Consider the following 88,499-nt stretch of genomic DNA (forward strand, 5'->3'; position numbering starts at 1 on the left):
GAAGGTCTGAGCTCAACCGGACGGCTGAGCGAGCATGCTATGCAACGCGCTATCGAAGCTTTGAAGATTTGCCACGACAAGCTTCAATCCCGTAAAATTAAACGTTCCCGTTTGATCGCGACAGAGGCTTGCCGTTCTGCTGCCAATGGCGAAGAATTTCTTGAGCGTGTCCGCACAGAAACCGGGCTTGAACTCGAAATCGTTGACCGTCAGACGGAAGCCCGCCTTGCTGTATCAGGCTGCGGAACGCTGGTCACGCGCGAAACGGATGCGGTCGTGCTGTTTGACATCGGCGGTGGTTCGTCGGAAATCGCATTGATCGATGTGTCTCAGCGCCGCTCTCCAAGACTTGCTGAACACATCATGGCATGGACTTCCCTGCCCGTTGGTGTTGTCACGCTCGCCGAACGTTTCGGTGGTCGCAATGTCACGCAGGAAAGCTTCGATGCCATGGTTGGCCATGTCACAGACTTGCTTTCCGGTTTCGCAGAACGCAACTGCCTTGGAAACCTGACAGCAAGCTCGCGTTTTCATCTGCTTGGCACATCTGGAACAGTGACAACGCTTGCTGGTATTCATCTCGGACTTGAACGCTATGATCGGCGGCGCGTCGATGGTATGTGGATGGGATCAGAAGACGTGACGCAGATGACGCAACGTCTACTGTCATGGGATTTTGAAGCCCGCGTTGCCAATCCTTGCATTGGTGCTGATCGTGCTGATCTGGTACTTGCAGGCTGTGCTATTCTTGATGCCATACGCAATGTGTGGCCGAGTGAAAAACTTCTCGTTGCCGATCGCGGACTGCGCGAAGGCATATTGACCGAACTCATGTCGCGTGATGGTGCCTGGCGCCATAACCGCGCGCCAACCGTCAAAGCTGGCGGCAAAACCGACATAAGAAACAGGCACTAAGATGAGCAAAGCAGGCGGAAACAAGAGCGGCACCAAAACCGGCGGACGCGGCGGTGCAGGAACCAGCAATCTTCGCGTTCGCGTGAAGAAGAAAGCCGGAACGATCAAGGAATCGTCACGCCGGTGGCTGCTACGCCATCTGAACGATCCCTATGTTCACCAGTCGAAGAAGGATGGCTATCGTTCGCGCGCAGCTTACAAGCTGATCGAAATCAACGATCGCTATAACCTCCTGAAAAAAGGTCAGAAGATCATTGATCTCGGTGCAGCACCTGGTGGCTGGTCGCAAATTGCAGCCAAGATCGTTGGCTCTACAGATGAAAACCCACAGGTTGTTGGCATCGATTATCTGCATGTTGATCCGCTTCCCGGCGTTATTTTGCTGGAAATGGACTTTCTTGATGACGCCGCACCCGAAAAGCTGATGGAAGCGCTTGGCGACAAGCCTGATCTGGTGATTTCAGATATGGCCGCACCAACGACCGGCCATCGCCGCACAGATCACTTACGCACCGTGCATCTCTGCGAAGTTGCGGCTGACTTTGCGGTGTCTGTTCTTAAACCGGGCGGTCACTTCCTGACGAAGACATTTCAGGGCGGCACCGAAAACGATCTGCTGGCGATGCTTAAACAGAAATTCAAATCTGTGCATCACATCAAGCCGCCAGCATCGCGTGCGGAATCCGTCGAGCTTTATTTGCTCGCACGTGACTTTAAAGGCTAACAAGAATTACCAAGGCGGCTTCCAAAGCCGCCTTTTTATTTGCCATTAGATATGCCCGCTTCTTTCAAAGCCGCAGCCTCATTGCTTTTGCGCTTAAATTTTGCCGAACTAGAAAGCTCGTGGCCAGCATCCGGGGCCAGTCGAGCAAACCAGAAAATTGCCGTGGCTGATACCAATGCGACCACGAAAAACCCGATATGAAAATCGGCCAGCTGTAATGGTGCCTGCCGGACCGCCGTGCTTAGTTCGAGAATACCGCCCGCAAGCGCAACACCCAGTGCAATGGAGACCTGCTGCGCAACCGCCGTGATAGGGGTCGCCTGACTTGTCTTGGCATCCGGTATCTCAGCAAAGGCCAAAGCATTCACGCCCGTGAAGAACAGCGAACGGAAGAAGCCACCGATGAGCAAGAACCCGATAATGACACCATAAGGCGTTTCCGGGAAAAACAGCCCATTAGCTGCAATAAAGCTGGCTGAAATCAGCGATCCATACATCAGCGTGCGGCGGAAGCCGAACAGGTTAAACACCTGCCTCGCACCGAACTTCATGCTGATTGCGCCAATCGCAGAAACAAACGTCATCATACCGGACTGAAAAGGCGTCATGCCGAAGCCGAGCTGAAACATTAAAGGCAGCAGAAACGGAATTGCGCCAATGCCCAAACGAAACACGCTGCCGCCAAAAACTGCAGAACGAAAAACCTGATTATCAAAGAGCTTCAGATTGAGCAGCGGATCGACAGTACGTCGAGCATGTAGAATATAGAGAGCAGCACAAACCAGGCCGACAGCCACAACGACAATACCGATGATGGGCGGCAGTGCGGGCAGACTAACAACCGACAAGCCGAACACCACCCCCGACATCGCAACACCGGACAGGACAAACCCCGGCCAATCCAACGGCTTGAGAATGCGCTCATCAGTGTCCGGCAGAAAGCGGGTTGCAAACCAGATGCCCAGAAGCCCAATCGGTACGTTAATGAGGAATATCCAGTGCCATGAAAAGAAGGTGGTAATAAACCCACCGACCGGCGGGCCAACCAATGGCCCGACCATAGCGGGTATAGTGAGCCATGCCATCGCTGACACCAGTTCACTTCGGGGCGTCGAGCGGATCAACACCAAGCGCCCAACAGGCGTCATCATCGCTCCGCCCATACCCTGCAAGAAACGCGCAATAACAAATGCTGCTAGTGAGTTCGAGGCTGCACAAGCAACAGACCCCACCACAAATACGGCGATCGCTGCCCTAAATACATTCTTTGCGCCGAATCGGTCCGCCATCCAGCCGCTCACTGGAATAAAAACTGCAAGCGAGACAAGATAGGCTGTCAGTGCGAGTTTTAAGGCGATCGGGCTTGTGCCGATGTCAGCTGCAATTGCTGGTAGCGATGTTGAAATGACATTGGAATCCATCTGCTCCATGAAAAGGGCGATAGCCAACACGAGAGGAACGATGCGGTTCACGGTAAAAATCCGAATGAATGCAAGAAATTACAATTAACTTCAATGTCGTTATACGTAGCTCTCTATGTAACGCGAACTCATAATTTGCCAGCCCGTTTACCGTCACAATACGGTTACCAGCCCAAAAAGCGATGTTGATGGCTGCAAGACAGCTCATTTCTCACGCGACGTTACAATCGTTCACATTTATGAGAAATGGGTTGCGCCACTCGTAACAGGCTGTTACATTTCGTTATGTTCTCGAGCTTTAGAACCGGATGCAGCAGCGTCGAGGTTCAAGGAGGTAGAAAATGAATGACATTACTAGAACCGCACTCGTTTATGGAATGATGATCGTTTCACTGAACACGGCGCTGGCGATTGGTCTTCTTGGATTAGACTTCCTGCGTTAAGTGCGAGACCCTAACAGTTTGATTTTGCCCTCCAGGCAAGCATGAAAAAGAGCGCTCCTATATAATTAGGAGCGCTCTTTTCATTTTGTTTTCAACGAATACGTTCCTGACTTTTGGGATCGAAAAATACAGCTTTGTCGAGATTAAATGCGAGGCGCGACCGCTGGCCGGCAGCAATCCGCGCATCAGCACGCAAACGAGCTACGACCTGTTTGCCACCAATACGGGTAACGGCGAATGTGTCGGAACCGGCAGGCTCAACCACATCGATCAGACAATCGCCTTCGACAACAGATTGTGCATTGCGATCCGCCCCATCTGGGTCTGTGAGTGCTTCGGGACGAATGCCAAAAATAATATCCTTACCGACGTAATCGAGAAGCCCTTCCGGTGCATTAACGAGTGGAAGTTTCAGGGCATCGCCCTCCGCTTGCGCAAGCAGAATAGCAAAATCGGCACCGCTCTTTTCAACAGTTGCCGTGAGAAGGTTCATGGCTGGCGAACCCATAAAATCGGCCACAAACATATTGGCTGGATTGTTATAGATTTCCGCTGGCGTGCCAAATTGCTGCAAGATGCCATCTTTCAGAACCGCGATTTTTGTTGCCAGTGTCATCGCTTCAATCTGATCATGGGTCACATAAACGATCGTCGTTTTCATACGATGATGCAGGCGTTTGATTTCGGTGCGCATATCAACACGCAGCTTGGCATCAAGGTTTGAAAGCGGTTCGTCGAATAAAAACACCTGCGGATTGCGAACCAACGCACGCCCCATCGCAACACGCTGACGCTGACCACCAGAAAGCTGGCTCGGCTTGCGGTCGAGAAGATGACCGATCTGAAGAATATCAGCAACTTCCTGAATTGCCTTATCCCGCTCTGGCTTTGGCACTTTGCGGATTTCCATACCAAAAGCGATATTTCCGCCAACTGTCATATTCGGATAAAGCGCGTAAGACTGAAACACCATCGCAATATCGCGTTGCGAAGGATGCAAGCCCGATACGGATCGCCCATTGATCGAAATATCACCGGAAGTAATAGGCTCAAGTCCGGCAATCGTATTGAGAAGTGTAGACTTGCCGCATCCAGACGGCCCGACCAGAACCAGAAAGCCGCCCTCCTCAATCTCAATATTGATGTTCTTGAGGACCGAGACACTGCCATAGGATTTGTAGAGATCAGAAATTTTTAAAAACGACATATCAGACTTATCCTTTAACAGCACCGGACATCAGGCCGCGTACGAAGTAGCGCCCGGAAACGATGTAGACGATCAGCGTGGGCAGAGCGGCGAGAATGGCAGCTGCGAAGTGCACATTGTATTCTTTGACGCCGGTTGAGGACGAAACCAGGTTATTAAGCGCAACGGTCATCGGCGTTGAGTTTGCACCCGAGAAAGATGCGCCGAAAAGGAAGTCGTTCCAGATATTGGTGAACTGCCAGATAACCGACACAACGATGATCGGACCTGATGATGGCAGGAGAATACGCCAGAAAATCTGGAGGAAACTTGCACCGTCAATCTGTGCAGCGCGAACCAGTTCGGTCGGAAACGCCTCATAATAGTTGCGGAAATAAAGCGTCGTGAATCCGATACCATAAACCACATGCACAAGGATCAGCCCCCAGATTGTGCCGGCAATGCCAAGCATACCAAGCACGCGCGCCATTGGGATCAGCACGATCTGAAACGGGATGAAACATGATAATAACAGCAGGCCGAAGAAGATATTAGAACCGCGAAAACGCCATTTCGTCAGCACATAGCCGTTTAAAGCACCCACAATTGTTGAGATAGCAACGGCAGGCACAACCATCAGGATCGAGTTGATAAAGAATGGTTTGAGGCCAGTTGGCTGCACACCAATCTGTGCCGTAGACCATGCCGAAAGCCACGGTTCAATGGTCCATTGCTGTGGCAGACTGAGCATGCCGCCCTGACGGATTTCATCCAATGGCTTGAAGGAATTTACCACCATCACATAGAGCGGCAGCAGGTAATAGATCGCAAATAGTAGCAACGCCGAATAGATCAAAGCCCGGGTTAGCTTACCACTATTGATTGCATTTTCCTGGGTCTGAGCACTCATGACCGCGCTCCCCCGCGAATTTCCGAATAAAGGTAGGGGATTATAATCGAGAAAATCATAACGAGCATGATAATCGCGGAAGAGGCACCAATACCCATCTGATTGCGCGTGAAGGTGTAAGAATACATGAACGTCGCAGGGAGTTCGGTAGCCTGCCCCGGCCCACCACCGGTCAACGCAACCACAAGATCATAAGCCTTGATCGCGAGATGCGCCAATACCACAAAAGCCGACAAGAATACCGGGCGCATCAAAGGAATAATGATGCGACGGTAAATCGTACTGGTGGAAGCACCATCGATTTGCGCAGCTTTGATGATTTCATTGTCTACGCCACGCAGTCCCGCAAGAAACATCGCCATAACAAAGCCGGACGACTGCCAGACAGCAGCAATGACAAGGCAATAGATCGCCATTGTATTGCTCTTGATCCAGTTGAAGGTAAACCCTTCCCAGCCCCAAACCCGCATTGTGTGTTCAAGCCCGATACCCGGATCAAGAAACCATTTCCAAGCAGTCCCTGTCACGATGAACGAAAGCGCCATCGGATAAAGATAAATGGGGCGCAAAAAGCCTTCACCACGGATTTTTTGATCAAGCAGAATGGCTAGAAACAGGCCGATGACTGAACATATAATGATGTAAAGCGATGCAAAAATCGCCAGATTGGTGACAGCGCGCCACCAATGCGGCAAGGCCCACAACTTTTCATAGTTCGACAATCCGACAAAGCCGTATGACGGCAACATTCGGCTGTTTGTGACGGACAGAACGCCAGTGTAAATGATAAATCCATATACAAATACAAGGACAATCAAGAAGCTCGGTGCCAGAACCAGCTTTGGCACCAGTTCCTGTAGTCGGCTGTTACGCTTCATATATGCGCCATCCATTTCTGCGCGCGCATCTGGCAGCCGTTCAATCGCGGCGCTCTTGATGCGGGCTATTGTTTTGACGGCATTGTTTTCTGCCGCGAACTGCACTGAAAATATCTAATGATAATTGGCGATGTAAGCGCCCGGAACCTCTTCCGGGCGCAAACAATCTGCTTACTTAGCGCCTTCAACGGCTGTAACCAGTTCCTTAACCGCATCTTCTGACGAAAGCTGGCCGTTGAACTGACGGGTCACAACGTCATAAATCGCGTTTTTAACGGAAGCTGGATTTGCATAACCATGCGCCATGGAGCCGAGCATGGTGCCCTTGTCCGCTGCTTCCTTCACATCCGCGATGGCTTTCTTACCGCAAGCATCAAAAGCGGTATCTGGAACATCGGTGCGTGCAGGAGCAGAGCCCTTGACTACGTTAAAGGCTGACTGAAATGCTGGACTTTCGATAGCGGAAGCCATTTCAAGCTGTGCTGGTACCTTATCATCAGCAACCTTGAACATCGCGAACATATCGGAGTTGAAGGTTACCGCTCCCTGAGTTTCCGGATAGCGCATGCAAACGAAATCTTCGCCTGGCTTTTTACCTGCTTTCACGAACTCGCCCTTAGCCCAGTCGCCCATAAACTGAACGCCAGCCTTGCCTTCGATGACCATTGCTGAAGCAAGGTTCCAATCACGACCAGAGAAGTTATCATCCACATAAGAACGCAGCTTGGTCATGCGGTCGAAAGCCTGCTTCATCGTATCGCTGCCGAGTGCTTCCGGGTCGAGATCGATAAAGGCTTTTTTGTAGAAGTCCGGACCAAAGGAAAGGACGACCGCATCAAAAATCGTTGCGTCCTGCCATGGCTGACCGCCATGAGCGATTGGGGTGATGCCCTGTTCTTTGAAATTATCGAGAAGAGCAACCAGTTCATCCCAATTGGTTGGCTCTTTGCCGCCAGCCTTGTCGAGAGCCGCCTTGTTGATCCACATCCAGTTGGTAGAGTGAATATTTACAGGTGCGGCAATCCAATGGCCATCATACTTCGCAAAATCCTGCAAAGGTGCTGGAATGACCTTATCCCAGCCTTCCTTGCCTGCAACCTCATCGAGATTACCAAGCGAACCTTGCTCAGACCAGTCGCGGATGTCGAAACCAAGCATCTGCACGGCCGTCGGAGCATTGCCAGCTGTAACGCGGGCGCGAAGAACAGTCATCGCTTCTGTGCCGCCACCGCCCGCGACTGGCATATCTGTCCAGCTAATCCCCTTAGCTTCCAAGTCCTTCTTGAGAACATCAAGCGCTGCGGCTTCACCGCCGGCGGTCCACCAATGCAGAACCTCCACATTTTGTTTGTCCTGCGCATTTGCAGCAGGTGCCATTGTGGCAAGCATTGCACACGCAGCCGTACCCATAGCGGCCATTTTAAAATATTTATGCATATGTCTACCTCCCGTAGAACTCTACAAAATAAAATCTAGCCAGATGCGTAGGGCGATCTCACCCAAAGCATCCTTAAGAGCATTCAATCTGCTTTGAGACCTCCATCCCAATCATTCTACCGCAGCTCCACCTGCGATTGACAACGTTGTCTTTTTTAGTTGAAAGTCTTCACTTCAGACAAGATGTGCGCCTAGAATAGGCCGAGAAACGTGATCTGTGTCAATATGGTTAGCTCAAGGACACTCAAAGTCTGCAACGCTAAATCGAAAAATCCATCCAAAAAACGGAACAATTTGAGCATCTTAGTGCGCGAAAAAATATTTCTTGTAGCGATATATTACTGGGCAGCGGATATCTGAAAAATTCAACGCTCATCCAGTGCCAGATCAGCATAAATTTCCCGTGAAGTGACTAGACATCAGTCAAAGGAATGCCTAGTTTCCGGTCACTCGCACAATGGTGTGCGGGTTTGTTCTCGGGGCGGGGTGAAACTCCCCACCGGCGGTATGAAGAGCGATCTTCGAGCCCGCGAGCGCCTTAAATAAAAGGTCATTTCGACCGATCATTTAAGGGTCAGCAGATCCGGTGAGATGCCGGAGCCGACGGTTAAAGTCCGGATGGAAGAGAGTGAAAGAACGTTCGGCCGCGCCTCAACAGGCGTGGGCTTTCGTTCCTTTGTGCGCCCTGATTCTAGTTTCGTGAGGAACCTATGAACCAGAGCTATCCGAACAAGACATCCTTTAAAATCGCCTTCATTCAGGCGCGTTGGCACGCCGATATTGTTGACGAAGCGCGTAAGAGCTTCATTGCTGAACTGGCTGCCAAAACCGGTACCAATGTGGAAGTTGAAGTCTTCGACGTTCCCGGCGCTTATGAAATTCCGCTTCATGCCAAGACACTTGCAAAGACAGGCCGCTATGCGGCAATTGTTGGCGCAGCGTTCGTCATTGACGGCGGCATTTACCGTCACGATTTCGTCGCTACTGCTGTCATCAACGGTATAATGCAGGTGCAGCTTGAAACCGAAGTGCCGGTGCTCAGCGTGTCACTCACGCCGCATCATTACCACGACAGCAAAGAACATCACGACTTCTTCTTCAACCACTTCAAGGTGAAGGGCGTGGAAGCAGCTCATGCTGCATTGCAGATTGCTAGCGAGCGCGCGCGCATTGAAGCGCTTGTCTAATATTAAGTTAGCTGGCCTTACATCTGTAGGGCCAGTTATTCTGTAATGATGCGTTTGGGGTGCGTATAGACGTCAAAATCATCTCCGCGAACAAGCGCCACAAGCGTGAGATTAGCATCTTCCGCAGTGCGGATCGCAAGCGCTGTAGGTGCCGAAATTGCGGCCAGCAATGGCGCACCGAGAATAACGGCTTTTTGTACCATCTCAACTGAAACACGGCTCGTGAGTGCGACTATACCAGTGGCTGCTGGTCTGTTTTCATGCGCCAGTGCACCAATAAGCTTGTCCAGCGCATTATGTCGACCAACATCTTCACGAACCGTGACAAGTCCCTGATCTGGAACGTAAAAACCTGCACCATGCACCGCATGCGTCAGCGCATTCAAATGCTGCTCACCAGCAAGCACATCCATAGCTGCTGTGATTGATGCTGCTTTAAACCGAATGTTACCTGGCCCTATCTGCATGAGCGGACGAATAGCCTGATCGATAGAATCGATTCCGCACAAACCGCAGCCCACAGGCCCTGCCATAAACCTGCGTCGGGCAACGAGCATATCGTTACGCGTCGGGACAAGCCGCATCTGAATATCGATGCCCTTTTCAAACACCTCAATATTCAGATCTTCGATTTCAGAGATATGGCTTATGATGTCTTCCGTAAGACTGAAACCTATAGCAAAGTCTTGAAGATCAGCAGGCGTCGCCATCATAACGGCATGGGTCGTACCGTTATAACTCATAGCGATAGGTACTTCCTCCGGAACTTCGCGCGAACTTTTGTAATAACCATCGTGACGACGTGTAACGCGAGGCAAATTCTGGCTGATCTCGTACGTCATCATTTATCCCGCAGTTCACAGATGCATAACTAGGCTGAAGTCATAACACTTAACGATATGACTGGTATCCGTATCAAATTCAATGAAGCAAAAGATTGAATAAATATCTGGCACCAGTCAAAGGGCATTGCGCTTGCGATGAGCATTGCGAACAAGCTATATCTGCACACAATTCAAGTTCGTAAAGACTTGGTGTCAGTTCCAACAGATCGTCTTACAGGTGCAAAAATGGATATTCGTCAAATCGACGACAATTACTCAGTGACCGGACAAATTTCGCCCGATGACGTGCGCGATATCGCGGCTGAAGGCTTCCAGACGATCATCTGCAATCGTCCCGATGGCGAAGAAGGGCCAGACCAGCCAACTTTTGCTGAAGTCGCCAAGGTAGCGGAAAAAGCCGGCATCAAGACTTATTATATACCGGTCGTTGGCGGACAGTTAACTCAGGAAAACGTCGATGAAATGGCCTCGGCACTTGCCGAAGCCGAAGGCCCTATTCTGGGCTATTGCCGCTCTGGCACACGCTCAACGAATATTTACGGGATCGTGCAGAACCAAAAGCGCGGATAAAAAACGAGCGCAAGCTATTTGGACGGTGTTGCCGCAAAGGCATTTGAGAAGTCTTTGCAAACATAGCGATTACCGTCCAGAAGCACGCGGGCCTGAAAACCGCGCATTCGAGAACTTGGTCCGGCGAACATTATGCGCCGAATACTGACGATAATAGCTCATGCCAGTGCGCGCCGCTGTTGCGATCACACCGCCAGCAATCATGGTCCAGCCGATAATCTGCGGCCAGTTGAAGCTTTCAATACCCGTGCTTAGAGCCACGATAACAACACCAGCCCATAAAACAGCAGCCGTACGGCGCCAGAAAACCGGATTGAGTTCGTCAAAGACAGCCTTCCACAGCGAAAGCACAAGACAAGCAAAGAAAACGGCTGCGGCCAAACCAATGTTCAGCAACTCGACTGGGAGCCATTGTTGCGTGTTGAGCATAGATTCCATCATTCCATTCCTTCCGCGACCTTGACGGTGACCTTCGTGGCCATTTGCATGTCAGCTTGCGCGGTCTTGTTTCAATTGTGACCATTGAGCTTTCGCATTGTGGTAGAAGCATGGAATTGGGCCTATAATACAGTCACATATTATTGCGTTCACGCGAAATATCGTGTTGAAATCATTCAGTAATCTGCGCTCAACGACAGGCCTTGAACTCGTCAAAGCCCTTGATAGATCAGCATTTTTTGGATTTTCCGCACATTCGGCAACCATGCCGCGCATCGTGTTAAAGTCGCGAACCATAACGATATTGTAACAATTTGATATTGCAGAACTTCTGCGATTAGCTGCGAGCGTTACTTAAACGACGACCAACGCGCGAAAGCAGAATGACCGGCAAAATACCGACCGCCACAATTGCAAGTGCTGCAACCGACGCTTCTTCATAGGTACCGCGTGCAGCCTCGCCATAAAGATGCGTCGCAAAGGTCTCAATATTGAGCGGACGCAGAAGAAGCGTGGCCGGTAACTCCTTCACGCAATCAACAAAAACCAGCAGACCTGCGGCGACAATAGCCGTTTTTGATAGCGGCAAATGCACCTGACAGAAAGTTGCTGTCACCCCTCGCCCGAGTGTACGCGACGCGTGATCAAGCGATTGCGGAATACGTTCAAGCCCTGCATCGATGCCGCCTGCAGAAATAGCGAGAAAGCGTGCAACATAGGCATAAATGATCGCTGCTCCCGAGCCGATCATCAGCAAGCCAGTGGACATACCGAAGAAGGTGCTAAAAAGCTGACCGAAGAAACGATCAGCGGCACCAGAAACGATCATGATGCCAATAGCAATTACGGTTCCAGGTGCTGCGTACCCCATAGTCGAAAACCGATAAAACCAACGTGAGGCAGTACCCGGAAAAAGCCGCATCGCATAGGCCACCATCATGCCAAACAACAGTACCAGAATGGTTGCGACAGATGCGAGCATGACGGTGTTGAATGCTTCACCGGCGAGACGGGGTGAGATACCCGCAAAACGCATCCGCTTGACTGCCTCAATCACAAGATAAGTCGCGGGCAAGATAAAGCCGATAATGATTGGCGTGAGGCAGGCAATGAAAAGCCAAATGCTTTTCAAACCGCTCACCTTCAGCGGCTCGAAACCACGTGAATGGCGAATATTGGACGAGAAACGTTGTTTACGCCTCGCCCAACGCTCAATTGAAACAAGAGCGACAACTAGCAATAAAAGCGCCAAAGCAAGCTGTGCTGCCCCCGGCAGGTCGAAGCGCGTAACCCATGTTGTGTAAATCGAAACAGTCAGCGTCCGCACACCGAGAAATTCGGCAGCACCAACATCGTTAAGCGTTTCCATCAATGCGAGACTGACACCAATAGCCACAGCAGGACGTGCAAGCGGCAGTGCCACGCGCCAGAATATACCGCGGCGGCTGACGCCCAATGTGCGTGCGGCTTCGATCAAGCTCGCCGACTGTGTGAGAAACATTGCGCGCGTTGGAATATAAACATAGGGATAAAGTACAAAGCCGAGCAGGATTATGCAGCCCGTCATTGATCTTATATCCGGCAAACGGAACTGGCGCGGAGTTTCATAGCCCAACATGAAACGGATTGCGCTTTGTATCGGGCCAATTGGGTGCAAAATATCAAGATAAGCATAAGCGATGATGTAGGTCGGCACTGCAAGCGGTAGCAAAAGCGCCCATTCCAGCACACCGCGCCCACGAAAATCATAGGCTGTGACAAGCCAAGCAGTCGATGTGCCGACAAAGGCCGTAATAAGCCCCACGCCTGCAAGCAAAATGATTGTATCGGTAAAGGCCGTAGCAAAGATCGTTGAGAATAGATGACCCCACAGCCCAGATGAGCCGCGCAACGCTTCTATAATCAGTGCAAGAACCGGCAGGCACACCAGAAGCGCAATCAATCCTGAAAGCCACAACCAGCCTCGCCCTGAACGCGAGCGAAAAGGCTTGGTCGATGATGCGGCTTGCACAGATTCCGGCATGCTTTCCTCATATCAAAACGCCGGCGCAAAGGTTTTGCACCGGCGTCATTTTCATAATGCTAATCAGCTTTTAATTATCAAAGCCAACTTTGTCGACCAGTTCGCTGGCCTGCTTACGGTGCTTGACGATTTCCGAAAGCGGGACGCTGTCGATCTTCAGTTCACCGAAGGATTCCACAATCGGATCAACCGGAGCGCCTGCCTTGACTGGATATTCGTAGTTCGCCTGAGCGTAGAGCTTCTGAGCGTCGTCCGAAGCAAGATATTCAAGAAGCTTGACGGCTTCTTCCTTGTTCGGCGCGTTCTTGGCAACAGCTGCACCGCTGATGTTTACCTGTGTGCCACCATTCGCAAAAGTTGGCAGGATGACTTTAATGCCGTCGCCCCATGCCTTTTGTTCGTCTCCGCTTTTACCTGAGCGCATCAGACCAACATAGTAGGAGTTGGCCACTGCGATATCGCAGATACCACCGACGATATCCTTAGCGCCATCACGATCACCACCGGCAGCCTTGCGTGCCAGATTAGCTTTCAGGCCAGTGAGCCATTCTTCGGTCTTTTCGGCACCATTATGCGCAATATAATCTGCGATCAGTGCCGTATTGTAAGGATGCTGACCAGCGCGTATGCAGATCTTGCCCTTCCACTTCGGATCAGCCAATTCTTCATAGGTGATCTTGTCGAGTTCCAAATCCTTATCGGCATAGATTACGCGTGCGCGCATCGACAGGCCAAACCAGTTACCATCGGCATCACGCAGCTGCTCAGGAATTGCATCCTTCAAAGCCTGCGAATCGACCTTCTGGGTCAATCCCTTGTCGACGAGATCAACCAGATTGCCAGCATCAACGGTCATCAGAATATCGGCAGGAGACTTATCGCCCTCAGACGCAACACGTTCAGCGAGACCATCCTTCAGGAAAACTGTGTTGACGGTCGTGCCCGTCTTTTCCTTATAGGCATCGAGCAAAGGCTGGATCAGGCCTGGCTCACGGGTTGTGTAAATATTCACCTCATTTGCATTCGCAGCACCTGAGAGAAAAGTCGCAGCCATGAGTGCAAGTCCAGCACGCGCGATCTTGGGCATATTACCTCCGAAAATATGGTTCATTTGGAACTATATGGTATGCAATCGGAATATATGAACTCGATTTTGCAGGGTCAATTGCACGGGTGAATAAATATGACCTATTTACTCACTTTTCCCAAAAATCAGCGCTTTGCTCCAATCAACGTGGAGGAAAACAGATGAAGCATCTTCCGCCACATGCTGATCCGTTCGAATGCGTAAAGACTGCTCGCTGCCATCAAGGCGGATTAGCAACTCTTCGGTTTCACCAAGATAGATTCGCGTTTCGATCTGTCCACTCAAACCACTGGCTTGGTCGTCCGGAAAAATTCTAATATCGCGCGGCCGGATATAAACGAGAACTTCACCGCTAATATCGAGATCACCCGGGGCATCGAAAGAACCCAGTTTTGTTTCAATTCCATTGCCACGAACAAAACCTTCAAACGCGTTGAAGTCACAGAAGAAATCGGCTGCGTATCGGCTATTTGGATGATTATGCAGCTCGCGAGGAGAACCTTGCTGCACGATTTCGCCAGAGCGCATCAGAACAACGCGATCGCCGGTCGAAAGCGCTTCTTCTGCCTCATGCGTCACGATAATGACCGGCGTGCCGAGTGCGCGCAGCAGCGCCATAGTCTCGCTACGCACGCGCGCGCGTAAGCCGCGATCCAGATTGGAGAACGGCTCATCCATTAAAAGCAGATCAGGCTTCGGTGCCAATGCCCGAATAAGCGCCACGCGCTGCTGCTCCCCACCCGACAACATATGCGGGTAACGATCCGCCATCGAAGAAAGACCGACAAGTTCGAGCAATTCATCCACGCGGCTGAGCGCTTGTTCCTTGCGAACCTTGCGCAGACCGAACAGCACATTTTCACGCACGGTCAGATGTGGAAACAACGCGTAGTCCTGAAAGACCACACCAATGTTTCGCTTTTCCGGTTCAACGAAGATCGATGGCCCGACGAGCGTGCGCCCGCCCATCGTAAGCTGACCTTCATCGGGTGCATCAATGCCAGCAATAATCCGCAAGAGTGAAGTCTTGCCGCAGCCGGAATGCCCAACCAGACAGATGATCTCACCGGGCTGCACATCCAGCGAAATGTTATCAAGCGCGCGCACGGTTCCAAACTGCCGACCAATTCCCGAGAGGGTCAGTGCCGGAGCCGTTTCGTTATCGAGCATCGTATCCTGCAGAGTCCGTGCGTCCATAGATGAGGCCGAGAGTCCTGTTATCATCAGTCCGCATATAAATGCACTTGAACAACTTTGCCAATAAAACCCGACCAAACGCATCAGGCATTTGCCGAAACACCATTGAAAGCACAATAATTTGCTGCACTATCCGGTTGAATAAGCTCGCAAATCGCGCAATGTTGCTTTCATCAGAATTTGATATTCGCATTGCAGGAGTCTGATCATGGGGCCGATCACCGACAAAGTGGCAACCGCCGAGCGTTTGCCGCGGGAAACAAAGGTCGCCATTATCGGCGGTGGTGTGATCGGGGTATCGACGGCGCTTTTTCTGGCTGAGCGCGGCATTCCTGTTGCCCTCTTTGAAAAGGGTGAAATCGCTGGCGAGCAATCCAGTCGCAACTGGGGCTGGTGCCGCAGGACCGGGCGCGACAGCCGCGAAATGCCGTTGATTGTCGAAAGTATGCGTCTCTGGAACGGCATGAATGAACGTGTGGGACGCGAAACCGGATTTCGCGTTACCGGCATTGCCTACACTGCCGAGAAGGAAGAAGAAGTCGAGCGCTACGCAGAGTGGATCAAAATTGCCAGCGAGCACGGCATCGAAACCCAACTGCTGAACAGCCAGCAGGCATCAAATCTCGCACCGGGACTGACGCGTCCGCTTAAGGGTGGCATGATCACGCCGCTCGATGGCCGTGCGGAGCCGCAAAAGGCAGTACCTGCTTTTGCCGCAAAGGCGCAGGAACTCGGTGCTGTCATTCTGCAAAACTGTGCCGTGCGCGGGATCGAAACCACCAATGGGCGTGTGTCAGCGGTCCTGACTGAAAAAGGCCGCGTGGCTTGCGAAGCGATTGTCGTTGCTGGCGGCGCCTGGTCACGGCTGATCATATCGTCGTTTGATGCCCACCTACCGCAGCTCAAAGTGCGCTCGTCCGTCTTCCGCACCTCGCCTATCGAGAGCGGCGTTGAACCGGCAATCGCATTTTCGGACTTCGCACTGCGCAAGCGGCTTGATGGTGGTTATACGGTTGCGAGCCTTGGCGGCTCCATTGCCGACATTGTGCCTGACAGTTTTCGTTTCTTCCGCGACTTCCTTCCGTCGCTCTCAACAGAATGGAAATCCCTGCGTTTCCGTTTCGGTGAACGCTTTTTTGAAGAAGCTTTCCAATGGAAGCTCCGTCCGGCAGATCAGGTCTCGGTGTTTGAAAAAATCCGCACGCTTGATCCCGAACCGCACCGGGCAGCGAATGCAGCAGTACTAAGCAAACTCAAAGCCGCTATCCCATCTTTTGCATCTGCAACGATCGCACAGGAATGGGCCGGGCTGATTGATACGATGCCGGATGTCATTCCTGTTATATCGCCCCTGCCCGGCATTGAAGGTCTGATCATCGCCACAGGCTTTTCAGGCCATGGCTTTGGCATCGGCCCCGGTGCAGGACGATTGGTCGCCGATATGGTCAGCGGCGAAACGCCGGTTGTCGATCCGTCGCCGTTCCATATCTCGCGCTTCTCAGACGGCTCGAAAATCCGTATCGAGAACTGGGGTTAAAAAATCTAAAGTCGATTAATCGTACCTGCCGCAGCCATAATGAGTGGTGCAAAGTGACTTGAAAACGTCTCTTTGTTCCACTCGCTTAGCGATCCGCCGACGTGTATTGCTGCAACTGGGCGCCCTTCGGGACCGCGTATCGCCGCACCAATAGCTATTTCGCCTTGAAGAACTTCCTCTGAAGCAAGCGCATAGCCGTTTTCCCGCGCTTCATGAATTTTGTCCCAGATTTCTTGGGGCTCCGTGATGGTGCGCGGAGTAAATTTGCGGCGTTTAGAGCGCTGAATAATCTCGTCTACTTCATCATCCGGAAGCTGCGCCATAACTGCGCGTCCGCCCGAAGTGCAATAAAGAGGCACACTATTGCCGATAAGCGTTGCAAAAAAAGCTTCTCGCTTACTTTGCAAACGAAGCGCGTAAACCAAACGAAGATCGTCTCTGACACTAAGGTCAACACGCTCACTTGCGTCCCGTCGCAGCTCAAGCAGAGCGGGCAGTGCGCGTACAATAACTGAATTTAGTCGCAAATAATCAAGCGTGTGATCGAGAATACGAATGCCGGGAACATAACCCCGATCATTGGGATCGCGTTCAATATATCCCTGCTGGCGGAGTGTGTGAACAATGCGTTGCACAGTGCTTTTGCCCATGCCGCAGATTTTGGCAATCTCGTTAAGAGTCAAAGGCTTACTGGTGCCGTGAAAGGCTGACAAAACCTGCATCGCGCGTGCAATTGCGGAGACAAAAAGCGGGTCATTTTCATCCGCGTCAGACACCGGACGAACACCATATTCCACTCTCTCAACGTCGCGCATAGCCCCTCCTTTAAATCCCCTTGACACATTAGCAAAATGCCAGCTATCGTCAATAACAATACTACCGTATCGCTAGTCGATACTTATGTCAATCACGGGAATGATTGGCTGGTGATCTGGAGGAGGAAAGAATGCGCGGAACAAGTCCTAACTTCGACGCGAGTGAAAAGGTTGGATGTCAAAGCCACCGGTCAGCATCATTGCTGCAAGAAAAAACAACGGAACATCATCTGCAAATGGGAAAAGCAATGCTTTATGAAAAGAATTCTCAGCCATCGCTGAAAGCTAAAGGCTATGCAAATCGCGGCATGAGCCGCTTGCGGTCAACCTTTGCGGGCATGGCGGCTGTTTTGCTTGCTGGCTCAGCATTTTGTCTGCCAGCTCAGGCGCAAACCATCACGGCCGTCATGGAAGGACTGCGCGTCCTTGATCCGGTAATTACCACCGCACACATTACGCGCAACCACGCTTATATGATCTATGACGTTTTGGTTGCCGTTGATGACAAATTTCAGCCACAGCCACAGATGGCAAGCTGGACAGTATCCGATGACAATAAGACCTATACATTTACCCTGCGCGACGGCCTGAAGTTCCACGACGGCGCGCCGGTAACGGCTGCGGATGCAGTTGCTTCACTAAAGCGTTGGGGACAGCGCGATTCCGGTGGCCAGACAATTTTCAAGCTCACAGACAGCCTTGAAGCAAAAGACGACAAGACGATTGTGTGGACGCTTAGCAAGCCATTCCCTCCGCTTCTCGATACAATTGCAAAACAGTCCGCCCTGCCTCCATTCATCATGCCTGCGCGTATCGCTGCAACACCTGCTGATACCGCAATCACCGAATATATCGGTTCTGGTCCATTCAAATTTGTTACCGAGAAATTCCAGCCAGGCGTTAGTGCCACCTATGTGAAGTTTGAAGACTATGTGCCGCGTGACGAGCCGCCAAGCTGGATGGCTGGCGGAAAAAAAGTCAATGTTGACGAGGTCAACTGGCTTACAATGGCGGACTCGCAAACCGCAGTTAATGCGATCATGTCGGGCGAAGTCGATTTCATTGATCAGGTTCCTGTCGACCTGCTACCAATCCTTGAGACCAGCGATGATGTTGCTGTCGAGCTTCGCGATGATCTGGGCTATCAGGCCATTGCTCGAATGAACTTCAAGCATCCGCCGTTTGATAACAAGAGTGTTCGCCAGGCAGCGATGAAAGCGCTTAGCCAGAAGGACTTCCTCGCAAACATCGTCGGCAACCCCGACTACTACAAGGTTTGTGGCGCGATCTTTGGTTGCGGAACACCTTTGGGTGATGAAACCGGCGGCGAAACGCTGATCAATGGCGGTGATATTGAAGGTGCTAAGAAACTCCTCGCAGAGTCGGGCTATGATGGCACGCCGGTCGTTATTCTTCAGGCTACCGATGTGCGCGTGACTTCATCTCAGCCAATCGTTGCAGCGCAGGCTCTACGTGCGGCAGGCTTTACCGTTGACTTGCAGCCAATGGATTGGCAGTCAATTGTTACGCGCCGCGCCAATCAGGGCAAGCCAAGCGAAGGCGGCTGGAACATGTTCTTTACGAACTGGATCGTGCCAGAAGTCGATAATCCGTTGATCAGCCCAATGTTGAATGGTCGTGGTGATCAGGCATGGTTTGGCTGGCCGAAGGATGATGAAATCGAAGCTTTGCGCGAAGAATTCATTGATGCGACGACACCTGAGCAGCGCAAAGAAATCGCCAAGAAGATCCAGATCCATGCGATGGATAATGTGAGCTATGTGCCGCTTGGTCAGTTCTTCTCGCCGCATGCCCGCCGCAAGGTGCTGGAAGATATGGTTATGTCTCCAGTGCAGGTATTCTGGAACGTGAAAAAAGTCGAATAGCCTTCGCCTCGATTTAGATTCAGTTTGATGGCGCAACGTTCAGCGCCGTCAAACCCAAACTATACTGCTCTCATGAACCTGAATGCGTTTGATCTGGAAGTTCATACTTCTCCGGTTCGCATTCTTTCGCCTGAAATTTCGACAAGGACAACCCGATGTTTGGTTTTATCCTGCGTCGCATTCTTGCCGTCATCCCTGTGATGGCAATCGTTGCGATCTTTGTTTTCCTCCTTCTGCGTCTGACACCCGGTGATCCCGCCGCGATCATAGCCGGTGATTCAGCAACGACAGAGCAGCTCGATCGCATTAGAGAGTCGCTGGGGTTGAACCTGCCGCTTCATGTTCAGTTTTTCACTTGGGTTGGCCATCTGTTTCAGGGTGATTTGGGCACGTCACTTATTTCCGGCACATCGGTCACCACGATGATCAGTCAGCGTATGTGGCCGACTTTGAACATCGCTTTGATGACGATCTTCTTGTCCGTTGCCATTGCCGTCCCGCTTGGAATTTTGGCTGCATGGCGGCATCGGACATGGATCGATTACGGCGTCATGACGCTGTCAGTTTTGGGCTTTTCGATACCAGTTTTCGTCATCGGCTATCTGTTCATTCAGTTTTTTGCCATTGATCTGCGCTGGTTCCCGGTGCAGGGCTATACCGCTCCGACAGAAAACTTTGGCAAGTTCCTTTCTCGTGCAGCGCTCCCCTGTTTCACGCTGGCTGTGATTTATGTCGCGCTTATTGCACGCATGACCCGCGCATCTATGCTTGAAGTGCTGGGTGAGGATTATATCCGCACCGCCCGCGCTAAGGGTGTGCGCGAAAAAATCGTTCTTTTTCATCATGCACTGCGTAATGCGGCAGTTCCTATCCTCACGGTTATAGGAACAGGCTTTGCATTGCTGATCGGCGGCGTGGTTGTGACGGAAAGCGTCTTTAATATACCCGGCATTGGACGTTTGACGGTGGATGCCGTTCTCGCACGCGATTATCCGGTTATTCAGGGAATGATCCTGCTTACCAGTGCGCTTTACGTGTTCGTCAATCTGTTGATTGACCTTTCCTACACGCTCTTTGACCCAAGGATACGCTACTAATGTCAGCCACTCTACAACCAGCAGCACGCCTGCAATGGCTGCTGAGCGCTCTGTCTTTCTCAAAGGCAACCCGGCTTGGCATTGGCCCGATAATTGCAGCCGCAGTGCTCATCCTTCTCGTCGTTATGACTGTAATCTCGCCGTGGATTGTCCCGCATAATCCCATGACAATGGATGCGTTGCAGCGTCTGAAGCCACCTTCAGAAACCTATGCGCTGGGTACAGACGGTTATGGTCGCGATCTCTTGTCACGCGTGCTGATGGGTGGTCGTGTATCGTTGCTCATCGGAATTGGTGCAGCAATTGTCAGCATCTTTCTTGGGCTGATCATTGGTCTGATTGCGGGCTTCTCCCGCGTTGCTGATGCCATCATTATGCGTGTTATGGATAGCCTGATGGCGATACCGTCCATCTTGCTGGCAATCGCACTGATCGCGCTAAACGGCGCAAGTATCGGCTCCGTTCTGGCGGCGATCACCATTCCAGAAATTCCGCGCGTTGTCCGTCTGGTACGTTCCATTGTGCTTTCAGCCCGCGAAGAACCTTATATTGAAGCTGCCCTTTCGCTTGGGTCTTCAATGCCAAAAATCATCTGGCAGCATTTGATGCCAAACACACTGGCACCGCTGACTGTTCAGGCCACCTATGTCTGTGCATCTGCTATTCTCACAGAAGCTATTCTGTCGTTCCTGGGTGCGGGCATTTCGACCGAAATTCCGACATGGGGCAACATCATGGCTGAAGGCAGACTGTATTTTCAGCTTAAGCCATCGCTGATCTTCTGGCCGGGATTGCTGCTTTCGCTGTGCATTCTTTCCATCAACCTTCTGGGCGATACAGCGCGTGATCTGCTCGATCCACGTCTTAAGAAACGCGAGGGCTGATCATGATTTTCAAGAACCGTAATTTTGACAATGCACCCACAGTGCTCGAAATATCTGACCTGACGGTCAGGCTTGCTGGCAACAGCAATGCCAAGCCTGTTCTCAATGGCATTTCGCTGAAAATCAGAAAAGGCGAGACAGTCTGTCTCGTCGGAGAAAGCGGATCGGGCAAGTCCGTCACATCGCTTTCGATCATGGGGCTTTTGCCAAAAGGTGCGCTTGAACCCACTGGTGGTCAGATTAATCTGGAAGGCAAAAACCTTCTTGATCTCGGACCACAGGCAATGCGTGCCATTCGCGCCCGGAAAATCTCGATGATCTTTCAGGAGCCGATGACAGCACTCAATCCGGTTTTGCGCGTCGGCGAACAGATTGAAGAAGTGCTCCGTACGCATTTGAATCTGTCATCCAGCGAGCGGAAAGCACGTGTTCTTAATATCATGGAACAGGTGCATCTGCCCGATATTGATCGCGTTTATCGCTCCTATCCGCATCAGCTTTCTGGTGGTCAGCGTCAGCGCATCATGATCGCCATGGCGCTTGTGCTTAAACCGCAATTGCTGATTGCTGATGAGCCGACGACCGCGCTTGATGTTACCACGCAAAAGCAAATACTCAGCCTGATTGCGGAACTGCAAGAAAAGCACGGCACCGCCGTTCTTTTCATTACGCATGATATGGGCGTTGTAGCAGAGATTGCCGACACTGTTCATGTGATGAAAAACGGCAATGTGGTTGAACACGCACCAGTCGAAAAACTGTTGCGCTCCCCACAGGAGGATTATTCGAAAAAACTGCTGCAATCTGTACCGAGCCTGACGCCACGCGCAGCACGTGCAACTGCTTCTGATGAACTAGCCCTTCAGGTCGATGATCTCCAAAAGGCATACGGAACGCACAAGGTTTTCGTTAAAGGCGAGCATACATTCGCTGCAAGCGATGTAAGTTTCACAATTAAGCGCGGTCGAACACTTGGCATCGTGGGCGAAAGCGGCTCGGGCAAATCGACCGTTGCCCGATGTGTAATGCGTCTTATCGATCCTACGGCAGGCGACATTAAGGTTTCCGATTACAACATAGCCAAGCTATCGCAGCGACAGCTGAAACCTTACCGCAAGCATATCCAGATTATCTTTCAAGACCCGTTTCGCTCACTGAATCCACGTTGGACGATTGGTCGAAGCCTTGTTGAAGGCCCGGTCAATATGGGCGTTGATAAAAGCACAGCAACAAAACGCGCTACGGAACTGCTGCAACTGGTTGGGTTGCCGGAAGATGCTATCGATCGTTACCCGCACCAGTTCTCCGGTGGTCAACGCCAGCGTATTGCCATCGCACGAGCTGTTGCCATGGAACCTGATGTTCTCGTGGCTGACGAGGCGGTTTCTGCGCTTGATGTCTCGGTTCAGGCACAGGTGTTACAACTGCTCGATGAATTGCAGGAAAAGCTTGGCATCTCAATCCTTTTCATCACACACGACCTGCGTGTTGCCGCGCAAATCTGTGACGATGTTCTGGTTATGCAGCATGGCCGCATTGTTGAGTATGACACCGCCATCAATGTGCTTTCCGAACCCAAACACGCCTATACGCGCAGCCTGATTGATGCAGCGCCCGGCAGGCAGTGGGATTTTGCCCACTTCCGTGAGCTTGGCACGACGACAACCGAAGCGCCGCTCAACTGAATTCCACTTTTCCTTAGACTGGATCAAACATAATCATGACAAAACTTAATGCACTCAGCGCTCAGGAAATGATCGACGGCTACGAAGCCGGAACCTTTTCGCCTGTTGAAGTTACTAAAGCGGTTATTGAACATATTGAGCAACACGAACCACAATTGAATGCGATGTGGTTCGTTGATGCCGAAGGCGCCCTAGAGGCAGCACGCGCATCTGAAGCACGCTGGAAAGCAGGAGAACCAATTCGGGTGAAGGGCGTATCGCTGGATGGCGTTCCCGTAACACTCAAAGAAAACATTGCTACCAAGGGCGTGCCGATGCCGCTGGGCACAGCTTCCGGCGACATGACACCGAAGACGGCAGATTCACCACCTGCCGCCCGCCTCCGTGAAGCTGGCTCCGTTTTTCTTGGAAGAACAACAATGCCAGATTTCGGGATGGCATCATCCGGCACATCGAGCTTTCATAAACTCGCCCGCAATCCTTGGAACCTTGAAAAGAACCCCGGCGGATCAAGTGCAGGTGCTGCCGCAGCGGGTGCCGCGGGCTATGGCCCCATTCATCTGGGAACCGATATAGGCGGCTCCGTTCGCCTCCCAGCTGCATGGTGCGGTCTGGTTGGTCACAAGCCCAGCTTGGGGCGCGTTCCTATCGAGCCACCTTTTATGGGACGTGCCGCAGGTCCAATGACACGACGCGTTCACGATGCCGCAATGGCCATGGCTATTCTGTCCCAGCCAGACAGTCGCGATCACATGAGCCTCCCAGAAGCCGACATTGATTGGTTGAATCTTGAGCGTAGCGTTCGTGGCTTAAAGATTGGCCTTCTTCTCGATCCGGGCTGTGGAATGGCTGTCGATCCGCAAGTAACCGCTGCTGTCACAGAGGCTGCCAAACTGTTCGAAAATGCCGGTGCACATGTCGAACTTTTAAAACCTTGGATGACACCCGAAATGCTTCGTGGTCTGGATCATTTCTGGCGCACAAGATCCGGTTTAGATGTGCAGGCCCTTCCAGAGCAAACACGTGAAAAAATCCTACCCATCATGCGTGAATGGGCTGAATCCGGCCTTGGAAAAACAGGGGAAGAAGTTTTCCGCAATTACCTGATGACGCTGGAGATCAGGTCAAAGACGGTCGCGGCGACTGCTGATTACGATTTTGTTCTGACGCCAATTTCACCCAATGTCAGCTTCCCAGCAGAATGGACCTATCCAAACAACAATACTGTTGAGGGTGCACAATCCCACATCAACTTTACGCTGTTGTTCAATATGAGCGAACAGCCTGCGATTTCTGTCAATTGTGGTTATGATAGTGCTGGCGTGCCAATCGGATTACAGATTGCTGGCCGTCGCTTTGATGATCTCGGCGTGTTGCAAATGGCAACAGCTTTCGAACAAATGCGCGGCCCCCAGCGCGCCTGGCCTTTCTAAATATCGAACAGAATTGGGCAGTGGTCTTGAACCCCTGCCCGTCCTCAAGCGCAAGCTTTACTGCCTCTTGTCAAACATCCAAACTGATACATATCCATATTTATCTTATGGGTTATGGAGATAACGATGGGTGAAGCAGGTGTAGGCTGGATCGCAGCAATCATTATTGGTGGTCTTGCAGGTTGGATTGCCTCCAATTTCATGAATAGCAACACAGGCATATTCATGAACATTATTTTGGGCATCATCGGCGCTGGCATTGCCAGCTTTTTATTCGGCCTTCTGGGTGTGTCATTCGGTGGCTGGCTTGGGTATCTGGTTGCCGGTTTCATCGGAGCATGCATATTAATATGGGTCGCGCGCGCGATAACCTAACGTCGGTAACGAGCAATCAAAGCCCCGCTTTCGGGGCTTTTTTTGTTTACAGAATAAAATCCGATCAAATATTCATGAACAGCTAATTTAAACTCATTTTAAATTGAAACACCCTATTTATTGCGTCTAATAAAGATGTGCTGAATGTTGACGGAGTTGTAGGGTGATACGGATACTATTTCTTCTGTTAGGTCGCGAGATTATTCAGCGACACTGGAGAACCTTGCTGGTCGTATCCGCTCTATGGATTATCGGCGGCGCGTTGATCATCATTGATGCGCTGGACGGTAAAACCCTTATCCCAACACGTATTTTTGGCTATTTTCTGCTTCCAGAGGCCGCACTTTGCCTCTTCGCAGCGATTGCAAGCCAAGGCACGGCACGGAGAATGCGTATCGTGCAAGGCGTTGCTCTGTCGGGCGTTAGCATATTAATCCTTACCTCTACTCCAGCCAGTAACTTCGCACTCGCAGTTCTATTCGGCCTATGCTTCTTTATTGACGGCGTTGTGCGTATTGGCAGTGCTTGGGTTGTCCGTTATCCGCGCTGGAAAGTTGGCCTCATCGGTGGCGTTGTTGAAGTTCTGATAGCAATTTTCACACTTCAACCTTGGCCGACATGGTATGCTGGAACTGTCGGCGTGAATGTCGGCGCTGTACTTGTTTTGACTGGTATTGGTCTGCTCAACATTGCGTTCCGAATTAAACGTCTGGAGGCAGACGCGTCGTTAACAAGCATTTTGAGTAGAAATCCCTTCAATTATCGCGCCGCACAGATTTATAAAAAACGAACTGCGCGCAACCGTAAAAAGCTTATAGTCCACGTCTGGACGCCGACCGGTACAGCAATGACGTCGCTGCGACAGCGTGCAATCAACCGCTACATAGCGGCAGTTGATAATAATGGTGTGATCTCGACAGGGCATTCTGCACTGGAAATGGCACCCGATGTTTATATCAGTCACTATCCGGCAGCCGAAATTGACCGCAATCCGGATGAATTCACGCGCACACTGCGCGCGACACCAGACAATAATGTTCCCGGCCGCTTTTTGCCAAGTTATGAGTTTGAATCCAACGATTGGTGTCCATCAACTGTAAAAGTGGAAATCAATAATATTGACGCAGCACGCCTGCGCCGTTTTTGGAAACACTATCGCGCAAATGACACCTATAATCTGACGAACAGAAACTGCTCAAGCGCTGTCGCAGACGCGCTCGATGCCGCACTTGAAGGTGTTTATCGCGAACACAGATGGCCTGTCTTCAAGGCACTGCAAGCCATTGTATTTCCAGAATTATGGGCTGCAGGACTTATGCGAAAACGCGCTGAATCCATGGCATGGACACCCGGACTTGTCCTTGATTATGCACGTGCGTTATCAGCTTTGGTGGACCATTCTGAACGCCCGTCGACAAAGCAGAGCTTCCGTCTTGTAAAAAAGTATTCGCCACGCAAATCGAAGGCTCGCGCCGGTTAAAACACGTGATAATGTCACATGATTTAACTTGATTGTTTTACTCATATTAAATAGATTTCTCTGATCTATCATACAATAATATGGATCAGGCCGAAGTGCATTTTATATCAGGTATTCGCGTTTCACCTTTGGGTAAAGTCGCAAAATCGTTGCTGGTGCTCGTAATTCTTTGCATCGCACCACAGACTGCATTTGCCGAAAGCCATGAAGCAAAACGCATCGTCTCACTTGGCCCTGACGTGACGGAAATCATATTCGCTCTTGGCGCTGGCGATAAAGTCATCGCGGTTGATCGCAGCAGCAAATATCCCGCTGAAACGGCGAACAAGACCAATGTAGGCTATCGCCGCAGTCTGTCGCCCGAAGGCATTCTGGCGCTTAACACCGATCTCATCATAGCTTCTGAAGATATCGGGCCACCTGAAACAACCGATGTGCTCAACCAATCAGCGGTCGAAGTGTTTTATGTGCCCGTTGACAACAGCCGCGAGGGGCTCATCAAAAAAATTGGGCTGATAGCAAAACGGCTCGGTGTTGAAAAGCAGGGTGAAGCTCTGACACAGACGGTTATAGATGATTTCGATGCAGCCACGGCCTATGCTAAAAAGATTTCAGCGGACAAGCAGAAAAAAGTCGTCTTTTTCCACGGTCTTGCAAGGCTGAGTGGTGCCGGAAGCGACACAGCGGCAGATGCGTTTATTCGCTATGCTGGCGGGACGAATCCTTTGTCTATTTATTCCGGATATAAGCCAGTATCGGAAGAATGGCTGGTCAAGGCCGAACCGGATGTAGTTCTCATGCTGTCCGATGGTGCAGGCGGGCCAACACGCGAGGATGTTTTCTCGCATAAAGCATTACAAGAGACTCCCGCTGCACGCAGTCAGTCACTGGTTGTTCTTGAAGGGCCTTACATGCTGGGATTTGGCCCACGCACAGCCGAAGCGATCCGTAAGCTGGCGGCTGCCCTCTACGAATAATTCAACAAAAAGCCCCGGAAAACCGGGGCTTCATCACTTCCGATATTCAATTATGTTTATTAAGCACTCGCAGATGCGGCCTGAGAAACACTCAGAACGCTAAGCTCATGTGCCTTGCCATCACGTGCTGTCCAGGACATCGACTGACCGGGCGTCAAGCCGATAAGCGCGGTACCAATCGGTGTAAGAATCGAAATCTTACCCTGCGCAATATCTGCTTCACCCGGATAGACCAGTGTTACTTTCCGCTCATGGCCATCATTAGAGCGAAACTCCACTGTCGAGCCCATGCAAACAACATCAAGCGGCAGCTTCTTCTGCGGAACAACCTTTGCGCGATCCAGCTCCTGTAACAGTTCCTCAGCAACTTCTTCCAGTTTTTCGGAGACGTTACCGGCCAGAATTGTCAGGCGTTCATTATCGATGTCGCTTACGACGATCTTTGGCTTCTTACGGTTCTTTACGCTCATGACGTTCGCTCACTGCTGTCTAGTGATGATTGCTCTCCGCGACGATTCTCGCCCGGAATAACTGATTATTTTTTAAGAAAGCGCTTTTAACAATTCCGCTTGCTGGCAAGCGGCAAACCGTCCCCCGGAATCCTCTGCGCTAAGCAGGACTCGAGGGTTGCTATCCCATGATCGGTTGGAACCGATGGAGTATGGATGCGAAACGGTTGTTCATATTGCTAAACTTGGTGATATCCTTGGCAATGTCAAGTGCACAACTGACAGTGTGACCGAGTAACGATGGTATTACTGTGGTTTAATGCTATAAATCGATGTTCCTTTTATGTTCACAAAGCAGCATCCAGCTATGACCGATTCATATGCCGCAAATCATTCGGAGCAAGGTTTCTGCCGCGATTGCCTATCGCTGCAAAAGCTTGCAACGACGCGACGTTGCAGTGCGTGCGGCAGTCCGCGGCTTGTACGTCATGCAGAGCTATACAAACTCTCGCTGGCCCATGTTGATTGCGATGCTTTTTATGCTTCTGTGGAAAAGCGCGACAATCCCGATATTCGCGACAAGCCAGTCATCATCGGAGGCGGTACGCGGGGCGTTGTTTCAACCGCCTGTTACATTGCGCGCATTCATGGTGTGCGCTCCGCCATGCCGATGTTCAAAGCGCTGGAAGCTTGCCCTGACGCCGTGGTTGTTAAACCCAACATGGAAAAATACGCACGTGTAGGCCGTGAAGTTCGACAACTGATGCATGAACTCACGCCGCTCGTCGAACCGATCTCTATTGATGAAGCATTCCTTGATCTCGACGGCACCGAACGCTTGCACCGTGCACCTGCCGCGCTGGTTCTGGCTCGCTTTGCCAAACGTGTCGAAGACGAAATTGGCATCACAATTTCGGTCGGACTTTCGTATTGCAAATACCTCGCCAAAGTCGCCTCTGATCTACAAAAACCACGTGGGTTTTCTGTTATCGGAGAAGCCGAGGCACTAGATTTTCTGCGCGATAAGCCGGTCAGCATGATTTGGGGCGTTGGAAAATCATTTAATGCGAAGCTGGAAAGCGATGGCATTCGTACAATCGGCCAATTGCAGACAATGGATGAAGGTTCGCTGATGAAGGCTTACGGCACGATGGGCCAGCGTCTTTTCAGACTGTCGCGAGGACAAGACAGCCGCAAAGTCGAACCGGAACATGACATGAAAAGCGTTTCGGCAGAAACCACCTTCAACAAAGACCTCTCGCAAGAAAGCGATCTCGTACCTGTCCTACGTGCATTGTCGGAAAAGGTTTCGCATCGTCTTAAAAATGCTGACATTGCGGGCCGCACAGTCATCCTCAAACTCAAGACGCAGGATTTCAAGCTACGCACCCGTAATCGCCAGCTCGCAGACCCCACACAGCTTGCGGATCGCATTTTCCGCACAGGTCTTCAGCTTTTAGAAAAAGAACTGGATGGCACCAAATTCAGACTACTGGGAATTGGTGTAGGCGAATTATCAACCGACGACCGCGCCGATCCACCTGATCTGGTTGATACGGCAGCCACAAAGCGCGCGGTGGCGGAAGGCGCGATTGATAGCCTACGCAACAAATTTGGGCGTAATGCCGTGGAAACCGGCTATACCTTTTCCAAAGGCAATCTCGCACGACCACAAACACCTTCGGATCGCGAACCTGAAGAATAATTGCAATTAAGACATTTAATTAGAAAGCCTTGGAGAAAAATCACACAATCGCCGGTAACCGCTTGACGAAGCGTGTCTGGATCAATATTGGAACTCATCAAGAGTGGACTGACTGATTTGACACCGCTCTTCGGATGGCCTCATGGCGGAGTGGTTACGCAGAGGACTGCAAATCCTTGCACCCCGGTTCGATTCCGGGTGAGGCCTCCAAAAAAATTATCCAACAAAAACAATATGTTAAAATAGATCACGGGCCATTATCGGCCTGATTTCATGTTGCATCTTGTCACAAGTAGATTCCCTGCAATTACAACTGGTTACAAAAAAACCCGGCAAATCCATGCAACATGGAATGCAACATGCTTGACTCTTTCATTGGCATGAACAAAATAAGAACATCGATGGCGGTCGTGACAAACACAGATATACGGTTGGCGTGTGTATCTGCTTTTTAATGGAGCAGTACAATGAATGCGGTTACGCAAGAAAATGAATACGACAACGAAATTGAACTCGTCCTCGCCTATCACAAAGGCGACGTGCGAGCGGCAATTGAAGCGCTTTTGAAAGACCGCGACTTTCTCGTCAAAGAAATCGAATACGCCAGCCTTGCAATGTCGATGGGCTTCGCTCGCGGCTGGAAGCCGACTGTGTTTACAAAATGAGCATATCCCGCGGAGAGCCACCAAAGATGCTGATCAACAAGGAAGTGTCAAAAGCTTATTTTAAATTGCGGCATGTCAATTTCTTATAGCAGAAATAAAGGCTTCCATTCCCTGAGTATAAATTTCTCCGCGAAGTTTACTATGGTGTGAACATTGGCGTAAAGTTTGAATATCAAGCTTTAATGAAACTTGTTCCACCAAACATCATCAATAGGTTGCGGCCATATATTTAGCTCATTAGAAAATGATACCTACAACTGCAAAAAATGGAGAAATATATGCGCCGTCTAATTATTGCAGCAGCAATTACCGGAACAACATTGACTTCCGCATTTGCTCAACAGCCAACGCCTGAACAGATGGAAATGGCTTACAATGCCGCGCGCAATCAGCTTGGCGTGCTCTCATACTGCCAAGAAAAGGGATTTATTGACGGCAGCGCAATCGAAGTTCAGGCAAAGTTGATGACGCTAGTTCCAACTCCCGCTGACGTATCTAAGGGCGATGCAGCTGAAGCCCTCGGTAAAGAAGGAAAAGTTTCAGCTATGGGCATGGAGCAGGACATTCAAACGTCAGCAAAGACTCAGGGCATTGATGAAGCGAAGCTTTGTGAAATGATGGCTAGCACCATTAAACAAGCTGCAGCCAACTTGCCAAAATAAAAAACAGCCCCGCTCCTATTCAGTGCAGCGGGGCTATTTTTTATCCTGCGCCAGTACAGCAAGAACCTGATCGAGACGAGTATTGTACCCCTTGACGCTTCTCTGGTCTCGCCCCTCAATTCGCGTAGCCACATCTAGATCCGCTGTGGCAATCTGCTCAATTTTTACCCTCTACATCTATAAATAAATTTCATATGCACTGCTTCGATCCTCAGTAATATCTCAATAATAAGACGCATGTTACTCGTGAACTGTGGCAGCGCATGGCAAGCTCCGAAGGGGGCCGGATAGTCATGCTGCAAGCGACGCATCCAAACCATTCAGATACTCAATCAGTTCTTCCGCATCCCGCTTTTTGAGCGAACAACAAAATTGACCATTCAGCGATACCGGTTGATTGGTGACTGTTTCCCGGACTTCCCATAGGCCATTTTGTTGTTCGGAGAGGTAGTAAAAATTATCAACCGAAATTGTTTGAATAGGCATTTGCGTTCCCAAAAAGCATTCAACTTGCCGCAATAACGTGGGTAGAAATCATTGGTTCCCAACCTTTGGAATAATAAATTGACCGGTCAGCCACATGCACTGCAAAAAAGGCTGTGAGTGATGACTAAGAGAATAATCATCATTATCGCGGCAGTTGTCGCCCTGATCATTGCCTATCAGCAAATACCGCACATTGTTATCGGAGAGCGGGCGCAGGGCAGCTATGAAGGAGGGACAGCCTCCGACGCTGACGTATCGAAAGCGATAAGAGATGCGCAGAAAGCCGTCGACAAAGCTGGCCGCGCCAGACTACGAGAAGGAAGAGAGTGAGAAACCCTACAGTAAGTTGATATTGCATAGGATATAGAGGGCACAACATTCTCATCTATATTCACTGGTGCGCACCCCCGGAGTTGGTTGCCTTCTAATAGTGTTTTTCTTTGTCAACTTATCCCAAAGTAGGGAATGCTAATCTTTTACCTTCTGGTAAAGAACACCTGCACTTTACAGGCGGGGCTCAGCTTGGGGTGCGGCCCCGGATCGCCCGCCAGCATCTGGGGCATCTAATTTACTTAGAGTGCTCTTAAGAACGTTTTGCATATTGCGTTATCTGGCCAACGAGCTTTGCCAACATTGATGGCACCACCTTCGCAGCTCCAGTTCTTGCCCTCGCCGATGAGCTAATAGTGCTCAACTACAACCTCCTTCTTGGATTGTGAAAATAGGGCGCGCAGGCCGCTAATCTCATATACAATTCAGGGCAATGCTCATCTTGCCAGTATCTGCCCTACAGTATTTTAGCTGAGGGATTTTCAACTCTTTCAAGCCTTATCTTCGATGTAAAAATCTCCCACTTCCCGCTGGCACGTCGTTTTTGCAGCTCTTCAAAGGCTCAATATACCTGAAATTGGGGAGTGTCTTTTGCTCGAATGTCGATAGACTCACCAAGCACCTAACCGGCGGGGGAACGCTTGGGGAGTGCTGCCCCAGATCGCCCGCCAGCTTCTGGGGCTTTTATTTTGCAGTCAAAAATAGCGAAACAAATCATTACAATTCTGAAATTGAAATTTTTCGACATTTTGCGATGCTGACTACGCGATGTCACCACAGCCCGCAGCACCCAGTAGTGACACGCCATGGAAATCCTGACAGGTATTTCCATAATTAGCAGAAGGTCAGCTATATTCCTTTCTGCTACCGGGAGACGCAGCACATTATCTCCCCAGATATGCGCCTCCCGGCCTTTTTTCTATCCGAAAATGCTGCAAATATGCTCCGCTCAACTAGCACGTGAACGGATTGGCTGAGCAAAAATAATTTGATAAACTGCAGAACGAAGGCAATTTAAAAACTACATCGCCTTCGCATTGAAAATACTATTTTTGCAAGCAGTCCTTTGCCAATTGGCAAAACAGACGGACACCATTTTCCAGGATATCGTCGTTAAAATTATAGGTTGATGTGTGCAGTCCTGAACTGTCTCCATTACCGATCAACACATAAGCACCCGGTACTTTTTCAAGCATGAATGAAAAATCCTCGCTGCCCATCAGCGGCTTTTCCATTTCCGAATAAGCTTCGGCACCAAAGCTTCGGGAAATAGTTGCTTTGACCTGTTCTACCGCGGCCTCATCGTTAATGGTCGCTGGATATCCCGTTAGCCATTCGAACGAAACCTGAGCACCAAAGCTTTCAGCCTGCATCGTTGCAAGTATCTCAATCTTATCGCGCAACATCTTTCGGACCACAGGATCCGTCGCACGCATAGAAATTTCGAGCTTTGCAGTATCCGGGATAACATTGCACACGGACCCTGAATTAAATGCCCCCACTGTCACGACACTTGCCTCATGGGGCGAGATATTCCGTGATACGATGGTCTGCAATGCCATCACGAGGCTCGAACCAACAACTATCGGATCAATCGTCTTTTCCGGCTCTGCACCATGCCCACCACTCCCCCTAATGGTAAGTGTCAGCGCATCTATCGAAGCAGCCACCGGACCAGACTTTGAAGTGAAGCTTCCAGCCTTCATGCCGGGCCAGTTGTGCATCGCAAAAATCTGATCGCAGGGAAAACGCTCGAAAAGCCCCTCCTCAATCATGATCTGTGCGCCGCCGAAATTCTCTTCTGCGGGCTGGAAAATGAAATGCACTGTACCCGAAAGATCGGGATCATTCGCCAGTGACCACGCCGCACCAAGCAGCATTGCCGTATGACCATCATGACCACAGGCATGCATATTACCGGGATTGGTGCTCGCGTAAGGCAAGCCCGTTTCTTCCAGAATTGGAAGAGCATCAAAGTCCGCACGAAAACCAATGGCACGGTTAGAGTTCCCCTTACGCAAACTGGCAACGATACCAGTCTTTGCTAGGCCGCGCGAAACTTCAAAACCCCATTCCTCGAGTTTTGATGCAATAAAATCCGATGTTTTCAGCTCTTCAAGGCCAAGTTCCGGAATGCTGTGCAGATGCTGGCGAATAGCCGTCAATTCGTCAAGAAAACCAGAAATTTTTTGATCGGTCATGACGTTCCCCTTAATCCATCTTCAGGAATTGGCGCAGACGTGCGGACTTCGGATCACACATAACAATATCAGGCGAACCGCGCTCCTCTACCAATCCTTTGTGCAGAAAAATAACCTCGCTCGAAATCTCACGTGCGAGCGCCATTTCATGGGTCACCATCACCATGGTACGCCCCTCTTCCGCGAGTTTCTTAATAACCTGAAGCACCTCGGTTACAAGTTCAGGGTCAAGCGCTGATGTCGGCTCATCAAAGAGCATAACCTCTGGCTTCATCGCAAGCGCACGCGCAATGGCTGCGCGCTGCTGCTGCCCGCCTGAAAGCTGGGTGGGGTATTGGTCACGCTTCGGCGTTATACCCACTTTGTCCATCAGAACTTCCGCATCCGCGATCGCCTCAGCTTTTGACATGCCAAGCACATGAACCGGGCCTTCGATAATGTTTTCAAGAATAGTGCGATGCGACCAAAGATTGAAACTCTGAAATACCATACCAAGACGCGTCCGGATATGTTCAAGCTGCCGTGGGTCAGCAGCATGTGACTTTCCAGCCTTATCTGTCTTTGTCCTGATAGTTTCCCCAGCAACAGAAATTGAACCCTGATCTGGAGTTTCAAGATAATTGATGCAGCGCAGTAATGTGCTCTTACCGGAGCCACTGCTGCCTATAAGAGAAATGACATCACCTTTACGCGCTTCAAATGAGATACCCTTAAGAACCTCAACACCAGAAAAGCTTTTGTGAATATTCTCGACGGCAAGAGCCATGGAAGTCATGGGAAATCACTCCTGAAACGGGTCAGATCATAGCGGCACTGTGGCCGCTAACACGCCGCTCAACCCCATTCATAATCCGGGTGAGGATAAAGACGACGGTGAAATAGATGATGCCAGCGGCAATCAGCGGCTCAAAAATCAACAACGAGCTGCGTTGAAGTGCGCGCGCTGTTCCCATGACCTCCATAATCGTAATCGTGGAGGCAAGAGACGTCGATTTAAGCAGGATAATAAGATCGCTGGTTAGCACCGGCATACAATGCCGGAAGGCAAGTGGCAGTGTAATACGTCGCAGAACCTTGTAAGGGCTCATGCCAATAGACAGGGCTGCCTCAATCTGCCCGCGTGCGATAGACTTGATCGCACCGCGAATAACTTCTGCATTATAAGCGCCCTGATTAAGGCTCAATGCGAAGATTGCATACCACAATCCATCACGCATATATGGCCAGAGAAAACTGTGCCGAACCCATGTACCTGGCAATATTTGACCGAGGCCATAATAGATCAGATAGAGTTGAACCAGCAACGGCGTGCCGCGAAACGCAAATGTAAAGACGAAGGCAGGCGTAGATAAAAGCTTGCTTTTCGAAAGCCTTGCCAATGCGGCAAGTGTTCCCAATACCAGTCCGATAACACCAGCAACGGCCGTAAGAAGCAGCGTCAGAGGCAATGCTTTAATCAGCGGCGGCAAAAATTCTATAACTTTGGTAATCGACTCCACCATCAATGCCCCCGATTAAGGCGCTTTTCAAAGCGCGCAATGATGATGACGGATACGAGCGTAATCAGCAGAAAAAGAAACGCAGTCAGTCCATAAAAGAAGACATATTGTTTTGTCGATGCTGCCGCGCGATAGCCCGTGTAAAGCAACTCATGAAAGGAGCCCAACACAGAGATAATGGCGCTTTCCTTAGTGATGGATAGCCAGAGATTACCAATTCCGGGAATGGCATGGCGCATCATTTGCGGGAAAATCACCCGCGTAAAAATCTGGCGTCGACGCATTCCAATCGAAAGTGCGGCCTCAATTTGCCCGCGAGGGATGGCGAGATAGGCTGCGCGCAATACCTCCGTCATGAACGCACCGTTGACAAAAGCCAGAGCGATCACAGCAGCCCAGAAAGCGCTAAACTGGAAGTTATTGCCGACTAGGCCAGTCGTTTTCAGGAGCCGTTCGACACCTGTAGCAACAGAAAAATATAAAAGCAGAATGACAAGCAGTTCCGGCAAGGAACGAACAACGGTAGTATAGAGGTCTGCAATCAGTTTAGGGAATTTAGCACGGGATAGCTTGCCTGCGGCACCCGTAAGGCCGAATAGAAAAGAAATTGCAAATGCCACCGCAGAAACCTGCAGTGTCATTATCAGTCCATAAAAGAACTCGTCGCCCCAGCCCTCACTCCCCCATGAGAGCAAATGCCAATATGTTTCCATGCGTTTTGATCCGATCAGAAGATAGCGCGGTCTATGCCGCCCGGAATATCTCGCATCCCCCGTTTGCGTTGGGGCCAGATAATCCCGCAGAGACGTATAAAATACCTCCGACGAACGGGCGCTCTAAGCGCCCGCTCTGATCCGATTTACTTCTTCTCAAAAATCCACTTATCAACGAGCGTCTTGAGAGTTCCGTCCTTATCGAGGGCAGCGAGTGCTTCATCAACCTTGCCGAGTGTTGCTTTATCATCCTTGCGAATAGCATAGGCAACACCTTCACCAAGAACTACGTTCTTAGGGGCTACGACCTTAACTTCGTAATCTGCACCCTGTGGGGACTTCAGAAAGTTTTGTACGAAAAGATCAGGAGCAAGAACATAATCAACGCGTCCAGCGACAAGATCTGCGACCGAATTGTCTGCGGTGTCATAGCTTTTCAGCGACACATCAGGAAGGTACTTGCCCATATAAGCCGACTGAACACTGGAGGTTTGTACGCCAACGATCTTGCCATTAATGCTCGCCGCGTCAATCACCTCACCCGAACCATCGGAAGCAGCAACCACGGTAATCTTCTCTTCATCCGACTTCGGGCCGACGATGACAGTGCCTTCGGTGTAATAAGGCGCGCTGAAATCGACAACCTTGCGGCGTTCATCAGTAACCGAGAAAGCGCCGATAATGAAATCGACCTTATTCTCGGTCAGCGACGGAATAAGACCATCCCACGCCATCGATTTGAATTCGCACTTTACAGTAAGCTTTTCACATAAAGCGCGCGAAAGATCAGCTTCTAGCCCTTCCCATTCACCCGCAGCATTAACCTGCGTAAAAGGCATATATGGTTCTGGCGTCATACCCAGACGCAAAACGTCTTCTGCATGTGCTGTGCCTGCCAGTGCGCAAAATACGACAATACCGGCGATCTTCCCTGTAAATCTACGCATGTTCCCGTTCTCCTTTTATTTTTAAACCGCCATGCTCTGGGAGTAGTGATCAGACGGTCATGCTATCAAAAAAACGGTTCAGTCTCGTAAGAGAACTGAACCGTTTATTACTTACTGGCGATACCAACGCAGAGACATGCAGGAAAGCCCGGCATCGATCTTACCAATCTGCGTTGTTTTGAGCGGAACGACATTGTAGCCGCTCTTATCCAGCAACTCGATTGTCCGCGGGAAGTCAGACCCTACCATCACAACATTATTAACGCGAAGCGCATTTGCTGCCGCTTCTTCACCTTCAGGCACGATAAGCTGACGAAGATCCGAGAAAACCCCAGACTTAGCCAAACGCGCAGTGGAAAGAACAGTTTCTTCGTCGACCAGCGAACAATCGGTTTTAAAATGCAGTACACCTTCAGGTGTATTTACGACTTCGCCTTTAAGGCCGATCTTATCAAGCGTGGCAATAAGCGCTGCTGCACCTGCTTTATCAGTACGCGCCGAGAGGCCAATCATGACGCTCTTCTGAGTATTGAGTACATCGCCGCCATCGGCAAAGCCCGGATGCGGTAGATCAAGCACATTGTCGAACATGCTGCGCAGCGTAGGTTCGATTTCTGCTGTCTCGCCGATACGGGTTTCAGCACCCGGACGCAGAAGAATAGCACCCTGTGTGAAAACAAGCGCAGGATCTTCGACGAAAATGGAATCAGGATAGTTTTCGAGAGCTGGCAAAACCGTTACCTCAACGCCAGCAGCACGCATGGCATCGATATACGCGTCATGCTCAGCCTTCACGCCTTCATAGGTAGGGTTTCCAGTATCATAAGCGCGCAAGCCATTGACGACTGAACGGGAAGGTTCGCGAACGATGATCGAATTGAACTCATAAACTGGTCTGTTAGAAGACATGAAAGGTACCCTCATTTTTACTGGTGCTTATCTACTCGGCTCTTGCTGCTTCGTAAAGCAGATGTATGCCGTTTGTATTACGTCTGGAGAGATGAATGCCCGCGAGCATGCAACGAACCGATCCGCCGGCAAGCTCAATGGTCGGAACTTCAAAAGGCAGAGGTTCAGCAGTTTGCTTGATAACACTGATCTGATCCGCAGAAAGCGAAGCAAAAGCGCGTGCTGAAAGCGCCAGAACCCGACCCTTCCGCCCTTCAAGCTCGATAGCGTTTCCCGCAAATTCCGCAATCTGATGATGTGAAAGATGGATTACCGTGCGACCAGTTTCCTCTAATCGTTCGACAATTTCTTGCCTGCGCGCCTCATTGACGATCATATCCGTTCCAATGAGCGCATAATCCGCACCAATACACATGAGCACATTGGTGTGATAAATCTGACGCCCTGCATCATCAACGGCATCAAAAACCATCGGTTCGAAATTGAAATGCGTACAAAAACGCTCAAGCGCGACTTCATTGGTACGATTAGAACGCGCCGCATAAGCAACACGACCAATATGATCGAGCACCATTGCGCCAGTGCCTTCAAGATAAAACCCATCACGCTCCAAGCCAGAATAATCAATCACGTCCTGAACGCGATACTCCTTCTTGAGCATCTCAATAATATCAGGCCGACGTTCTCTCTGTCTGCTTTCCGAAAACATCGGATAGATAGCGACATGGCCACCCGAATGGGTTGAAAACCAGTTATTCGGAAATACAGAATCCGGCAAAGAACGGGTCTTATCTTCGAAAAGATGAATGGTGACACCGGCTTGTGCCAGGCCTTCCGCCATGCGGCTCACCTCCTCAAATGCAGCCTTCTCAATAGCAAGCGTCGAACGACGCTCATCAACTGACTGAAATGCATTATCCTTCGCGGTTTGCGCATTAGGCGTGAAATGGTGCGGACGGATCATGACTGCTGATTTCGGAGTCTGTACGGATGGTCTGGTCATATTCAAGCGAAGCTCTGAAAAAGATAAAGAAGGAAGCGACGCGCATCGTATGTGAGCAAAAAAGCAGGAAAAACCGGCCAATCTCAACGGGGGTTAACAACCTAACCCCAACATCTTACCGAAGATAATTCCATCATTTTCAGCGCTTCTTACGACAACCGCCGAGGATCAGACTAAGCCGACACAAAGCCAGTTAAAATTAAAAAAATGCTGGGTATGATTTAAAAAATGTAGCAAATTGTATAGTTAAACTATACAAAGTGTCATGCATATTTTTGATGAACTCGACCATCGCCTGATCGCAATTTTAAGAGAAGACGGACGCGCACCGCTGTCAAAGCTCGCGACCATTCTGGGCGTGTCGCGTGGGACTGCTCAAGCGCGGCTTGACCGGCTCTTGGAAACTGGAGCAGCCTTAGGATTTACCATCCGTGTTCGACAAGATTACGATGATGGTGCCATTCGGGCAGTTATGATGATTGAGGTTCAGGGACGCTCAACCACCAAAGTCATAAAACTACTTCGAGGCTTCCCACAAATCCGAACGCTTCACACGACAAATGGCTCCTGGGACCTGGTCGCGGAGATACATGCTGATAGCTTGCATGAATTTGACAGAACTTTACGTGATGTCCGTACAATTGAAGGTGTATTGAACAGCGAAACAAGCATTCTTCTCAGCAGCGTATAATACCGCTTGGAAAAAGAAGTTAGCTGTCAGACGTTCATTGCACTACATCAGCAACCTTCGTCAGCCTATTTTTGCGAGAAGACAACTCTGAATCGCTTGCACGCGACACAATATCTGCGCCAACTAGAATTTTAACAGGCGGTTGACTGTCGGACGTACTTATTAGATCATCAAGAACAGTCACAGCGAGATTACCAATCTTGCGCTTCGACACTTCAACTGTGGTTAGCCCCGGCTCCATCGTTGCGCTCTGTGGCAAATTATCGAAGCCTATTACCGAAACATCATCAGGAATTCTAATCCCTTTTGCTTTCAGTGCGCGGATGAAACCGTAAGCGATAATATCATTCGTACAAAAATAGGCCTCAGCAAGATCAAGACCTGAATGCAGCATGGCACAGGTATCACGGTGTGCGCCTTCATATGTCGACTCTACCGACAAAATATCTCGTTCCTGAACCGTCAGTTCCAAACGCTGCATGTTTTTGAAAAACGCATCGCGCCGAAGCCGGAAATTAGTGGTTTCCGTATGACTAGCTACAAAACCTATCCTCGAAAGACCAAGTTGCTTGAAACGTGATAAAACTTTGAAAACTGCATCTTCATTGTTCATATCAACGAAATTCGCTTCAACGACTTCGTAAAATGTATCAATAAAAACAGTAGGCAGACCAATCCCTTGGATCATATGAATGTCTGCAACAGATAGCTCCGTCCCCAAGGCAATTACGCCGCGGATTGATGCACCGGCAAGCGATTCAGCGACAGCACTCATTGGCTGCCCCTCAAAACTCACCACTTCCAGCGTATAGTTACGGCGCGTTGCTTCCGAAGACATTCCATCGATGTAGTCGGAGATAAAAACGCTATGATCGCGATTAACGGTCTCACCGTGTTTAGCTATCTTCAGAAAGCGGATAGTTTCACCCGCGCTCGTTCCCATTTTGGCAGCGCGCGGCACATAATTCAGTCTGGAAACCGACTCAAGGACACGCGCTCGCGTCTCACCTGAAATCTCGCCCTTGCCATTGAGCACAAGCGAAACAGTAGCAGGTGAAACCCCCGCATTTTCGGCAATATCCCTGATCGTATAAGACTTTTTCTTCTTCATGCTCTCCGCGCATCATACGAAAAAAGATGTATCGTTTAGTAAACATAAACGCCCTTATTTAAAACGATTAGGCGAATTTATAGAGCTAAGCAACCAAAATCCTATGAAAACGGGCTTGACATGATGATGCCTTCTGTTGAATCATTTAGTGAATAACAGTTTTGTTTACTAAACATGGTAGGAGGAGACCATGCAGAAGACAAGCAATCAGCTTGCTATGCTAGTTGTCATCAATCTCGGATTGCTCGCGCTTGGCGCATATATTTCGGGTGGATCTTTCCTATCTCTTTTCAATCTGCAGTCGATGGCCGGTCAGGTTCCCGAAATCGGACTTCTGGCAATCGGCGTCATGCTGGCGATGTGTGCTGGCAATGGCGGGATTGATCTGTCGGGTATCGCGCTGGCTAACCTTTCAGGTGTGCTTTCAGCCGTCATCGTTTCGATGTTCATTTCCAGCGCCGAAAACCAGCTTGGTTTCAGCCTCGCTTTCATCGGACTGGCACTGGTGATCGGCCTTGCGGGAGGTATCGTCAACGGTGTATTGATTGCGCGGTTCAATATCACGCCAATCCTCTGCACGCTCGGCACGCAGATGGCGTTTACGGGGCTTGCGGTTGTCGTGTCTGGTGGCCGTGCCGTCATGGTTGGCAGTCCTGATCTTTTATCGCGCATCGGCAACGACATGTTTCTGGCGGTTCCGATCAGCTTCCTAATCTTTATTGCAGTTGCGTTGCTGATCGCTGCCGTGGTGCGCTTCACGCCTTATGGCTATTGGCTGATGTTGATGGGAACTAACCCAAAGGCGGCTGTTTTTGCTGGCTTCCCGCGCAACGGTGTCTTGATTGCAACCTATGCAACCAGCGGATTTTTGGCAGCAATTGCTGGCATCATCATTGCGGCACGCAACGTCAACGTAAAGTTCGATTACGGCAGCTCGTATCTGCTGGTCGCCATTCTTATTGCGGTGATGGCAGGCGTTAAGCCGGAAGGTGGTTATGGCCGCGTCATCTGCGTTGTGATGAGTGCAATTGCGTTGCAGTTAATGTCCAGTTTGCTCAACTTCGGCGGCCTCTCAAACTTCGTGCGTGACTTTGCATGGGGCTTGTTGCTGCTCGCCTTCCTCGCAGTCGGCAAATACGACATTGCGAGCTTCTTTACCCTCGGCAATCGCCACAAGGGAAATATCGGTGCTCAACCCTCAGGCACCCGACCATAGACATTGGGGGAATGTTATCGTGGAGGAAATCATGAAATCAGTAACGAAGAAACTACTCGCTGGAACCGTCATCGGCGCCGCGATTGTTGCAGGCAGCGCAAGTGCGCTCGTCGCACAGGAAAAGCCAGTTATCGCAACGGTCGTCAAGATCAGCGGCATTCCTTGGTTCGACCGCATGAACACCGGCGTTGAAGCTTACCAGAAGGCTAACCCAGATGTCGTTGCAACGCAGAGTGGCCCAGCGACTGCGGATGCTGCACAGCAGCTTCAGATCGTTCAGGATCTCGTTGCCAAGGGCGTGAACGCACTTGCAGTTGTTCCAATGGACCCGGCGGTTCTCGAAGGCACATTCAAGCGCGCTATGGAGCGCGGCATCATCGTCGTAACCCATGAAGCCGACAATCAGGTCAACACCATGGCTGACGTCGAAGCTTTCGATAATGCGGATTATGGCACAGCGCTCAACGAGCGTCTGGCAGAATGCATGGGAAAAAGCGGTAAGTGGACGACTTTCGTTGGCTCGCTCGGCAGCCGCACACACATGCAGTGGGTTGGTTCGGCTGAAGAAAACGCCAAGAAATATGCCGACATGCAGCTCGTCGATCCGAACAACGAATCCTTCGACGATGCCAACGGCACCTATGAAAAGGCCAAGGAAATCCTGCGCAAGCATCCTGATCTGAAGGGCTTCCAGACCTCTGCCGGTAACGACGTTCTCGGCGTTGGCCGCGCTATCGATGAAGCTGGCCTGAGCGGCAAAGTCTGCCTCGTTGGTACTGGCTTGCCAAATCCTTCGGCTGATCTGCTTGAAACCGGTGCGATCACCGCGATCGGCTTCTGGGATCCACAGAAGGCCGGCATGGCGATGAATGCTGTTGCCAAGCTTCTGCTAGAAAAGAAGGAAGTTAAGGAAGGCACCGATCTTGGCGTTGAAGGCTACAACAACGTCAGCGTTAAGAAGGGTGCCGGTGAAGGCCTTCTCGTGATCGGCAACGGCATGGTGATTGCTGACAAGGCTACCTACAAGGAACACCTGTTCTAGGCTTTCCTGATTAGGCTGACCGACTATTGCCCGAAGACATCGTTCAACTTCGAGCATTAGCGTCAAAACTCGAATGCGGCTGAATTGAAGCCGCATTCGAGTGGCGCGCCTCAACGCTAAAACTAAAAGCCAATCGATCCTAAAGCTGTTTCCGTCTGCAAACTGCAGATGAGGAAACAGTGGCAAAGGAATTCAACGTGTCCACTACGACCAATAGCGCGGATCGTTTCCTCGAACTGCGCAACATTCATAAGCGGTTTGGCGGCGTTCATGCGCTGCGAGGCATCGATATGACTATCGATCTTGGTCAGGCCTATCACCTGTTGGGTGAAAATGGCTGCGGCAAGAGCACCGTCATCAAGATCATGTCCGGCGCACATGCACCCAGCGAAGGCGAGATCATTCTCGATGGCAAAACATATGCCTCGCTGAACCCGATCCAGTCGCTGGCAGCCGGTATCGAGACCGTCTATCAGGATCTGTCGCTTATTCCCAATTTGACCGTCGCTGAAAATGTAGCGCTGAATGAGCAGCTCGTTGAAGGCAATGGCCGACTGTTCCGCAGCGTAAAGCTTTCGCAGCTTCGCGAGACTGCAGAACGGGCATTGAGCACGGTTGGCCTGCCAACCGACAAAGCCTTTCTGAACACCATCGTTTCCGAGCTGCCGCTCGCCATGCGCCAGCTGGTTGCCATTTCGCGCGCCATTGCAACGCGCGCCAAGCTTGTCATCATGGATGAGCCAACCACATCGCTGACCCGTCGCGAAGTGGACAATCTGATTGAAGTCGTTGAACGCCTGCGCGCTGAGCGCGTCGCAGTGCTTTTTGTGACCCACAAACTCGATGAATGCTATCGCATCGGTGGCAATGCCGTTGTCTTCCGCGATGGCCAGTGCGTGGCACAGGGCCCAATCGAAAACTACACCAAGAAGCAGCTTTCCGAGCTGATGATCGGCCGTGAAATCGATGCTGAACGTTATCGCACGGGACAGCCCGGCGATGCCGAACTGCTCAAACTCGACGGCCTTACCGCATCGGGCTTCAAGGACATCGGCTTTCGCTTACGCAAGGGCGAAATCCTTGGCATCACCGGCCTTGCAGATTCCGGCCGCAATGAGCTTGCGATGGCTATCACCGGCGTTGTGCCTGCGCATTCCGGTTCAATCCGCCTCGAAGGAAATGTAACCGAGGTCAAAAGCCCCGCGGAAGCCATTGAGCGCGGCATAGGCTATGTGCCGGAAGACCGGCTTGCAGAAGGCCTCTTCCTCGACAAGTCGATCTTCCAAAACGAGATCGCGCTGATCTTTAGAAAGCTCTGCAACAGCCTTGGCATCGTCGACCAGAAACAGGGCCGCAACATCGCCGCCTCGCTGATGAAAGAGATGCGGCTTAACACAACCAATCTGGACCTGCCTGTTGGCGCACTTTCGGGCGGCAATCAGCAGCGCGTTTTGATCGGCCGCTGGCTGAGCATCGGCCCCAAGCTTCTGGTGTTGCACGGCCCTACTGTTGGCGTCGATGTAGGATCAAAAGACACGATTTACCGCGCAATTCAGGCGCTGGCCGAAGCTGGCATGGGTCTCATCATCGTCAGCGATGATCTGCCGGAGCTTCTGCAGAATGCCGACCGCATTCTCGTTATGAACTCGGGGAGCATCGTTGCAGAACTGGATGCTGCACAGGCCACCGAAGATCAGCTCTATCAAGCCATGATGTCGTCGCAGAAGGAAGTTGCCTAATGAGTGCGTCGCAGTATCAACAGGATCTGGGTCGAGACCAATCCTTCAAGTTGGGTGACTTCATTCGCAGGCGCCCGGAATCGATCACTTTCTTCCTGCTCGTGGCAATCTGTACAATTGTCTCGATCATCAACCCTGCATTCCTGCAAGCCTCGACACTGATCGATATTGGCCGTGCCAGTGTGGTGATGGGCCTGTTTGCGCTTGGTGTCTTCATCATTCTCGCCGCTGGTGGCATTGATGTTTCCTTTACGGCAATTGCCGCCACGACAGTCTATTCGCTGACGCTTCTGGTGCAGTCCTATATGCCGGAACTGCCAATCATCTTCGTCATTCTGATGGCGATTGCTGGCGGTATTTTCCTTGGTGTTCTGAACGGTCTGCTGGTGCATTACCTCAATGTGCCGTCATTGATCGTCACCATCGGCACACAATATCTCTTCCGCGGCTTCCTGCTGGCTTTTGTCGGCACGGTCTGGATTATGTCGCTGCCGCCGACAATGGGTGCTTTCGGTCGCCTTCCGCTGTTCCAGTTTGAATCTGCAACCGGTGCCACCATCACCATGCCATTCTATTTTCTGGTGCTGCCTGCGGCTGCAATCCTGACCTGGTGGATATTGAACCGCACTTTGATGGGCCGCGCGATTTTTGCGATGGGTGGTAACAGCCAGATCGCAAGCCGTCTCGGCTATAATCTGCGCACCATCCATATCTTCCTGTTTGGCTATGCGGGTGGTCTGGCCGGACTTGCAGGCATCATCCATGTCTGCGCCAATCGCCAGTCGAGCCCTTTCGACTTTGTCGGAACGGAAATCGCCGTCATCGCAGCCGTGGTTCTCGGTGGTGCACGCATCACCGGCGGCACCGGCACCGTCTTCGGCACCCTTCTCGGTGTGCTGCTCATCACCGTCATCAACAGCGTTCTGGTGCTCGTCGGCATCCCCAGCACATGGCAGCGTCTCGTCGTCGGCTGCTTCATCCTGCTGGCTGCTGCCTTCTTCGTCACCAGTCAACGCAAGAAATAACCCGATACTCTCAAGAGGCAATCATGAAGAAGTTTTTGAACGATCCCGTCAATTTCGTGGATGAGATGCTCGAAGGCATCTATCGGGCACATCCCGAGCTTACCTTTGTCGATAATGACAAGCGTTGCATGGTCACAGCCAATACCAAATCCGGCAAGGTCGGTATTGCAACAGGCGGCGGCTCCGGACACCTGCCGCTGTTTCTCGGCTATATCGGCGAAGGCATGATCGATGGCGCAGCTGTCGGTGGCGTCTTCCAGTCACCAAGCTCAGAGCAGATGTATCAGGTCACCAAAGCCATCGATCAGGGTGCAGGCGTGCTCTACATCTATGGCAACTATAGCGGCGACATCATCAATTTCGATATGGCTGCAGAACTTGCCGATCTCGATGGCATCGCCGTCAAACAGGTTGTCGGCAATGATGATGTGGCGTCCTCGGTTGTCGGTGAAGAACACAAGCGTCGCGGCGTCGCCGGTATGTTCTTTGTCTACAAGGCAGCCGGCGCAGCAGCAGCCAACGGTCTGTCGCTTGATGAAGTGACACGTCTTGCCGACAAGGCACGTCTGCGCACCCGCACCATGGGCGTTGCGCTTTCGAGCTGCGTTGTACCGGAAATCGGTCACGCCACCTTCTCCATCGGCGAAGATGAAATGGAAATCGGCATGGGCATCCATGGCGAACCTGGCATCAGCCGCAAAAAGCTTGCCAGCGCAGATGCGGTCATCGACGAACTGATGGAACGTATTTTCGCCGAGCAGGCCTATGCCAAGGGCGATGAAGTTGCCGTGCTGGTCAATGGTCTTGGCGGCACGCCGCTTGAAGAGCTTTACATCATGTTCCGCCGGGTTTCCCAGCTGTTTGATGAGCGTGGCGTCAAGGTCAAGCATGTCTGGATCGGCGAGTTTGCCACGTCCATGGAAATGGCTGGCGCGTCAGTTTCAGTTCTACATCTCGATGAAGAACTGGAGCCACTGGTTGCCGCATCCGCTAATACCCCATTCTTCAAGCATTTTGCGGGTTGAGGTCAGATTATGAACGTCATTACAGCATCTGATCTGATTAATCTTTTCGACAGCTGGAAGCAGCTTTTTGCAGAACAGCGCGAATTCCTTATCGCGCTGGACGGCAAGGTTGGCGATAGCGATCTCGGCATCACCATGAGCAAAGCCTTTGCTGCAGCTTCAGAAGCTGTTCACGCAGAAGGCGAAGCCGCTGGTATCTCTAAGCTGTTGCGTACGGCTGGCACCACTATGGCACGCGTTGCGCCTTCGACAATGGGCACACTGACCGCAACCGGCTTCCTGCGCGCAAGCAAGGCCTGTGATGGCCTTGACGCACTGGGCACAGCTGAGATAGCCGCTTTCTGGCGCGCCTACCGTGACGGCATTGCCGAGCGTGGCAAGGCCAAGGTGGGCGACAAGACGCTTCTCGATGTGCTTGATCCGATTGCAATCACGCTCGAAGGACAAACAATACTCGGCGCGCCACTCGTTGATGCACTGGCAGCAGCAGCTAAGGCCGCTGAAGACGCACTCGAGGCGACTAAAACCATGGTCGCGCAACATGGCAAGGCGGCAGCTTTCCAGGAAAAGACCATTGGCCTTCAGGACGCAGGAGCAACTGTCGGCATGCTGTTGATTACGAGCATGTCCGAGTTTGTTTCAAAGCAGGGATAGAGTTAAATCAGCCCATGGCGATTATGCTCGCCATGGGCACTTTAAATGCACGTTTCATTATTCAGACATAGATCACATTATTGGCCAGCTATTGCTCATACAGCAACAGAATCTGACAGTCACAGACCCGTCGGCGAAATGCTCAAAAACGCGTTTGAGTGTTATTCAACAAATTTTTCAGTCACTGCAGCCAATAATATGACACCTGTGGTCCAGTAATAACTTCTGATTGATTTTGATCAAAGATATCGGATCTGATCTGTTCTAAATCGATATCAAGTCGGCGCCTACGAACCACAATGAAAGTCAGCGCCCACTATGGAGATCTGACACATGCGTAAACTTGCATTTTCGTTTGCCGCAGCCACCCTTAGCGCAATGCTGGCTGTTCCTGCCATGGCGGAGAATATTGAAGTCCACATGCTCAATAAAGGAGCGGATGGCGCTATGGTTTTTGAACCAGCCTACATTAAGGCCAATCCCGGGGACACCGTCACTTTTATCCCAACCGATAAAGGCCACAATGTCGAGTCGATTAAGGGCATGATCCCTGAAGGTACCGAGGCTTTTAAAAGCAAGATAAACGAAAACTATACTCTCAACGTCAAAGAGCCCGGCGCGTATTTTGTAAAATGCACTCCGCACTATGCCATGGGCATGGTAGCTTTGCTCGTTGTCGGCGAAAACCCATCCAATCTCGAACAAATTGTTGCGGCTAAGAAGCCAAAGCCTGTTCAGACGAGGCTTGAGAAGGCAATCGCCAGCGCAAAATAGCACGCGAGTTCGACTAACAGGGCCTGCAATTTTAAGCTATCGTCTCCGCCCATATTTTCTGGGCGGATACTTCCGGGCAGTCATAGTAATGCGCTCTGGATATTGTTGCAGACGCTGGAACTTAGGCTTCGATCACTCGCCATATTGGAAGGCCGTTAACTCCCCCTCGACAACCCACATCACTTATACTTGGATTATGTTCGCAGCGCTTATCCGGCCTTTCACAAAGACTAAGTCCAATTTCTTCCATACATTTCTCGCCACCGCAGCCCTGTTGTGGACGCAGACATTCAATCTCTTTGTCCTTGAATATAACCCAATGATAATCTTAGAATATAAAGAGGTTTGAGACAGCTAAAGATGTGCTGCATATCGTGCAGCAACCTGAACAGTAAGAGTAAAATGCCCGTTCGTCATATAATCAAATACCCCGACCAAAGCCTGCGCACCGTCGCAAAACCTGTTATCGACTTTGATCAAGCCCTGCGAAACCTTGCCGACGATCTGCTTGACACAATGAGGGCAGCGCCTGGCATTGGCATAACCGCACCGCATATAGGCATTGCGGAACGACTGGTTGTTCTTGAGCTGTCCAGAGAAACTGGCCCCCGCATCTATGCAAATCCAGAAATCATCTGGGCATCTGACGAGACTATTCGCCATCAGGAAGGCAGCGTCTCGATGCCCGGAGTTGTGGATGAGGTTGAGCGTCACGCACGCATTCGAATCCGTTACCAGGATCTCGACGGCGTTTCCCAAATTGAGGAATCCGACGGACTGCTCGCGGTTTGCCACCAACATGAAATTGATCAACTCAATGGAATTTTCTGGATTCAGCGCCTGTCCCGACTAAGGCGCGAACGGCTCATCAAGCGCTTTGAGAAATTGCATCGTTAAAATATTTTCAAGGCGGCTAAATAAGTGCTTTTAAATTGTTGAGTTCTTCTGAGGGTTAATATCTAAGTATAGTTATTATCATGCCCCCGGATCATAACCTTGACCAAAGAAACATTAGCTTCGAATATCGCGTTTTCACGTACTGCTGTCATCAGCACAGCAATGATATTTGGCCTGACATATAGCCTAAGCGCTGCACTGATCGCACTCGATCTGGATGAAATGGGCTATAGCGAAGCGATTATTGGCGCCAATGCAGCAATGCATGCGGTTGGCGTTCTTTGTATGGCATTTTTGTTGCCACGCTTAAGCGCTCTTCTTGGAATGCGCCTTCTGGTCATCGTTGCTCTTGCCGCAGCAGCACTACTTCTTGGACTGTTTCCAGCTATTCCGCTGATTTGGCTTTGGTTTCCATTGCGTATCCTGCTGGGGGCTGCATCGGAAACACTGTTTGTCGTATCCGAGACCTGGTTAAACTCACTCAGCACGGATGAAAACCGCTCCAAAACCATGGGCATATATACTGCCGCGCTCTCACTTGGTTTTGCTCTTGGACCCTTGATCCTATCACTTGTTGGGTCGAATGGTTTTCTTCCCTATTTCATTGGGTCTGCTCTCGCAATTGTCGCGGCATTGGCGATTGCCAGCCCGAAGGTAAATGCACCGCCAATCGACGACAAGCCACATGGAAGCCCTCTCCAATATCTGGCATTAGCGCCCGTAGCACTTGCCGCGACAGTGCTTAATGCTGCTATTGAATCCGCAGGCCTTTCATTTCTCCCACTATATGCTGTCGATCTCGGATGGAGTGAAAATCAAGCGACACAACTTATGTCAGTTATGATGTTTGGTGCTATTGTCCTCCAGATCCCAATCGGCTTTCTCGGAGACAAGGTTAATCGCCAGACATTGCTGCTGGTGCTCGCAGCCCTCTCTGCTGCAGGCGCTGCAGTCTGGCCATGGGCGCTAACTTTGCCATGGCTCACCTATACTTTGCTCTTTGTGTGGGGTGGTACATTTGTTGGTATCTACACAATCATGCTCAGCGTTGTTGGGAGCCAGTTTAAAGGTGCGCAACTCGTCGGCATTTATGCCAGCATGGGATTGATGTGGGGTGTGGGAGCACTGATCGGACCACTCTTTGCAGGGATTGCACAGCAATATCTGGTCCATGGCCTGCCGGTTTTTGTAACCATCGCATGTTTGGCTTTTCTCACATTGGCTTTGACCTTGCGCAAACGCAGCCCAGCAGCGACCAATTAGGCATTACGTTTCAGAAGCTTAATGACTGACAGAGCCTTCATACAGAAGGCCCTAATCCTAAGATTACAACCAAATCTTAACCACTTATTTACCACGTTTGTAAGAAACTGAACCTAGCAAATCATTGCGCCGATTTGTTCGTGGATTCGAACTCTGGCGGTTTCTGTTTTTGAAAAGCGAATTTCATATGGCAAACTCACATCAGGCTTCTGGTTCTCGTTCAGTCATCGACGAACTCAACGCCCTGCGTGAGCGTCATGTAACGTCCACGGCACCAAATTGGAGTGCTATGGACGAGCTGCACAACACATTGGCACAGCTGGAAAAACGCCTCAGCAACTCGAGTGAAATGAACGCACGAGAGCGCTTTTCCGAGCCTCACGCTTCGGACAGACGCATTGAGGATATTGCAGAAATTGCTGAACATCTCCGTCGTTTAAATCGCGAAAAAGATGTCTTTGGGCAATATGGAGAGCGAGTATCGCCAGCTATATCGCGGCATTCATACAACAGCCGTGAGGAACAGCGCTCGCCAGCTTTTGACACTGGTCTTCTTCGACAGATGGACAGCCGACTGGATGAGATCAGCCGCGCAGTTATTGCTGCCAATCAGCGCCAACAATCAGATCGTGAAGAAGCGCTTCGTTTGGAGCGTATTGAAGCCCGTCTAACAGAACTTACACAGCAGCTTGATAACTCTGTGGCTGACCAGAATGCTGATACGCTTTTCCGTCGCCTTGGTGAGTTATCGCAGCGTATTGATGCTTTAAGTGAAGGTTCACACCTCCCTGACGAGGCAATTGAGCATCTGGCACAGCAAATCAATCTTTTGGCACATCAAGTTGGACGGGTTATGGAAAACCTGAGCCAGCCTGACTATCATATTATCGAGTCACGGCTTGAAGCAATTGGCCAGAAATTAGAAGCTGCCGAGAAATGGTCAGCCGAACCGAACCCTGCCCTTCTTGAAAAGATAGATAACAAATTCAGAGAGTTAACTAAGCGCCTGGATGCGCAATATGCAAGCCACTATGCGGAAAGCGGCTTACTCCATACGCTTGAAGGCCGGCTTGATGACATCTCACAGCAAATTTCGCTGAGCCTTTTACAAACACCACCATCAAGCGAACTCGCTCTGGGTGAAAGTGAAGCAATTCGCGGGCTAGAAAACCAGATAGCAAATCTGGCGCGGCAACTGGCAAAACCGTCTGCAGAATTTGCAGAATTAAAACCACGGCTCGATACGATTGAACGCTCAATCGCCGACAGCCGTGAGACATTTCTGGATGCTGCGCGCGAAGCCGCTGAAACAGCTATTGCGCGTGTTTTGAAACATGGCACGCAACAAGACACGACAATAGCACTTCAGCTCGCAAATGACATGAAGTCACTCGAGAGTCTGGCGCGCAGTGCAGATGAACGAAACAGCAAAACATTTGAAGTTGTCCACGAGACACTCGTAAAAGTGGTTGATCGTCTCGCCAATCTTGAGCGACAAATTGATCTACGCCCCAGTGATTCATCGATTGCATCAAAGGCAAAACCCGTTGCAAACCCTTATTCAGTGGCACCAAACACTGCTCCAAAAAGTGTAACTCCACTCGTTGAGCAACAGAAAGCTCCTGCTGTCGATGCAATCGGCGGCGGTGAGACCCTTGCACGGCTGGCGCCGAAAACACGGCGCGAACCTGTCTTGGGCGCATCGTTGGATTTTGTTCAACCCGACAGTGACAGTGTTCTTGACCTCAACACAATCATGAAGCGTGTGCGTGAGGAACGCGGCCAGCAAGATGAAGAAGAAACAAAGGCAAACAAGAAAGCTGATCTGATTAGCGTTGCTCGTCACGCAGCACAAAAAGCAGCGGAAGAAGCAAGCCGACTTGAGCTGGATACAGACCAAAATAAAGATAATAAAAAAAGCTCACTCAGCGCTCTGTTCGGCCGCCAGCGCAAGCCAATTCTGATGGCAATTGGTGCCGTAATGCTCGCGATTGCAGGCTTGCAAGTGGGTGCAGCTTATCTCGAAAATAATCAGCAAGCCGAGATTGCCGCTACGGACAGCACACCAGAAATCGATAACAATACAACCGCTTCTATTGCTCCTACCAATGAGAGCAAAACCACAACCGACATTCAGCCAATGCCGCAGCTCTCAATGCCGGAGACACAGGCTACCGAACCACAGGCATCGGACACCCCGACTGAGCCACAACCGGAATTGCAATCTGAGCGCAATACATTTTCTAATGAAGCACCCGCTCAAAAAACAGAAGCTTCATTGATCGAGGTGCCTGCTGATGCAGGCCCTGCAACACTCCGCGAAGCCGCTGAATCTGGAGATGCCCACGCGCTTTTTGAAATCGGCAACCGCTACTTCGAAGGAGTTGGAGTTTCAAAGAACGACGCTGAAGCAGCAAAGTGGTATGCGCTATCGGCCGAAAAAGGTTTTGTTCCAGCGCTTTATCGTCTTGGAAACATGAATGAAAAGGGGCTCGGAATGCCCCGCAATATCGGTAAAGCCATTGATTGGTATCAGCAATCAGCGCAAAAGGGCAATGCGGGAGCGATGCACAATCTGGCCGTTCTCTATGCTTCAGGTGCAGGTGGCTCTCCCGACAATGCCGCTGCTATTCGTTGGTTTACAGATGCAGCCGAACTGGGTGTAAAGGACAGCCAGTATAATCTCGGCATTCTGGCAGCACAGGGTCTCGGAATGCCGGTCGATCTGGAAGAAAGCTATAAGTGGTTTGCACTCGCTGCAAAGGCTGGCGACAAGGATGCTGCGGACAAGCGCGACCAAATTGGTGCGGCGCTAAATCCGCAACAGCTTCAACGCGCAAAAGACACAGTAGAACTCTGGAAGGCAAAACCGCTTAATCAGGAAGCCAATTCGCTCGACATGCCCGAAAGCTGGTTAGAAGCCAAGCCAGTTGCACAGGCACCGGTCGATATGAAAAAAGCTGTCCGCAACATTCAGCTTATTCTTCAGAAGAATGGCTATGATGTTGGTACCGCCGACGGCGTCATGGGCAACAAAACCCGCAACGCCATCTCGGAAATTCAGAAAGCCAATGGTCAGGAGCCTACTGGCGAAGTCAACCAGCAGCTTGTCCAGCTTCTGCTTGAAAAGAATAAATAATCAAACGATCAGGGTGCGATACTGTCCTGATCGGCAATGATCGATTTTGAATCGCAATAAAGTCTCGCACTTTCATTGTCTTTAGCGTCGTTCGTAAACTTTTCTGTCGACGAATAGACCCGCACTTCTGCGTCTCGAATAGCTCCACCGAGACGCTTATCTTCCGTTACAACGAAGGCATAAACATATTCACCGCGCGCGTAGCCCAGTGCCATAGTCATATCGGTTGGATGGTCGACATTGGTGTCTTTGGTCGAAAACCACGTCGAGTTAGTTTCAAAGTAGAGTTCGGACGGTTTGGTTCCGGTTACATAATTGTAATAGGCTTCTTTCTTATCGGGATGCGCTTTTGGATCCGCGATACGACAAAATTCGACACGCGCATCGCGATCAGGAATATTGCAGGCAAATTGCGTCTGCCACGGTGGAATGCAATTGGCCATTGCAGGCAGTGGAAGAAATGTTGTCAGCGCCAGAACCACATATTTCATAATAGCTTATCGCTTCCCGCTCTAATCGTGTTTTACGAATGAACGGATATATTAGAATATTAGCGCTATAAAAAGCGAAAAAATGATTTAATTCAGGTCATTACTCGTTGCCATAAGTAACAGGTTGAATCTTCTCTACGCGGATTAATATTAATGGAATAACAAGGGGAAGATTCATGCTGCTATATGTAAATAATGAAATGGAAAATGGAATTATTGCAAAACTGCCCCTTGCCCTCGACAAGGACATTAAGGGATTTCAGGGCGATGCCATCGACTTTGAAATTTCATCAATGAATGGACAACTCATTCCTGTAGAGGATGTGCAACCATATAAATCTATGTTCAGAATTTTCTCTGGAAGCTCTGAATTAAAGAATATTTACATGGCGCTTTCGTTTAATCTCAATTTCGTCACCCCAGACGGCAAGAAAACGTCGTTGATGCGATCAAGCTCTACCGATGAATGGCTCGTTACAAACGGGGATTATTACTGCGATGCCGCAACATCGTTTGGCTTCACATCTGGTAGCAAATTCGGAGGAAATTACAGCGCAAGCCTCGCCAACGCGTTCCTTTATATCATTAAAACTGGCAGCCTGATCGACAACAAAATGTCGGAACCGATCGCGATCAAAGCGCAATTTTACCCATCATCAGCACACGCGGCGATCACGCCAAAAGATGGCATTCAAATCGTAATCAGCAACCGCCAGAATGCGCTTGAATAGCAAAGATAAAGCAGTTTTTCGGCGGTGAGCATTGTCATATTGTGGTCCACAAACAACAATGTTCTATTTTCTTTGGTCATGCCACTTCTAAGTAACTCTATTTGCAATCGGTGTTTGACTTCACAACGTCGAAAGAGCAAACCCATAGAGTGCATTTTCTGTGATCATTTTCAGCTAACATGCACGCCAAATCAAATTGTTAGAACTGCGTTCTCATAAATTTCTACGAAAACGGGTTTTAGCGGAATTAAAACAGACCTTGCGGCACAGCGCGACCGCACAGGACTGCGTGTGGTGCGTTTTAAAACCGGGTTCGGAATTGGGTATCTACCTTCCCATTGCGGAATTGTCGGTCAACATGCTGGTTCTGCTTGGCATGGGTGCTGCCGTTGGCTTTCTTTCCGGATTGTTCGGAGTAGGCGGCGGATTTCTCATAACACCACTGCTTATCTTTTATAACATTCCACCCGCTATCGCCGTTGCAACCGGTGCAAATCAGGTTATCGCATCGTCTGTTTCAGGTGCTCTTGCACACTTCAAACGGCGAACACTCGACATCAAACTCGGGCTGTTTTTGGTTGTAGGTGGTATACTCGGATCGCTACTCGGTATCTTTGTCTTCTCGTGGCTGCGTGATCTGGGACAGCTCGATCTTATCGTTTCCATCCTTTACGTCTTCTTTCTTGGCACTGTCGGCGGGCTAATGCTGGTTGAAAGTTTACGTGCACTCCGACGCGTGAAAAAGGGACAGGCGGGCGCGATCCGCCGTCCCGGTCAGCATACTTGGATTCACAAACTGCCCTTCAAGATGCGGTTCCGCGCATCAACGATCTATGTCAGCATCATACCCGTGCTCGCCATTGGCTTCTTTATCGGGCTGCTATCATCGGTGATGGGTGTGGGTGGTGGCTTCATCATGGTGCCAGCTCTGATCTATCTGCTGCATGTACCGACCAATGTTGTTGTCGGCACGTCGCTATTTCAGATCACTTTCGTTACGGCTTTCACTACGGTCATGCAGGCAACGACCAACCAGTCAATCGACATCGTGCTGGCGTTTCTCCTGATGCTCGGCGGCGTAATCGGCGCGCAATACGGCGCGCGTGCGGGGCAAAAGCTGCGCGGTGAACAGTTGCGCCTGCTGCTGGCGCTGCTCGTCCTCGCCGTTGGTCTGCGTCTCGCCTTCGGACTGTTCGTACGGCCTGATAATCTGTTCTCGATCTCGATAGCGGATATGTGACATGCGGAAATTCGCACTCATATCCACGCTATTATCCGGCCTTGCTGCAATACCCGCATCCGCGCAAATCAATTCGAGCGGCGACGGCAATGGCGTTCCACAGCTGCAAAATCCGGCTGAGGAAACGATCGAAATCGGCCTTTCGACCGAAACAATCGCGATCACTTCCAATTTTGGTGGCACGGATCTCACAATCTTCGGTGCTCTCGACAACGCGGATCCAACAATCCTTCGCCGCGGACGCTACGATATTATCGTCGTGCTACAAGGCCCGTCGCGCGATCTGGTGGTGCGTAAGAAGGAACGTTATCTCGGTGTGTGGGTAAATGCGGATTCCGAAACATTTCTCAATGTACCGCTATCCTATTCGCTCGCGTCAACGCGTAACTTGCAGGATATTGCTGACGATAAGCTCTATCGTCAGCTGTCCGTTGGTGTACGCAATTTTTATCTGCGGCCGGAAGATCCAGCCAGCCTGTCTGGCAACATTCCAAAATTTGGAAATGAATTGCGCGAGATGAAAATCCGGCAAGGACTATACAGCCAACGTATCGGTGGCGTTGAGTTTCTCTCACGCACTCTGTTTCGCGCAACGCTTAACCTTTCAGCCAATGTGCCTGTAGGGCGTCATCGCGCCCGCGCACTACTGTTCCGCAATGGCGTTTTCCTGCGTGAAGCCAATGCAAGCCTTGAAATTGTAAAAGCCGGTGTCGAGCAAAGCATTTATGATGCGGCACATAAATACAGCTTCTATTATGGTTTGTTTGCTGTGTTTCTAGCCGTCTTCACCGGATGGGCAGGCCGCATTCTGTTTAAGCGCGATTAACCTCCGACCAGCGCAGCATGTGCAATCGGGTAAACCTTGCCCTGCCCTAGCATGTAAGCGCGCAACGTTGTATCCACAAACAGCCCGCGAAATGCACGATCCAACACATTGAGTGCGCCGGTATAGGCGCCGAAAGCTGGCATAATCAGCCGTTGACCATCGCTCGCAAAACATGGACGCCGAACCGAGCGTCCGCGCCGCACAATCCGCGCAGCCGGATGAAGATGGCCTGCCACCTCACCTTGCGCCGTTGTTCGAGATGGCTCATGCCGGAATGTAAGTGGTCCGATTGCCAGCTCATCAATACAGTCACCAGGTAAATCAACGGGTCGATCAGGATCATGATTACCCGTAATCCAGAACCAGTCGCGGCGCTCCATAAGTGATTTAAGACGGATTGCATATAGCGACGGCAGCCGCTCGCTGGCCTTTGCATCATGAAAACTGTCACCAAGACTGATCACTATGCGCGGCTGATAGCGCGCAATCACAGTGGCCAGCATATCGAGCGTCGCGGCAGTATCATAAGGCGGAATGAGCTGGCCGCGTCGGGCAAACGACGAACCTTTCTCAAGATGCAGGTCAGACACGACCAACATATGAAGGTCTGGCAAATACAGCGCACCACAGGGATCATAAATGGTCGCGACCCCGCGCACCTCACTATGCGCAAGACTGTAAGCCTCACCATTTCCCCAAACTGCGGTCATTCTATCGCTTCTCTGATCAGTTCATCCGCTGCCTCTTCAAGCAGCATGTCATCGCCTTCACCTGCCACGCGTTCGCGCCCGATTTCAAGCATAACAGGCAGCGCCAGCGGCGAAATACGATCCAGCGGTTTATGCAGCAGATGACCCTTCACACGCGCCAACATATCACCCAGACGCTTAATGTCTAAAAGACCGGTCGCAGCATCAGCACGCGTTGCCTGTAACAAAATATGATCCGGCTCGTGGGTGCGCAGCACGTCATAAATCAGATCCGTTGACACCGTCACCTGACGGCCCGTTTTCTCGAGCCCCGGATGCCGTCGCTCGATAAGCCCTGAAATCACGGCACAATTGCGGAAAGTTCGCTTCAGAAGATAACTTTCATCAAGCCATGCTTCGAGATCATCGCCCAGCATATCCTCATCAAACAGGCGCGTCAGATTAAGTTTACCCGCAGCAATCATAGCACCCATATCTTTTAGGCCCCAAAGCCCCAGTGAATAGTCGGTCGCGACAAAACCAAGCGGATGCGCGCCCATTCGCTCCAGACGACGTGTCAGCAGCATACCAAGCGTCTGATGTGCCAGCCTGCCCTCGAAAGGATAGGCGACCATGTAAAACCGTCCGCCCTTGGGAAAAGTCTCGATCAACAATTCATCCGTACGCGGCAGAACCGACTTGAACGCCTGCACTTCCAGCCATTCTCTCACTTGTTCGGGCAGAAACTGCCAGCGCGAACGGTCTGCGAGCATCGCACGCACCTGAGAGGCGAGATAGGTTGAAAGCGGAAATTTGCCGCCAGCATAGACCGGGATTTTGGCATCCTGCCCGGCTGCATTAGAAGCCATGCATTCGTTTTCACGAATCCCTTCAAACCGTAGAACCTTGCCTGCAAAAAGAAATGTATCTCCCGGCGTCAGTGTTTCGAGGAAATATTCCTCTATCCGGCCCAGAACACGGCCACCTCTCGCATTCGCTCCCTTACCGCCACGCGTAAGCCTGACATTCAGCTCCGGCGCTTCAACAATCGTCCCAATGTTAAGACGATATTGCTGCGCAATGCGCGGATTTGAAACCCGCCATGTGCCATCGGCAGTCTTACGGATTTTGGCGAAGCGCTCATAGGTTTTAAGCGCATAGCCGCCGGTTGCCACAAAATCGAGAATTTGATCAAAGGTTTCACGCGTGAGATTTGAATATGGCGCAGCACTCTGCACCTCTCGATAAAGCTGATCGGCATTAAACGGCTCGGCACAGGCCATGCCCAGAACATGCTGTGCCAGCACATCCAACGCACCATCGATCAATGGCAGAGTATCCTGTGCTCCAATATAATTTGCATCGAGCGCTGCGCGGCACTCCATCACCTCAAAACGATTGGCAGGCACAAGAATGGCGCGGCTTGGCTCATCCATGCGGTGATTGGCACGACCGATACGCTGCGCAAGACGGCTGGCACCCTTTGGCGCGCCGACGTGAATGACCAGATCGACATCGCCCCAGTCGATGCCAAGATCAAGCGTTGAGGTAGCGACCACAGCACGCAATGTGTTGGCTGCCATGGCCTGTTCAACCTTGCGGCGCTGACTGGCATCAAGCGAGCCATGATGTAGGGCAATTGGCAGCGTATCCTCATTGACGCGCCAGAGCTCCTGAAACAGCATCTCCGCCTGACTGCGCGTATTGACGAACAATAGCGTCGTGCGATGGGCGCGGACCGCCTCATAAATATCTGGGATCGCATAGCGTGAAGAATGCCCGGCCCATGGCACACGCTCTTCGGAATCGAGAATGGTAATTTCAGGCTTTGCTCCACCATCAACCGTCACGAGACCAGATTTCGGGTCAGTGTCATCCTGCTCGACCAGCCAGCGACGCAACTCATCGGGCTGCGCGACAGTTGCCGACAGGCCAATTGTTTGCAGTTGTGGTTGCAAACGGCGCAAACGCGCAAGCCCCAGCGCGAGCAGATGACCACGTTTGGAAATAACCAGCGAATGCAACTCATCCAGCACCACGTAACGCAGGCCTTTGAAAAACTGCTCTGCGCCTTTGGAAGCGATCAGCAAAGCAAGCTGTTCCGGCGTTGTCAGAAGAATGTCAGGTGGCGCCAGTTTCTGCCGCTGACGCTTATGTGCGGGCGTATCGCCAGTGCGGGTCTCAATCGTAATGTCGAGACCCATTTCCTCGACTGGCATGGTCAGATTGCGATGAATATCGACTGCAAGCGCCTTAAGCGGCGATATGTAAAGCGTATGCACGCCTTGTTGTTTTGCCATGCCCGGCTTTTTTCTGCCCCGTTGCTCCAGATCGACCAGCGCAGGCAGAAAGCCAGCCAGTGTTTTGCCAGCACCTGTAGGCGCGATCAGCAGCGTCGATTGCCCCTGTTCGGCGCGTGAAAGCAACTGCAGCTGATGAGCACGCGGCGACCAGCCCTTCTGTGCAAACCATTTTACAAAACGGTCTGGCAGATCAAAGGCATCCGTTGGTGTGGTCGGGGTCAGGTTCAGCGTCACTCCACCAATCTAGTGCTCACAAGTCTTTCCGCCAAGATGTTTGTTCACTTTTGTTCTCATTTTATAGGAGTCTTTTCATTGGCTCTTTCCAGCGCGAAGGTGCTGACCTATCTAACCATTCATGCGCTTCAACGAGCTTCTGCACTCCACACCCAAAGGTCTTTACTGCCCGCCCGGCGATTTTTATATCGATCCGGTGCGGCCAGTTGATCGTGCGTTGATCACGCATGGTCATTCCGATCATGCGCGCGCTGGTCATGGCAATGTGCTCGCGACCCGGCAAACTCTGGATATCATGGCGATCCGCTATGGCGCAGATTTTGCAGGCAGTACGCAGCATACCGGTTTGGGCGACGTGCTCAATGTTAATGGCGTCACAGTCAGCTTTCACCCCGCGGGGCACGTGCTAGGGTCTGCACAGATTGCGGTCGAGCAAAACGGCACGCGTATTGTAGCATCGGGTGACTATAAACGCGCATCCGACCCAACCTGCGCACCTTTTGAGCCCGTCGCTTGCGATGTTTTTATCACGGAGGCAACATTTGCTCTTCCGGTTTTTCGGCATCCTGAAGCGGCACACGAAATCGCGACACTGCTCAAATCGCTCAAACAATTCCCTGAGCGCGCACATTTGGTCGGGGCTTATTCCCTTGGAAAAGCACAGCGCGTTATAAAACTCATCCGCAATGCAGGTTATGACGAACCGATCTATATCCATGGCAGTTTGCAAAAACTCTGCGATTACTATCAATCGCAAGGCATCGATCTCGGCAAGCTGGAACCTGCAACGCTTGAACGTGGTGAAGTAGCGCCCAATTTTGCTGGAAAGATCGTCATTGGCCCGCCGTCTGCGTTGGCTGATCGCTGGGCACGACGCTTTCCGGACCCCCTGCCCGCATTCGCATCGGGATGGATGCGCATCCGTCAGCGTGCCAAGCAACGCGGCGTGGAATTGCCTCTGATCATTTCCGATCACTGCGACTGGGATGAGCTCACCGCCACCATCAGTGAAATAAAACCCGCCGAGGTCTGGGTCACACATGGACGCGAAGAAGCGCTGGTTCGCTGGTGCGAATTGCAGAACATTCCAGCGAGACCGCTGCATCTTATCGGCTATGAGGACGAAGGAGACTGATGCGCGCTTTCGCTGAACTTCTCGACCGCCTTGTTCTCACACCGCAGCGCAATGGAAAATTGCGCCTATTGGTCGATTATTTCCGCACCACGCCGGATCCAGACCGAGGGCTGGCGCTCGCAGCGATTACACGCGATCTGGAATTGCAAAGCGTCAAACCTGCAATGCTGCGCGCGCTCATGACTGATCGTATCGATCCGACGCTTTTTGCCTATTCTTACGATTATGTCGGCGATCTTGCCGAAACGATCTCACTAATCTGGCCCGGCCCAAATGAAACGCCAGCAGGTGCCAATCTGTCGCTCAGCGTGGTTGTGCATGAATTGCAGAATGCTTCACGCCGCGAAGGTCCATTGCTCATTGCAAGCTGGCTTGATGTGCTTGGCATTTCCGAACGCTATGCTCTTCTGAAACTCGTGACTGGCGGCTTACGCATCGGTGTTTCAGCACGCCTTGCAAAACAGGCGCTAGCGAACTTCGGTGACGTAGACGTGGTTGAAATCGAAGAGCTGTGGCACGGCCAGATTCAGCCTTACACCGCACTGTTCGAATGGCTGGAAGGCAAAGCTCCAAAGCCTGCGGCCACCGCCGATGCACCATTCAGACCGGTGATGCTGGCAACGGCACTGGATGAGGCCGAAATTCCCGTGCTTGATCCATCCGCCTATAGTGCAGAATGGAAATGGGATGGCATTCGTGTGCAGGCCGTATCCGAAAATGGCGTACGGCGGCTTTACTCTCGCACCGGCGATGATATTTCCGACACTTTTCCCGATGTGCTGGAGGCCATGGATTTCGAAGGCTCGATTGATGGCGAATTGCTGGTGGGCCATCACGGCGAAACGGGCATCGAAACCGCAACCTTTTCCGATTTGCAGCAGCGGCTTAATCGCAAAACAGTTACGACCAAACAGTTGCGCGAATATCCGGCCTTCATCCGCGCCTATGATCTTTTGCAGGATGGCACGCAGCAATCAGGCGAAGATTTGCGAGCGCTGCCCTTTTCAGAGCGACGTGCGCGGCTCGCTCAATTTGTAGAAAAGCTCGATAAGCGCCGGTTTGATTTGTCGCCGGTCCTTCAGTTTTCAGACTTTAACCAACTCGCGCAACTACGCCTCAACCCGCCCCATCCGGTTATTGAAGGGCTTATGCTCAAACGGCACGACAGCACTTATGTACCGGGACGTCCCAAAGGCCCATGGTTCAAATGGAAACGCGATCCGTTTACCATTGATGCCGTGGTTGTCTACGCGCAACGAGGCCACGGCAAACGCTCCAGCTATTATTCTGACTTTACCTTCGCAGTGTGGACTGGCCCCGAAGACGCACGCGTTCTCGTGCCAGTTGGAAAGGCATATTTTGGCTTTACCGATGAAGAATTGAAGCTGCTCGACAAATTCGTCCGTGAAAACACGATTGAACGTTTCGGCCCGGTGCGCTCTGTGCGCGCTGAGCCTGACCATGGCCTTGTGGTGGAGGTTGTCTTTGAAGGGCTTAACCGGTCAACCCGGCACAAGTCCGGCGTCGCAATGCGTTTTCCGCGCTTCTCGCGCCTGCGCTGGGACAAACCACCCCGCGAAGCGGACCGGCTTGAAACGCTGGAAAAGCTGCTGAGCTAATTATTCGGCAGCCGCAGTCGTGACGCGAATTGCAAAAATATCGACCGCTTTGCCGGAGCCGCTCAAATCGGAATTGATCATAATCTTTCCCCCGCGTCCCGCAGATTGGCCTGCTTGAAATTCCTGATCAAAAAGGAAATCGCCCACAGAATCGCGAACGTCATAACGCCTGCGGCCGCAGTCACCGAGACCTGCGAAATCACAGTTAACGGACATTTGCGTGGTCTTGCCATCATCGCTACGGGCAACAATATCGAAGGTCGCCTTCTTACCAGCAAGTTGATTTAGCACGCCTTCACCGACATCGAATGTCACGGTATCGTTCACGCCATTCGACTGCACACGCACAAAGCTGTTTGTGCCTTCGCGCATAATGTCAGCTTTAGCTCCACCCTGAACGGACATGCGCGTAACATCAGCCGGTGTAAAAATATTGATCCAGTTACGGCCTTCAGGATCCTCACCTTCCTTAATCGGGGCCATATTGTTCTCAGTGAGGAGCGGGCTTGAACCATTTCCGCGCGTGAAATCGGCAAAACTGTTATAAAGCGAAAACCCGATAAGCCCCAAGACAACAATGACCAGTACGGGAACACCGACGCTGATAAGCGGCGAGCGGCGCTTCTTCTTGCGGTCTTTGCGAGAAACCCCAGCATCATAATCCGATGCGGTCTCAGACCGAGCCGAACCGCGTTTTTTCTTTTTGGGATCACTCCGAATATCTGCTCTATCGAGAGCTGGACCAGTTTCAAAACTGCTATCACCAAGTACCGGATCAGCGAATTCAGGCGAGCCAAGCGAGGGGCCTCGCCGGTCCGATGCAGCCTGTGTGGACTTGAATTCACTCTCAATACCCGAGATCGCGTCTTTGACTTTCTCGCGCCGCTGCCTTTTTTGCTCTTCGCTGAGTGCTGTGTTAGCAACAAGCGCACGCTCATGCGCGCCCCATGCAGCCTCATAGATACGCTGCCGGGTGGCCGGACTATGTGCATCCGACTTTGCGAATGCATTTCTTATAGCGCGCTCGATACTTTCCAAAGGGCAGTTCTTCCTCGATTTCTAAAATCCATTCTGCAGGTTTCCAGGCCGTCATAGTGTGACTGAGTCCTCAGAAAGAAGCGGATTAAGTGAGCCTCAGCGAAATTAACGTCTGAATCAAGGCATTTAGCGGTTCTGCATCAATTTTGGCTACCCGCAGCGCCTTATAAAGTTGTCTATTACGAACTTTATACCTCTTTTTCCCCCAACCTCTGGCCAAAAGATACTGCGGCTTCACGGACAACCACCTCGATATGCTCCACTCGCTTTCTGCATATTTTCGTGTTGCCGTAAACCTCAGTCGTGTTAAAACTATTACGTTTACGCAAACGTCAATTTTGGAGGATAAAATGGCATTGCCGGATATTTTGAAGAACAAACTGCGCATTCCTGTCGTTGGAGCGCCACTGTTTATCATCTCCAATCCGGCCTTGGTATTGGCGCAATGTAAAGCAGGAATTGTCGGCTCATTTCCTGCACTTAACGCCCGTCCAGAAGCGCAGCTTGATGAATGGCTGTCCGAAATTACAGAAAGTTTGGCCGCGTATAATGCCGCCAACCCCGATCGCCCAGCTGCACCGTTTGCCGTTAATCAGATTGTGCATCGCTCGAACAAACGCCTTGAGCACGACCTTAACCTTTGTGTGAAATACAAAGTGCCAATCGTTATCTCCTCTCTCGGAGCCGTGCCTGAAGTCAACGCGGCAATCCATTCCTATGGCGGCATCGTTTTGCATGATGTTATCAACAACCGCCATGCCAACTCAGCCATCCGTAAAGGTGCTGACGGCCTTATTGCGGTTGCAGCGGGCGCTGGTGGCCATGCGGGTCTACTTTCACCCTTCGCACTTATTCAGGAAATCCGCGAATGGTTTGATGGTCCACTGCTGCTTTCCGGTGCAATCGCCAATGGCGGCGCCATTCTCGCAGCACAAGCCATGGGCGCCGACCTCGCCTATATTGGCTCTCCTTTTATTGCGACGACAGAGGCACGCGCATCAGACGCTTACAAACAAATGATCGTGGAATCGAATTCGTCCGACATCGTTTATTCAAACTACTTCACTGGCATTGCTGGCAATTACCTCAAGCCATCAATCACAAATTCTGGCCTTGATCCGGAAAATCTGCCGCAAGCTGATCCAACAAAAATGGACTTCGATAAAGTGCAACAAGAAGGTGCAAAAGCCTGGAAGGACATCTGGGGCTGCGGACAAGGAATAGGCGCGGTAAAGAAAGTTGCACCTGTGTCACAACTGGTTGAGCGCCTCACATCAGAATATACAGCAGCGCGCAACCATATCTGTGGCGGCGCATAAATGGGATTTGCCCATTAAGGGATCCATCTTTTAAGAAGGTCTGAGACAAACATACAGAACGTGCGTTTTGGACCTTGCTTTCCTTCCCGCTTTTAGTTATCAGCGCAGCGTTCGGTCACAATTGGCTGATAGTCCTTCGGGACACGGGAACTTCTGTTCCGGGCCGCTTTAGCTCAGTTGGTAGAGCACATCATTCGTAATGATGGGGTCAGCAGTTCGAGTCTGCTAAGCGGCACCATTTAAATAATAAAATCTATAGCTTATATTTTCACGCTCTTTGCCAATTCTTGTCTATTGCGCACTGCTAGCCACCAGTTGAAAAGCAAAAAGAAACGTATTGCTTCGATAGATTGACCTTGCCCACCCGTAAGCGGGTAGGGATAATAGCCATCCTCGTGCTTAGTCAACCGGCGGTTGGTAGCCGCCGATTCCTCCTCGTGCTTGGTAAACTGGCCAAAGTTTGGCCAGTTATCTCGGCTGGTGAGGCTGTCAATCGGAGCGGAATATTCACCCCCTTTACTTATCCAATATTGACCCCCCGATTACGAATTAGCACTTGGCCCGCCCGACGCTGGCCGGGGTTTTTTAATATTTAATTTTTACTATACAACTTAGTATAACTTTTAGATAAAATTCAATTAACTTTGTTTCAAGATATCTAAATTGGCGAAACATACGAAAATAGTATCATGGCATTCTTTTATGATAAAATTTCGTGCGCAACGATGAAGCGTTATTTCTTCTCTAAAAACTGGAAGAAGCTGAAACTAATTACTGATCTGACTATCTGTACAAACTGCTGGAATTTACTAGGCTTTTACATAGCCCAAGGCTCAACATATGGCAAAAGTCAGCTTTTGCCATATGTTAGTAAGTCAGAGTAATTTCGTGTCACTTATGCGCTTCACCCCAGTCATAAATTGACCAATAATATTTCCCAAAAGAAGCCAATCTTTTCAATTGATTTGAATAGCACATTATCTCTTTGATAATTTTAAATTGGCACATTAATTCAAAAAAATGTCACTGTCCTAGAATAGCATTCACTTCATCTTTCAGTATGCGAGCATATTCTGTTAACGAGTTTGGAGCCAGTTTTGCACCCAGTATCGTGAAGCCTATGGATGCTCCAGCAGTCACGCCGTCCGTGAAAATCGGCACAGCGATTCCCACAATTCCTTTTATAAGTTCCTCATCATCGACTGCATATCCGCGCTCTCGCGTTTGCTCTATTAGCTCACGAATTCTGTCGGCAGTTAAACCCTTATAGCCTGAATAGCGTTCAAGATTAGCGCGAATGATGAAGTCCTGCTCATCCTGATCAAGGTAGGACAGCATGGCAATGGAGCCCGGACCAACGCCCAGAGGCACTGAACCACCGATCATGCCGGTCAAGGTGGGAACAACACATTCTCCATCTCGGCGGTCAAGACAAACAGAATCGTGATTAAACCGTGCCATAAGATGCACGGTATCTCCGGTACGACGGCGTAACCGGGTCAGCGCAATCTCGCATCGGCTTATCAGACCCGGTCCCCGTGCGGCCCGCGCCCCGTAAATCGACATGCGCGCGCCCAGCCGATAGCAGCGTTTTTTATCATCTCTTGCGAGAAGTTTGTGACCAACGAGCGTGTTGAGAATGCGATGGCATGTGGCGTTGTTAAGTCCTGATAACTCCGTGAGCTTTTTCAAAGTGAGCCCATCATTGCCACCGTCAGCAACGAGATCAAGCAATTGCACAGCACGATCTAAAAGTTGGGTGCCGCCAGTTGGAGCTGTTTTAGGATTCTTGATCATGAATTCTCACATTATGAAAAATACGATGCACATAACTTGTATAGTGAGAAATATCAGTGTTCAATGATGAAATAAAGGCTGCATGGGAAAATGATTAAAAAAGCAGCGGCCTCATATCGAGTGGATTCTGAATATTCAAAAAGGGAACGAAAATGATCAGAAAGATTGTTCTGTCGACGGTGGCCATGTGTGCGGTGCTGGCAGCTCAGAATGCCGTGGCCGATACGCTTGCTACGATTAAAGAGCGCGATAAGCTCGTCGTCGGCGTCAAAAATGATTATGCGCCTTATGGTTATCTGAATGAAAAAGGTGAGATTGTCGGCTTCGAAATCGAGTTGGCAAAATATGTTGCCAAAGAGCTTTTGGGTTCTGAAGACAAGATTGAACTTGTACCGGTTGTAGCTGCAAATCGCATTGAGTTTTTGTCGGCCGGTCGTGTTGACCTTGTGTTCGCGACGCTTGGAATTTCACCAGAGCGTGACCGCGTTATCGACTTCACTACACAATACGTCTCGGCTGGCGGCCCTTCGGTCATGATGGCAAAGGAAGCTAAGATCGACAGCTGGGATCAGTTCAAAGGTCAGCCAGTCTGCGGCATTCAGGGTTCCTACTTCAATAAGAAGATGACTGAAGAATTCGGCATGAAGCTGGTTGCTTTCAAAAATCCGCCTGAAGCCTATCGCGCACTCAAAGATAATCGCTGCATCGGCTTTGTTTTTGATGACATCACCCTGCGTATGAAACTGCGTGAAGCAGACTGGGCGGGCTACAAGATCGCTGTTCAGCCATATGAATTCGCACCGATGGGCGGCGGCATCCGCGAAGGTGATGTGGCTTTCAAGGAAGTCGTAGACAAAGCCATTCACAAAGCCGAAGCCGAGGGCAAGCTCATCGAGTGGGAGAAGGAATTTAACATGCCTGCTTCCGATTATATTGCAGAGCGCGCCAAAGCTGCCGCTGCTGCAAGCAACTAAGCTCAGCTCGGAGAGGCACTTTTGTTCGGTCTTGATTATTCATGGCTCGGTGATCCGACCTACCAGCATTGGTTAGTGATTGGTGTCCTCAATACTATTCAGCTCGCAGCGATTTCGTCATTCGTTGCGGTGCTGATTGGTATGTTGGGCGCGCTTGGTCTAACCCTGCGTATTTTCTGGCTTGATGCGCTTATCGAGCTTTTTGTCGAAGTGTTTCGCAACACACCGCCTTTGCTGCAAATGCTATTTGCGTATTTCACGCTGTCGACTTTAGGTTTGAAAGTTGTTGATCCGGCCACGGGCCTTTCGGTTCCGTTATTAAGTGCCTTCTCCTGCGCAGCTATTTCGCTAAGCCTGTTTGGTGGCGCGCTGGCTATTGAAGCATTCCGTTCGGGCATTGAAACGATGCCGCGCTCGATTATCGAGGCTTCTCGTTCTCTCGGTTATGGTCGGTGGTCTCGGTTCTGGCGTATTGAAGCGCCGATCGCAACGCGTATCTGCCTTCCAGCACTCACAAACATCCTGAGTAATCTTTTCAAGACGACCTCTCAGGCCTCGGTGATTGCTGTCCCTGAACTGATGTATTACGCCGGGCAGATCTACAACGATAACTTCCGTACGCTCGAAGTTATGGTGCTGGTACTTGCGATCTATGTGAGCCTCGTATCGGTTCTGACCTACGCTATGGCCAAACTTGAAGCATGGATGGCTTTCCCCGGTTACGGCAAGGCAGGTTCATGATGAACAGTGTCATGACATATGAGAATAAGAAGAGAGCTGTTCTTCTTTTCATCGCTCTTGCTGTTGCAACATGGGTCGCTGTCGATGCGCTCTCAGGCGGTGCTGATCAGTGGCGCCGGGTTGCCGCACGCTTACCCCTGCTTCTGACTGGTTCCGGTTCAGGCTGGCCGATTACTGGCGGCTTTGCCTTAAATATTCTGCTGTCGATTGCGGCTATGGCACTTGCTACAGCTCTAGGAACCGCTATGGGTCTCGCAACGATGGTGAAGAATGCCTCGGTGCGTGTTCCGGCGTTGCTTGTGATGAACTTTCTTCGCAATTCGCCTTGGCTCGTGCTGCTGTTTGCGATGCTTTACATCATTCCGTTTGAAGTGCGTATTTTCGGCCTTGTCATTCCTTTTCCGACTTTTGTTAAGGCAACAATTGGTCTTGCTTTGCCAACGGCTGCAAACTTTTCTGAAGTTATTCGCGGTGCTGTGCAGTCCATTCATTCTGGTCAGTGGGAAGCAGCACGGTCGCTTGGATACACTCCGATGCAAATCTACCGTTACGTTATTCTTCCACAGGCGTTCCGGCGGATGATCCCGGGCTGGATGAACCTCTATGCCTTGCTGATGATCGCAACCTCGCTTGCTACAGTAACCGGCATTCAGGACGTCATCACCATTCTGAACACGTCTATTGCTATGGAGAGCGAGCTCGCGCTCGTCTACTTCTACCTTACCGTGCTCTTCCTGTTCTTTGCCTACTGCTATCCGATTGCGCTGTTTGCCCGCCGTCTGGAACGCGCAGTTAAGGGAGAAAATCTATGAACCAGTCTGCCCCCCTTATCGAAATTCAAAACATCCGCAAAGCCTTCGGTAGTTTTGAAGTCCTCAAAGGCATCGATCTGTCGGTAAAAAAAGGCGAGGCCGTCTGCATTATCGGTCCTTCCGGTTCGGGCAAATCAACGATCCTGCGCTGTATCAACGGCCTAATCCCGATTGATAGTGGAACCATCCGCGTTGGACCCCATCAGGTCCATGAATTGAAAACGGAAAAGGCCATGCGTCCGCTTCGTCATGAAGTGGCAATGGTTTTCCAGCAGTATAATCTGTTTCCCCATAAGACAGCGTTGGAAAACATCATGATGGCACCAATTCAGGTGCTGGGGCATGATCGTGCCGAGGTCGAAAAGCGTGCGCGCAAACTGCTCGACAAAGTGCGCCTTTCCCACAAGGCAGACAGCTATCCCGGTCAGCTCTCAGGTGGCCAGCAACAGCGTGTCGCAATTGCGCGTGCGCTTGCCATGCAGCCGGAAGTTATTTTGTTCGACGAAGTGACCGCGGCACTTGATCCGGAAACAGTGAAGGATGTTCTGCTGACCATTCGCGAACTGGTGGAAGATGGGCTGACCTGCATTCTTGTCACGCATGAAATGAAATTCGCACGCGAAGTCTCGCATCGCGTCTGTTTCACCGATCATGGAATGATTGTTGAAAGTGGGCCACCTGCACAGATCTTCGATAACCCGCAGGACGCTCGCACGCGCGAATTCCTGGGGCAGGTTCTCTAACTCTCGCATCGCATCTGACATCGCTAAATTTCAGAAGGACGAGCCTTCGGGCTTGACGTTCAATGTCCCGTTACGACCATATTTATGCTGAGAACTTCAAGGAAGCACCCTATTGGTGGGAGGCTGCACAGCCGGAAACCAACCTTGATCCACTGCCTGCACGCGTTGATGTTGTCGTGGTCGGGTCTGGATATGCCGGGCTGAATGCGGCCACACATCTGGCCCGCGCCGGACGTTCGGTTGTCGTTCTCGATAGTGAGCAGCTGGGTGCTGGTTGTTCCACGCGTTCCGGCGGCATGGTTTCAAGCGCGCAGAAGCTTGTAGTCGGTGGTGCGATTAATGGCATTGACCCAGCGCTTGTTTCGCGACTGATCGGTGAAAGCAATGAAAGCTTTGATTATCTCAAGACATTGATTAAGAGCGAAAATCTTGATGCAGCGCTGACATTGAAAGGGCGCTTCTTCGGTGCCTATACTGCGCGTGATTATGAGACATTGAAACGGCATGGCGCGCTTCTCAATGAGAAGACCAGCGTTAAAGTGCACCAGATTTCCCGCGAAGAGCAGCGTTCGGTGATAGGTTCAGACTACTATCATGGCGGCATGGTGGTGGACGATTACGGTGGTTTGCATCCGGCTATGTTTCACAAAGCCTTGCGGGAGCGTGCGAAGGCTGCTGGAGTTATGCTGCGCTCACACGCACGCGCCGGACGCGTGAAAGAAGTCGCAAACAATGAAAAAATTGTTCCGACTGCTCGTGGCTCAATACGGGCGACCAATGTCATTCAGGCAACCAATGGCTATACCGGAAAAGATGCATCTCCTGAGCTTGCCCGACGCCTTGTGCCGGTGAAGAGCTACCAGATCGCAACTGAGCCGTTACCGGCTGATCTGCTGGCTGAACTTATTCCGAATGGACGCATGGTTTCCGATACTAGACGCGATCTTATTTACAGCCGCGTTTCGCCGGATGGTACACGGATGCTTTTTGGCTCTCGCCCCGGCGTTTTTGAAATGTCAGAGAAGCAGGCTGCAAAGCGCATTTATGCGCGCATGGTAGCACTCTGGCCGCAACTTTCAGGCGTTAAAATCACCCATTCATGGGTGGGAAGCGTTGCCATGACGGCCGACAAGATTGCGCATATTGGCGAGCGTGACGGTTCGCATTTTGCGGTTGGATGTAACGGCAATGGTGTCGCGCTGATGACCTATCTGGGTTATCAGGTCGCGCGGAAAATCCTTGGGCAGCAGAATATGCCATCTGCGTTTGACCGTGAGAAATTTATGGCCATTCCGCTCTATTCCGAAAAGCCCTGGTTCCTTCCGGTCTTCACGGGTTGGTATCGCCTGCGTGATTTTATCGACCGTCCGGGTCGGTAAAGCCAATCAGTCAAGCAACGCATAAATACCATTTAAGTGAGTTCTATAAATGAAGCCGCTTTCTATTCCGGTCGCACCATTTGTGGGTGACGAAACGCTGCCAAAAGCTGTCGATGTTGTCATTATCGGTGGTGGTATTGTTGGGGTTACTACGGCACTTGAACTGGCCGAGCGCGGTATCTCGGTTGCTGTGTGCGAAAAAGGCGTGATTGCTGGTGAGCAATCTGCCCGTAACTGGGGCTGGACACGCCAGATGGGGCGTGATGAGCGCGAACTGCCACTCTGTATGCATTCGGTCAATCTCTGGTCGCAGATGAATGCGCGTATTGGTCGTGAAACGGGCTGGCGGCGCACTGGTATCAGCTATCTCTCCTATACCCAGCGTGAACTGAAAGACTGGCTGAACTGGGCCGAGATCGGCAAGCGTCATGGCGTTGATGCCCGCATGCTCACTCCCGCCGAAATAGCTGAGAAAATTCCGGGCAATAATGGCAATCTACTGGGTGTTTTGCACACTGGCACAGATGGACGTGCCGAACCGTGGATCGCAGTACCAGCGATGGCGGAAGCTGCACGCGAAAAGGGTGCGCATATTTTCACCCATTGTGCGGTACGCGGCGTTGAGACAGCGGCAGGGCGTGTGAGTTCTGTTGTAACGGAGCGCGGTGAAATCCGTTGTCAGGCGGTGGTTCTGGCTGGCGGTATCTGGTCACGCCTGTTTGCTGGAAATATGGGTATTGATTTCCCGCAGCTTAAAGTAATCGGCCCGGTTGCGCGCGTCGATGGTGTCGAAGGGCTTACTGATATGCCGGTGGGAGCAGGAGATTTTGCTTATCGCAAGCGCCTTGATGGCAGCTTCACCATTGCTGTGCGCAATTTAAACCTTGCTCCCATTACGCCCGATCATCTGCGGCTTTTCAAGGAATTTGCGCCGACATATCTGACGACATGGCGCGAATTGAGCCTGCGTTTCAATTCGACATTTTTTCAGGAGCTTGCAACAAAACGCAAGTGGCGTTTGGACGAGCAGACGATCTTCGAACAATGCCGCGTTATGGATCCGCCGGCAAATTCGGGGTTCACGCGCAAGGCTTTACGCAACATGACGTTGCGTTTTCCGGGCTTTGCGAAAGCGCGTGTTCTCAATGAATGGTCTGGTGTCATTGATGCCACGCCGGATGCAATTCCGGTTATCAGCCCCGTTCATCACATTCCGGGCTTCCATATTGCATCGGGCTTTTCGGGACATGGGTTTGGTATTGGGCCGGGTGCAGGGCAGCTGATGGCTGATCTGATTACCGGCAGCCCGACAAGCGTCGACGCCAAGGTGTTTGACATCAGTCGGCTGCGTCCGCGTTACGCAAAGAAAAACGTAGCATAAACAGAGGACAGGCTGAAAGTTTAAGAACTTTATTATCATCGCTCAAGGAGGAACAGGAATGAGCATACGCAAGCAGTCGCAGACGTTTTCAGATACTCCGCGCGACTATCAGAACTATATTGATGGTGCATTTGTACCTGCTGGCAGCGAGTTGATCGAAGTTACCAATCCTGCCACTGGTGCATTGCTTGGCAGGATACCGGAAACAAGCGCAGAAGATGTCGATGCGGCGGTCAAGGCTGCACGCGCCGCGCAAGGTGCTTGGGAAAAGTTACCCGCCATTGAACGAGCTAACTACCTGCGTAAGATTTCTGCCAAGCTGCGCGAGCATCGGGTTGAGTTGGCTGATATTATCGTCAAGGAACAGGGTAAGGTCCGTGGCCTTGCACAAGTTGAGGTCGACTTTACCGCCGATTACATGGATTACATGGCAGAATGGGCGCGCCGGATTGAAGGCGAAGTGCTAACCAGCGACCGTCCGAACGAAACCATGCTACTGCTGCGCAAGCCGATTGGTGTGGTTGCGGGTATTCTTCCGTGGAACTTCCCGTTCTTCCTGATCGCGCGTAAAATGGCACCTGCACTGGTTACGGGCAATACGATTGTTATTAAGCCAAGCGAAGAGACCCCGCTTAACGCCTATGTTTTTGCCGAGCTTCTGGCCGAAACTGATCTGCCAAAGGGTGTTTTCAATCTGGTTGGTGGTCGTGGACGCGTCGCTGGTGAAGCGCTTGCATCCCATCCGGGCGTTGATCTCATCACCTTTACGGGCAGTGTAGCGACAGGCTCGCATATTATGCAGCTCGCTGGCAAAAACCTGACAAAGGTCAATCTTGAACTGGGTGGTAAGGCTCCGGCAATCGTGCTGAAGGATGCCGATCTCGATCTGGCCGCCAAGGCGATCTATGACTCGCGCGTTATCAATACGGGTCAGGTCTGTAACTGTGCCGAGCGTGTTTATGTTGAACGTCCGATTCACGATGCGTTTGTTGCAAAGCTTCAAACCTTGTTTGAAAATACCCGTTATGGCGATCCATCGGTTGAAGATGATCTGCACATGGGACCGCTTGTTAATCAGGCTGGCCTTGATAAGGTTGCCCAGGCTGTTGATACGGCGCGTGCGCAGGGCGCAACGGTTGTGCTTGGTGGCAAGGTTGCCGATCGCGCTTCCGGTTTCCATTACGAGCCGACGCTGATCACGGGTGCTAAAGCAGATATGGACATCATGCGCAAAGAGACCTTTGGTCCGGTGCTGCCGGTTCAGATCGTCGATAGTCTGGATGAGGCAATCGCATTATCGAATGACTCCGATTATGGTCTGACGTCTTCGATCTACACGCGTGATCTTTCAGCTGCCATGCAGGCTTCGCGTGAGCTGAAGTTCGGCGAAACCTATATCAATCGCGAGAATTTTGAGGCTATGCAGGGCTTCCATGCTGGTCGACGCAAGTCAGGCATTGGCGGCGCTGACGGAAAGCACGGACTTTACGAATTTACCGTAACGCATGTGGTTTACATTCAAAGCTGAGAACGCCTGAAATTCTGAAACAATACGGCCCGGGAGTTCAAGCGTTCCGGGCTTTTTTCCGAAAAGTGGCTGGTTTGATTCAAGGAAAAACCATGGAACAAAAACGGACAATCCTGATTTCCGGTGCTAATCGTGGCATCGGTGCTGCGACGGCACAAGCATTTTTGAATGCGGGCTGGAACGTGTCTCTCGGCATGAGAACCCCACACATGCCGGATTGGGCGGATGATGCAACCACACAGGTTCATGTCTATGACGCCAGCAAGTCTGAGACAGCAATGCTCTGGGCAGATGCCGCCGTCAAGCGGTTTGGTCGCATAGATGCTGTTGTTGCCAATGCAGGTATTATGGTTCGCAAGTCGGTCATTGATGCAACGGATGATGAATTTGCAACATTGATGGATGTCAACGTCAACGGCCCGCGCTTGTTGGTGAAAGCGTGCTGGGATGAACTGGTGAAGACCGGCAGCGGACGCGTTGTGATTGTCGCGTCTCTTTCGGCAAAGCGCGTTAAATCTGCAATTTCCGGTGCTTATTCAGTGTCGAAGTTTGCGGCGTTGGGGCTTTCACATGCCATCCGCCATGCTGGCTTTGACAAAGGTGTGCGCTCGACGGCTGTCTGCCCTGGTTTTGTCGCAACAGATATGGGCAGGCCGCTTGCGGCGGCATCCGATGAATTGACACGCCCTGAAGATGTTGCAAGCTCAATACTGCATATCGTCAGCCTGCCCAACAGCGCCAGTGTATCAGAATTCTGGGTGAATAGTCTTTTGGATGATTCTTACTAATCACTTTCTTAAATTGCATTACTGGCGCGGACAGCTCAACGGTTTATCGTGTGCTTGCATGATTACGATGACCAATAATGTCCGTAGCAGAACACAGCTGGCGACTGCACAATATGATCGTGCTGTACTTTTTCGTCCGGCATGGAAAGCTACACATAGGTTTGGTGTCAAAAAACAGAAACAACCAGAGATTTAAGAAATTCGGCTCTTTCTGGAAGAAAGCGCACTGAACGACCCGCACAATAGCCGCTCTCTATTTCGACTTCTTGCACGCCGTTAGTCAGCTATCCACCCCATGCAGGTCAATATGAACGCTAGTTTGACGCGACCACATATGGCAAAATTCACCTTTTGCCATATGTGAAAATAACACTCAGGTCGACGACATTCCATACGAATAACGGCCTTCGGACCAGCACCGATCATGTTAATAAGATTCATCAAGTAAGCAGTTCACCCAAAACTCTGAAACGCTCGCACTATTTGGCAGACTGACAATATGAACAATCGAGGCCGCAACATCTTCCGGGCGGGTTAGTTCATCGGCTGCGGCAGCAAGTGCATTTCCCATATCTGTTGAAACCAGCCCAGGGCATATCGCTGTTGAACGGATACCATGCGCAAAGCCCTCGTGGCGTATTGCATGGGATAAGCCCAGTGCTGCGAACTTTGAGACAGAATATGCACCCGAAGCGGCTGATTTCACACGCTTGCCTGACAAAGAAGAAATAACCACGACGCGTCCAGTTCCGGTCTTAACTAGTTCGCTCCAACAGGCTTTAACAAGTTTTCGTGGAGCGCTTACATTCACATTCATCAGCGACGAGAAATCTTCATCACTTGCCTCAATGACCGGCGTTCTGATCATAATTCCGGCGTTTGCAACCACCGCATCTATGCGCCCAAACCGATCAGCCGCATCACTTGCCCAGCGATCTGCACTTTGTGGATCGTTGGCGTCATAGGCATGGAGATGCTTAGTTTCATCTGGCGTCCAGATGGACCGTTCTGGACTTCTCATCCCCAGTGACACGTTCCATCCAGCTACTAGAAATGCCTTTGCTGTAGCCACACCAATCCCTCGATTGGCACCTGAAATCAAAACCGTTCGCTTGTGTTCCATGCAATACTTCCTTTAATTCAAGCATGTGGAGGAATAACTGCGCCCTCTTGGCGCGCGGCCCGGTTATCACTAAAGCGGAAATAGCGAAGCTGCATTTGCGGCGCAAAAGACATATAAAAGGGAGCCTTGTGCAATGGCTCCGGTTTTAACGACAGTTCATGATCTGGCGTTCCCATCGCCCACTCGGAAAGAATACCACCAAGCATTGAGCCGGTAGGTACTCCACGTCCTGAAAGTCCCGTGCATGCAACAACACCGGACGCGAGATTGTAAAGTCTCGGAATGGTTCTCTGCTGCATATCCAGTTCGCCGAACCAGAAGTAATCCCAGCGGACAGATTCCTTGATTTGCGGATGCAGGAATTTGAGGCGATCAGTCATAACTTGTCTAGTGTAGTCAGGGTCTAGACCGCGACGCCCCATCGGGAACATGGATGCTACAATGCGCCCCTCCCGGTTATATTTGTAAACGTAAATATCGCCACGACCATCATGCATTGTGGTGTTGTTCGGTAAAACGTGCTTACGCATTTCCGGATCAAGAGGCTGCGTCGCTGCCACAAAAACTTCCATAATCCGGAAACTACGATCGAGATTTTTCCAACCGCCAACTGTATAGGCACCGGTGGCGAAAATGACCTTATCGGCAAGAACGGAACCAGTTGGTGTACTAACGGCCCACTTCCCATTTTTAGGGCGAACATCTTCAACCGGCGAACTGGTAAAAATGCGTCCGCCTTCCTGCATAACAGCACGGGCGAGACCGCGCGCATATGACAGCGGGTTCATATGGCCGGCTTCTTCGTGATACCAGCCACCATAAAACCTTGGGCTACCGGTTATGGCTTCAACCTCATCTTTATCGATGACACGACACTTAGCCCCAACTTCAGAATACATCTGGTTTTTAGTATCAAGCGCCGCCATTGCTCCTGGTCTCAATGCACCCATAACGTAACCGTTCTGGACCCATTCGCAGTCAATCTTATAATCTGAAATCATCTGAGCAACGCGTACATTCGCACGTGTCTGCCTTTGTATGAGACGTTCAGTCCAAGGCTCGCCAAGCATCTTTCGAAGCTTAGGAATAGTGTAATAGCTGAATGTAGGCGTACAATGGCCGGCGTTGCGTCCTGACCCGCCAAAGCCAGCTTCCTGCGCCTCAAGAAGAGCAACCCTAACCCCGTTGCGTGCAAGTTCAAGCGCAGTGGTAAGGCCAGTAAACCCAGCACCTACGACACAAACATCGGCCTCCGTGCTTTCTTGTAAGCTCGACGTTATTGGTGCGCCCACTGCTGTAGCAGACCAGAGTGTGGCATGAAATGGTGAGAATTTGACCATAATTTTTCCCGTACGGCGGCAGCCGGAGTTCCCAAAAATCAGTTCAATCGAGTGCGATTATTCGCGATTATATTCCGAGACCCCTCGCCTCAGCTTTTTCCGTCGAGATCATTCGAGCGCCTAAGCGTCCATAATGGCTCACGAATTTTCCTTTGACGATCAAGTTGCAACGTCTCAATCGAAAAATAGTTGTGTTTGTCCATTATAATAGTTGCATTTGTCCACTAAATGTAATTAGCTTATCGAAAATGAGCAAAATAGCCATAAAAAATATAAATATAATCGGAGATTTGATTGGCAAAAAAAGCTATATCAAAAGTAGAAAATTCATCTCCTACTAACATTGATCACGTCGATATAGATGTATTAGAGAACACGCTAAGCTTTTACATCCGCATTATTGATTCATCTGTTTCACGAGACCTTGATGATCGACTTGAAAAACTCGAAGTCGCAAAAGGAAAAGGAAAAATTACAGCCCTTTTTCTAATAGATAGCCATCCAGGCATTCGACCATCTGTTGTTGCCGAGCTTGCCATGAAAGATCGCTCAGCAATGGGGCGCATCCTCGATCTCTTCGAAAAGCAAGGCCTGATTGAACGAAGAACTTCCGAGGAAGACAGTCGGGCACACGAGCTTTACACAACAGACAAAGGTGCGGCGCTCGCAAAAAAGGTGCGTGCTATCGTCACTCAACAGTCTGAAGACTTTTTCAAAATCATCCCTGAGAACGAACAGAAAATTCTAATGGACATTCTCAAGCGAGCCTATGTCCGACTCCGCGATGATCGGAAGTAAATAACTCTACCAAACGTTTTGCCCTACTCGGTATTGGGAGAGGCCCATCAAAACGTTCGGTTCAACAGGTATATAGAGAGAGTTTTGAAATGCCAGGTCCATTTGTTGTTCCATTTCATGGAGACACCGAACTGCCATCGGAAGTCGATGTCGTTGTGGTTGGGGGTGGCATTATTGGCGCATCTACAGCTCTTGAGCTAATAGATAGCGGACTACGTGTTGCGCTCTGCGAAAAAGGTGGCATTGGACATGAACAGTCCAGTCGCAACTGGGGATGGGTTCGTATCTCGCGCCGGGATCCACGCGAAATCCCACTGATGGCAGAAGCCATTCGGATTTGGAAAACACTCGATAGCCGAATCCAACGGGACACTGGCTATAAGCGCTCCGGCATCATTTTTACGTGCGCAACTGACGAAGATTATGCCCAACATGAGCGATGGAACCAGAACCTCCAGGGATATCAGCTTGAATCGCGCATGATCTCGCGACAGGAATTTGATGGGATGTTTCCTGGGTCGAAGCTCCCGATCAAAGGCGCGTTATATACAGCTGCGGATGGCCGTGCGGAACCTCAGAAAGCTGCCCCCGCCATTGCTGAGGCTGCACGCGACCGTGGTGCACATGTTATGACGGAATGTGCCGTCCGCGGTATTGAAACCGCCGCAGGCAAGGTTTGCGGCGTCGTTACCGAGCGTGGATACATCAAATGTCAGGCCGTTGTTCTTGCTGGAGGCGCTTGGTCTAATCTATTCCTGGGCAACAACGGGATCAGTTTACCCCAATTAAAAGTTATGAATTCAGTCTTACGGACCAAGCCTGTGGAAGGTGGTCCCGAACAGGCAATATGGTCACGCCATTTTGCGCTGCGTAAACGTCAGGACGGTGGATATACTATTGCTTCAGGGCACGAAAACGTCGTGCCTATCGTGCCGAACTCCTTCCGTTACGCAATGGATTTTCTGCCAGCACTAAAGAAAGAATGGCGTTCTCTCAATCTGCGACTAGGCTTCCGTTTTCTTGATGAAGCGCGTCTTCCAAAAAACTGGTCACTCGATCAGCCAAGCCCGTTTGAATATAACCGCGTCCTTGATCCTAAACCTAATCATCGCTTGTCAGACACTGCCCTCCACCATGTCAGGAAAGCATTCCCGGCATTCGAACAGGCCGAAATTGCACAACGCTGGGCCGGATACATGGATGTGACCCCTGATGCAGTCCCGGTCATCTCACCACTGGAACAGATTCCTGGCTTTTATATTGCCACAGGATTTTCAGGTCATGGTTTTGGCATAGGCCCGGCTGCTGGAAAGCTCATGGCTGATATGGTTCTTGGCCGACCTAACCTAGTTGACTCCAAAGATTTCCGTTTCAGCCGCTTCTCGGACGGCTCAAAGATCGAGCTCATAAGTGGCTTCTGATTGCCTACACCGGTCGCTGGGTAGGAGCGGCTAAATAAAAACCGCGCCGGAATATCAACAAATTCCAAGAACCGGCAAAACAAGGGGAAATGTGATGTCTAAATATAAGAGTAGTTTTACACAGCCAACCCGGCGCCAAGCCCTGATGATGCTGGGGGCAGCTGGCCTCGCGACAGTTGCTATCCCCAGCGTCTTCGGCAGCAAAGCGATTGCCCAGGAAGCGCCGAAAGGACAGGTTGTTGTTGGCTTTTCGCAAGAACCAACTGTCTTCAATCCGCATCTTCTTCATGTAGAGGTCGATGAAGGCGTTCATTTCGCTATTTTCGACGCACTGTTTGATGTGGATGCTGATGGGAAGTTCTATCCGCTGCTGGCAAAGGAGGTGCCGACTGTCGAGAATGGTGGCATTTCTTCTGATGGTCTCAACTGGAAAATCACACTTCGCGATGATGTCAAATGGCACGATGGCAAGCCGTTCACCGCTGAAGATGTAAAATTCACGCTTGAACTTCTGAATGACAAAGACTTTCGCATCTGGCGCCGAACCGGCCATGAACTGATCCGTGATCTGAAAGTCGTTTCGCCCACCGAAATTACATGGCGTATGGAACAACCGCTTGCATCCTATGGCGCAATCCTTGCTTCCACCTTCATTGTGCCAAAACACGCGTTTGACGGCGTTACGGATAAGAACACTGCACCTTTCAACAACGCGCCAATTGGGACTGGTGCATTCAAATGGAAAAATCGGGTAGCCGGCGACAATATCGAACTCGAAGCAAATCCAGAATACTTCGGCGACGGTCCCTATCTGGAACGTGTAATCATTAAATACATCCCTGACCTTACAGTGCTTTATACTCAGTTCAAAACAGGCGATATTGATGTAGCAGGTCTACAGTGGATTACGCCGGACCATTACGGCGAAGCAAAAGACTTGCCGGGCAAGAATGTGGAAATCGTCGGAACAGCAGTCATTGAATCACTGACGCTCAATATGGATCGTCCGTTCTTCAAAGACGCGGCTGTGCGTGAGGCTATGTACTACGCACTCGACAAGGCAGCCATTATTGATGCGCTCTATTACGGCCTGCCAACCGTAACTGAATCTTACATGCCGAAGGAATCCTTCTATTACAACAGCAATCTTCCGGCACATGAATATAACATCGATAAGGCAAAAGAGCTGTTAGATCAGGCAGGTTGGAAACCGGGTGCCGATGGCATCCGCGAAAAAGATGGGGTTCGTCTTGCATTCAGCAACTCGACCACTTCCGGCAACCACCTCCGTGAACAAGCTCAGCAGTTTATCCAACAATCATTCCGAGATATCGGCATCGACATGAGCATCAGCAATCTGCCTCCCGCTGTGATGTGGGGGGATTACTGGATGATGTCGAAGTTCGATTCTGTTCTCGTTGGGCTTACGCCACTCACCGGGCCCGATCCTGATTGTTCGGACTTCTTCCGCTCCACAGCTTCTCCGGCAAAAGGTGGGACAGGACAAAACACATGGGTCTATTCAAATTCCGAAGTCGATGAGTTGCTTGACAAAGGCGGACAACTTTTCGTGCCGGAAGAGCGTCGTGAGGTTTACCTCAAAATTCAGGAACTGATCCGCAAAGATCTACCCATGCTCCCTATGTTCCAGTATGCGACTGTACGAGGACGCAAGACTGGCATGGAAGGCTTCCAGGGTAATATCAATAATCGAATTGATACGTGGAATATCCGTAGTTGGCGCTGGGCCTGATACACGGCAGCAGCCTGTTGCATCCAGACACAAGTGGCTCTCACATTCACGTCCGGATAAGAATTAAACCAAGCGAACCGGCTCATCCCCCCCAGCTTATATGCTGTTGAGCCGGATCATTCGCCCGCTTCCGGCGGAGGTATATATGTTTTTCTACAGCTTACGACGCTTATGGCAGAGCCTGATACTGCTCGTCATAGTCTCCATCATCGGCTTTATGGTTCTTAATCTCGCGCCCGGCGGTCCGCTTTCGCAATACACACTGACACCCGGCATGACAAAAGAAGCGCTTGATCGAATTGCGGAGCAAATGGGTTTAAACCGACCCTTGCCAATCCAGTATCTCGATTGGCTATGGCGTCTTCTGCAAGGTGACTGGGGTAATTCTTATCGAGATGGTCGCCCCGTTCTTGAAATCATAACCGGACATCTTGGAGCTACACTTCTTCTTATGGGGGGCTCAACATTCTTGTCCGTTCTGATTGGAACATGGCTTGGTGTTCATACCGCAATGAAGCGGAGTTCGGTTTTCGATTACGTTGCCACAATTGCAGCCATGATTGCACTATCCATTCCAACGTTCTGGTTTGGTCTCGTCGCGATTTATATTTTTGCGTTGAAACTGCAATGGCTACCAGCCGGCAACATGTTCACGATCGGTGATGGCTCGATCCTTAACTACCTTAAGCATCTAATTTTGCCGAGTGTTGTTTTGGCACTGGTTAATGTGGCCATCTGGAGCCGCTACATGCGCAGCGCTACACTCGACGTCATTCATCAGGACTTCATACGCACCGCTAAGGCCAAAGGTCTACCTTCCCGTCGCATACTGATCAAACATGTGCTCGGCAACGCAATGGTTCCAATGATTACCCTGGCCGGCGTTCAGTTGCCAACAATTTTAAGTGGTGCACTGGTTACCGAAACCGTTTTCACCTGGCCCGGAATGGGACGCCTTTTTCTCGATAGCCTTGGATATAACGATTATCCGGTTGTAATGGGCCTGTTGATGTTTTCCGCAATTATCGTGCTGATCGGCAACTTCATCGCCGATTTGCTTGTCGCCTTCGTCGACCCGCGCGTCAGATTGGATTGAGGGAAACTAATGAACACTTCAGTACAAACCGCCCCCCAACTCGACGCACCTCGCTGGTGGAGAAGCCGCGTTGTCCGCAGGTTCATGAAAAACAGGCTGGCGCTCATAGGCCTCGCCATGATTTTGCTGCTCACCTTTGCCTGCATTTTTGGTCCATATCTGTTGCCTTTTGACGAGCTATACATCGACTTGAGGGCGCGCTTTGCCCCGCCTGGTACTGGCGCGCATATTTTTGGAACAGACCCGCTCGGACGAGATATAGCGGCGCGACTATTTCAAGCAGGTCGTATTTCTCTTCTCGTTGGCTTTTCCGCGATGGTGCTCTCGACATGTATTGGAGCAGTCGTTGGCGTGGTGTCAGGATATAATGGAGGACTTCTTGGAACGACATTAATGCGGATTGTCGATGCATTTCTGTCGTTCCCTTCCATATTTCTCTTGCTGGCGCTGGCAGCTTTCGTGAAACCCAGCCCGCTGATGATAACGCTGATCATCGCTGTCACCAGCTGGATGGAAGTAGCCCGCATTGTGGAAGCAGAAACACGCTCGCTACGCGACCGGGACTTTGTTCTTGCTGCAAAGATGCTTGGACTTCGCGGCCGCTGGATTATGTTCCGTGAAATACTGCCCAACATAATGGGCCCAATCATCGTCGCGGCAACACTGACCATTGCCCGTGCAATCTTATTGGAAGCTTATATCAGCTTCCTTGGCTATGGTATTCAACCTCCACTTCCAAGCTGGGGTAATATGCTCAATGGCGCACAGCAATATCTGACATCAGCACCCTGGCTAGCCATTGTTCCCGGTGTCGCAATTACCATAGCAGTTGCAGGCTTCAATTTCGTTGGCGACGGTCTGCGCGATGCACTTGATGCGCGTTCAGATCAGGGCTGATTTACCATCAACTCATATCAGAGGATTAAAAAATGAGTCTTACAATTTACGAAACCGCCGATGACGTTGACTTCAAGCCAAGTCGCCCGGCTGAAGGCCGTGAAACTGGCTCTGATGCACGCCTTATTTGGGAAGACGATGTTGAAAACGGCACAAAAGTTGCCGTATGGAAGGCTGAGCCAGGGCTATATGCATATCCCGCTCGCGATCTCGATGAAACATTTGTCGTCATCGAAGGTGAAGCTCTTTGCAGCCTGGATAACTCCGAAGCAGTCAAAATCACGACAGGCTCAATCGTTCGCATTGCAAAGGGTGTGGCCATCACACTCGATGTCCTAACGCCGCTGCGCAAAGTAGCCACTGTCGTTCCAAAACCATAAGCGATGAGTTTGACCACACGGCGGCATTTGCTGGCCGCCGTGTGATTTTCCTGCCCATCTCGATGGTCATTTAATCATATGGAGGAGTTGAATAAATGGTATCAAAGCGATCTGTTTCCGCTCAGTTTTCTACGCAACCTCTCGACTATCAAAACTATATCGATGGTGCGTTCATCAGCAAAGCGGAGAGTTATATTGATGTTTTGAATCCCGCTACCGGCGACTTACTTGGGCGAGTTCCTGATGCGAACGAGTCCGATGTCAACAGTGCCGTAAAGGCCGCGCGTAAGGCGCAGACCGCGTGGGAAAAACTACCTGCTATTCAGCGCGCCGGATACTTGCGTCAAATTTCAGCAAAACTCCGCGAACATCGAGTTGAGCTCGCGGATATCATCATCAAAGAGCAAGGGAAAACTGCTGGCCTTGCTCAGGTAGAAGTCGACTTCACTGCCGACTATATTGACTATATGGCTGAATGGGCACGTCGTTTGGAAGGCGAAGTGCTGACCAGCGACCGTCCGAATGAAACAATGCTACTGCTACGCAAACCTATAGGCGTAGTTGCGGGTATTCTTCCCTGGAATTTTCCTTTCTTCCTGATCGCAAGAAAATTGGCGCCGGCACTCATCACCGGCAATACCATCGTCATAAAGCCGAGCGAAGAGACCCCCATCAATGCTTTTGTTTTTGCGCAGTTGGTGGATGAGACCGATCTTCCTGCAGGCGTATTTAACTTGGTTGGTGGGCGTGGTGCATCTTGCGGCGAAGCGCTTGTCAATCACCCGGAAGTGGATTTGATTACGTTCACAGGCAGCGTAGCGACCGGTTCGCATATCATGCAAGCTGCGGGTAAAAACCTCACACGCATCAACCTGGAACTTGGGGGCAAAGCCCCGGCTATCGTGCTTGCTGATGCTGATCTCGATCTTGCGGCCAAGGCAATTTATGATTCACGCGTCATCAACACCGGGCAAGTTTGCAACTGTGCCGAACGTGTTTATGTCGAGCGTCCCGTGCATGATGTTTTGGTGGAGAAACTCAAAGTATTGTTTGAAGGAACTCGCTATGGCGATCCATCTCAGGAAACCGACCTTCATATGGGGCCGTTGATCAATCAGGCTGGTCTCAACAAGGTTGTAAAGGCGGTCGAGACCGCTGTAGCGGATGGGGCGAAAGTTGTGACGGGAGGAAAAGTCGCCAAACGTTCTTCAGGATTCCATTACGAGCCTACATTGATTATCAATGCTCGAAGCGACATGGAAATCATGCGGAAAGAGACTTTTGGTCCGGTCCTGCCGATCCAGATCGTCGATAGTCTGGAAGAAGCGATCGAACGCGCTAATGACTCCGAATACGGCTTAACATCATCAATATACACGTCAAATCTTAATGCCGCGATGAAAGCCAGTCGAGAATTAAAATTTGGCGAAACTTATATCAATCGCGAGAATTTTGAAGCAATGCAGGGCTTCCACGCAGGCCGCCGCAAATCTGGCATTGGCGGTGCAGACGGCAAACATGGACTGTATGAATTCACTGAAACCCATGTGATTTACATTCAAGGCTAAACCTAAACGCATCAGAGACCGTAATGATAGCGGTCTCTGATATGGATGCCACGCATCCCAACGAGAACAATTGCTCAAATTAATTGGCAACATCGTTCAAATATCGGGAACAATTATAATGCAGAATACGGCTACACCCTTAGAAGACAAGAAGCTGGGTAGCGCTATCTTATCGGTGCGCAACTTGAGCATTGGACTACCCACAGGTATGGACCGGCAATTTGCGGTTCAGGATATTTCGTTCGATCTAAAGGCAGGCGAAATCCTCTGTATCATCGGTGAATCGGGCTCGGGAAAATCGGTCACCGCCAATACAATCATGGGCCTACTACCCTCCACCATGCGGATTGCGGAAGGCTCGATAGATTTCAAAGGCAACGATCTTCTGAAAATGCCGGAGCGTGACCGCAGGCTTTTACGCGGTAAGTCCGTATCGATCATCTTTCAGGATCCACTTTCCTCGCTGAATCCACTGATGACCATTCGCGATCAGATTGCCGAAGTTCTCGTTGCACACAATTTCGGCGACACAAATTCGCGTAATGCCAAAATTATTGAGCTTTTGACTGAGGTCGGCTTGCCAGAACCGGAAGTCATTCAATATCAATATCCGTTTCGCCTCTCTGGGGGACAACGTCAGCGTGTCATGATTGCGATGGCACTGGCACTCGATCCAGATGTACTCATTGCCGACGAGCCCACAACTGCACTGGATGTCACAACACAGGCGCAAATCCTTGAACTCATACGCAAGATTCAAAAGCGTAAGGGAATGAGTGTGATGTTCATTACACATGATTTCGGTGTAGTGTCCGAGATTGCCGATAGTGTGATTGTGATGGAAAAGGGAAATCTCGTTGAGCAAGGCTCGGCTGTGGACGTGTTGGAAAAACCAAAACATCCGTATACTCAGAGACTTATAGCAGCAGTCCCGCACATGCGGGAACATGACAAGGCTGCGGACGAAAGTGCGGACATTGTTCTTGACGTATCAAAGCTACAAAAAATTTATCATATTGGATCTGGAATGTTTGGGCGTAAGCGTATCGTGCCTGCACTCAAGGAGGTCAGCTTCACATTGAAGCGTGGTCAGACACTGGGTGTTGTGGGAGAGAGTGGCTCTGGCAAAAGCTCACTAGGACGTGTGCTTATGAAATTAACCGATCTGGATTCAGGCACCATAATTTTTGATAAAATGGACATAGCTCCACTTTCAGAAAAAGAATTTCGCCCACTGCGCCCGCGTATACAGATGGTTTTTCAGGATCCATTTGCCTCTTTGAACCCGCGTCACACGATTGGAATGGCACTCACTGTGGGCCCGATAGCACATCGCCAAAATGCTCAGGATGTTCGCAATCGTGCCTTTCAAACACTAGAACTCGTGGGACTCGACCGAGGCGCTATGGAGCGATTTCCACATGAGTTTTCTGGTGGACAGAGGCAACGTATAGGCATTGCCCGCGCCCTTATGCTCGACCCTGAAATTCTAATCGCGGATGAGGCAGTCTCAGCACTTGATGTATCTATTCAGGCCCAGATCTTAGAGCTATTGCAGAAGGTACAAAGAGAACGCAATTTGGCCATCATTTTCATCACCCACGATTTACGTGTTGCGAGTCAGATCTGTGATAACTTGCTGGTAATGCATAGGGGCTCAGTTGTGGAATCCGGCCCACCGAGCAGGATTTTCGGCAACCCATCCAATGATTATACACGCAGTCTCGTCGCAGCGATCCCCGGCCTGCAATAAACGCTAACGCCGAAATCACACATGATACTAGTTCTAAATATCTCCGATGGGGAGTGAGAGAACAAAGTTGATCCAAAAAGCGTCATATATGGTAAAAATCACATTTTGCCATATGTAAAATTAATACTCGGTGCGACAATATTCTATACGAGTAACCACCTTCCGATCAGCAGCGACCAATTTAATAAGATTCATCAAGTAAGCAGTTCGCCCAAAAAATCCGAAACGCTCGCACTATTTGGCAGACTGCCAATATAAACAACCGAGGCTGCAACGTCTTCCGGGTGGGTTAGCTCATCGGCTTTAGCAGCAAGCTCATTACCCATGTCTGTTGAAACAAGCCCAGGGCATATTGCAGTTGAACGAATACCATGTCCAAAGCCCTCGTGGCGTATTGCATGGGATAAGACCAGCACTGCGAACTTTGAGGCAGAATATGCACTCGAAGCGGCAGATTCATTTTCATCGACGACAATAGTAGTGATTGTCGCCGAGAGCTGCCCCCACTTCTATAACCCTAGAATTAGAGGGCCTTTTCCATTTCTGGCAACACCGTAAAGAGATCACCGACGAGGCCGTAGTCAGCGACCTGGAAGATCGGTGCTTCTTCGTCCTTGTTGATCGCCACGATCACGCGGCTGTCTTTCATACCCGCCAGATGCTGGATCGCACCGGAAATACCAACTGCGATGTAAAGTTCAGGCGCAACCACCTTGCCCGTCTGGCCAACCTGCCAGTCGTTTGGCGCATAGCCTGCATCAACCGCTGCACGGCTGGCACCAACTGCGGCACCAAGCTTGTCAGCGACCGGAAGGATCACTTCCTCGAACTTTTCCGACGAGCCAAGCGCACGACCACCCGAGATGATGATCTTAGCCGAGGTCAGTTCCGGACGATCGGAATCCGACAGTGCATTTTCAACAAAGCTCGACAGAGCAGGATCAGCAGCAGCGTTCACGCTTTCAACTGAAGCCGACCCGCCTTCAGCCGTTGCCGAGAAAGAAGCCGTACGAACCGTGATAACCTT

General features: G+C 50.8%; 80 protein-coding genes, 2 tRNA genes and 1 riboswitch (1 of these 83 cut by a window edge). Of the genes, 52 read left to right on the forward strand and 30 right to left on the reverse strand.

Going from position 1 to position 88,499, the window contains the following annotated elements:
• Window positions 1-915: the 3' portion of a Ppx/GppA phosphatase family protein gene (locus tag J2782_RS10455; protein ID WP_310012081.1), read on the forward strand. Its footprint begins 642 nt before the window's first position; only the last 915 of its 1,557 coding nucleotides appear in the window; its start codon lies beyond the left edge, outside the window; its stop codon occupies window positions 913-915.
• Between the two features lies 1 nt (window position 916).
• Entirely contained in the window at window positions 917-1,639 is a 723-nt protein-coding gene (locus tag J2782_RS10460) for an RlmE family RNA methyltransferase (RefSeq protein ID WP_310012084.1), read from the forward strand.
• A 35-nt stretch (window positions 1,640-1,674) separates the two neighbouring features.
• Here the strand turns inward: J2782_RS10460 and J2782_RS10465 are convergent, their stop codons facing one another.
• The 5 genes from J2782_RS10465 to J2782_RS10485 form a co-directional block, all read right to left on the reverse strand.
• Window positions 1,675-3,111 (reverse strand): MFS transporter, encoded by a 1,437-nt coding sequence (locus J2782_RS10465; protein ID WP_310012085.1) that lies wholly within the window; start codon window positions 3,109-3,111, stop codon window positions 1,675-1,677.
• Between the two features lie 483 nt (window positions 3,112-3,594).
• Window positions 3,595-4,710, reverse strand: coding sequence for an ABC transporter ATP-binding protein (locus J2782_RS10470; RefSeq protein ID WP_310012086.1), 1,116 nt, complete (start codon window positions 4,708-4,710; stop codon window positions 3,595-3,597).
• Between the two features lie 7 nt (window positions 4,711-4,717).
• Window positions 4,718-5,599 carry a carbohydrate ABC transporter permease gene (locus J2782_RS10475; protein WP_250042269.1) on the reverse strand — a complete coding sequence of 294 codons (882 nt, stop codon included), beginning with the start codon at window positions 5,597-5,599 and terminating at the stop codon, window positions 4,718-4,720.
• On the reverse strand, window positions 5,596-6,477 hold the full coding sequence (locus J2782_RS10480; RefSeq protein WP_250042457.1) for a carbohydrate ABC transporter permease: 882 nt from the start codon (window positions 6,475-6,477) through the stop codon (window positions 5,596-5,598). The genes J2782_RS10475 and J2782_RS10480 overlap by 4 nt, the downstream gene beginning before the upstream one ends.
• A 171-nt stretch (window positions 6,478-6,648) precedes the next feature.
• Window positions 6,649-7,914 carry an ABC transporter substrate-binding protein gene (locus tag J2782_RS10485; RefSeq protein WP_310012088.1) on the reverse strand — a complete coding sequence of 422 codons (1,266 nt, stop codon included), beginning with the start codon at window positions 7,912-7,914 and terminating at the stop codon, window positions 6,649-6,651.
• Between the two features lie 468 nt (window positions 7,915-8,382).
• Window positions 8,383-8,548: riboswitch (FMN riboswitch) on the forward strand.
• A gap of 76 nt (window positions 8,549-8,624) precedes the next feature.
• Between J2782_RS10485 and J2782_RS10490 the strand changes: the two genes are divergently transcribed.
• Window positions 8,625-9,101: a 6,7-dimethyl-8-ribityllumazine synthase gene (locus J2782_RS10490; RefSeq protein WP_310012090.1), complete on the forward strand. Its 477-nt coding sequence runs from the start codon at window positions 8,625-8,627 to the stop codon at window positions 9,099-9,101.
• 35 nt (window positions 9,102-9,136) lie between these two features.
• Here J2782_RS10490 and fdhD read toward each other — a convergent pair whose 3' ends face one another.
• Complete coding sequence (gene fdhD / locus J2782_RS10495; protein WP_310012091.1) at window positions 9,137-9,946, reverse strand: formate dehydrogenase accessory sulfurtransferase FdhD; 810 nt, start codon at window positions 9,944-9,946, stop codon at window positions 9,137-9,139.
• A gap of 225 nt (window positions 9,947-10,171) precedes the next feature.
• Between fdhD and J2782_RS10500 the strand changes: the two genes are divergently transcribed.
• Window positions 10,172-10,516 carry a protein tyrosine phosphatase family protein gene (locus J2782_RS10500; protein ID WP_310012092.1) on the forward strand — a complete coding sequence of 115 codons (345 nt, stop codon included), beginning with the start codon at window positions 10,172-10,174 and terminating at the stop codon, window positions 10,514-10,516.
• Window positions 10,517-10,585: 69 nt separating this feature from the next.
• Here the strand turns inward: J2782_RS10500 and J2782_RS10505 are convergent, their stop codons facing one another.
• From J2782_RS10505 to J2782_RS10520, 4 genes are all read right to left on the reverse strand, one after another.
• Window positions 10,586-10,957: a hypothetical protein gene (locus tag J2782_RS10505; RefSeq protein WP_310012093.1), complete on the reverse strand. Its 372-nt coding sequence runs from the start codon at window positions 10,955-10,957 to the stop codon at window positions 10,586-10,588.
• A gap of 334 nt (window positions 10,958-11,291) precedes the next feature.
• Window positions 11,292-12,977 (reverse strand): ABC transporter permease, encoded by a 1,686-nt coding sequence (locus J2782_RS10510; RefSeq protein WP_310012095.1) that lies wholly within the window; start codon window positions 12,975-12,977, stop codon window positions 11,292-11,294.
• A gap of 70 nt (window positions 12,978-13,047) precedes the next feature.
• Complete coding sequence (locus tag J2782_RS10515) at window positions 13,048-14,064, reverse strand: Fe(3+) ABC transporter substrate-binding protein (RefSeq protein ID WP_250042259.1); 1,017 nt, start codon at window positions 14,062-14,064, stop codon at window positions 13,048-13,050.
• 105 nt (window positions 14,065-14,169) lie between these two features.
• On the reverse strand, window positions 14,170-15,261 hold the full coding sequence (locus J2782_RS10520; RefSeq protein WP_310012097.1) for an ABC transporter ATP-binding protein: 1,092 nt from the start codon (window positions 15,259-15,261) through the stop codon (window positions 14,170-14,172).
• A gap of 208 nt (window positions 15,262-15,469) precedes the next feature.
• Here J2782_RS10520 and J2782_RS10525 point away from each other — a divergent pair, with 208 nt between their 5' ends.
• Complete coding sequence (locus J2782_RS10525; RefSeq protein ID WP_310012099.1) at window positions 15,470-16,798, forward strand: NAD(P)/FAD-dependent oxidoreductase; 1,329 nt, start codon at window positions 15,470-15,472, stop codon at window positions 16,796-16,798.
• 5 nt (window positions 16,799-16,803) lie between these two features.
• Here J2782_RS10525 and J2782_RS10530 read toward each other — a convergent pair whose 3' ends face one another.
• Entirely contained in the window at window positions 16,804-17,613 is an 810-nt protein-coding gene (locus J2782_RS10530) for an IclR family transcriptional regulator (RefSeq protein WP_310012100.1), read from the reverse strand.
• 248 nt (window positions 17,614-17,861) lie between these two features.
• Between J2782_RS10530 and J2782_RS10535 the strand changes: the two genes are divergently transcribed.
• From J2782_RS10535 to J2782_RS10570, 8 genes are all read left to right on the forward strand, one after another.
• Window positions 17,862-19,499, forward strand: a complete 1,638-nt coding sequence (locus tag J2782_RS10535) for an ABC transporter substrate-binding protein (RefSeq protein WP_310012101.1) — start codon at window positions 17,862-17,864, stop codon at window positions 19,497-19,499.
• A gap of 155 nt (window positions 19,500-19,654) precedes the next feature.
• Window positions 19,655-20,596: an ABC transporter permease gene (locus J2782_RS10540; RefSeq protein WP_310012103.1), complete on the forward strand. Its 942-nt coding sequence runs from the start codon at window positions 19,655-19,657 to the stop codon at window positions 20,594-20,596.
• Window positions 20,596-21,480, forward strand: coding sequence for an ABC transporter permease (locus J2782_RS10545; protein WP_310012105.1), 885 nt, complete (start codon window positions 20,596-20,598; stop codon window positions 21,478-21,480). Before J2782_RS10540 ends, J2782_RS10545 begins: the two co-directional genes overlap by 1 nt.
• Before the next feature lie 2 nt (window positions 21,481-21,482).
• Complete coding sequence (locus J2782_RS10550; RefSeq protein WP_310012106.1) at window positions 21,483-23,165, forward strand: ABC transporter ATP-binding protein; 1,683 nt, start codon at window positions 21,483-21,485, stop codon at window positions 23,163-23,165.
• 35 nt (window positions 23,166-23,200) lie between these two features.
• Entirely contained in the window at window positions 23,201-24,598 is a 1,398-nt protein-coding gene (locus J2782_RS10555) for an amidase (protein WP_310012107.1), read from the forward strand.
• A gap of 126 nt (window positions 24,599-24,724) precedes the next feature.
• The gene (locus J2782_RS10560) at window positions 24,725-24,973 is read left to right on the forward strand and encodes a GlsB/YeaQ/YmgE family stress response membrane protein (RefSeq protein WP_310012108.1); all 249 of its coding nucleotides are present in this window, start codon (window positions 24,725-24,727) and stop codon (window positions 24,971-24,973) included.
• Window positions 24,974-25,196: 223 nt separating this feature from the next.
• The gene (locus J2782_RS10565; RefSeq protein ID WP_310012109.1) at window positions 25,197-26,453 is read left to right on the forward strand and encodes an HdeD family acid-resistance protein; all 1,257 of its coding nucleotides are present in this window, start codon (window positions 25,197-25,199) and stop codon (window positions 26,451-26,453) included.
• 95 nt (window positions 26,454-26,548) lie between these two features.
• Window positions 26,549-27,430 (forward strand): heme/hemin ABC transporter substrate-binding protein, encoded by an 882-nt coding sequence (locus tag J2782_RS10570; protein ID WP_310012110.1) that lies wholly within the window; start codon window positions 26,549-26,551, stop codon window positions 27,428-27,430.
• A 59-nt stretch (window positions 27,431-27,489) separates the two neighbouring features.
• Here J2782_RS10570 and rnk read toward each other — a convergent pair whose 3' ends face one another.
• Window positions 27,490-27,900, reverse strand: coding sequence for a nucleoside diphosphate kinase regulator (gene rnk, locus J2782_RS10575; RefSeq protein ID WP_310012112.1), 411 nt, complete (start codon window positions 27,898-27,900; stop codon window positions 27,490-27,492).
• Between the two features lie 346 nt (window positions 27,901-28,246).
• Between rnk and J2782_RS10580 the strand changes: the two genes are divergently transcribed.
• From J2782_RS10580 to J2782_RS10595, 4 genes are all read left to right on the forward strand, one after another.
• Window positions 28,247-29,584 (forward strand): DNA polymerase IV, encoded by a 1,338-nt coding sequence (locus tag J2782_RS10580; RefSeq protein ID WP_310012118.1) that lies wholly within the window; start codon window positions 28,247-28,249, stop codon window positions 29,582-29,584.
• A 136-nt stretch (window positions 29,585-29,720) separates the two neighbouring features.
• Window positions 29,721-29,794, forward strand: a tRNA-Cys gene (locus J2782_RS10585).
• A 257-nt stretch (window positions 29,795-30,051) separates the two neighbouring features.
• The gene (locus J2782_RS10590; RefSeq protein ID WP_310012123.1) at window positions 30,052-30,249 is read left to right on the forward strand and encodes a hypothetical protein; all 198 of its coding nucleotides are present in this window, start codon (window positions 30,052-30,054) and stop codon (window positions 30,247-30,249) included.
• 266 nt (window positions 30,250-30,515) lie between these two features.
• Window positions 30,516-30,911, forward strand: coding sequence for a pore-forming ESAT-6 family protein (locus tag J2782_RS10595; protein WP_310012133.1), 396 nt, complete (start codon window positions 30,516-30,518; stop codon window positions 30,909-30,911).
• A gap of 291 nt (window positions 30,912-31,202) precedes the next feature.
• On the opposite strand, the gene J2782_RS10600 is transcribed toward J2782_RS10595, so the two are convergent.
• Window positions 31,203-31,397, reverse strand: a complete 195-nt coding sequence (locus tag J2782_RS10600) for a hypothetical protein (protein WP_310012136.1) — start codon at window positions 31,395-31,397, stop codon at window positions 31,203-31,205.
• A 120-nt stretch (window positions 31,398-31,517) separates the two neighbouring features.
• On the opposite strand from J2782_RS10600, the gene J2782_RS10605 reads away from it, so the two are divergent.
• Window positions 31,518-31,727: a hypothetical protein gene (locus J2782_RS10605; protein ID WP_310012139.1), complete on the forward strand. Its 210-nt coding sequence runs from the start codon at window positions 31,518-31,520 to the stop codon at window positions 31,725-31,727.
• Between the two features lie 1,046 nt (window positions 31,728-32,773).
• Here the strand turns inward: J2782_RS10605 and J2782_RS10610 are convergent.
• The 7 genes from J2782_RS10610 to ctlX form a co-directional block, all read right to left on the reverse strand.
• Entirely contained in the window at window positions 32,774-33,928 is a 1,155-nt protein-coding gene (locus J2782_RS10610) for a M20 aminoacylase family protein (RefSeq protein WP_310012143.1), read from the reverse strand.
• A 10-nt stretch (window positions 33,929-33,938) separates the two neighbouring features.
• A complete protein-coding gene (locus J2782_RS10615) occupies window positions 33,939-34,703 on the reverse strand; it encodes an ABC transporter ATP-binding protein (RefSeq protein WP_310012145.1) in 765 nt (254 codons plus the stop codon).
• 22 nt (window positions 34,704-34,725) lie between these two features.
• Window positions 34,726-35,430 carry an ABC transporter permease gene (locus tag J2782_RS10620; RefSeq protein ID WP_310012147.1) on the reverse strand — a complete coding sequence of 235 codons (705 nt, stop codon included), beginning with the start codon at window positions 35,428-35,430 and terminating at the stop codon, window positions 34,726-34,728.
• Complete coding sequence (locus J2782_RS10625) at window positions 35,430-36,140, reverse strand: ABC transporter permease (protein WP_250040541.1); 711 nt, start codon at window positions 36,138-36,140, stop codon at window positions 35,430-35,432. Before J2782_RS10625 ends, J2782_RS10620 begins: the two co-directional genes overlap by 1 nt.
• Window positions 36,141-36,286: 146 nt before the next feature.
• Window positions 36,287-37,087: a transporter substrate-binding domain-containing protein gene (locus J2782_RS10630; RefSeq protein WP_310012154.1), complete on the reverse strand. Its 801-nt coding sequence runs from the start codon at window positions 37,085-37,087 to the stop codon at window positions 36,287-36,289.
• Window positions 37,088-37,198: 111 nt separating this feature from the next.
• Window positions 37,199-37,996, reverse strand: a complete 798-nt coding sequence (locus J2782_RS10635) for a dimethylarginine dimethylaminohydrolase family protein (protein WP_310012156.1) — start codon at window positions 37,994-37,996, stop codon at window positions 37,199-37,201.
• Window positions 37,997-38,027: 31 nt separating this feature from the next.
• Entirely contained in the window at window positions 38,028-38,999 is a 972-nt protein-coding gene (gene ctlX / locus J2782_RS10640) for a citrulline utilization hydrolase CtlX (RefSeq protein ID WP_310012157.1), read from the reverse strand.
• 265 nt (window positions 39,000-39,264) lie between these two features.
• On the opposite strand from ctlX, the gene J2782_RS10645 reads away from it, so the two are divergent.
• The gene (locus J2782_RS10645) at window positions 39,265-39,690 is read left to right on the forward strand and encodes an Lrp/AsnC family transcriptional regulator (RefSeq protein ID WP_310012164.1); all 426 of its coding nucleotides are present in this window, start codon (window positions 39,265-39,267) and stop codon (window positions 39,688-39,690) included.
• Between the two features lie 34 nt (window positions 39,691-39,724).
• On the opposite strand, the gene J2782_RS10650 is transcribed toward J2782_RS10645, so the two are convergent.
• Window positions 39,725-40,801, reverse strand: coding sequence for a LacI family DNA-binding transcriptional regulator (locus J2782_RS10650; RefSeq protein WP_310012166.1), 1,077 nt, complete (start codon window positions 40,799-40,801; stop codon window positions 39,725-39,727).
• A 190-nt stretch (window positions 40,802-40,991) separates the two neighbouring features.
• Here J2782_RS10650 and J2782_RS10655 point away from each other — a divergent pair, with 190 nt between their 5' ends.
• From J2782_RS10655 to J2782_RS10700, 10 genes are all read left to right on the forward strand, one after another.
• Window positions 40,992-42,017, forward strand: a complete 1,026-nt coding sequence (locus J2782_RS10655) for an ABC transporter permease (protein ID WP_310012168.1) — start codon at window positions 40,992-40,994, stop codon at window positions 42,015-42,017.
• Window positions 42,018-42,048: 31 nt separating this feature from the next.
• Window positions 42,049-43,059 (forward strand): substrate-binding domain-containing protein, encoded by a 1,011-nt coding sequence (locus J2782_RS10660; protein ID WP_310012170.1) that lies wholly within the window; start codon window positions 42,049-42,051, stop codon window positions 43,057-43,059.
• 197 nt (window positions 43,060-43,256) lie between these two features.
• Window positions 43,257-44,798 (forward strand): sugar ABC transporter ATP-binding protein, encoded by a 1,542-nt coding sequence (locus J2782_RS10665; protein ID WP_310012174.1) that lies wholly within the window; start codon window positions 43,257-43,259, stop codon window positions 44,796-44,798.
• The gene (locus tag J2782_RS10670; protein WP_310012177.1) at window positions 44,798-45,823 is read left to right on the forward strand and encodes an ABC transporter permease; all 1,026 of its coding nucleotides are present in this window, start codon (window positions 44,798-44,800) and stop codon (window positions 45,821-45,823) included. Before J2782_RS10665 ends, J2782_RS10670 begins: the two co-directional genes overlap by 1 nt.
• A 23-nt stretch (window positions 45,824-45,846) precedes the next feature.
• Window positions 45,847-46,848 (forward strand): dihydroxyacetone kinase subunit DhaK, encoded by a 1,002-nt coding sequence (locus J2782_RS10675; RefSeq protein ID WP_310012179.1) that lies wholly within the window; start codon window positions 45,847-45,849, stop codon window positions 46,846-46,848.
• Between the two features lie 9 nt (window positions 46,849-46,857).
• Window positions 46,858-47,502 (forward strand): dihydroxyacetone kinase family protein, encoded by a 645-nt coding sequence (locus J2782_RS10680; RefSeq protein WP_310012180.1) that lies wholly within the window; start codon window positions 46,858-46,860, stop codon window positions 47,500-47,502.
• 333 nt (window positions 47,503-47,835) lie between these two features.
• The gene (locus tag J2782_RS10685; RefSeq protein WP_310012185.1) at window positions 47,836-48,276 is read left to right on the forward strand and encodes a pseudoazurin; all 441 of its coding nucleotides are present in this window, start codon (window positions 47,836-47,838) and stop codon (window positions 48,274-48,276) included.
• 402 nt (window positions 48,277-48,678) lie between these two features.
• Entirely contained in the window at window positions 48,679-49,173 is a 495-nt protein-coding gene (locus tag J2782_RS10690; RefSeq protein ID WP_310012190.1) for a peptide deformylase, read from the forward strand.
• A gap of 99 nt (window positions 49,174-49,272) precedes the next feature.
• Window positions 49,273-50,436, forward strand: a complete 1,164-nt coding sequence (locus J2782_RS10695; protein WP_310012192.1) for an MFS transporter — start codon at window positions 49,273-49,275, stop codon at window positions 50,434-50,436.
• A gap of 187 nt (window positions 50,437-50,623) precedes the next feature.
• Entirely contained in the window at window positions 50,624-53,575 is a 2,952-nt protein-coding gene (locus tag J2782_RS10700; RefSeq protein WP_310012196.1) for a peptidoglycan-binding protein, read from the forward strand.
• An 8-nt stretch (window positions 53,576-53,583) separates the two neighbouring features.
• Here J2782_RS10700 and J2782_RS10705 read toward each other — a convergent pair whose 3' ends face one another.
• Window positions 53,584-54,066 carry a hypothetical protein gene (locus tag J2782_RS10705; RefSeq protein ID WP_310012199.1) on the reverse strand — a complete coding sequence of 161 codons (483 nt, stop codon included), beginning with the start codon at window positions 54,064-54,066 and terminating at the stop codon, window positions 53,584-53,586.
• Between the two features lie 176 nt (window positions 54,067-54,242).
• Between J2782_RS10705 and J2782_RS10710 the strand changes: the two genes are divergently transcribed.
• The 3 genes from J2782_RS10710 (at window position 54,243) to J2782_RS10720 (ending at window position 56,863) form a co-directional block, all read left to right on the forward strand.
• A complete protein-coding gene (locus J2782_RS10710; protein WP_310012201.1) occupies window positions 54,243-54,797 on the forward strand; it encodes a hypothetical protein in 555 nt (184 codons plus the stop codon).
• Between the two features lie 319 nt (window positions 54,798-55,116).
• A complete protein-coding gene (locus J2782_RS10715) occupies window positions 55,117-56,037 on the forward strand; it encodes a sulfite exporter TauE/SafE family protein (RefSeq protein WP_310012205.1) in 921 nt (306 codons plus the stop codon).
• 1 nt (window position 56,038) lies between these two features.
• Window positions 56,039-56,863, forward strand: coding sequence for a TIGR02186 family protein (locus tag J2782_RS10720; protein WP_310012207.1), 825 nt, complete (start codon window positions 56,039-56,041; stop codon window positions 56,861-56,863).
• On the opposite strand, the gene pdeM is transcribed toward J2782_RS10720, so the two are convergent.
• Window positions 56,860-57,573: a ligase-associated DNA damage response endonuclease PdeM gene (gene pdeM, locus J2782_RS10725; RefSeq protein WP_310012208.1), complete on the reverse strand. Its 714-nt coding sequence runs from the start codon at window positions 57,571-57,573 to the stop codon at window positions 56,860-56,862. The two genes, J2782_RS10720 and pdeM, sit on opposite strands and share 4 nt — an antisense overlap.
• Window positions 57,570-60,089, reverse strand: a complete 2,520-nt coding sequence (locus tag J2782_RS10730) for a ligase-associated DNA damage response DEXH box helicase (RefSeq protein ID WP_310012210.1) — start codon at window positions 60,087-60,089, stop codon at window positions 57,570-57,572. The genes pdeM and J2782_RS10730 overlap by 4 nt, the downstream gene beginning before the upstream one ends.
• Before the next feature lie 121 nt (window positions 60,090-60,210).
• On the opposite strand from J2782_RS10730, the gene J2782_RS10735 reads away from it, so the two are divergent.
• The gene (locus tag J2782_RS10735) at window positions 60,211-61,224 is read left to right on the forward strand and encodes a ligase-associated DNA damage response exonuclease (RefSeq protein ID WP_310012213.1); all 1,014 of its coding nucleotides are present in this window, start codon (window positions 60,211-60,213) and stop codon (window positions 61,222-61,224) included.
• Window positions 61,224-62,843, forward strand: coding sequence for a cisplatin damage response ATP-dependent DNA ligase (locus J2782_RS10740; RefSeq protein WP_310012215.1), 1,620 nt, complete (start codon window positions 61,224-61,226; stop codon window positions 62,841-62,843). The genes J2782_RS10735 and J2782_RS10740 overlap by 1 nt, the downstream gene beginning before the upstream one ends.
• Here the strand turns inward: J2782_RS10740 and J2782_RS10745 are convergent, their stop codons facing one another.
• Window positions 62,844-63,881, reverse strand: coding sequence for a hypothetical protein (locus J2782_RS10745; protein WP_310012217.1), 1,038 nt, complete (start codon window positions 63,879-63,881; stop codon window positions 62,844-62,846). It abuts the gene before it with no gap.
• A gap of 350 nt (window positions 63,882-64,231) precedes the next feature.
• On the opposite strand from J2782_RS10745, the gene J2782_RS10750 reads away from it, so the two are divergent.
• Together J2782_RS10750 and J2782_RS10755 are read left to right on the forward strand one after the other, a co-directional pair.
• The gene (locus J2782_RS10750; protein WP_310012218.1) at window positions 64,232-65,200 is read left to right on the forward strand and encodes an NAD(P)H-dependent flavin oxidoreductase; all 969 of its coding nucleotides are present in this window, start codon (window positions 64,232-64,234) and stop codon (window positions 65,198-65,200) included.
• 162 nt (window positions 65,201-65,362) lie between these two features.
• A tRNA-Thr gene (locus tag J2782_RS10755) sits at window positions 65,363-65,438 on the forward strand.
• A gap of 785 nt (window positions 65,439-66,223) precedes the next feature.
• Here the strand turns inward: J2782_RS10755 and J2782_RS10760 are convergent.
• A complete protein-coding gene (locus J2782_RS10760; protein ID WP_310012221.1) occupies window positions 66,224-66,997 on the reverse strand; it encodes an IclR family transcriptional regulator in 774 nt (257 codons plus the stop codon).
• 152 nt (window positions 66,998-67,149) lie between these two features.
• Here J2782_RS10760 and J2782_RS10765 point away from each other — a divergent pair, with 152 nt between their 5' ends.
• From J2782_RS10765 to J2782_RS10800, 8 genes are all read left to right on the forward strand, one after another.
• On the forward strand, window positions 67,150-67,971 hold the full coding sequence (locus J2782_RS10765; protein WP_310012223.1) for a transporter substrate-binding domain-containing protein: 822 nt from the start codon (window positions 67,150-67,152) through the stop codon (window positions 67,969-67,971).
• A 21-nt stretch (window positions 67,972-67,992) separates the two neighbouring features.
• Window positions 67,993-68,712: an amino acid ABC transporter permease gene (locus tag J2782_RS10770; protein WP_310012225.1), complete on the forward strand. Its 720-nt coding sequence runs from the start codon at window positions 67,993-67,995 to the stop codon at window positions 68,710-68,712.
• Window positions 68,709-69,524 carry an amino acid ABC transporter permease gene (locus J2782_RS10775; protein WP_310012230.1) on the forward strand — a complete coding sequence of 272 codons (816 nt, stop codon included), beginning with the start codon at window positions 68,709-68,711 and terminating at the stop codon, window positions 69,522-69,524. Before J2782_RS10770 ends, J2782_RS10775 begins: the two co-directional genes overlap by 4 nt.
• A complete protein-coding gene (locus J2782_RS10780; RefSeq protein WP_310012232.1) occupies window positions 69,521-70,267 on the forward strand; it encodes an amino acid ABC transporter ATP-binding protein in 747 nt (248 codons plus the stop codon). The genes J2782_RS10775 and J2782_RS10780 overlap by 4 nt, the downstream gene beginning before the upstream one ends.
• A gap of 62 nt (window positions 70,268-70,329) precedes the next feature.
• Window positions 70,330-71,646 (forward strand): NAD(P)/FAD-dependent oxidoreductase, encoded by a 1,317-nt coding sequence (locus J2782_RS10785; protein WP_310012233.1) that lies wholly within the window; start codon window positions 70,330-70,332, stop codon window positions 71,644-71,646.
• A gap of 49 nt (window positions 71,647-71,695) precedes the next feature.
• Window positions 71,696-73,027 (forward strand): NAD(P)/FAD-dependent oxidoreductase, encoded by a 1,332-nt coding sequence (locus tag J2782_RS10790; RefSeq protein ID WP_310012234.1) that lies wholly within the window; start codon window positions 71,696-71,698, stop codon window positions 73,025-73,027.
• Window positions 73,028-73,085: 58 nt separating this feature from the next.
• Window positions 73,086-74,555 (forward strand): aldehyde dehydrogenase, encoded by a 1,470-nt coding sequence (aldA, locus tag J2782_RS10795; protein WP_310012236.1) that lies wholly within the window; start codon window positions 73,086-73,088, stop codon window positions 74,553-74,555.
• Window positions 74,556-74,647: 92 nt separating this feature from the next.
• Complete coding sequence (locus J2782_RS10800; protein WP_310012238.1) at window positions 74,648-75,343, forward strand: SDR family NAD(P)-dependent oxidoreductase; 696 nt, start codon at window positions 74,648-74,650, stop codon at window positions 75,341-75,343.
• Window positions 75,344-75,770: 427 nt separating this feature from the next.
• Here J2782_RS10800 and J2782_RS10805 read toward each other — a convergent pair whose 3' ends face one another.
• On the reverse strand, window positions 75,771-76,466 hold the full coding sequence (locus J2782_RS10805) for an SDR family NAD(P)-dependent oxidoreductase (RefSeq protein WP_310012240.1): 696 nt from the start codon (window positions 76,464-76,466) through the stop codon (window positions 75,771-75,773).
• Between the two features lie 17 nt (window positions 76,467-76,483).
• Window positions 76,484-77,806, reverse strand: a complete 1,323-nt coding sequence (locus tag J2782_RS10810) for an NAD(P)/FAD-dependent oxidoreductase (protein ID WP_310012241.1) — start codon at window positions 77,804-77,806, stop codon at window positions 76,484-76,486.
• A 309-nt stretch (window positions 77,807-78,115) separates the two neighbouring features.
• On the opposite strand from J2782_RS10810, the gene J2782_RS10815 reads away from it, so the two are divergent.
• From J2782_RS10815 to J2782_RS10850, 8 genes are all read left to right on the forward strand, one after another.
• Window positions 78,116-78,604, forward strand: a complete 489-nt coding sequence (locus J2782_RS10815; RefSeq protein WP_404989624.1) for a MarR family winged helix-turn-helix transcriptional regulator — start codon at window positions 78,116-78,118, stop codon at window positions 78,602-78,604.
• Between the two features lie 89 nt (window positions 78,605-78,693).
• Window positions 78,694-80,025, forward strand: coding sequence for an NAD(P)/FAD-dependent oxidoreductase (locus tag J2782_RS10820; RefSeq protein ID WP_310012244.1), 1,332 nt, complete (start codon window positions 78,694-78,696; stop codon window positions 80,023-80,025).
• A 94-nt stretch (window positions 80,026-80,119) separates the two neighbouring features.
• A complete protein-coding gene (locus tag J2782_RS10825) occupies window positions 80,120-81,778 on the forward strand; it encodes a peptide ABC transporter substrate-binding protein (protein ID WP_310012246.1) in 1,659 nt (552 codons plus the stop codon).
• Between the two features lie 145 nt (window positions 81,779-81,923).
• Entirely contained in the window at window positions 81,924-82,874 is a 951-nt protein-coding gene (locus J2782_RS10830; RefSeq protein ID WP_310012248.1) for an ABC transporter permease, read from the forward strand.
• A 9-nt stretch (window positions 82,875-82,883) separates the two neighbouring features.
• Window positions 82,884-83,771: an ABC transporter permease gene (locus tag J2782_RS10835; protein WP_105520132.1), complete on the forward strand. Its 888-nt coding sequence runs from the start codon at window positions 82,884-82,886 to the stop codon at window positions 83,769-83,771.
• 32 nt (window positions 83,772-83,803) lie between these two features.
• A complete protein-coding gene (locus J2782_RS10840) occupies window positions 83,804-84,151 on the forward strand; it encodes a cupin domain-containing protein (protein WP_310012251.1) in 348 nt (115 codons plus the stop codon).
• 95 nt (window positions 84,152-84,246) lie between these two features.
• Window positions 84,247-85,719: an aldehyde dehydrogenase gene (aldA, locus tag J2782_RS10845; protein ID WP_105519772.1), complete on the forward strand. Its 1,473-nt coding sequence runs from the start codon at window positions 84,247-84,249 to the stop codon at window positions 85,717-85,719.
• 118 nt (window positions 85,720-85,837) lie between these two features.
• On the forward strand, window positions 85,838-87,472 hold the full coding sequence (locus J2782_RS10850; protein ID WP_310012256.1) for an ABC transporter ATP-binding protein: 1,635 nt from the start codon (window positions 85,838-85,840) through the stop codon (window positions 87,470-87,472).
• A gap of 194 nt (window positions 87,473-87,666) precedes the next feature.
• Here J2782_RS10850 and J2782_RS22845 read toward each other — a convergent pair whose 3' ends face one another.
• Entirely contained in the window at window positions 87,667-87,957 is a 291-nt protein-coding gene (locus J2782_RS22845; protein ID WP_404989625.1) for an SDR family NAD(P)-dependent oxidoreductase, read from the reverse strand.
• Between the two features lie 38 nt (window positions 87,958-87,995).
• On the reverse strand, window positions 87,996-88,499 hold a 504-nt coding region (locus J2782_RS10865), incomplete at its 5' end, for an electron transfer flavoprotein subunit alpha/FixB family protein (protein WP_310012263.1).

Source organism: Brucella pseudogrignonensis, from assembly GCF_031454375.1.
Classification (GTDB): domain Bacteria; phylum Pseudomonadota; class Alphaproteobacteria; order Rhizobiales; family Rhizobiaceae; genus Brucella; species Brucella pseudogrignonensis_A.

Excerpts from the sequence above, each read along its gene's own strand:
- J2782_RS10660 (WP_310012170.1), top strand. The coding sequence starts at position 42,049 with ATGAAATCAGTAACGAAGAAACTACTCGCTGGAACCGTCATCGGCGCC.
- J2782_RS10515 (WP_250042259.1), bottom strand. The coding sequence starts at position 14,064 with ATGCCCAAGATCGCGCGTGCTGGACTTGCACTCATGGCTGCGACTTTT.
- J2782_RS10545 (WP_310012105.1), top strand. The coding sequence starts at position 20,596 with ATGTCAGCCACTCTACAACCAGCAGCACGCCTGCAATGGCTGCTGAGC.
- J2782_RS10645 (WP_310012164.1), top strand. The coding sequence starts at position 39,265 with ATGCATATTTTTGATGAACTCGACCATCGCCTGATCGCAATTTTAAGA.
- J2782_RS10460 (WP_310012084.1), top strand. The coding sequence starts at position 917 with ATGAGCAAAGCAGGCGGAAACAAGAGCGGCACCAAAACCGGCGGACGC.
- J2782_RS10735 (WP_310012213.1), top strand. The coding sequence starts at position 60,211 with ATGCGCTTCAACGAGCTTCTGCACTCCACACCCAAAGGTCTTTACTGC.
- aldA (WP_310012236.1), top strand. The coding sequence starts at position 73,086 with ATGAGCATACGCAAGCAGTCGCAGACGTTTTCAGATACTCCGCGCGAC.
- J2782_RS10710 (WP_310012201.1), top strand. The coding sequence starts at position 54,243 with ATGCTGCTATATGTAAATAATGAAATGGAAAATGGAATTATTGCAAAA.
- J2782_RS10510 (WP_310012095.1), bottom strand. The coding sequence starts at position 12,977 with ATGCCGGAATCTGTGCAAGCCGCATCATCGACCAAGCCTTTTCGCTCG.
- rnk (WP_310012112.1), bottom strand. The coding sequence starts at position 27,900 with ATGAGCGTAAAGAACCGTAAGAAGCCAAAGATCGTCGTAAGCGACATC.
- J2782_RS10760 (WP_310012221.1), bottom strand. The coding sequence starts at position 66,997 with ATGATCAAGAATCCTAAAACAGCTCCAACTGGCGGCACCCAACTTTTA.
- J2782_RS10560 (WP_310012108.1), top strand. The coding sequence starts at position 24,725 with ATGGGTGAAGCAGGTGTAGGCTGGATCGCAGCAATCATTATTGGTGGT.
- J2782_RS10500 (WP_310012092.1), top strand. The coding sequence starts at position 10,172 with ATGGATATTCGTCAAATCGACGACAATTACTCAGTGACCGGACAAATT.
- J2782_RS10810 (WP_310012241.1), bottom strand. The coding sequence starts at position 77,806 with ATGGTCAAATTCTCACCATTTCATGCCACACTCTGGTCTGCTACAGCA.
- J2782_RS10705 (WP_310012199.1), bottom strand. The coding sequence starts at position 54,066 with ATGAAATATGTGGTTCTGGCGCTGACAACATTTCTTCCACTGCCTGCA.
- J2782_RS10480 (WP_250042457.1), bottom strand. The coding sequence starts at position 6,477 with ATGAAGCGTAACAGCCGACTACAGGAACTGGTGCCAAAGCTGGTTCTG.
- J2782_RS10700 (WP_310012196.1), top strand. The coding sequence starts at position 50,624 with ATGGCAAACTCACATCAGGCTTCTGGTTCTCGTTCAGTCATCGACGAA.
- J2782_RS10610 (WP_310012143.1), bottom strand. The coding sequence starts at position 33,928 with ATGACCGATCAAAAAATTTCTGGTTTTCTTGACGAATTGACGGCTATT.
- J2782_RS10550 (WP_310012106.1), top strand. The coding sequence starts at position 21,483 with ATGATTTTCAAGAACCGTAATTTTGACAATGCACCCACAGTGCTCGAA.
- J2782_RS10685 (WP_310012185.1), top strand. The coding sequence starts at position 47,836 with ATGCGTAAACTTGCATTTTCGTTTGCCGCAGCCACCCTTAGCGCAATG.
- J2782_RS10825 (WP_310012246.1), top strand. The coding sequence starts at position 80,120 with ATGTCTAAATATAAGAGTAGTTTTACACAGCCAACCCGGCGCCAAGCC.
- J2782_RS10800 (WP_310012238.1), top strand. The coding sequence starts at position 74,648 with ATGGAACAAAAACGGACAATCCTGATTTCCGGTGCTAATCGTGGCATC.
- J2782_RS10505 (WP_310012093.1), bottom strand. The coding sequence starts at position 10,957 with ATGATGGAATCTATGCTCAACACGCAACAATGGCTCCCAGTCGAGTTG.
- J2782_RS10805 (WP_310012240.1), bottom strand. The coding sequence starts at position 76,466 with ATGGAACACAAGCGAACGGTTTTGATTTCAGGTGCCAATCGAGGGATT.
- fdhD (WP_310012091.1), bottom strand. The coding sequence starts at position 9,946 with ATGATGACGTACGAGATCAGCCAGAATTTGCCTCGCGTTACACGTCGT.
- J2782_RS10775 (WP_310012230.1), top strand. The coding sequence starts at position 68,709 with ATGATGAACAGTGTCATGACATATGAGAATAAGAAGAGAGCTGTTCTT.
- J2782_RS10670 (WP_310012177.1), top strand. The coding sequence starts at position 44,798 with ATGAGTGCGTCGCAGTATCAACAGGATCTGGGTCGAGACCAATCCTTC.
- J2782_RS10540 (WP_310012103.1), top strand. The coding sequence starts at position 19,655 with ATGTTTGGTTTTATCCTGCGTCGCATTCTTGCCGTCATCCCTGTGATG.
- J2782_RS10850 (WP_310012256.1), top strand. The coding sequence starts at position 85,838 with ATGCAGAATACGGCTACACCCTTAGAAGACAAGAAGCTGGGTAGCGCT.
- J2782_RS10655 (WP_310012168.1), top strand. The coding sequence starts at position 40,992 with ATGCAGAAGACAAGCAATCAGCTTGCTATGCTAGTTGTCATCAATCTC.
- J2782_RS10830 (WP_310012248.1), top strand. The coding sequence starts at position 81,924 with ATGTTTTTCTACAGCTTACGACGCTTATGGCAGAGCCTGATACTGCTC.
- J2782_RS10475 (WP_250042269.1), bottom strand. The coding sequence starts at position 5,599 with ATGAGTGCTCAGACCCAGGAAAATGCAATCAATAGTGGTAAGCTAACC.
- aldA (WP_105519772.1), top strand. The coding sequence starts at position 84,247 with ATGGTATCAAAGCGATCTGTTTCCGCTCAGTTTTCTACGCAACCTCTC.
- ctlX (WP_310012157.1), bottom strand. The coding sequence starts at position 38,999 with ATGACCAGACCATCCGTACAGACTCCGAAATCAGCAGTCATGATCCGT.
- J2782_RS10790 (WP_310012234.1), top strand. The coding sequence starts at position 71,696 with ATGAAGCCGCTTTCTATTCCGGTCGCACCATTTGTGGGTGACGAAACG.
- J2782_RS10625 (WP_250040541.1), bottom strand. The coding sequence starts at position 36,140 with ATGGAAACATATTGGCATTTGCTCTCATGGGGGAGTGAGGGCTGGGGC.
- J2782_RS10835 (WP_105520132.1), top strand. The coding sequence starts at position 82,884 with ATGAACACTTCAGTACAAACCGCCCCCCAACTCGACGCACCTCGCTGG.
- J2782_RS10750 (WP_310012218.1), top strand. The coding sequence starts at position 64,232 with ATGGCATTGCCGGATATTTTGAAGAACAAACTGCGCATTCCTGTCGTT.
- J2782_RS10675 (WP_310012179.1), top strand. The coding sequence starts at position 45,847 with ATGAAGAAGTTTTTGAACGATCCCGTCAATTTCGTGGATGAGATGCTC.
- J2782_RS10780 (WP_310012232.1), top strand. The coding sequence starts at position 69,521 with ATGAACCAGTCTGCCCCCCTTATCGAAATTCAAAACATCCGCAAAGCC.
- J2782_RS10635 (WP_310012156.1), bottom strand. The coding sequence starts at position 37,996 with ATGTCTTCTAACAGACCAGTTTATGAGTTCAATTCGATCATCGTTCGC.
- J2782_RS10615 (WP_310012145.1), bottom strand. The coding sequence starts at position 34,703 with ATGACTTCCATGGCTCTTGCCGTCGAGAATATTCACAAAAGCTTTTCT.
- J2782_RS10535 (WP_310012101.1), top strand. The coding sequence starts at position 17,862 with ATGCTTTATGAAAAGAATTCTCAGCCATCGCTGAAAGCTAAAGGCTAT.
- J2782_RS10520 (WP_310012097.1), bottom strand. The coding sequence starts at position 15,261 with ATGGACGCACGGACTCTGCAGGATACGATGCTCGATAACGAAACGGCT.
- J2782_RS10680 (WP_310012180.1), top strand. The coding sequence starts at position 46,858 with ATGAACGTCATTACAGCATCTGATCTGATTAATCTTTTCGACAGCTGG.
- J2782_RS10490 (WP_310012090.1), top strand. The coding sequence starts at position 8,625 with ATGAACCAGAGCTATCCGAACAAGACATCCTTTAAAATCGCCTTCATT.
- J2782_RS10690 (WP_310012190.1), top strand. The coding sequence starts at position 48,679 with ATGCCCGTTCGTCATATAATCAAATACCCCGACCAAAGCCTGCGCACC.
- J2782_RS10470 (WP_310012086.1), bottom strand. The coding sequence starts at position 4,710 with ATGTCGTTTTTAAAAATTTCTGATCTCTACAAATCCTATGGCAGTGTC.
- J2782_RS10605 (WP_310012139.1), top strand. The coding sequence starts at position 31,518 with ATGACTAAGAGAATAATCATCATTATCGCGGCAGTTGTCGCCCTGATC.
- J2782_RS10525 (WP_310012099.1), top strand. The coding sequence starts at position 15,470 with ATGGGGCCGATCACCGACAAAGTGGCAACCGCCGAGCGTTTGCCGCGG.
- J2782_RS10595 (WP_310012133.1), top strand. The coding sequence starts at position 30,516 with ATGGAGAAATATATGCGCCGTCTAATTATTGCAGCAGCAATTACCGGA.
- J2782_RS10485 (WP_310012088.1), bottom strand. The coding sequence starts at position 7,914 with ATGCATAAATATTTTAAAATGGCCGCTATGGGTACGGCTGCGTGTGCA.
- J2782_RS10530 (WP_310012100.1), bottom strand. The coding sequence starts at position 17,613 with ATGCGCGACGTTGAGAGAGTGGAATATGGTGTTCGTCCGGTGTCTGAC.
- J2782_RS10840 (WP_310012251.1), top strand. The coding sequence starts at position 83,804 with ATGAGTCTTACAATTTACGAAACCGCCGATGACGTTGACTTCAAGCCA.
- J2782_RS10650 (WP_310012166.1), bottom strand. The coding sequence starts at position 40,801 with ATGAAGAAGAAAAAGTCTTATACGATCAGGGATATTGCCGAAAATGCG.
- J2782_RS10740 (WP_310012215.1), top strand. The coding sequence starts at position 61,224 with ATGCGCGCTTTCGCTGAACTTCTCGACCGCCTTGTTCTCACACCGCAG.
- J2782_RS10590 (WP_310012123.1), top strand. The coding sequence starts at position 30,052 with ATGAATGCGGTTACGCAAGAAAATGAATACGACAACGAAATTGAACTC.
- J2782_RS10820 (WP_310012244.1), top strand. The coding sequence starts at position 78,694 with ATGCCAGGTCCATTTGTTGTTCCATTTCATGGAGACACCGAACTGCCA.
- J2782_RS10555 (WP_310012107.1), top strand. The coding sequence starts at position 23,201 with ATGACAAAACTTAATGCACTCAGCGCTCAGGAAATGATCGACGGCTAC.
- J2782_RS10765 (WP_310012223.1), top strand. The coding sequence starts at position 67,150 with ATGATCAGAAAGATTGTTCTGTCGACGGTGGCCATGTGTGCGGTGCTG.
- J2782_RS10785 (WP_310012233.1), top strand. The coding sequence starts at position 70,330 with ATGTCCCGTTACGACCATATTTATGCTGAGAACTTCAAGGAAGCACCC.
- pdeM (WP_310012208.1), bottom strand. The coding sequence starts at position 57,573 with ATGACCGCAGTTTGGGGAAATGGTGAGGCTTACAGTCTTGCGCATAGT.
- J2782_RS10580 (WP_310012118.1), top strand. The coding sequence starts at position 28,247 with ATGACCGATTCATATGCCGCAAATCATTCGGAGCAAGGTTTCTGCCGC.
- J2782_RS10620 (WP_310012147.1), bottom strand. The coding sequence starts at position 35,430 with ATGGTGGAGTCGATTACCAAAGTTATAGAATTTTTGCCGCCGCTGATT.
- J2782_RS10630 (WP_310012154.1), bottom strand. The coding sequence starts at position 37,087 with ATGCGTAGATTTACAGGGAAGATCGCCGGTATTGTCGTATTTTGCGCA.
- J2782_RS10720 (WP_310012207.1), top strand. The coding sequence starts at position 56,039 with ATGCGGAAATTCGCACTCATATCCACGCTATTATCCGGCCTTGCTGCA.
- J2782_RS10600 (WP_310012136.1), bottom strand. The coding sequence starts at position 31,397 with ATGCCTATTCAAACAATTTCGGTTGATAATTTTTACTACCTCTCCGAA.